General features: G+C 67.6%; 91 protein-coding genes (1 of these 91 cut by a window edge). 52 read left to right on the top strand and 39 right to left on the bottom strand.

From position 1 onward, the window contains the following. Positions 1 to 87: 87 nt before the first annotated feature. Positions 88 to 876, bottom strand: coding sequence for an IclR family transcriptional regulator (locus D7252_RS19695; RefSeq protein ID WP_374225798.1), 789 nt, complete (start codon positions 874 to 876; stop codon positions 88 to 90). Positions 877 to 928: 52 nt separating this feature from the next. Between D7252_RS19695 and hutH the strand changes: the two genes are divergently transcribed. The 3 genes from hutH to hutI are packed head-to-tail and all read left to right on the top strand — an operon-like array spanning position 929 to position 5329. Next, positions 929 to 2473, top strand: coding sequence for a histidine ammonia-lyase (gene hutH, locus D7252_RS19690; RefSeq protein ID WP_120777283.1), 1545 nt, complete (start codon positions 929 to 931; stop codon positions 2471 to 2473). Beyond that, positions 2466 to 4127 (top strand): urocanate hydratase, encoded by a 1662-nt coding sequence (gene hutU, locus D7252_RS19685; protein WP_120777282.1) that lies wholly within the window; start codon positions 2466 to 2468, stop codon positions 4125 to 4127. The genes hutH and hutU overlap by 8 nt, the downstream gene beginning before the upstream one ends. Next, positions 4127 to 5329, top strand: a complete 1203-nt coding sequence (gene hutI / locus D7252_RS19680; protein ID WP_183055421.1) for an imidazolonepropionase — start codon at positions 4127 to 4129, stop codon at positions 5327 to 5329. Before hutU ends, hutI begins: the two co-directional genes overlap by 1 nt. On the opposite strand, the gene D7252_RS19675 is transcribed toward hutI, so the two are convergent. Together D7252_RS19675 and D7252_RS19670 are read right to left on the bottom strand one after the other, a co-directional pair. Further along, positions 5304 to 6230 (bottom strand): arginase family protein, encoded by a 927-nt coding sequence (locus D7252_RS19675; protein WP_120777281.1) that lies wholly within the window; start codon positions 6228 to 6230, stop codon positions 5304 to 5306. The genes hutI and D7252_RS19675 overlap by 26 nt on opposite strands. A 1-nt stretch (position 6231) precedes the next feature. After that, the gene (locus tag D7252_RS19670) at positions 6232 to 7509 is read right to left on the bottom strand and encodes a DUF445 domain-containing protein (protein WP_120777280.1); all 1278 of its coding nucleotides are present in this window, start codon (positions 7507 to 7509) and stop codon (positions 6232 to 6234) included. Positions 7510 to 7545: 36 nt separating this feature from the next. Between D7252_RS19670 and D7252_RS19665 the strand changes: the two genes are divergently transcribed. Then, positions 7546 to 7818 (top strand): metal-sensitive transcriptional regulator, encoded by a 273-nt coding sequence (locus D7252_RS19665; RefSeq protein WP_120777279.1) that lies wholly within the window; start codon positions 7546 to 7548, stop codon positions 7816 to 7818. Between the two features lies 1 nt (position 7819). On the opposite strand, the gene D7252_RS19660 is transcribed toward D7252_RS19665, so the two are convergent. Both D7252_RS19660 and D7252_RS19655 read right to left on the bottom strand, forming a co-directional pair. Then, complete coding sequence (locus D7252_RS19660) at positions 7820 to 9196, bottom strand: aspartate aminotransferase family protein (RefSeq protein WP_120777278.1); 1377 nt, start codon at positions 9194 to 9196, stop codon at positions 7820 to 7822. A 14-nt stretch (positions 9197 to 9210) separates the two neighbouring features. Further along, positions 9211 to 10695 carry a CoA-acylating methylmalonate-semialdehyde dehydrogenase gene (locus tag D7252_RS19655; protein WP_120777277.1) on the bottom strand — a complete coding sequence of 495 codons (1485 nt, stop codon included), beginning with the start codon at positions 10693 to 10695 and terminating at the stop codon, positions 9211 to 9213. Positions 10696 to 10795: 100 nt separating this feature from the next. Between D7252_RS19655 and D7252_RS19650 the strand changes: the two genes are divergently transcribed. Then, entirely contained in the window at positions 10796 to 12364 is a 1569-nt protein-coding gene (locus D7252_RS19650; RefSeq protein WP_259461166.1) for a PucR family transcriptional regulator, read from the top strand. Here the strand turns inward: D7252_RS19650 and D7252_RS19645 are convergent. From D7252_RS19645 to D7252_RS19625, 5 genes are read right to left on the bottom strand one after another with little or no spacing between them, the layout of a single operon-like run. Further along, positions 12343 to 12810 carry an Lrp/AsnC family transcriptional regulator gene (locus D7252_RS19645; RefSeq protein WP_120777276.1) on the bottom strand — a complete coding sequence of 156 codons (468 nt, stop codon included), beginning with the start codon at positions 12808 to 12810 and terminating at the stop codon, positions 12343 to 12345. The genes D7252_RS19650 and D7252_RS19645 overlap by 22 nt on opposite strands. Before the next feature lie 50 nt (positions 12811 to 12860). After that, entirely contained in the window at positions 12861 to 14021 is a 1161-nt protein-coding gene (locus D7252_RS19640) for an acyl-CoA dehydrogenase family protein (protein ID WP_120777275.1), read from the bottom strand. Further along, positions 14018 to 14776, bottom strand: a complete 759-nt coding sequence (locus tag D7252_RS19635; protein WP_120777274.1) for an alpha/beta fold hydrolase — start codon at positions 14774 to 14776, stop codon at positions 14018 to 14020. Before D7252_RS19635 ends, D7252_RS19640 begins: the two co-directional genes overlap by 4 nt. 29 nt (positions 14777 to 14805) lie before the next feature. After that, positions 14806 to 15720: a sugar kinase gene (locus D7252_RS19630; protein WP_120777273.1), complete on the bottom strand. Its 915-nt coding sequence runs from the start codon at positions 15718 to 15720 to the stop codon at positions 14806 to 14808. Then, positions 15717 to 16925, bottom strand: a complete 1209-nt coding sequence (locus D7252_RS19625) for an MFS transporter (protein ID WP_183055420.1) — start codon at positions 16923 to 16925, stop codon at positions 15717 to 15719. The genes D7252_RS19630 and D7252_RS19625 overlap by 4 nt, the downstream gene beginning before the upstream one ends. A 366-nt stretch (positions 16926 to 17291) precedes the next feature. On the opposite strand from D7252_RS19625, the gene nrdH reads away from it, so the two are divergent. The 4 genes from nrdH to nrdF are packed head-to-tail and all read left to right on the top strand — an operon-like array spanning position 17292 to position 21154. Then, positions 17292 to 17525 (top strand): glutaredoxin-like protein NrdH, encoded by a 234-nt coding sequence (gene nrdH / locus D7252_RS19620; protein WP_120777271.1) that lies wholly within the window; start codon positions 17292 to 17294, stop codon positions 17523 to 17525. A gap of 6 nt (positions 17526 to 17531) precedes the next feature. Next, the gene (gene nrdI, locus D7252_RS19615; protein ID WP_120777270.1) at positions 17532 to 17984 is read left to right on the top strand and encodes a class Ib ribonucleoside-diphosphate reductase assembly flavoprotein NrdI; all 453 of its coding nucleotides are present in this window, start codon (positions 17532 to 17534) and stop codon (positions 17982 to 17984) included. Further along, positions 17981 to 20125 carry a class 1b ribonucleoside-diphosphate reductase subunit alpha gene (gene nrdE / locus D7252_RS19610; RefSeq protein ID WP_120777269.1) on the top strand — a complete coding sequence of 715 codons (2145 nt, stop codon included), beginning with the start codon at positions 17981 to 17983 and terminating at the stop codon, positions 20123 to 20125. The genes nrdI and nrdE overlap by 4 nt, the downstream gene beginning before the upstream one ends. A gap of 51 nt (positions 20126 to 20176) precedes the next feature. After that, positions 20177 to 21154, top strand: coding sequence for a class 1b ribonucleoside-diphosphate reductase subunit beta (nrdF, locus tag D7252_RS19605; RefSeq protein ID WP_120777268.1), 978 nt, complete (start codon positions 20177 to 20179; stop codon positions 21152 to 21154). A gap of 296 nt (positions 21155 to 21450) precedes the next feature. Here nrdF and D7252_RS19600 read toward each other — a convergent pair whose 3' ends face one another. Next, complete coding sequence (locus tag D7252_RS19600; RefSeq protein ID WP_120777267.1) at positions 21451 to 22326, bottom strand: LysR family transcriptional regulator; 876 nt, start codon at positions 22324 to 22326, stop codon at positions 21451 to 21453. Between the two features lie 92 nt (positions 22327 to 22418). On the opposite strand from D7252_RS19600, the gene D7252_RS19595 reads away from it, so the two are divergent. Further along, positions 22419 to 23414 (top strand): nitrilase family protein, encoded by a 996-nt coding sequence (locus D7252_RS19595; RefSeq protein ID WP_120777266.1) that lies wholly within the window; start codon positions 22419 to 22421, stop codon positions 23412 to 23414. 135 nt (positions 23415 to 23549) lie between these two features. Continuing rightward, positions 23550 to 24299, top strand: a complete 750-nt coding sequence (locus D7252_RS19590; RefSeq protein WP_259461165.1) for an IclR family transcriptional regulator — start codon at positions 23550 to 23552, stop codon at positions 24297 to 24299. A 6-nt stretch (positions 24300 to 24305) separates the two neighbouring features. Here the strand turns inward: D7252_RS19590 and D7252_RS19585 are convergent, their stop codons facing one another. Genes D7252_RS19585 through D7252_RS19575 form a run of 3 tightly spaced genes read right to left on the bottom strand, consistent with a single transcriptional unit; the run spans position 24306 to position 26895 of the window. Continuing rightward, complete coding sequence (locus D7252_RS19585) at positions 24306 to 24980, bottom strand: SDR family NAD(P)-dependent oxidoreductase (RefSeq protein WP_120777264.1); 675 nt, start codon at positions 24978 to 24980, stop codon at positions 24306 to 24308. After that, positions 24977 to 26035 (bottom strand): zinc-binding dehydrogenase, encoded by a 1059-nt coding sequence (locus D7252_RS19580; protein WP_120777263.1) that lies wholly within the window; start codon positions 26033 to 26035, stop codon positions 24977 to 24979. Before D7252_RS19580 ends, D7252_RS19585 begins: the two co-directional genes overlap by 4 nt. Continuing rightward, positions 26032 to 26895 carry a fumarylacetoacetate hydrolase family protein gene (locus D7252_RS19575; RefSeq protein WP_120777262.1) on the bottom strand — a complete coding sequence of 288 codons (864 nt, stop codon included), beginning with the start codon at positions 26893 to 26895 and terminating at the stop codon, positions 26032 to 26034. The genes D7252_RS19580 and D7252_RS19575 overlap by 4 nt, the downstream gene beginning before the upstream one ends. An 86-nt stretch (positions 26896 to 26981) precedes the next feature. Between D7252_RS19575 and D7252_RS19570 the strand changes: the two genes are divergently transcribed. After that, a complete protein-coding gene (locus D7252_RS19570) occupies positions 26982 to 28700 on the top strand; it encodes an IlvD/Edd family dehydratase (RefSeq protein WP_120777261.1) in 1719 nt (572 codons plus the stop codon). 65 nt (positions 28701 to 28765) lie between these two features. On the opposite strand, the gene D7252_RS19565 is transcribed toward D7252_RS19570, so the two are convergent. The 6 genes from D7252_RS19565 to D7252_RS19540 form a co-directional block, all read right to left on the bottom strand. Further along, a complete protein-coding gene (locus D7252_RS19565; protein ID WP_120777260.1) occupies positions 28766 to 31246 on the bottom strand; it encodes a hypothetical protein in 2481 nt (826 codons plus the stop codon). 54 nt (positions 31247 to 31300) lie between these two features. Next, the gene (locus D7252_RS19560) at positions 31301 to 32815 is read right to left on the bottom strand and encodes a beta-L-arabinofuranosidase domain-containing protein (protein WP_120777259.1); all 1515 of its coding nucleotides are present in this window, start codon (positions 32813 to 32815) and stop codon (positions 31301 to 31303) included. Then, positions 32808 to 35354, bottom strand: a complete 2547-nt coding sequence (locus D7252_RS19555; RefSeq protein WP_120777258.1) for a family 78 glycoside hydrolase catalytic domain — start codon at positions 35352 to 35354, stop codon at positions 32808 to 32810. Before D7252_RS19555 ends, D7252_RS19560 begins: the two co-directional genes overlap by 8 nt. 66 nt (positions 35355 to 35420) lie before the next feature. Then, on the bottom strand, positions 35421 to 36689 hold the full coding sequence (locus D7252_RS19550; protein ID WP_120777257.1) for an extracellular solute-binding protein: 1269 nt from the start codon (positions 36687 to 36689) through the stop codon (positions 35421 to 35423). A gap of 40 nt (positions 36690 to 36729) precedes the next feature. Beyond that, positions 36730 to 37554: a carbohydrate ABC transporter permease gene (locus tag D7252_RS19545; RefSeq protein WP_215111097.1), complete on the bottom strand. Its 825-nt coding sequence runs from the start codon at positions 37552 to 37554 to the stop codon at positions 36730 to 36732. After that, positions 37551 to 38486, bottom strand: a complete 936-nt coding sequence (locus tag D7252_RS19540) for a carbohydrate ABC transporter permease (protein WP_120777256.1) — start codon at positions 38484 to 38486, stop codon at positions 37551 to 37553. Before D7252_RS19540 ends, D7252_RS19545 begins: the two co-directional genes overlap by 4 nt. Before the next feature lie 157 nt (positions 38487 to 38643). On the opposite strand from D7252_RS19540, the gene D7252_RS19535 reads away from it, so the two are divergent. The 5 genes from D7252_RS19535 to D7252_RS19515 all read left to right on the top strand — a co-directional run bounded on the left by D7252_RS19535 (position 38644) and on the right by D7252_RS19515 (position 43352). Continuing rightward, positions 38644 to 39549, top strand: a complete 906-nt coding sequence (locus D7252_RS19535) for an AraC family transcriptional regulator (RefSeq protein WP_183055419.1) — start codon at positions 38644 to 38646, stop codon at positions 39547 to 39549. Positions 39550 to 39615: 66 nt separating this feature from the next. Continuing rightward, the gene (locus tag D7252_RS19530; protein ID WP_120777254.1) at positions 39616 to 41334 is read left to right on the top strand and encodes an MDR family MFS transporter; all 1719 of its coding nucleotides are present in this window, start codon (positions 39616 to 39618) and stop codon (positions 41332 to 41334) included. Between the two features lies 1 nt (position 41335). Continuing rightward, positions 41336 to 41788: a MarR family winged helix-turn-helix transcriptional regulator gene (locus D7252_RS19525; RefSeq protein WP_259461164.1), complete on the top strand. Its 453-nt coding sequence runs from the start codon at positions 41336 to 41338 to the stop codon at positions 41786 to 41788. Positions 41789 to 41843: 55 nt separating this feature from the next. Next, positions 41844 to 42356, top strand: a complete 513-nt coding sequence (locus tag D7252_RS19520; protein WP_120777253.1) for a MarR family winged helix-turn-helix transcriptional regulator — start codon at positions 41844 to 41846, stop codon at positions 42354 to 42356. A gap of 9 nt (positions 42357 to 42365) precedes the next feature. Beyond that, positions 42366 to 43352 (top strand): NAD-dependent epimerase/dehydratase family protein, encoded by a 987-nt coding sequence (locus D7252_RS19515; protein ID WP_120777252.1) that lies wholly within the window; start codon positions 42366 to 42368, stop codon positions 43350 to 43352. A 4-nt stretch (positions 43353 to 43356) separates the two neighbouring features. On the opposite strand, the gene D7252_RS19510 is transcribed toward D7252_RS19515, so the two are convergent. Further along, positions 43357 to 43968, bottom strand: a complete 612-nt coding sequence (locus D7252_RS19510) for a flavodoxin family protein (protein ID WP_120777307.1) — start codon at positions 43966 to 43968, stop codon at positions 43357 to 43359. Between the two features lie 118 nt (positions 43969 to 44086). Between D7252_RS19510 and D7252_RS19505 the strand changes: the two genes are divergently transcribed. Next, entirely contained in the window at positions 44087 to 44290 is a 204-nt protein-coding gene (locus D7252_RS19505; RefSeq protein WP_120777251.1) for a hypothetical protein, read from the top strand. Between the two features lie 14 nt (positions 44291 to 44304). On the opposite strand, the gene D7252_RS19500 is transcribed toward D7252_RS19505, so the two are convergent. Genes D7252_RS19500 through D7252_RS19490 form a run of 3 tightly spaced genes read right to left on the bottom strand, consistent with a single transcriptional unit; the run spans position 44305 to position 45688 of the window. Continuing rightward, on the bottom strand, positions 44305 to 44907 hold the full coding sequence (locus D7252_RS19500) for a GNAT family N-acetyltransferase (protein WP_120777250.1): 603 nt from the start codon (positions 44905 to 44907) through the stop codon (positions 44305 to 44307). Positions 44908 to 44915: 8 nt separating this feature from the next. Beyond that, on the bottom strand, positions 44916 to 45302 hold the full coding sequence (locus tag D7252_RS19495) for an ImmA/IrrE family metallo-endopeptidase (RefSeq protein WP_120777249.1): 387 nt from the start codon (positions 45300 to 45302) through the stop codon (positions 44916 to 44918). 8 nt (positions 45303 to 45310) lie between these two features. Continuing rightward, complete coding sequence (locus D7252_RS19490) at positions 45311 to 45688, bottom strand: XRE family transcriptional regulator (protein ID WP_251051671.1); 378 nt, start codon at positions 45686 to 45688, stop codon at positions 45311 to 45313. A gap of 94 nt (positions 45689 to 45782) precedes the next feature. Between D7252_RS19490 and D7252_RS19485 the strand changes: the two genes are divergently transcribed. Genes D7252_RS19485 through D7252_RS19475 form a run of 3 tightly spaced genes read left to right on the top strand, consistent with a single transcriptional unit; the run spans position 45783 to position 47379 of the window. Next, positions 45783 to 46028, top strand: a complete 246-nt coding sequence (locus D7252_RS19485) for an XRE family transcriptional regulator (RefSeq protein ID WP_120777247.1) — start codon at positions 45783 to 45785, stop codon at positions 46026 to 46028. A 19-nt stretch (positions 46029 to 46047) separates the two neighbouring features. Beyond that, entirely contained in the window at positions 46048 to 46977 is a 930-nt protein-coding gene (locus tag D7252_RS19480) for an aldo/keto reductase family oxidoreductase (RefSeq protein ID WP_120777306.1), read from the top strand. Between the two features lie 9 nt (positions 46978 to 46986). After that, entirely contained in the window at positions 46987 to 47379 is a 393-nt protein-coding gene (locus D7252_RS19475; RefSeq protein WP_120777246.1) for a PLDc N-terminal domain-containing protein, read from the top strand. Here D7252_RS19475 and D7252_RS19470 read toward each other — a convergent pair. From D7252_RS19470 to D7252_RS19460, 3 genes are read right to left on the bottom strand one after another with little or no spacing between them, the layout of a single operon-like run. After that, the gene (locus tag D7252_RS19470; RefSeq protein ID WP_120777245.1) at positions 47376 to 48344 is read right to left on the bottom strand and encodes an epimerase; all 969 of its coding nucleotides are present in this window, start codon (positions 48342 to 48344) and stop codon (positions 47376 to 47378) included. The genes D7252_RS19475 and D7252_RS19470 overlap by 4 nt on opposite strands. Next, a complete protein-coding gene (locus D7252_RS19465; RefSeq protein ID WP_120777244.1) occupies positions 48341 to 48976 on the bottom strand; it encodes a DUF4166 domain-containing protein in 636 nt (211 codons plus the stop codon). Before D7252_RS19465 ends, D7252_RS19470 begins: the two co-directional genes overlap by 4 nt. Before the next feature lie 10 nt (positions 48977 to 48986). Next, complete coding sequence (locus D7252_RS19460; protein ID WP_120777243.1) at positions 48987 to 49592, bottom strand: TetR/AcrR family transcriptional regulator; 606 nt, start codon at positions 49590 to 49592, stop codon at positions 48987 to 48989. Positions 49593 to 49651: 59 nt separating this feature from the next. Here D7252_RS19460 and D7252_RS19455 point away from each other — a divergent pair, with 59 nt between their 5' ends. After that, positions 49652 to 50458, top strand: a complete 807-nt coding sequence (locus D7252_RS19455; RefSeq protein ID WP_120777242.1) for a sugar phosphate isomerase/epimerase — start codon at positions 49652 to 49654, stop codon at positions 50456 to 50458. After that, entirely contained in the window at positions 50458 to 51597 is a 1140-nt protein-coding gene (locus D7252_RS19450; RefSeq protein ID WP_120777241.1) for a Gfo/Idh/MocA family protein, read from the top strand. Before D7252_RS19455 ends, D7252_RS19450 begins: the two co-directional genes overlap by 1 nt. Here the strand turns inward: D7252_RS19450 and D7252_RS19445 are convergent. Then, positions 51546 to 52784, bottom strand: coding sequence for an ROK family transcriptional regulator (locus D7252_RS19445; RefSeq protein WP_120777240.1), 1239 nt, complete (start codon positions 52782 to 52784; stop codon positions 51546 to 51548). The two genes, D7252_RS19450 and D7252_RS19445, sit on opposite strands and share 52 nt — an antisense overlap. Before the next feature lie 114 nt (positions 52785 to 52898). Between D7252_RS19445 and D7252_RS19440 the strand changes: the two genes are divergently transcribed. The 8 genes from D7252_RS19440 to D7252_RS19405 all read left to right on the top strand — a co-directional run bounded on the left by D7252_RS19440 (position 52899) and on the right by D7252_RS19405 (position 61089). Next, positions 52899 to 54008 carry a Gfo/Idh/MocA family protein gene (locus D7252_RS19440; protein ID WP_120777239.1) on the top strand — a complete coding sequence of 370 codons (1110 nt, stop codon included), beginning with the start codon at positions 52899 to 52901 and terminating at the stop codon, positions 54006 to 54008. Next, a complete protein-coding gene (locus D7252_RS19435) occupies positions 54005 to 55510 on the top strand; it encodes a sugar ABC transporter ATP-binding protein (protein WP_120777238.1) in 1506 nt (501 codons plus the stop codon). Before D7252_RS19440 ends, D7252_RS19435 begins: the two co-directional genes overlap by 4 nt. Continuing rightward, positions 55507 to 56589 carry an ABC transporter permease gene (locus D7252_RS19430; protein ID WP_120777237.1) on the top strand — a complete coding sequence of 361 codons (1083 nt, stop codon included), beginning with the start codon at positions 55507 to 55509 and terminating at the stop codon, positions 56587 to 56589. Before D7252_RS19435 ends, D7252_RS19430 begins: the two co-directional genes overlap by 4 nt. Continuing rightward, positions 56586 to 57626, top strand: coding sequence for an ABC transporter permease (locus tag D7252_RS19425; protein ID WP_120777236.1), 1041 nt, complete (start codon positions 56586 to 56588; stop codon positions 57624 to 57626). Before D7252_RS19430 ends, D7252_RS19425 begins: the two co-directional genes overlap by 4 nt. Next, positions 57626 to 58834, top strand: a complete 1209-nt coding sequence (locus D7252_RS19420) for a substrate-binding domain-containing protein (RefSeq protein WP_120777235.1) — start codon at positions 57626 to 57628, stop codon at positions 58832 to 58834. Before D7252_RS19425 ends, D7252_RS19420 begins: the two co-directional genes overlap by 1 nt. A gap of 74 nt (positions 58835 to 58908) precedes the next feature. Next, positions 58909 to 59760, top strand: coding sequence for a sugar phosphate isomerase/epimerase (locus D7252_RS19415; RefSeq protein ID WP_120777234.1), 852 nt, complete (start codon positions 58909 to 58911; stop codon positions 59758 to 59760). 34 nt (positions 59761 to 59794) lie between these two features. Then, positions 59795 to 60802, top strand: a complete 1008-nt coding sequence (locus D7252_RS19410) for a sugar phosphate isomerase/epimerase (RefSeq protein WP_120777233.1) — start codon at positions 59795 to 59797, stop codon at positions 60800 to 60802. Continuing rightward, entirely contained in the window at positions 60799 to 61089 is a 291-nt protein-coding gene (locus D7252_RS19405; protein WP_120777232.1) for a Dabb family protein, read from the top strand. Before D7252_RS19410 ends, D7252_RS19405 begins: the two co-directional genes overlap by 4 nt. A 10-nt stretch (positions 61090 to 61099) precedes the next feature. On the opposite strand, the gene D7252_RS19400 is transcribed toward D7252_RS19405, so the two are convergent. From D7252_RS19400 to D7252_RS19380, 5 genes are read right to left on the bottom strand one after another with little or no spacing between them, the layout of a single operon-like run. Continuing rightward, a complete protein-coding gene (locus D7252_RS19400; protein WP_120777231.1) occupies positions 61100 to 62077 on the bottom strand; it encodes an NYN domain-containing protein in 978 nt (325 codons plus the stop codon). Then, positions 62070 to 63065, bottom strand: coding sequence for a Gfo/Idh/MocA family protein (locus D7252_RS19395; RefSeq protein ID WP_120777230.1), 996 nt, complete (start codon positions 63063 to 63065; stop codon positions 62070 to 62072). Before D7252_RS19395 ends, D7252_RS19400 begins: the two co-directional genes overlap by 8 nt. A 29-nt stretch (positions 63066 to 63094) precedes the next feature. Then, positions 63095 to 64039, bottom strand: a complete 945-nt coding sequence (locus D7252_RS19390) for an NADP-dependent oxidoreductase (RefSeq protein ID WP_120777229.1) — start codon at positions 64037 to 64039, stop codon at positions 63095 to 63097. 26 nt (positions 64040 to 64065) lie between these two features. Further along, positions 64066 to 67995 (bottom strand): ATP-dependent RNA helicase HrpA, encoded by a 3930-nt coding sequence (hrpA, locus tag D7252_RS19385; RefSeq protein ID WP_120777228.1) that lies wholly within the window; start codon positions 67993 to 67995, stop codon positions 64066 to 64068. Positions 67996 to 68038: 43 nt separating this feature from the next. Next, positions 68039 to 68296 carry a hypothetical protein gene (locus tag D7252_RS19380; protein WP_147406779.1) on the bottom strand — a complete coding sequence of 86 codons (258 nt, stop codon included), beginning with the start codon at positions 68294 to 68296 and terminating at the stop codon, positions 68039 to 68041. A 157-nt stretch (positions 68297 to 68453) separates the two neighbouring features. Here D7252_RS19380 and D7252_RS19375 point away from each other — a divergent pair, with 157 nt between their 5' ends. Genes D7252_RS19375 through D7252_RS19365 form a run of 3 tightly spaced genes read left to right on the top strand, consistent with a single transcriptional unit; the run spans position 68454 to position 72503 of the window. Beyond that, positions 68454 to 69290, top strand: a complete 837-nt coding sequence (locus D7252_RS19375) for an aldo/keto reductase (RefSeq protein ID WP_120777226.1) — start codon at positions 68454 to 68456, stop codon at positions 69288 to 69290. Between the two features lie 34 nt (positions 69291 to 69324). Next, positions 69325 to 71142, top strand: coding sequence for a thioredoxin domain-containing protein (locus tag D7252_RS19370; RefSeq protein WP_120777225.1), 1818 nt, complete (start codon positions 69325 to 69327; stop codon positions 71140 to 71142). Further along, positions 71139 to 72503 carry an amino acid permease gene (locus D7252_RS19365; protein WP_120777224.1) on the top strand — a complete coding sequence of 455 codons (1365 nt, stop codon included), beginning with the start codon at positions 71139 to 71141 and terminating at the stop codon, positions 72501 to 72503. The genes D7252_RS19370 and D7252_RS19365 overlap by 4 nt, the downstream gene beginning before the upstream one ends. On the opposite strand, the gene D7252_RS19360 is transcribed toward D7252_RS19365, so the two are convergent. Then, positions 72486 to 74039, bottom strand: coding sequence for a dolichyl-phosphate-mannose--protein mannosyltransferase (locus D7252_RS19360; RefSeq protein ID WP_120777223.1), 1554 nt, complete (start codon positions 74037 to 74039; stop codon positions 72486 to 72488). The genes D7252_RS19365 and D7252_RS19360 overlap by 18 nt on opposite strands. Positions 74040 to 74074: 35 nt before the next feature. On the opposite strand from D7252_RS19360, the gene rsmI reads away from it, so the two are divergent. The 11 genes from rsmI (at position 74075) to D7252_RS19305 (ending at position 87322) form a co-directional block, all read left to right on the top strand. Beyond that, positions 74075 to 74896 carry a 16S rRNA (cytidine(1402)-2'-O)-methyltransferase gene (gene rsmI, locus D7252_RS19355; protein WP_120777222.1) on the top strand — a complete coding sequence of 274 codons (822 nt, stop codon included), beginning with the start codon at positions 74075 to 74077 and terminating at the stop codon, positions 74894 to 74896. Then, on the top strand, positions 74893 to 75522 hold the full coding sequence (locus D7252_RS19350; protein WP_120777221.1) for a class I SAM-dependent methyltransferase: 630 nt from the start codon (positions 74893 to 74895) through the stop codon (positions 75520 to 75522). The genes rsmI and D7252_RS19350 overlap by 4 nt, the downstream gene beginning before the upstream one ends. Before the next feature lie 25 nt (positions 75523 to 75547). Beyond that, positions 75548 to 76693 (top strand): LacI family DNA-binding transcriptional regulator, encoded by a 1146-nt coding sequence (locus D7252_RS19345; RefSeq protein WP_259461163.1) that lies wholly within the window; start codon positions 75548 to 75550, stop codon positions 76691 to 76693. Between the two features lie 148 nt (positions 76694 to 76841). Next, the gene (locus tag D7252_RS19340) at positions 76842 to 78506 is read left to right on the top strand and encodes an ABC transporter substrate-binding protein (protein WP_259461162.1); all 1665 of its coding nucleotides are present in this window, start codon (positions 76842 to 76844) and stop codon (positions 78504 to 78506) included. Beyond that, a complete protein-coding gene (locus D7252_RS19335; RefSeq protein WP_120777219.1) occupies positions 78503 to 79483 on the top strand; it encodes an ABC transporter permease in 981 nt (326 codons plus the stop codon). Before D7252_RS19340 ends, D7252_RS19335 begins: the two co-directional genes overlap by 4 nt. Beyond that, positions 79480 to 80394 carry an ABC transporter permease gene (locus D7252_RS19330; RefSeq protein ID WP_120777218.1) on the top strand — a complete coding sequence of 305 codons (915 nt, stop codon included), beginning with the start codon at positions 79480 to 79482 and terminating at the stop codon, positions 80392 to 80394. Before D7252_RS19335 ends, D7252_RS19330 begins: the two co-directional genes overlap by 4 nt. After that, positions 80391 to 82088, top strand: a complete 1698-nt coding sequence (locus tag D7252_RS19325) for an ABC transporter ATP-binding protein (RefSeq protein ID WP_120777217.1) — start codon at positions 80391 to 80393, stop codon at positions 82086 to 82088. The genes D7252_RS19330 and D7252_RS19325 overlap by 4 nt, the downstream gene beginning before the upstream one ends. Before the next feature lie 12 nt (positions 82089 to 82100). Beyond that, positions 82101 to 83276: a glycoside hydrolase family 1 protein gene (locus D7252_RS19320; RefSeq protein ID WP_120777216.1), complete on the top strand. Its 1176-nt coding sequence runs from the start codon at positions 82101 to 82103 to the stop codon at positions 83274 to 83276. A gap of 45 nt (positions 83277 to 83321) precedes the next feature. Next, positions 83322 to 84830 carry a molybdopterin-dependent oxidoreductase gene (locus D7252_RS19315; RefSeq protein ID WP_120777215.1) on the top strand — a complete coding sequence of 503 codons (1509 nt, stop codon included), beginning with the start codon at positions 83322 to 83324 and terminating at the stop codon, positions 84828 to 84830. 32 nt (positions 84831 to 84862) lie between these two features. Continuing rightward, positions 84863 to 86440, top strand: a complete 1578-nt coding sequence (gene metG / locus D7252_RS19310; RefSeq protein WP_120777214.1) for a methionine--tRNA ligase — start codon at positions 84863 to 84865, stop codon at positions 86438 to 86440. 3 nt (positions 86441 to 86443) lie between these two features. Beyond that, positions 86444 to 87322, top strand: coding sequence for a TatD family hydrolase (locus D7252_RS19305; protein WP_120777213.1), 879 nt, complete (start codon positions 86444 to 86446; stop codon positions 87320 to 87322). On the opposite strand, the gene D7252_RS19300 is transcribed toward D7252_RS19305, so the two are convergent. Beyond that, entirely contained in the window at positions 87301 to 88539 is a 1239-nt protein-coding gene (locus tag D7252_RS19300; RefSeq protein ID WP_120777212.1) for an MFS transporter, read from the bottom strand. The two genes, D7252_RS19305 and D7252_RS19300, sit on opposite strands and share 22 nt — an antisense overlap. A 36-nt stretch (positions 88540 to 88575) precedes the next feature. Here D7252_RS19300 and rsmA point away from each other — a divergent pair, with 36 nt between their 5' ends. The 7 genes from rsmA to D7252_RS19265 all read left to right on the top strand — a co-directional run bounded on the left by rsmA (position 88576) and on the right by D7252_RS19265 (position 96763). Then, entirely contained in the window at positions 88576 to 89457 is an 882-nt protein-coding gene (rsmA, locus tag D7252_RS19295) for a 16S rRNA (adenine(1518)-N(6)/adenine(1519)-N(6))-dimethyltransferase RsmA (protein ID WP_120777211.1), read from the top strand. Further along, positions 89454 to 90521, top strand: a complete 1068-nt coding sequence (gene mgrA, locus D7252_RS19290; protein ID WP_120777210.1) for an L-glyceraldehyde 3-phosphate reductase — start codon at positions 89454 to 89456, stop codon at positions 90519 to 90521. Before rsmA ends, mgrA begins: the two co-directional genes overlap by 4 nt. Positions 90522 to 90528: 7 nt before the next feature. Beyond that, a complete protein-coding gene (locus D7252_RS19285) occupies positions 90529 to 91461 on the top strand; it encodes a 4-(cytidine 5'-diphospho)-2-C-methyl-D-erythritol kinase (RefSeq protein ID WP_183055418.1) in 933 nt (310 codons plus the stop codon). A gap of 86 nt (positions 91462 to 91547) precedes the next feature. Next, entirely contained in the window at positions 91548 to 92561 is a 1014-nt protein-coding gene (locus D7252_RS19280) for a LacI family DNA-binding transcriptional regulator (RefSeq protein ID WP_120777208.1), read from the top strand. A gap of 129 nt (positions 92562 to 92690) precedes the next feature. Continuing rightward, on the top strand, positions 92691 to 94241 hold the full coding sequence (mmsA, locus tag D7252_RS19275) for a multiple monosaccharide ABC transporter ATP-binding protein (protein WP_183055424.1): 1551 nt from the start codon (positions 92691 to 92693) through the stop codon (positions 94239 to 94241). Continuing rightward, entirely contained in the window at positions 94238 to 95587 is a 1350-nt protein-coding gene (gene mmsB / locus D7252_RS19270; protein ID WP_120777207.1) for a multiple monosaccharide ABC transporter permease, read from the top strand. Before mmsA ends, mmsB begins: the two co-directional genes overlap by 4 nt. Before the next feature lie 57 nt (positions 95588 to 95644). Further along, on the top strand, positions 95645 to 96763 hold the full coding sequence (locus D7252_RS19265) for a sugar-binding protein (RefSeq protein WP_120777206.1): 1119 nt from the start codon (positions 95645 to 95647) through the stop codon (positions 96761 to 96763). 100 nt (positions 96764 to 96863) lie between these two features. Here D7252_RS19265 and D7252_RS19260 read toward each other — a convergent pair whose 3' ends face one another. From D7252_RS19260 to D7252_RS19245, 4 genes are all read right to left on the bottom strand, one after another. Next, positions 96864 to 97451 (bottom strand): HNH endonuclease signature motif containing protein, encoded by a 588-nt coding sequence (locus tag D7252_RS19260; protein ID WP_147406778.1) that lies wholly within the window; start codon positions 97449 to 97451, stop codon positions 96864 to 96866. Positions 97452 to 97768: 317 nt separating this feature from the next. Continuing rightward, positions 97769 to 98695 (bottom strand): spermidine synthase, encoded by a 927-nt coding sequence (locus D7252_RS19255; protein ID WP_147406777.1) that lies wholly within the window; start codon positions 98693 to 98695, stop codon positions 97769 to 97771. Between the two features lie 69 nt (positions 98696 to 98764). Continuing rightward, entirely contained in the window at positions 98765 to 100063 is a 1299-nt protein-coding gene (locus D7252_RS19250; protein WP_120777203.1) for a glycoside hydrolase family 125 protein, read from the bottom strand. Further along, on the bottom strand, positions 100051 to 101171 hold the end of the coding sequence (locus D7252_RS19245; RefSeq protein WP_120777202.1) for a glycoside hydrolase family 3 protein. It continues 1153 nt past the right edge of the window; 1121 of the gene's 2274 nt are visible here — the last part of the coding sequence; its start codon lies off the right edge, out of view — the gene reads right to left on this strand; it ends in the stop codon at positions 100051 to 100053. The genes D7252_RS19250 and D7252_RS19245 overlap by 13 nt, the downstream gene beginning before the upstream one ends.

Below are 101171 nucleotides of genomic sequence, written 5' to 3'. Positions count from 1 at the left end.
GCTGGGTGGCCATTTTGCGTTCGCCGATGAGGCCACCCGATCGGGTGGCCTTTTCGCGTTAACCACCCGTCGCCCGCGCCATAACGCTCAGTGCGTGAGTCGCGACTCCAAGACAGCGGCGGCGTCGCGCACTGCGTCGGCGAGGGTGCGCTCATCGAGGGCTTCGTCGGCCCAGGTCACGGCAATCGCCGCCACCGGCCACCCTGCGGAGTCCCGCACAGCCGCACCCACCGATTGGAGCCCCTCAGCGATCTCGTCGCGTTCGGTGGCATATCCCCGCGTGCGCACCTCGCGCAGCAGGTCGCGCAACTCCGACGGACTTCTCGGCCCCACGCCCGTCCGGTCCGGGAATGCGGAAACCCCGGGGTACAGGGCGCGCACCTGCTCTCGAGGCAGAGCTGCGAGCATGGCGCGTCCGCTCGCGGTGAGGTGTGCGGGAAGACGGACACCGACATCCGTCACCAGTGCCGGCCGCCGCGGAGCGCGCTGCTCGACGATGTAGAGCACATCCGCTCCGCTCATGACCGCGAGGTGTGCGCTCTCGCCCACGCTGTCGGAAAGCGCCGTGACAACGGGCCTCCCCAATCGGGCGAGGGGCTGCTGCCGCGTATACCCGCCCGCGAGTTCGAACGCTGAGGTTCCGAGGCCCCACCGGCGCTCCTCCCGAAAGTGCAGGACGAATCCGTGCGCGGCCGACGTGCTGAGGAGGTGGTACACGGTGGATCGCGGGAGCTCGAGTGCGCGAGCGATCGCGGAGGCTGCCACCGGCGCAGGCCGTCCGGCGAGATAGCTCAGGATGCGCAATGTCTGGGCCGCCGCCGGCACCTGCGTTTCGGCCGCCACCCGCGCGCCGTGATTGTCTGGGATCACAGACACAGGATGTCACGATCGGCTGTCGCCGTCGAGGCTGCGGGTGTGGAATCGGAACATGAATGATCTTGCCCCGATTCTCGTAGGAGCGGCACCGCTCGGCGCGTCCGATGTCGTCGCCGTCGTCCGAGGCGGTGCCCCTGTCGCCCTCGACAGCATCGCACTTCAGCGTGTCGCCGACACTCGTGCTGTCGTCGACGGTCTCGCGTCCGACCCGCACCCGCACTACGGCGTCTCGACGGGGTTCGGCGCGCTCGCGACCACCTTCATCGCGCCGGAACGGCGGCTGCAACTGCAGGCGAGCCTGATCCGTTCCCACGCGGCCGGCACGGGCGCCGAAGTCGAGCCCGAAGTCACCCGCGGGCTGCAGCTGCTGCGGCTGCAGACCCTGGCCTCGGGCCGCACCGGCGTCCGCCCGGTGGTCGTGGAGACCTACGCCGCTGTTCTGAATGCCGGGATCACTCCGATCGTCCGCGAGTACGGCTCGCTCGGGTGTTCCGGTGATCTCGCACCCCTCGCGCACATCGCACTCGCAGCAATGGGAGAGGGCGACGTCCGACTGCTTCGGGACGGCGCAGTGCTCCCGGCATCCGAGGCTCTCGCAGCGGCGGGCATCGAGCCCCTCACCCTCGTCGAGAAGGAAGGCCTCGCGCTGATCAACGGGACGGACGGGATGCTCGGGATGCTGATCCTCGCGCTCCACGATCTTGACGCGCTGCTCGTCACCGCAGATCTTGCTGCGGCGATGTCGATCGAATCCCAGCTCGGCACCGACGCGGTCTTCGCGGCCGACCTCATGGCACTCCGTCCGCAGACGGGGCAGGCCGAATCCGCCCAGAACCTCCGTGCTTTCCTCTCCGGCTCGCCCATCGTGGCGAGTCACCGGGGGCCCGAAGACGGACGGGTCCAGGATGCCTACTCGCTGCGGTGCTCTCCGCAGGTGCACGGGGCCGCCCGCGACACGATGTCGCACGCCGAGATGATCGCCGGACGCGAACTCGCCAGCGTCATCGACAATCCGATCATCACCCTTGACGGACGCATCGAGTCCAACGGCAACTTCCATGGTGCGCCGATCGCCGCCGTGCTCGACTTCCTGGCCATCTCCGTCGCCGACGTGGCGTCGATCTCCGAACGTCGCACGGACCGCGCACTCGACCCGGCCCGCAGCCACGGACTGCCGCCGTTCCTCGCGCATGAAGTGGGCGTGGACTCCGGACTCATGATCGCGCAGTACGCGGCCGCGGGGATCGTCTCCGAGCTCAAGCGGCTCGCCGTCCCGGCATCGGTCGATTCCATCCCGTCCTCGGCGATGCAGGAGGACCATGTGTCGATGGGCTGGGCAGCCGCGCGAAAGCTTCGCCGTGCCGTCGACGGACTCGGTCGCGTGCTCGCGATCGAGATCCTCACCGGCGCCCGCGCTCTCGACCTCCGGGCGCCGCTTCAGGCCGGACCGGCGACGGGTGCCGTGCGGGACCTGGTCCGCACAGTCGCCGCAGGGCCCGGCCCTGACCGGTTCCTCTCACCGGAGATCGAAGCCGTCACCGCACTCGTCCAGTCGGGCGAGGTCGCCCGCGTCGCAAAGGAGCACACGCATGTCTGAACCCGTCGCAGAGAGACGCTCCGTTCGTGCGGCGCGCGGCAATCAGCGCACCGCGAAGAGCTGGGGCGCGGAGGCAGCCAAGCGGATGCTCATGAACAACCTCGATCCCGAGGTCGCGGAACACCCTGAGGATCTGGTGGTGTACGGCGGCACGGGAAAGGCCGCCCGCAACTGGGAGGCGTACGACGCGATCGTCCGCACACTCGACGAGTTGGAACCCGACGAGACCCTGCTCGTGCAGTCCGGCAAGCCCGTCGGTGTCTTTCGCACCCACGAGTGGGCCCCACGGGTGCTGATCGCCAACTCGAACCTCGTCGGCGACTGGGCGAACTGGCCGGAGTTCCGCCGCCTCGAGCAGCTGGGTCTGACCATGTACGGCCAGATGACCGCCGGTTCCTGGATCTACATCGGCACGCAGGGCATCCTCCAGGGCACGTACGAGACCTTCGCGGCCGTCGCGCGATCCCTCGGGAGGGAGTCGCTGCGCGGTACGCTCACCCTCACCGCCGGAGCGGGCGGCATGGGCGGCGCTCAGCCGCTGGCCGTCACTCTCAACGAGGGCGTCGTGCTGATCGTCGATGTCGACGAATCGCGTCTGGCTCGGCGGGTGGAGCACGGCTACCTCGACGAATACACACTCGACCTCGACGCCGCCGTCGCGCGTGTCGTCGCGTCGAAGGACGCCGGCGAGCCGCTCTCGGTGGGCATCGTCGGCAACGCCGCGGACGTCTTCCCGGAGCTGCGGCGTCGAGGAGTGCCGATCGACATCGTCACCGACCAGACCAGCGCCCACGACCCGCTCGCGTACCTCCCGGCGGGGATGGCGCTCGGGGACGGCAAGTCGGAAGCCGAGCGTGACCCCGAGGGTTTCACCCAACGCTCGCGCGCGTCCATGGCAGCGCACGTCGCAGCGATGGTCGCGTTCCAGGATGCCGGCGCGGCGGTGTTCGACTACGGGAACTCGATCAGGCGCGAGGCTGAGCTGGGCGGCTTCGAGCGGGCGTTCGCGTTCCCCGGCTTCGTGCCGGCGTACATCCGACCCCAGTTCGAAGAGGGGAGGGGACCGTTCCGCTGGGCCGCTCTCTCGGGCGACCCCGAGGACATCTACAAGACGGACCGCGCCATCGCCGATCTGTTCCCCGAGGACGCCGCGTTGCACCGTTGGCTGGAGAAGGCCGGGGAGAAGGTCCACTTCGAGGGGCTTCCCGCTCGCATCTGCTGGCTCGGCTACCAGGAACGCCACCTCGCCGGGCTCCGCTTCAACGAGATGGTGGCGTCCGGAGAACTGGCCGCACCGATCGTGATCGGGCGCGACCATCTGGACTCCGGCTCCGTGGCATCTCCGTACCGCGAGACCGAGGCGATGAAGGATGGCTCCGACGCCATCGCCGACTGGCCGCTGTTGAACGCACTGCTGAACACGGCATCCGGCGCTTCCTGGGTGTCGCTGCACCACGGCGGGGGCGTCGGTATCGGCCGCTCCATCCACGCCGGACAGGTCATCGTCGCCGACGGCACCGAACTCGCGGCGCAGAAGCTCGAACGAGTGCTGATCAACGATCCGGGAACCGGGGTCATGCGTCACGTCGACGCAGGCTACGAGCACGCCAGAGAAGTCGCCCGCGAGCGCGGCCTCAAGATTCCGATGCACTGATGCGCACCCTCCTGACGAACATCGGGGAACTGACGACCAACGTCCCTGTCCCGGGCGATCCCTGCGGGACGCTCCGCGACGCGGCCGTGCTCATCGAGGACGACCGCATCACGTGGGTGGGAGCCGCAGCGGACGTCGCCGGCTCGAACTCGCCGGCCGACCACGTCGTCGATATCGGTGGGCGCGCCCTGATCCCCGGGTTCGTCGACAGCCATAGTCACCTCGTCTTCGCCGGCGACCGCGCCGAAGAGTTCGAGGCGCGCATGGCCGGACAGCCGTATGCCGCCGGCGGCATCCGCTCCACCGTCGCGGCGACGCGCGCCGCCGGCGACGACGAGCTTCGCGTACGCGTGCGCGGATTCCTCCGTGAGATGACCGATCAGGGAACGACGACCGTCGAGATCAAGAGCGGGTACGGCCTGAACGTGGTCGATGAGGAGCGGCTGGTCCGGCTGGCCGCTGAAGTCACACCGGAGGTGACCTTCCTCGGGGCGCATGTCGTGCCTGCCGAATACACCGACCGGCCCGATGACTACGTCGACCTCGTGGTGGGACCGATGCTCGATGCCTGCGCTCCGCACGCGAAGTGGATCGATGTCTTCTGCGAGACCGGAGCGTTCACGGTCGCGCAGTCGCGCCGGGTGCTCGAAGCCGGTATCCGGCGAGGTCTGTCACCCCGGGTGCACGCCAGTCAGCTGGGCCCGGGCGAGGGCGTGCGTCTGGCGGTCGAGCTCGGCGCGGCATCCGTCGACCACGGCACGTACCTGAGCGACGAGGACGTCGCTGCGCTCGCCGCGTCGACGACCGTACTCACGCTGCTGCCCGGTGTGGAGTTCTCCACCCGCCAGCCGTACCCGAACGCGCGTCGCCTCATCGACGCCGGGGTGACGGTCGCGCTCGCGTGCGATACGAACCCCGGGTCGAGCTTCACGTCGTCGATGCCGTTCTGCATCGCCATCGCCGTGCGGGACATGGGGATGACGCCCGCCGAGGCCGTATGGGCGGCGACGGCCGGCGGTGCCAGGGCGCTTCGACGCGACGACGTCGGCATCATCGCGTCGGGAGCGCGCGCCGACCTGGTGCAGCTGGCCTCACCGAGCCGGATCCACCTCGCCTATCGCCCCGGTGTTCCGCTCGTGCAGACCGTATGGAAGAACGGCGTGGTGGCGGCGGAGCCTAGGGGCGGTTCCCTCGCCGGCTGAGGCCGGTCAGCAGTTCCAGGACGCACAGGGCGGCCAGGCGGACGGTTCGTCCGTCTTCGGTGTCAGCCGTCGCGTCGACCTCGGCGAGGTCCGCGGTGACCACACGCGGGTCGGATGCGACGGCACGCGCGAGTGCGCGCAGCTCCCACGCCGCGAGGCCCCCGGGAACACTGGCCGGGCATCCGGGCACCACGGAACGGTCGCAGACGTCGACGTCGATGTCGAGATGCACGCGCGGAGACGGCCCGGCGCCGGCGATCTCGAGGGCCTCCGCCACGACGTCGTCGACACCCCGGCGGCGGAGCTCGTCGAGGGTGATGACCCGGATTCCCCAGTCCGCAGCCCGTTGCGCGTACGCTGCCGAGTTCGCGAAGTCGGCGATGCCGATCTGCACGATGCAGGTGGGGTCGATCCGCGCCGTGTCGAGCTCTGAGGCCGCGGGGACGTCCTCGACGAGTCGTCGCACCGGCGTTCCGTTGGAGATGCCGTCCCTGAGGTCGAAGTGGGCGTCGAACGTGATGAGTCCCGTCGCCTCGGCGCCGAGGGCCACCGGATAGGTGAGGGAGTTGTCGCCACCGAGCGCGATGACGAGGTCGGTCCTGTGCGTCAGGTCGCGGACGCGGGCGATCACCGCGGCTTCCCCGGCATCGCCGTCCGGCTCGTCGACATCGCCCGCGTCGGCGATCTGCAGCACTGAGGTCAGGTCGCTGACCGGCGGCCCCATCAGGGCGGTCCCGTAACGCGCCAGTGCCTCGCGCACGGCAGCCGGTGTCGCGTGGGCGCCGGTCGGCGACAGCGAGGTGCGCCAGGTCGGAACGCCGAGCACGACGGCATCCGCAGTGCTCTCGAACGCGGGCCAGCCGCCCGCGCGGGGCCAGAGGGGATCGTGAGAGAGTGCCATGTCAGACCCCCGGGATCAGCGCATGCGCGATGGTGAAGATCGCGAGGCCGGCGAGAGCACCCACGAATGTGCCGTTCAGACGGATGTACTGCAGATCCCGCCCGACCATGAGCTCGATCTTCTCGGTCGTCTCGGCCGGATCCCAGCGCTCGACGGTGTCGGTGATCACCGATGCGATGTCGTGACGGTACCGGTCGACGAGGAAGACGGCGGCATCCGACACCCAGGTGTCGACGCGGTGTTGCAGCGCAGCATCCGTCGTCAGTCTCTCGCCGACTTCCTGCAGGGCCTGCACAGCGCGGCGCCGCAACCCGCTCTCGGGGTCGGCGAGGGAGGCGAGCAATCCGTTCTTCGCCGTGTTCCAGGCCTCGGCGGCCAACGCGCCGACGCGCGGGCTGTCGAACAGTGACGCTTTCGCGTTCTCCAGCTTCTCCCGGGTCGCTGGATCGTTCTGCAGGTTGTCGGCGAGGCGGGCGAGGTAGCCGTCGACAGCGAGACGAGCCGGATGCCTGGGATCGGCCTTCACCGCGCCGATGAAGCGCACGGCCTCGTTGTAGATCGTCTCGTCGACCAGCCGATGGGCCACCTTCGGGAGCCACGAGGGGAGGCGCCGGGAGACGAGCCCGGAGAAGGACTCGGCGTTCGCGTCGAGCCACCTGCCGATGCTGTCGACGGCGAGGTCGACGGCTCCCTGATGCGCATCGGCCTCCACGATCTTCGCCAGCCACGTACCGGCAGGGGGACCCCACTCGGGCTCCACGAGATGCTCGCGTGCGAGATCGGAGATGAGATCGCGCACGTCGTCGTCGCTGAGGGCGTTCAGCACGGCGGTCGCGATCGTGGCGCCCTCCGCGCCCACGCGCTCGGCATGCGGCCGCTCGCGCAGCCATTCACCGGCACGCAGCGCGATCGCCGTACTCGCCAGCTTGGTGCGGACGACGTCGGCGGCAAGGAAGTTCGTCTCCACGAACTCGCCGAGCGTGCGGCCGATCTCGTCCTTGCGGTTGGGGATGATCGCGGTGTGCGGGATGGGGAGGCCGAGCGGACGCCGGAAGAGAGCGGTCACGGCGAACCAGTCCGCGAGGGCTCCGACCATGCCGCCCTCGGCCGCAGCGCGCACGTAGCCGAGCCATCCCATCCGCTCCTGGAAGGCGAACGCGATCACGAAAGCGACCGCCATGAACACCAGAGCGCCGAGGGCGACGGCCTTCATGCGTCGGAGCGCGCGCAGCCGATCCTGGTCGGCGGGCGAGAGCTGCGTCATCGATGTTCGCGGCATGACGCCATCCTTTCACGCGGAGAGTAGCCTCGAGACGTGATCGAAGACATCAAGAAGCGTGCACTGCATCGCACCAGCATCCTCGAGGGGCAGATGCGCGGTGTCGCGCGGATGATCGAGAACGAGGAGTACTGCATGGACATCCTCACGCAGTCCCGTGCGATTCAGCGCTCGCTGGAATCCCTGAACCGCCTGCTGCTCGAGAACCATCTGCAGACCCATGTCACGGACATGTTCGAGTCCGGTGGCCTGGAGCGCGAACGCGCCGTCGTCGAACTGCTGAAGGCGTTCGACTTCGACCGGAGGTAGATCAGCCCTCGATCCCGCCGAGCGCCTGGTCGATGCCGGCGAGGCCGCGCACGAGGTCTTCCTCGCTGATCACCAGAGGCGGGGCGACATGCACGCGGTGGAAGTGCGTGAACGGCCAGACACCGTTCTTCTTGGCCCGAGCTGCGAACGCGGCCATGGGGGCGGCATCCGCTCCTGACGCATTGAACGGGACCAGGGGCTCGCGCGTCTCCTTGTCTCGCACGAGTTCGACGGCCCAGAACAGGCCGCGGCCCCGCACCTCGCCGACGTGCGGATGCCGCTCTGCCCAGGCGCGGAGGGTCGGCTCGACGATGCGCTCGCCGAGATCGCGCACGCGCTCGAGGATGCCGTCGCGGCGGAACGCCTCGAAGGTGGCCACGCCCGCGGCGCACGCCAGCGGATGGCCCGAATAGGTCAGGCCGCCCGCGAACGGCATCGAGTCGAATGCCGCGGCGATGCGGTCGGAGATCACGACGCCGCCGAGGGGCACGTAGCCGGAGTTCACGCCTTTCGCGAAGGTGATCAGGTCGGGCTTCGCGCCGAACGCATCGATGCCGAACCATTCGCCCAGGCGTCCGAACCCGACCATGACCTCGTCGGCGATGTAGACGATGCCGTGGCGGTCGCAGAGTTCCCGCACGCCCTGCAGATATCCCGGCGGCGGGATCAGCACGCCGTTCGTGCCGACGACGGTCTCGATGATGACCGCCGCGATAGTCTGCGGACCCTCGAGCTCGATCGTCTGCTCGAGGTGTGCAAGCGCACGGGCCGACTCCTGCTCCGGCGTCTCCGCGTGGAAGGGGGAGCGGTACAGGTACGGACCGAAGAAGCGCACCGCGCCCGAATCGACGGTGTCGTTCGCCCAGCGCCGCGGGTCGCCGGTGAGCGCGATCGCCGCAGCGGTGGACCCGTGGTAGCTGCGGTACATCGACAGCACCTTGCGGCGCCCCGTCGACTGCCGCGCCATGCGCACCGCGTACTCGTTCGCCTCGGCACCGCCGTTGGTGAAGAAGACCTTCTCGAGGCCCTCCGGCGCGACCTCGGCGATGAGGCGGGCGAGCTCGCCGCGCACGTCGTTCGCGATGGAGGGCTGGATGGTGGACAGGCGTCCGGCCTGGCGCTGGATGGCCGAGACGAGATCCGGATGCTGATGCCCGAGGTTCAGGTTGACCAGCTGGCTCGAGAAGTCGAGGTAGGCGTTGCCGGAATAGTCCCAGAAGGTGGATCCGTCGCCGGCCGCCACGGGGAGCGGGTCGATCAGCCCCTGCGCGCTCCAGGAGTGGAAGACGTGGGCACGGTCGTCGGCGCGCACCTGAGCCTCGGCATCCGCGGCGGGCAGGGCGTGTGAGACGCCATGGCGGTCGGTGTAGCTCGTCATCGCAGTCGCTCCGTTCAGTGGTTGCTCGGGAAGCCCAGGTCGACCTGGGACGGCGTGTGGTCGGGCCAGCGGGTGGTGACCACCTTCGAGCGGGTGTAGAAGTGCACGGATTCGGGGCCGTAGATGTGGGAGTCGCCGAAGAGAGAGTCCTTCCAGCCGCCGAAGGAGTAGGCACCGACGGGAACCGGGATGGGGACGTTGACCCCGACCATCCCGGCCTCGACGTCGAACTCGTACTGGCGCGCGGTGCCGCCGTCCCGGGTGAAGATCGCCGTGCCGTTGCCGTACGCGTTCGCGTTCACCAGCTCCACGGCTTCGGCGTAGGTCTCCACGCGCACGACCGAGAGCACCGGGCCGAAGATCTCGTCGTCGTACACGGCCATCCCGGGGGAGACCCGATCGATGAGGCTGACGCCGAGGAAGAAGCCGGCCGAGTCGAACTGCTTCACGGTGCCGTCGACGACGACCGTGGCGCCCTCGGACGCGGCGCCGCTGACGTAGGCGGCGACACGGTCACGGTGCTCGCCGGTGATGAGGGGGCCCATCTCGCTCGCGGCATCCGTGCCGGGACCGATCGTCAGGTTCTCGATGCGTGCGGCGATCGACGCCACGAGGTCATCGGCGATGTCGCCGACAGCGACCAGAACCGACACGGCCATGCAGCGCTCGCCCGCCGACCCGTAGGCGGCGGAGACGGCGGCGTCCGCGGCGGCGTCGATGTCGGCATCCGGCATGACGACCATGTGGTTCTTCGCCCCGCCGAGCGCCTGCACGCGCTTGCCGTTCGCGGAGGCCCGCTGGTAGATCGACCGGGCGATCGGGGTGGAGCCGACGAAGCTGACGGCGTTCACGCGGGGGGAGTCGAGCAGCGCGTCGACCGCCTCCTTGTCGCCGTTGACCACGTTGAGGACGCCGTCCGGCAGGCCGGCCTCGCGGAAGAGCCGGGCGATCCACACGGCCGCCGACGGGTCCTTCTCGCTGGGCTTGAGGACCACGGTGTTGCCGCACGCGATGGCGGAGGCGATCATCCACAGCGGCACCATCACCGGGAAGTTGAAGGGAGTGATCGCGGCGACCACGCCCACCGGCTGCTTCACGGAGTGCACGTCGACCCCTCGCGAGACCTGCTCGCTGCGCTCGCCCTTGAGCAGGTGCACGAGACCGGCGGCGAACTCGACGTTCTCGATGCCGCGGGACACCTCGCCGGCAGCATCCGACAGCACCTTGCCGTGCTCGGACGTCACGATCGCCGCGAGCTCGGGCGTGCGGTCCTTCAGGAGTTGGCGCAGACGGAAGAACACGTCTGCGCGCTTGATCAGGCTCGTCTCACGCCACGCGGGCAGCGCGGCCGCGGCGGACGCGACGGCGGCGTCGACGTCGGCAGCCGATGCGAGCGCGACCTGCTTCGAGACCGCGCCGGTGGCGGGGTCGAACACGCGGCCGGTACGGGCGGACTCTGCGGTCTCGATGCCGTTGATGATGTGGGGGACGATGTGCACGGGTGCTCCTCTGGATGTTCGATCCGCATCTCCGAACACTCTGACCGGGTTCGATACGCTGGGCTGCGTCAATGCTCACAGAGAAGACCACGAGGTGAGAGTGTCAGAACGTCAGGAGTTCGTCGCCGGTCGGACAGACCGTCCGGCAGTGTCGGGAGACGAGCTGCTGACGGTGGCAGACGTGTTGCGGATGCCGCAGGTCAGGGCGGGGCGCCCGCTCGTCGTCGTCGGCGGCGCGGCGCTGAACGCCGGAGTGCGGTGGGCGCACGTGTCCGACAGCGCCGATGTCGCGCGACTGCTCGACGGCGGCGAACTGCTCCTGAGCACCGGCTCCGCGTGGCCGGCCGCTCCGGAAGACCAGCGAGTGTTCGCGCGTGGCCTGCATGCCGTCGGTGTCGCCGGGGTGATCCTCGAACTGGGCAGCGCACACCTGCGGATCCCGGAGGCCTTCATCGAGGCGTGCAACGACGTCGGAATCGCGCTCATCGCACTGCAGGACGAGGTCAAGTTCGTCGCCGTGACCGAGGCGGTGCATCGCGCTCTGATCGCCGCGCAGACCGACGCCCTGCGGGAACGTCAGCACCTCCATGAGCTGTTCACCGGATTGAGCCTGCGCGGCGCGCCCGCCGACATCGTGGTCGCTGAGACCGCGCGCATGCTCGACGCTCCGGTCGTCCTGGAGAACCTCGCGCGCGAGGTCATCGCCGCGGAGGGGATGCGGATGCGGGTGGCGGACACGCTCGCGCGCTGGACCGAATCGCCCGACAGCGGTGTGGAGCGCGTTCCCGTGCAGGCGAGGGGCGTGAGCTGGGGCACTCTGGTGGCATTCGAGGGTCCCGCGCACCCGGCGGGCCGGCGCACGGTGCTCGAGCAGGCCGCCGTCGCGCTGGCGCTCGGATGCCTCGCCGAGGGCGGGGATGCCGAGTGGCGTCTGCTTGCACACCGCACCATCATCGAGGACCTGCTGGGTGTGCGATTCGCGAGCACCCGCGATATCACCGCACGACTCGCTGCCGGCGGATTCCCGGTGGACGGTCGCCGCTGCCACGGGATGGTCGTGCGAGGGTCGGGCCCCGTCGCCGCGGCGAACGCGCGAGCGCAGGGGATCGACTGTGCCGTCGTCGCCGCGCAGATCGACGGCGTGGAGGTCGTGCTGCTTTCGCTTCCCGCGACCGCCGCCCTCACGGATCAGACCGTCGCGAACATCGTCGGGCCGGACGGGCTGATCTTCCTCGGACCGGAGGCCGACGGCATCCTGGAGCTCCTCGCCTCTCTGCGCGCTGCGCGCGACCTCGCCGCCTCCCAACCCGGAGACGCGGGTCCACGCGTGCGCCGGGTCGACGACCGCCCACTCGGACGTCTGATCACCGCGCTACGCGACGACCATCGCCTGCACGAGCACAGCGAGCGGATGCTGGCGCCCCTGATCCGCCATGATCGCGAACGCGGGGGTGATCTGCTCGATGTCCTGACCGCACTGGTCGCGCACCCGGGTAATCGGTCGGCGGCCGCCGTCGCCAGCCACCTCTCCCGCTCGGTGTTCTACCAACGGCTCGCCCTCATCGGCGACCTGCTCGATGTCGATCTCGATGACGGGGAAGTGCTCGCCGCGTTGCACCTCGCCCTCCGCGCGCGTGAGGGCAGTGCTCAGCGCGTTCCCCAGTTGTAGAGCTGCTTCTGCAGTTTGGCGTAGATGAACGTCTCCGTGGAGAGGACGCCCTCGATGGGACGGATGACATCGTTGATCAGCGCCAGCAGCTGCTCATCGTCTTCGCAGACGACCTCGGCGAGCACGTCGAACGCGCCCACCGTGATCACCACGTAGTCGATCGCCTCGATGGCGGCGATGGCTTCGGCCACGCCTCTCGCATCGCCGGTCACGCGGATGCCGATCATCGCCTGGCGATGAAAGCCCAGCTGCATCGGATCGGTCACCGCGACGATCTGCATGACGCCGGATTCGGTCAGCTTCTGCACGCGCTGGCGCACAGCGGCTTCGCTCAGGCCCACGATGCGACCGATGTCCGAGTACGAGCGACGGCCGTCCTCCTGCAACAGCTCGATGATCGTCTTGGAGACCGCGTCGAGAGTCGGATGCTTGGGAGCCGGAACCATGGTGCGATCTTCGCACTCAGGCTCTCGCTCGGCAACCGATTCCGCGGTCGTCAGGCCTCTACGGGGCCGAGAAGCGCGCTCGCCGCGGTCGCGTGCGCGGACTCCGGGTCCGATGGATGGAAGGCCCCTGCCAAGACATCCCGGTAGAGGCGCGAGAGTTCGTTGCCGGAGAAGTACGAGCCGCCTCCGGCGACGAGCATCGCCTCGTCGACGACCTGCTTCGCCATCGTGATCGCGCGGTGCTTGACACCGGAGAGCAGCCGGAACCAGCGGGCGCCGTGGTCGACACGATCGTCGACGTCGCGCGCGAGTGCGGCGATCTGCGGGGGCAGCGCATCGTAGGCGAGGGCCATGTCGGCGATCCGCCACCGGATGTCGGGATCCTGGCTGTAGGCGGCCCCGGTCTTCTTCGAACGCCGCTTATCGGCTGTCTCGACGGCGAGCTCGAGCGCACGGTGCGCGATGCCCGTGTAGACCGACGCCAGCAGGATCTCGAAGACAGAGAAGATGCCGAACACGATCGGGTCCGGTGTCGGGCCCGGGTCGATGCGGCGTACCACGTGGGCGGCATCCGCCACCGCACCGGTCAGACGGGTCGTCCTGCTCTGCGTCGCGCGCATGCCGAGAGTGTCCCAGTCGTCGCTTGTCGCCACGGCATCCGTCCGGTCGACGAAGGCGAAGACCAGCTTGGGTGCATCCTCGCTGGTGGTGTCGAGTCCGTGGAGTCCGAGGCGCGTCCACACCGGAGCGAGCGAGGTGAAGATCTTCGTACCGGTGAAGGCGTACCCGCCCTCGCCATCGGGCTCCGCCGCGGTGTCGCTGCCGAACAGCACCAGGTCGTTGCCGCCTTCGCTGATGCCGAAGGCGAAGACCTCGCCCGCGACGGCACCGTCCTGCACGAACTCGAGTCCGGAGACGCCCCGGTCGGAGAAGACCTTCGCGACTCCCGTCCAGACGAGGTGCATGTTGATCGCGAGGGCCGTGGCGGGCGCTGCCCCGGCAAGGCGCTGCTGCAGGGTCGCCGTCTCCGCGAGTGAAAGCCCGCCGCCGCCGCGCTCGGCCGGGACGAGGATCGACAGGTATCCGGCGGCGCGCAGCTCGTCGAGGTCCTGCTGCGGGAAGGTGTTCTCCCGATCGTGGATCGGGGCGCGCTCGCGGATGCGCTCGAGCAGATCGTCGGGCAGGAAGATCGTGGGGTCGAAGCCGCTCATGCCAGTGCCTCCAAGAGCTGTCGGATCGATTCCTCGGGGCGATCGCGATGCAGCGAGTGGCCGGCGCCCTCGACGACTGACATCGTGATCCGCGGGTTGGCGTCCAAGACCTCCACGGCCAGGTCGCCGGTGAAGATGCTGTAGACCGCGGGGTCTGCGGCGATCACGTGAGTGGGCGTGGTCAGGGTGGTGGCTTCGGCGCGGACGTCCCATGGCTGGTTCTGGACGCTGGTCTGCTCGACCGCCCAGGCGCTCGCGCGGAGCACGGCATCCACCTTCAACTCCTGGTCCTGCGGGTGCCACTCCGGATGCTGTTCCTGCACGACTTCGATGCGGGTGTCCGCGAACGCGCGCTCCTGACTGCGGCGGACGATCGCGGCATCCCTCCCGCTGACGTGGATCGCCGGGTCGATGAGGATGAGCTTCCGCGTCCAATCCGGGGCGGATGCTGCCGCGACCGTGCTGGCCGCTCCGCCCAACGAGTGGCCGACGACGGCATCCCACGACCCGCCGTGCTCGGGTTTCGTCGCGGCGAGGTCGGCACCGAACGCGCGGACCGAGTAGTCGAGCGCGCGGGGGGCGTCGCCGTGGCCGCGCAGGTCGACCGCGGTGGCGTGCCAGCCTGCCCCCGCGAGCGCGTCGCCGAGGCGCCACATCAGAGCGGCAGAGGAGCCGAGCCCGTGGACGAGCAGGGCGTGACGAGCGGCCGACGGGTCACCCCAGGCGATGCGGGGGAGGGTGAGCGGTGCAGGCATGCCCCCAGCCTAGGACGGAGCCCGGCCGGTCAGGCGATCGGAGGCATGTCTCCGTGCGTGGTGAGGACGCGTGCGGCGGCGGAGTGCCCGGCGGCGAGACGGTCGGCGAGCGCCTGTCCGTCGAGTGTCGCCGCGAGGAACCCGGATGCGAAGGCGTCGCCCGCGCCGACGGGTTCGACGACGTCCACTCGGGGCGCGGCGACGAACACGGGCTCGCTGTCGCCGGCATAGGCGGTGGCCCCGATGTCGCCGTCCTTGACCACGAGGAGTGCGCAGTTCGGCACGTGTGCGCGGATCTCGTCCGGCGTGGCCGTTCCCCAGATGCGCTCGGCCTCGTCACGGCCGACGAAGGCGATGTCCGCGGCATCCGCAAGGCGCTGCAGCGTCGAGGCCGCGTCTTCCAGCGACCACAGCGCGCGGCGGTCGTTGACGTCGAACGATACGAGAGCGCCGGCGGTTCGGGCATCGGCGTAGAGCTGATCGACCATCGCTCGACAGGAGGCCGAGAGCGCCGGAGTGATCCCGGTGGTGTGCACGATCCGCACGCCGTCGAGCGCCGTCGCCGGGACGAATCCTGCGGTCATCAGCGAGGCCGCCGATCCGCGACGGTAGTAGTAGACGTCGGAGGATTCGACGCCAGGGTCCTTGAACATGACCCCGGTGGGCGCATCCGGGTCGCGCTCGATCCACAACTCGACGTGCCGGCGTTCGAGCTCGGCGGCGATGCGCACGCCGAGCGGGTCGTCACCGAGACGCGACGCCCAGACGGCTCGATGGCCGGCGGACGCCAGCCCGACGGCGACGTTGGCTTCGGCGCCCGCGTGCCCGATGGTCGCGGAGTCGGCAGCATCGAGGCGGGAACCGGTCGGGGTGATCAGCGCCATGGATTCGCCGACGCAGACGACCGCGGGCGGGGGAGAGACGGAGGTGCGGGGGATGCTCATGAAGGGGTGACCGCCACGGGTTCGGTATCGGGATGGGGACTCGCGTCGCGGTGACGCAGGTCGGGGAAGGAGCGGACGAAGACGACGGCGACGATCAGACCGACCACGGCGAACAGGGTCGCAGCGAAGTAGGCGCCCCTCCAGTCACCGGCATCCACCAGGAAGCCCGCCACCGCCGAACCGGCTGCGGCACCGATGAGCTGCCCGGTGCCGGCCCAGCCGAACGCCTCGGCGGTCTCACTGAACTTGACGCTGGCGGAGGTGATCGCGAACAGGACGGCGAGAGCGGGTGCGACGCCGATTCCCGCGAGGATGAGGGTGCCGCCGAGCCAGAAGACGTTGAGCATGACCATCGTCAGGCCCAGGCCGATCGTGACGATGAGGAGGCGACGAGCCATCGCCCAGGGGCCGATCGGGATGTGTCCGGAGGCGAGGCCGCCGACGAGACTTCCCACGGCGAAGACCGCGAGCACCATGCCGGCGGTCAGGCTGCCGTGCTCGAACGTCGCGACGACACCGACCTCGACGGCCGCGCACGCACCGATCAGCAGGAATCCGATGACGGTCGCCAGCATCACCGGCGGCTTGAGGACGACCTTGCCCAGCGCGTTGCGGCTCCGGGGAATGCGGACGCGCCCCACCTCTGGGGAGAGGATGAACCAGGCGCCGCCGGCGATGAGGATGATCGCGACGAGCAGCAGTCCTTCGACCGTGCCGATCTGCGTCGACACCAGTGTGATCAGGACCGGGGCGAGGATCCAGATGATCTCCTGCAGGGAGGCATCGAGGGAGAACAGGGGAGTGAGCTGTGTCGAGTTGACCAGCTTCGGATAGATGGTGCGGACGGCTGCCTGGATCGGCGGGGTGGACAGGCCGGCCACCATGCCGAGAATCATGTACCCGGGGACGTTCAGGGGGAGCAGTGCGAGCCCGAGCACCGCCAGCACGCAGACGCCGAGCGTCAGCGTCAGCACCCGGCGCATTCCCCACACGCCCATCCAGCGGCTCGTGATCGGTCCTGCGACCGCCTGCCCGACACTGGTCGCCGCGAGCACGAGTCCGGCGGCGCCATACGAGCCGGTCTGCTGCTCGACGTGGAGCAGAATCGCGAGCGACGTCATGCCGTTGGGGAAGCGTGCGGTCAACTGTGCCGCGATCATGCGCGCCACTCCGGGCGTGCGAAGAAGATCCCGATATCCCGCCACCAGACAACGGTACCCGGCACGACGGCGAGCGGCCGAGGCGAGCCCGACTCGACACGCCGACGACACGCCGAAGTGCTGTTTCCACAGGCAAACGAATGTCGGATGCCCCGCGTAGCGTGCCCCCTGTGGATGGATCTCTCCGGAGTCGGTCCGAGCCGCGATTTCTCGGGGTTCGGGCGGGGTCCAACAGGGTGTCGACCTGTGGAAGAAACGGTGGACAACCTGTGTTGTATCAGTGGAGAGCAGTGGAAAACTACACGGATGTAACTACTACCCCTTGTGGTCGCCCCCAATGTCGGCACCCATATGTAGTATTGAACTCCCGGCGGCGGTACAGCCGGCGAAACCTAGATTTGAGGGGATGACATGTCGATCACGGTGTACACCAAGCCTTCCTGCGTTCAGTGCAACGCGACCTACCGTGCGCTGGATGCCAAGGGCATCGAATACGAGATCCACGACCTGTCGGAAGACGCGGCAGCGCTGGAGCAGGTCAAGGCGCTGGGCTACATGCAGGCGCCGGTCGTCGTCACCGACGAAGACCACTGGTCGGGCTTCCGTCCCGACAAGATCGCCGAGCTCGCCTCCCGTCTGGCCTGATCCCCGATGAGCGCCGCCGTGGCGACCGCAGCGCCGCTCCTCGTCTACTTCTCGAGCGTGTCCGGAAACACGGCACGCTTCGTGGAAAAGCTCGGGCTCCCCGCTCGACGTATCCCGCTCCACCCGCAGGAAGAGCCTCTCGTCATCGACGAGCCCTTCGTGCTGGTCACTCCCACCTATGGCGGGGGCGAGGGGCGCGGCGTCGAACGCGGGGCCGTGCCCAAGCAGGTGATCCGATTCCTCAACGACGAGCGAAATCGGCGTCACATCCGTGGAGTGATCTCCGCGGGGAACACGAACTTCGGCGACTCCTTCTGTCTCGCCGGTGACATCATCAGCCGCAAGTGCCACGTGCCTCACTTGTATCGGCTCGAAATCTTCGGCACACAAGACGATGTTGATCGCGTGAGCGACGGATTGGAACGACAGTGGGCAGCACAGTTGAAGAGCACGCAGTGACCGAGAAGGTGGCTTTCAAGGTCAACCCCGCGTACGAGGGGCTCGACTATCACGCCCTCAACGCGATGCTGAACCTGTACGACGCGAACGGCAAGATCCAGTTCGACGCCGACAAGCGCGCCGCGCGGGAGTACTTCCTGCAGCACGTCAACCAGAACACGGTGTTCTTCCACTCGCTCAAGGAGCGTCTGGACTACCTCGTGGAGAAGGAGTACTACGAGGGCGCCGTCATCGAGAAGTATTCGATGGACTTCATCCAGAAGCTCAACGACCTGGCGTACGGCAAGAAGTTCCGCTTCGAGACGTTCCTCGGCGCGTTCAAGTACTACACGAGCTACACGCTGAAGACGTTCGACGGAAAGCGTTACCTCGAGCGCTTCGAAGACCGCGTCGTGATGACGGCTCTGGGCCTGGCCGACGGTGACGAGAAGCTCGCCGTCAACCTCGTCGAGGAGATCATCTCCGGCCGCTTCCAGCCCGCCACCCCGACGTTCCTGAACGCCGGCAAGGCGCAGCGCGGCGAGCTCGTCAGCTGCTTCCTGCTGCGCATCGAAGACAACATGGAGTCGATCGCCCGCGGCATCAACTCCGCGCTGCAGCTCTCCAAGCGCGGCGGCGGCGTGGCCCTGCTGCTGTCGAACATCCGTGAGTCGGGTGCGCCGATCAAGCAGATCGAGAACCAGTCCTCGGGCATCATCCCCGTGATGAAGCTCCTGGAAGACAGCTTCAGCTACGCCAACCAGCTGGGTGCCCGTCAGGGTGCGGGCGCGGTGTACCTCAACGCACACCACCCCGACATCATGCGGTTCCTCGACACGAAGCGTGAGAACGCCGACGAGAAGATCCGCATCAAGACGCTGTCGCTCGGCGTCGTCGTTCCCGACATCACCTTCGAGCTCGCGAAGAACGACGAAGACATGTACCTGTTCTCGCCGTACGACGTCGAGAAGGTCTACGGCGTGCCGTTCGGCGACATCTCCGTCACCGAGAAGTACCGCGAGATGGTCGACAACCCGCGCATCAAGAAGACCAAGATCAACGCGCGCGAGTTCTTCCAGACGGTCGCAGAGATCCAGTTCGAGTCGGGCTACCCGTACGTCATGTTCGAAGACACGGTGAACAAGGCCAACCCGATCAAGGGCCGCATCAACATGTCCAACCTCTGCAGCGAGATCCTGCAGGTCAACACCCCGACGACGTACAACGACGACCTGTCGTACGACAACATCGGCAAGGACATCTCCTGCAACCTGGGTTCGATGAACATCGCACTGTCGATGGATGCCGACGACCTCGGCCAGACGGTCGAGACGGCCATCCGCGCTCTCACCGCCGTCAGCGACCAGAGCCACATCCGCTCCGTGCGCTCGATCGAAGACGGCAACGACCGCTCCCACGCGATCGGCCTCGGCCAGATGAACCTGCACGGTTACCTCGCTCGCGAGCACGTGTACTACGGGTCGGAAGAGGGCATCGACTTCACGAACATCTACTTCTACACGGTGCTGTTCCACGCGCTGCGCGCCTCGAACAACCTCGCCATCGAGCGGGGGACGACGTTCGACGGCTTCGAGGACTCGACCTACGCCAGCGGCACGTTCTTCGACAAGTACATCGAGCGCGCCTGGGTTCCCGAGACCGAGAAGGTCAAGGAGCTCTTCGCCGGCAAGCACATCCCGACGCAGGAGGACTGGGCGGCTCTGAAGGCCTCCATCCAGCAGCACGGCATCTACAACCAGAACCTGCAGGCGGTGCCCCCGACCGGCTCGATCTCCTACATCAACAACTCCACGTCGTCGATCCACCCGATCGCGTCGAAGATCGAGATCCGCAAGGAAGGCAAGCTCGGTCGCGTCTACTACCCGGCCGCGTTCATGACGAACGACAACCTGGAGTACTACCAGGACGCGTACGAGATCGGCTACGAGAAGGTCATCGACACGTACGCCGCGGCGACGCAGCACGTCGACCAGGGCCTGTCGCTGACGCTGTTCTTCAAGGACACCGCCACCACGCGCGACATCAACAAGGCGCAGATCTACGCATGGCGCAAGGGCATCAAGACGATCTACTACATCCGTCTGCGTCAGATGGCGCTCGAGGGCACCGACATGGCCGAGTGCGTCTCGTGCATGCTCTGACCCGTTTCGGCTCGCTCCGCTCGCTCAACGACCGATCCTTCTAGGAAAATCATGACTCCCTCATCGCTCAAGCTGGTCGATCACGTTCAGGCGATCAACTGGAACCGCATCCAGGACGATAAAGACGTCGAGGTGTGGAACCGCCTCGTCAACAACTTCTGGCTGCCCGAGAAGATCCCGCTGTCCAACGACATCCAGTCGTGGAACACGCTGACCGCCGACGAGCAGCTGCTCACGATGCGCGTCTTCACCGGGCTCACGCTGCTCGACACCGTGCAGGCCACTGTCGGCGCGGTGTCGCTGATCCCGGATGCGATCACCCCGCACGAAGAGGCCGTCTACACGAACATCGCGTTCATGGAGTCGGTGCACGCCAAGAGCTACTCCTCGATCTTCTCGACGCTCGCGTCGACCAAGGAGATCGACGAGGCGTTCCGCTGGTCGGTCGAGAACCCGAACCTGCAGAAGAAGGCGCAGATCGTCACGGACTACTACCGGGGCGATGACCCTCTCAAGCGCAAGATCGCGTCAACCCTGCTCGAGAGCTTCCTGTTCTACTCGGGGTTCTACCTGCCGATGCACTGGTCGAGCCGGGCGAAGCTCACCAACACCGCCGACCTCATCCGCCTCATCATCCGTGACGAGGCCGTGCACGGGTACTACATCGGCTACAAGTTCCAGAAGGGCCTCGAGACGGTCGACCAGGCCCGTCGGGATGAGCTGAAGGACTACACCTTCTCGCTGCTGTACGAGCTGTACGACAACGAGGTGCAGTACACGCAGGACCTCTACGACGGTGTCGGTCTGACCGAAGACGTCAAGAAGTTCCTGCACTACAACGCCAACAAGGCGCTGATGAACCTCGGCTACGAAGCGATGTTCCCGTCGTCGGTCACGAACGTGAACCCGGCCATCCTGTCGGCTCTGTCGCCGAACGCCGACGAGAACCACGACTTCTTCTCGGGGTCGGGCTCCTCCTACGTCATCGGCAAGGCCGAGGCCACGGAAGACGACGACTGGGACTTCTAGAAACCACTGGTCAGGCAGATATTCGCTGACAGAGACAAGGCCCCTGGTGGCTGCTCATGGCGAGCGGTTCTCCAGGGGCCTTCTTTCGTTCTACCCGTTCACGGCGCCGCCGGCGCTCTATGGAGCGCCCCCGCAGGTCAATGCAAGGGTGTTCCAGGTTCGATGGGTCGATGGTTTCCTCTGGGGCGATCGGGCAGCAACGACAGAAGACCCCCACCCAGCCTTCGCGCCGGGTGGGGGTCTTCTGTCGCTGCGCCCAGTACTCCGTCGAGAGCACAGGCTCTGCGTGCCAGACCTCAACCCTCCGGAATCCTGGCGAGCTCGTCGAGGAAGGCTCGGACGACGGGGGTCTCGTTGTCGGCCCGCCAGACGACGCCGACCGTCCACGATGCGCTCGCGCCGCCGAGTCGTCGCATCGAAACGCGGGCCGGCCCGATGTTGCGGGCGCTCTCCGGGACGATCGCCGCTCCGACGCCAGCGGCGACGAGTGCGAGAACCGTCTGAAGATCGTCAGCCTCTTGGACGACCTGCGGGGTCACGCCGGCGGTGGACAGATACCTACCGACCTGGGCAGCGAGACCCGGGCCGCGCCCGGTGGAGAGGCGGACGAGCGGATGCCGATGCAACCACTCGGCGAGCCCGCCCTCGGGCGGCGGGTCACCGTCGTCAGGATGAGCGATGACCAGGCGGTCTGAGAGCACCGCGATCGCACGCAGGTCCGGTGGCGCCGGCATCCGCGCGAAAGCGATGTCCAGTTCTCCGCTTCGGACGCCCTCGATCTGTGCCGCCGAGGACATGTCTTCCAAGCGAACCGTCACGCCGGGCGAAGTGGAGCGGAAAGCGGCGACCACGCGTGGTGCGACGGCGATGCTCGAAAGCCCGAACCCCACCGTGAGGTGCCCTTCGTCTCCTGCCGACAGCCGCCTGACTCTTGCTCCGAACCGGTCGGCGAGATCGACGATCGTGCGCGCATCGTTCAGGAGCGCCGCCCCCGCGGACGTCAGCCCGGCACCATGCCGGCCGCGACGGAACAGCGCAGTGCCCACCTGCGACTCGAGCTGCTGGATCTGCTTGGTGAATGCGGGCTGGGTGATCGACAGCGATGTCGCCGCTTCGCTGAAAGTCGGATGGTCGGCAGCACGCACCAGGGCGCGCAGCAAGCGGATATCCATTCTCAGACCTTATACATTCTTGCTCTTTATTCATTTGTGGTTATGTTGCACATCCTCTTGACTGGGACGAACCAGACGACAGGAATGACCAGATGATCGAATCCACCGGCGACTTGCGCGTATCCGTCGTGCAGTTCGAGGCAGTGCCGGGTGACAAGGCCGGCAACCTTGCGACCGTGCGGCGCCTCGCGGAGGAAGCCGTCGCGGGCGGGGCGCGGCTCGTCGTCTTCCCCGAGATGTGCCTGCTCGCCTACTGGCATCTCACGAAGACCACCGTCGAGCACCTCCGTGAACTCGCCGAGCCGGCCGATGGTTCGCTGGTGCGCGCGCTCACCGACCTCGCCGCGGAACTGGGCGCGGGAATCGGCGCCGGATTCCTCGAGTCCGACGGCGATGCTCTCTACAATTCGTATGCCGTGTGCTTCCCGGACGGCGCCGTGCACATCCATCGCAAGCTGCATGCCTTCGAGCATGAGGCGATCTCCAGTGGCGACCGCTTTACCGTCTTCGACACTCCCTTGGGTGTCCGGATGGCGATTCTCATCTGCTGGGACAACAACCTCGTCGAAAACGTCAGGGCTGTGACGCTGCTCGGGGCGAAGATGCTCATCGCTCCGCATCAGACGGGCGGCACGAGTTCGCGCAGCCCTCACGGCATGAAGGTCATCCCGTCGGAGCTCTGGCACAACAGGGCGAACGATCCCGAGGCGCTGCTCGATGCGGTCAACGGTCCATCCGGACGCGGCTGGCTCATGCGGTGGCTTCCGTCGCGCGCTCACGACAACGGAGTCTTCCTGCTGTTCAGCAACGGCATCGGTCCCGATGACGACGAGATCCGCACCGGAAACGCGATGATCATCGACCCGTACGGTCGCATCATCGCCGAGACCCCTGTCGCGGACGAGTCCGTGGTGACCGCCGACCTCGACATGGATCTGCTTCCGCTCTCGACCGGACGTCGCTGGCTGCTCGGCCGCCGTCCCGAGCTCTACGGCGTGCTGACGCAGCGCTCGGGCCTTGAGCGCGACGCGCGCACGGCGCGGCACTCGGACGCGCCGGTGCCGGACGACTTCCAGGTCGAGAAGTGACTCGGCCGAGGCCCCTCGCACCGACATCGAACAACTCGTGCCCCGGAGCTCAGCCGATACGATCGACAACGGAAACCTCTTCCATCAATCGGGATAGTGAGTATGGGCGACGACACTTCAGCGGACACAGATCGCGTGGTCGGCGCTGATCGCGTGCTTGCCGTCTTGGCAGAACTGGCTGAGCATCCGGAGGGCATCACGCTCGATCAGATGGCGCAGCAGCTGCGTGGCGCGAAGTCGACGGTGCATCGGGCGTTGGCCGCACTTCGGCGGGCCGGATTCGCTGAGTTGCAGTCTCGGGGTGTGTACGTTCTCGGCGACGAGTTCCTGCGTCTGGCTTTCCGGAACCAGGCGGGCCGACCCGAAAGCGCTCGGATCGAGCCGGTGTTGAAGGAACTCGTGGACAAATACGGAGAGACGGCACACTTCGCCGTGCTGGAAGGCGTCGAAGTCGTCTACCGGGCGAAGGTCGATCCTCCCGGGGGTGCCGTGCGGCTCACGTCCGAGGTCGGCGGTCGCAACCCGGCCTATCGCACCGGCGTCGGGAAGATGCTGCTCAGCGCGGAGGTCGAGAGCGAGAAGGAACTCGAGAAGCGACTCGGCACCGCGACTCTTCCCTCGCGCACGGAGCACACGATCACTTCCGTCGCGGCATTGTGGCGCGAGCTGGAGAGGACGAAGCGGCGCGGCTACGCCGTCGATGACCAGGAGAACGAGATGGGCGTCAATTGCATCGCGGTCCCGGTCCGGCGCAGTCCCGATCTGCGCCCTATTGGGGCGGTCAGCATCAGCGCTCTCGCTTTCCGGACGCCCCTCGAGCGTCTTGAGGCCGATGCGGCCGAGATCACAGCGATCGTCGACAAGCGGCTCGGCGCCATGACGTGATCGTGCTCAGTATGTTGCGCGCCCACCGCTGATGTCGTAGACGGCGCCCGTCGAGAAACTCACCTTGTCCGACGCGAGCCACGCCACCAGCTCGGCGACCTCCTCCGGTCGACCGATCCGTCGCATCGGGATGAGGCTGGTGATGTGAGCGAGGGCGTCCGGTGCGGTCTCGGCGTTCATCGGTGTGGAGATCACCGCTGGCGCGACTGCGTTGACGAGCACACCCGTGGTCGCGAGTTCTTTACCCGCCGACTTGGTGAGCGCGATGACCGCCGCCTTCGAGGCGGAGTAGATCGACAGGTTCGCGTTGCCGTCCTTGCCGGCCATGCTGGCGAAGTTGATGACCCGCCCCCAGCCTCGTTCGACCATGCCGGGAACGAATGCGCGCATCGTCGCCACGGTGCCGAGCACGTTCACGTTCAGCACCGAGTGCCAGTCCGCCGCGGTCGTCTCCACGAGGGGAACTCCCGGGCCGACGATGCCGGCCGAGTTGACGAGGATGTCGATCGGGCCGATGGTCGACGCCACAGCTGCGAGAGCGTGCTCGTCCGTGACGTCGAGGCGATGGTCCACGTCACCGGCGATGTCGACCGTGATGGTCCGCACCCCGTCGTGTCGCAGCCGCTCGGCTGTGGCGGCTCCGAGCCCGCGGGCTCCTCCGGTGATCAGGGCGGTCTTCATCGTCCTGCCTCCTCGAGGTCTGTGGGGTCGGCAGCGTTCGCGGCGGTCGCGATGGTGACGTGAATCTTCGGTGCCGGGCCGGCGTTCGCGGGGCGCTCGCCCGCGAGGACGGGTGCCAGCTCGTGAAGGCCGATGGTGGCGCCGATGAGCGGGCGAGGGTCGACGACCCCGTTCGCGTATGCGTCGATCGTCTCGGTGAGCCCGGGGGAGGCGCTCAGCACACCGACGGCGGTGACGTCCTTGAGTGCGAGGGTCCGCGTGTCGATGAGGCTGGGGCTGCCGGCCAGGCCGACATACACGACCCGCCCGGCGGGCTCGACGAGTTCCAGTGCTCTCGCCGGCAGGTGCCGAGCATTGGATGCATCGATGACGGCGTCCCATGGGAGGTCCGGCAGCTCGTCCTCGCGCCAGCTGGAGGGGAAGTCGAGCGTTCGGGCGAACTCCAACGAACGCGCCCCGCGCCCCATCAGGTGGACCTCGGCACCGGTTGCGCGGGCGAACATCGCTGCAAGGAGTCCGATGGTTCCTGGTCCGAGGATGAGCACGCGGTCACCCTGCCGAAGTTTGGCGGCTTGCACGGCCCGCAGCGCATTCCCTCCAGGCTCGACGAGCGCGCCGAGGGCGTCGTCGACGCTGTCGGGCAGTGCGCGCAGCGACGTCGCCGGCACCGCCACCTGTTCGGCGAGGGCGCCTGCTCTGCCGTCGCGGACGCCCAGTTCTCCACGGAATTCGCAGACGTGCTGGTGACCGTTTCGGCAGAGCCGGCAGACACCGCAGCCGAGCATGGTGTCGCCGGTCACCCGGCGGCCCACCCAGCTCGGGTCGACACCGTCGCCCACCGTATGGACAGTTCCCATCCATTCGTGGCCGATACGCACGGGGAAGGTCGTGACGCCTTCCTCGAGGTACTGCATCTCTCCCCTGAAGAGCTCCATGTCGGTGCCGCAGACGCCCGCGCGTTGCACCTCGACCACCACGTCGCCGGGCGCCGCAGTCGGCGCCTCCACGTCTTCTACGCCCGCTTGACCGGGGCCGGTGATCACGAAGGCCTTCATCGCGGGCCGATCACGTTCTGCTGCTGTCGGCCGAGCCCGCTGATGCCGAGGGTCATCACATCGCCGGGCTGCAGCCAGACTTCCGGACGGAATCCCATCCCGACTCCAGGGGGCGTGCCGGTGTTGATGAGATCTCCGGGCTCCAACACCATGAACTGACTCAGGTAGTGGACGATGAAGAACGGATCGAAGATCATGGTCGACGTGGATCCGGACTGGCGACGGATGCCGTTGACATCGAGCCACATGTCGAGAGACAGTACGTCTCCGAGTTCGTCGGGAGTGACCAGCCATGGGCCGGCAGGGTTGAACGTCTCCGCGGACTTGCCCTTGGACCATTGGCCGCCTCGCTCGAGCTGGAAAGCTCGCTCGCTCACGTCGTTCACCACGACGAATCCGGCGACGGCCTCACGCGCCTGCTCGACCGAATCGAGGTAGCTGGTGCGTTGGCCGACGACGATGCCGAGCTCGACTTCCCAGTCGGGCTTGGTCGCTCCGCGGGGGAGCCTGACGTCGTCGTACGGGCCGATCAAGGTGTTCGGTGACTTGGTGAAGAGGATCGGCTCGGCGGGCACCGCCTGACCGGTCTCCGCGGCATGATCGCTGTAGTTCAGGCCGATGCAGAGGATCTGATGCGGTCGCGCGATCGGCGCACCGATGCGTTGGTGTCCGATCGCGAGGCGGCGGGACGCGTCGGCCGCTCGTTCGGCCACGACGGAGGCGATGCGCTGCAGTCCCTTGTTGCCGAAGAATGACTCGTCGTAGTCCTCGACGACATCGGAGAGGTCGATGTAGGTGTCCTCGGCGACGAGTGCGCCGGGCTTCTCTGCCCCGACGGGGCCGATGCGAACGAGCTTCATGGTGTCCTCAGGGGGTGGGGAGTGGTTCCGGGGCTATGCTATCCATAGTTCGAACTGGTAAATTCTAATTCCGAAAGTTGGAAAACATGAGGTCCGAGCTACGAAGCTCCGCCTGGTACGACGGCGACGACCGAAATGCGTACATCCACCGGGCATGGATGCGTCGGGGAGTGCCCGGCAGCGCTTTCGACGGGCGTCCGCAGATCGCTATCGCCAACACGGCCTCCGACCTGACGCCGTGCAACTCTCACCTCGATGAAGTGGCGCAGTCCGTGAAGAACGGGGTCTACGAGGCAGGCGGCATCCCACTGAACCTGCCGGTCGTGTCCCTCGGCGAAACCCAGGTCCGTCCGACAGCGATGCTCTGGCGAAACATGGCGGCGATGGCCACGGAGGAGATGCTTCGAGCGAATCCCATCGACGGTGTCGTGATGCTCGGCGGATGTGACAAGACCATCCCGGCGCTTCTCATGGCTGCGGGCTCTGTGGACCTTCCTGCCGTGGTCGTGCCCGGCGGTCCTATGATCACCGGCCATTTCCGTAACGAGGCCCTGGGGTGCGGGACCGATGTCTGGCGGCTCAGCGAGGAGGTGCGGGCCGGCACGCTCTCAGACTCCCTGTTCCTCAAGTCGGAATCCGCGATGATCCGATCGCGAGGTCATTGCAACACCATGGGTACCGCGTCCACGATGGCACTCGTCGCCGAGGCCTTGGGCACGGTCATTCCGGGGTTGGCCGGTACGCCGGCCCCCGACAGTCGGCTACTCGAAGCCGCTCACGAGACCGGACGGCTGGCGGTGGAACTGGTGCGGGAAGATCGCCGCCCGAGCACTTTCCTCACGAAGGCCAACTTCCACAACGCCATCGTCGCCCTCGCGGCGATCGGTGGATCCACCAATGCGGTCGTTCATCTTCTGGCGATCGCTGGACGCCTCGGGATCGACCTGTCCATCGACGATTTCGACCGGATCGGTGCTGAGGTCCCATTGCTGGTGAACCTGCAGCCGGCCGGAAGGTACCTCATGGACGACCTTCAGCGAGCGGGCGGCTTCCTGGCTGTCCTTCGCGAGGTGAAGGATCTCCTTGACCCGACCGCGCTGACCGTGACCGGCCGGCCCCTTGTGGAATACCTGGACGATGCCAGGATCTGGGATGCCGACGTCATCACCCCTCGCCACGCTCCGCTCCAGCCGTCAGCCGGTATCTCGGTTCTGCGAGGATCGCTCGCGCCGGGCGGCGCGCTCATCAAACCGGCCGCCGCCTCAGCGCACCTTCTCAAGCATCGTGGTCGCGCGGTCGTGTTCGACAGCATCGAGGATTTCCACGCGCGGATCGATGATCCCGGATTGGATGTCGACGCGGACTCCGTTCTGGTGTTGCGCGGCTGCGGTCCGAAGGGTTACCCCGGCATGCCGGAGGTCTCGAACATGCCGCTCCCGAAGAAGCTGCTCGAGCAGGGCGTGCGCGACATGGTCCGTATCTGTGACGGCCGAATGAGCGGGACCGCCTACGGCACGGTCGTCCTTCACGTCACGCCCGAGTCGGCTGCAGACGGCCCGCTGTCGCTGGTGCAGACCGGCGACTGGATCTCTCTTGATGTGCGCGGCCGTCGACTCGATCTCGACGTCCCGGCGGACGAACTCGCGCGACGGACTCCGAATGAAGCAACCGTGGCAGGCTACGCACGGCCGAAACGCGGGTGGGAGCGGCTCTACGTCGAGCACGTGATGCAGGCGGACACCGGCGCCGATCTCGACTTCCTGCGAGGGGCCAGCGGATCGCAGGTCAGCCGGGAATCGCACTGAACTTCGCGCACCGGCACCAGAAAGCGGGCATCCTGCTCCGAGGAGAAGGATGCCCGCTCCGTGCACTATTCGTAGGTCACCGTCGCATCCCACGCGGTCGTGTCGTACGCGGCGGTACTCCGAGCCTGGGTGACGAAGGCCAAACGATCCCCCGCCGCGACCGTGACCGGCACTCGGAAGATGCTGGGGGAGGCGTTCGTCAGCGTCTTACCCGTCGTTCCGCTCGGCCAGATCTGGGTGTTGTTCTTGAGGATGCGCACGACGACCCCGTCGCCGCCCGCCTGCGGCTTGGAGATCACGCCGGAGAGCGTCACGCTCCCCGAGGCGGGGGCGACATACACGCGCGCGGCATCGGCGCCGACGTCCGGATGCTGCGTATCCGCTCCGACCATCGCCCACGTCGCCGTTCCCGCCCAGCGGGTATTCGTCGCATTCCAGGTCATGGGAGTGGTCACTCGCGAGCCGTTCGGGTAGGTCCATTGCTCGTACGACCACCCTCCCGAGCCCTGTGTGCCGGCGAAGTCGGACTTGGAGTGGTGCGCGGCATCCGGATGCTTCAGCTGACGCACGAAGTCCTTCGTCATGTTCCAATACATCGAGTTGTCCACGACGCCGTCGGAGTTGACCCATTTCTCGGCGGGCGCGACGAGACCCCGGGTGTCGGAGATCTGCACCGATGTCTCCTCGGCGAACTCGTTGAATGAGTTGATCACGACGCTCTCGGGTGGAGTCGCCCGGTCAAGAACGCGCCGCCATGTCTTCTCGATGTAGTAGAGACCGTTCTGGCGTGAGACCGGAGTATAGCCGGGAATGTTGTTGTTCCACCCGGGCATGGTCAGCATGACCTCATCGTTGGACGGGGAGCCGTTGGGACCCAGTTGCCAGCCGTATTCGCCCGGCAGCGCGCTCGACGCGAACCGCACGGTGAAGTGGTTCGACGCACTCTTGTCTCCGGTGTAGGCGTGCCACGCGTTCTGCATCGAGACCGGGGCGTAGACCACGAGGAGGGGCTTGCCGTCGACCTCGTGGTAGTGCTGTGGCCCACCGATCGCGGGATCGTTGGCGAACTCCGCCCACGTCTGCGCAGCCTCTTGCTCGATCGTCACAGGAGTGCCCGTCCATTGCACCCGGCCGATGGCGAAGGCGTAACGGATGTCGCGCTTGGCCGGCTGCGCATTGTGTACCGCGATGCGCGCGGCAACGTCTGCCGCGCGGTTGAGGATGGCGCCGCTGACGTTGTTCAGACCGTTCGTCTCGTCCAACAGAAGCCAGTCGATCTCCGCCCCGGAGATGGTGTTCAGGTGCTCGTCGATGACCGCCGGGTTGCCGCTGTCGTACGTCTGGTAGCTGCCGAGAGTGAGCGGAACGTATCGGATCGCCGGCTTGCCGGGGAACCCGGCCCAGGTGTTCGTGGAGACGCTGTCCGCCCAGCGATATCGCTGAGCGTTCCAGGTTCCGCCGCCGACTCCGGGGGTGAAGGCGACGGTCGCCTTCCAGCCGTAGCGGTCGCCCGAGATGTTGCCCTGCAGCAGCCGAGTGGCACCCACCCCGAAACCGGTGTGAAGCGGGATGTTGTCGGGCGAGATGGCTTTGAGCGCGCGGTCGTATTCGCGACCCATGAGATCGCCACCTACGCCGTCTCCCGTGACATCGGCGTTGAAGTAGACATAGGGCTCCGCATAGCCGTCACCGTTGCCATCCGTGACGAACTGATCGTTCGATCCGATGCCGTGCGTGTTCGTCCAGGCGGATGCTGCGCCGAAGGAGGAGCCGGTCGACGGGGTCGTGTACCAGGACCCATCCCACGCCGCGAAGTACACGGCATCGGCTTTGCCGTCTCCCGTGGCGTCCGCGAGGAACTGGCGGGTGGTGTTGCCTCCGAAACCGGTGCGCCAGGTCGTGAGTGCGCTGAAGCCGGTACCCGACGAACCGCCGACGTGCCATGTACCGCTGCTCACCGTGCCGGCTCCGGCGGTGAAGGTGGCGAGATCGGCGCGGCCGTCTCCGGTCACATCGGCGATGAACCGAGCGCTCGCACCCGCGCCCGCGTTCGCTCGCCAGAGCGTGTGCGGCGTGAACGATGTGCCCGACGAGAGGGCGACGTACCAGTCGCCCGGTTGCCCGTCACCGTTGCCGTCAGCGGAGAAATAGGCGACGGCATCCGAGCGGCCGTCGCCGTTGACGTCCGCCATGAACCGCTCGCTCGACCCGAGACCGTGACCCGATACCCATGCGCTGGGCGCCGCGAAACCGGTTCCTGTCGAGAGTCCCACCCTCCACACGCCTGTGGAATCGAAGGTGACGGCGTCGTCTTTTCCGTCACCGTTGACGTCGGCCAGAAATTGATCGGCACTGGATGCACCGTGACCGGTCGCGGAGGTGATGGGAAGCGCCGACACCTTCGAGTACCAGGTGGCATACCAGATGCCGACGTCAGGCGTATCGGCTTCCGGAGTGTCTGCGTCGGCGGTGACAGAGGGCGACACCGCCCCCGTGATCACGATCGCGAGGGCGGCGAACGCCCCGACGAGGCTGCGATATCTCATGTGTGCTCTCCTTTGAGCGTCCGGCATCGGCGCCGGTCTGGTTGTCGGTCGTTCTCAACGCCGCCTGTCGGCGTGGAGTGTGAGGATCAGGCGCGGGCTGTGCGCGCCGGGGAAGGTGCCCGCGATCTCCGAGAGAAGCCGCGCAGGCGCATCCTGATCGTGTGCATCCCGCACGAGCAGCACGGGCCCCACGCGCATGACCTCTGCCTCTCCCATCAGTTCGCGGCGCGGCGAGAACTCGAGCTGGACAGTCTCGGTCGCCCCGGCACGAGGAGCCAGCGACACGGTGCGGACCACCTCTTCGATCCTGATCTCGATCACGAACTCGGCGGTCGTCTCTGGCGCTTCGATGACGGTGAACTCGACCGTCGTCCCGGCGGGATAGCGCGTGGACTGTCGGATACGCCAGGCGCCGGACGCGGTGTGCACCGCGTGAGCACCGGGGTACAGGTCGGTCACCACCAGCGCGTGCCCGCTCATCACAGCGGCGGTCTCCCGGCACTCGAGCAGCCCGACGGCTCCGCGGATGGTGCAGCACCAATGCGCGTCCGGCTCGATTGCCGCGAGTATCGGGTCCTGCGACGTGGCGATGGTGTCGAGACCGAAGCTGCCGTCGAGCCGTTCGGCGAAGGCCAACCCGTTGTGGGCGATCCGGGCGGCGTCCGCACGGTACCGATCATCGCCGGTGAGCTCATGGAGGGAGACCGCGATGCCGATCGAGTCGACGATCGCGCACGGTTCCGTCCAACTGTCGGCGCGACCGAACCAGTTGAACGTGGCGTGGTTCAGTGTGCGGCCCTCGCGCTCGTAGGTCCTGTAGAGCGCGGTCGCGGCGTCCCCGGCCTGTCTGTCACCCGTCGCGAGCGACCAGTCGGCGAGATTGCGCGCGGCGGCGAGCACGGCGTGCAGCTGGGCTTCGTGCGCGACGAAATCCAGTGTGCTCACGGTCTGAGTCAGCTCGACGATGAGGGCGGCGAGATCGGAGCGTCCGCTTTCGAGCGCCGCCGGGACGAGAGCGTTCAACGACAGGAGCACGCACCACACGTCACTGGAGACAGCCCAGCCGTCGATCACCTCGGTGGCGGTTCCCGAAGGCGCGCCCCCATACACGGAGATGACGCGTTCCCACGGGTAGTCTCGACGGCGGAGGGCGGGCGCGATGAGCGCATCGATCACTCGGAACGCCGCACGCCGGGAGCGGTCGTCACCGGTGACGTGGAAGAACTGCAACAGTCCCGCGGCGACCCATCCGTGGCAGGCGACCTGCTGCTCATCGACGATCTCCCGGGCCTCGGGGCCGAGGTACCCGCGCGGGGTGAGGGCGTCGAGCATCGCCTCGTTCAATTGTGTCGCGCGCTCGAGCGTCGGCATCCCCGCGCGCGCATACCGAGCGAGGGAGAGCAGAAGGCGGCCGGCGAGGTCTCCCGGCCAGTCGCTCGCGAGCGTGCTCCGCATGACATCGGTCACGTCGTAGTCGTCGCGCAGCAGCCTCTCGACCGAAGCGCGAAGCGCGTGGTCCTCATCGAGCGCCGAGAGGAAACTCGGCGCGCCGCGACGGAGGTCAACCATGCGCACTCACCTCGGCTGCAGCCACGTCGGCGTCGGCATCGGCATCGGCGGTGAAGTAGACCTGCCCGCCGGGGCCGACGTCGTGTGCCGGGACACCCGGGATCAGAACCCTCGCCCGCCCGTCCACCGGAACCTCGATCTCGACGCGCACACCGTGCCCCTCTCGGCGCCAGGCCACCCGGTAGGTGCCGCGTGCGGAGTGGTAGACCGATGCGGCGCTCGGCACCCCGGTCAGAAAGGTAGGTGCGATCACTGCTGCCCCCCACGCGATCGAATTCGGGCTCTGGCGCAAACCCGCGACATCGCTCTGCAACCAGTGGTCGATCATCCCGAGCATGAAGTGGTTGTTGGAGCCCTCGCCGACGGCGAGCCTCTCTGCCGACCAGGTCTCTGCCAGGGCGGTCACTCCCCGCGACAGCTGCATGCCGTATCCGGGAACATCGGTGCGAGCGATCGTCCGGTAGACGAGCTCGGCCTGACCGCGACGGTGCAGTAGCTCGACGAGCAGGGCGAAGGTGACCTCGCCGACAGTGAACGCGTCGCCGTCTGCCGCGAGGCGTGCGAGCAGCAGCGCGAAGAAGGCGTCCGCGGCCGCGGAATCGCCTCGCCGCTCGGCGATGTCCGTCAGGATCACGAGCTCGGTCTGACTCGCATCGGGGCGGGGAGTCTCGTGTCGTCGAAGTGCACGAAGGACGACCTCGGCTTGCGCCCGCAGATCCGAGGCCCACGTGGGCTCGCCGACGATCCTCGCGACGACCTCGGCGGATTCGAGGACTCGGAGGTAGCCGTGCGAAGCGACGAGCTCACGAGGCGCCGATGCGTCGATCGCGATCCAGTCGCCGAGACCGAACGCGATCAGCCCGTCGACCTGACGGCTGCCGAGGTAGCCGACATACGCCTTCATGGCAGGAACGTTGTCCACGAGCACGCGTCGGTCGCCATACTCGCGATAGTGAGCGAGGGGGAGGTGCACGATGACGCCGCCCCAGTTGACGTCGAAGCGGAACGCGTCGTCGTCGCCGAGGTACGGGTGTCCGCTGAAGTCGATGAACTCGGGGACCGTGTTGGGGATCGCGCCAGACGGCAGCTGGGCGGTGTTCGCGTGGTGCAGCATGTCGCGCAGGTGCGCTTCGACGTCGTAGCCGCGAGCGATCGCGTCGAAGCAGAAGTGCAGCTGCTCGAGCCAGCCGAGCTTCTCGCGGTGCGGGCAGTCGGTGAAGACGCTGTGCATATTTCCCTGCACGGCCCGGTCGATGACGTCGTGGAGTCGCTGCAGGAAACCGTCTCCGCTGGTGAACTCTCCGGCGCGCGCGTTGGCGGCACGGATGACATGGGCCCTGACATCCACACCTTCGCTCTGACCGCGGAGTTCGACGTATCGGAAGCCGTGATAGCCGAATCGTGGTGACCACGACCCGCCGTGCCCGGCCGGTATGTGCACGCTGTCGAAGATGGGCGTTCCCGTGCTGTCCTGATCGACCCCCTGGGCGCTGATCAGCTCGGCGGGATGCATCTCCACGATGCGGTCCTCGCTGCTGGGCTGCCAACGGGCTTCGGGCACACCTGCGATGTTCACTCCGAAGTCGACGACGCGTCCGCGGTCGCCATCCCACGACGCCTTTTCGTTCCGCGTCTCCACGACGGCGAGGGGCGGATGCTCCGGCCACCAGATCTGCGCAGAGGTGTCAGTGACAGCGACGGCGGTATCGACATCGCCAGCGCCGTGCTGCCACGGCTCGGGGCGGGCCGCGTCGAAGTCCTCGCCGCCGTACCAGTGCGCGGCGATCGTGGCGCCGCGCCCGGTGCGCGTCCGTCCCGGCGAAGTGGTCGTCACGCGAGTACTCGCGCCGAACTGCTCGATCATTGCGAGGAGTCGAGGCGCCTGGTGCTGCGCGGTGAACTTGCTGTAGCGCTCGGTGCCCTCGGAGATCCAGTACGGGCCCGACGCCATTTCGATCGTCACCGAGTGCATTCCCGGTGCGAGCTGACCGAGGTCATGCGTCGCGGCCGAGGTCTCCGTCTTCAGGTCGCTGTAGCCGGGGCCGAGCAGACCGCCGCGGAGCAGATGGCCGTCGACGCGTACCTCGACCACCCCAGTAGCTGCGAGGTGAAGGAGTGCGCAGGTGTCCGAGGCGTGAGAGTCGACGGCGAAGCCGAACCAGACGGTGCGGTCGTCGCCTTCGGCGCGGCCAGCCGTCACCTCGGGGTGAGCGATCCACTGCGCACCAGAGGCCTGGAGATCCGGGGCAGTCGCGAAGCCGCGTACGCCCTCCCAGACCACCCGGCCCGCTCTCCTCACCCCCAGCCGCCACTGCACGAGCCGCGTCGCAGGCCGGGGCAGCACGATCGATCGCGCATCGCCGGCCAGCACGTGGAAGTTCGTGGTCGCGGCTGGGTCAGCACTCCCGAGCTCGACGACGATCTCGTCCTCGGGCCGCAGCGGTTCGTCAGCGACCCAGCTCAATCGCACCGACGGCGACGCGACCCCGAGAGGCGACTCGAGTCCGTTGACACGGAGGCGGGAAAAGGTGTTCGGCATCAGGTCGTTCTCCGTGAGGACGGGCAGCGCGGATGGCGGGCCATGACGGCCCGCCACCCCACGGTGCTAGTTGTCGGCGAGGTCTTTGGCGAAGGCCGCGTCGAGACGTTCGGCCGCCACCTCGGGCGAATCGGAGCCGAGGATGATCGTCTGACTCACCTCGTTCAGCTCGAGCTGCGTCGCCGTCCCCGGCCACCCCTGGTCGGGCCACGATGCCGTCTTGCCGGACACCACATAGTCGAGGACTGTCGCCTGGTTGGGGCTGTCCGGCGCGAAGGAGTCATTCGGGAGCGACGGAGCGCCCTTCGAGGCGGTCGCGTAGGCGTTCTGCGCGTCCGCGGTCGCGAGGAAATCGATGAAGACCTTCGCTGCATCCTGGTTGTCGGATTTGGCGTTGATCCCGAATCCCGAGGAATCGGCCGCGGCGAGGTAGTTGTCACGCGAATCGTCGACGGGGAACGGCGCGATCGAGAAGGTCGTGCCTTCCGGGGCGACCTCCTCGAGCGACGTGGTGTCGGAGAAGGCGAACGTGGCGAGCGCCTGGCCGGTGGCGACCTGCTCGAAGGAGACGTTCCATTCCGTACCGGTCGGTCCCTCGTTGAAGCAGCCGGCGGCGAGCATCTCCTGTTGCATGGCGAACGCCTCGACCCACTCCGAGTCGGCGAACGACTGGTCGCCTTCCATCTGCTCGACGGTGAAGTCGGGGTTCGGTCCGTAGAGGAGCGGCGCCAGCATCGCGTAGCTCGGGATGGAGCTGCCGCCCTTGAGGAACATGGTGTACGCGACCTTGCCGTTGTCCTTCGCGGCCGCGCATAGCTCGAGCACCTCGGAGTAGGTCTCGGGAATCTCGAGACCGAGCTCCTCCATCGTCTGGTCGTTGTAGACGGGACCCAGACCCAGCGCGCCGATCGGCACCGCGAGCAGGCTGCCGTCATGACTGAAGAGGTTGTTCTGCGTCGGAGAGAGCTCATCGGCCCACGCGGACCCGCTGAGGTCCACGAGCTGGTTCGCTTCATCCAGCGGAGTCACGCTCACGACGTTGCCGGCTCCGGGGAATGCGCGGATGACGTCGGCGGCGGTACCGGCGGCGAGGGCCGTGCGGATGAAGGTGGGGTAGTCGCTGCCGCCGTCCTGGACCTCGACGGTGATGTCCGGGTGGGCCGCCTCGAACTCGTCCACGACCGCTTGCAGCGGAGCGACGTTGTCGGTAGCGATGGTGAGCGTCTTCTGACCGCCGGTCGACCCCGTGTCGGTGGGTTCGTCAGACGTCGAACACGCGGTCAGAGCCAGGACGGCAACGATGCCGACAGCCGCGGGTGCACTGCGTTGTAACATGCGGATTTTCCTCTCGTGTGGCAGGGGATGGCTGAAGGGATCAGCCCTTCAGACCGCCGGCGAAGCCCTGGATGATGTACTTCTGCAGAAGGAAGTACGCGATCAGGATCGGGGCGGCTGAGATAAGGAGGGCGGCGAAGACCGCCGGCCAGTCGGCGTGATAGGTGCGCACGAATCCGCTGATACGCACCGGCAGTGTCTCGTTGCCGGTTCCGGAGAGGAACAGAAGCGGAATGAAGAAGCTGTTCCAGATCGAGATCACATTGAGGATGGCGACGGTGCCGATCGCCGGCCGCAGCAGCGGGACCACGATGTGCCAGAAGGTGCGGATCGGCCCGCATCCGTCGAGGGAGGCAGCCTCTTCGTAGTCCCGCGGACTCTCGCGGAGAAACATGGTGATGATGAACACGGCGAAGGGGATCGAGCTGCCGGCCCCTGCGAGGATCACCGAGAGCAGGCTTCCGTTGAGCCCGAGGTCGCGCATGCTGAGGAACAGCGGAAGCACTCCCAGTTGAGCGGGCACGACGAGCCCGATCATGAAGAGGTAGAACATGCCTTTCGACCAGCGCGAGCCGAGCCGCGCCAACGGATACGCGGCGAGCGAAGCTGCCACGAGTACCAAAACGATGCTGGCGACCGCGACGACCGCGCTGTTCAGGAGAGCAGCGCCCAGGTGTCCGTCTTCCCACGCGCGGCCGAAATTCTCGACGCTGTACTGCCCCGAGATGACAAACGCTCCGGTCGGGTTATGAGGGGCCTTGAGCGAGAGATTGACGAGCGCGAACAGGGGAAGCAGGAAGATCGCAGCGAGCGTCCAGAGTCCGATCTCCAGTGTGAGAGTGCGTCCTGTGTACCGGTTGATCATCCGTTGACCTGCTTCGATGTGAGGCGGTACTGCACCGTGGCGAGCACCGCGACGACGATCGCCATCACCGTGGCGAGCGCGGTGGCGTACGGCACATCGCCTCCTTGGAATCCGACCTTGAACACGACTGTGGAGATGGTCTCCGTGGCCCGGGCGGGCCCACCACCCGTCATCGCGTACACCTGATCGAACTGGGCCAGGCCGTTGATGAGCGTCAAGAGCAGGTTGATGACCACCGCTCCGTTGATGAGCGGGAGGACGACGGAGAGGAATCGGCGCACCGGCCCGGCGCCATCGATCACCGCGGCCTCGATCACCTCGGAGGGCAGCGCCTTCAGGCCGGCGAGATAGATCACCATCGAGAAGCCTGTGAACTGCCAGAGGTACGCGACGCAGACGGCGCCGAGAGCGAACTGCGGATCGCCGAGCCAGTTCTGCTGCAGCGAGTCGAGCCCGATGGCGCCGAGCACGGCATTCAGGCCTCCCGTCGGTGCGAGAAGGTAGCTCCAGATGTATCCGCAGACGAGCGGGGTCAGAACGACCGGGGCGAAGAAGATCGTGCGAAGCAGACCGCCGCTCTTGACGACGGTGTTGAGCGCCAGCGCGAGCAGCAGCCCGATTCCGTTCTGCAGGATCATGGTGATCGCCGCGAACACGAACGTGTTCACCAGGGCTGCGGTCGCGAGGGGATCGGTGAACACCTCGATGAAGTTGCCGAAGCCGATCAGATCGAAGTCCGCGCTGATCCCATCCCAGTCCGAGAACGCGAAGACAGCGCCTCGCGCTGAAGGCACGAGCGTGACGAACGCGTAGAGCGCGAGCGCCGGAACGATGAACCAGAGCGGAACGTGCGCACCGCGCCACCGCCGTCGACGAGGCGGCGTGAAGACGCTCCTCGCCGGTGGTGCGGACTTCTGTTCGGCATTGAACATGCGTGGGCTGCTCCTGAGTTCTCGCGTCATCGCCGAGCAGGCGATATCGACAATCCTGTCTCGCGCTCCGTGCTCCTGCCAGCACGATGCTGTTCATGACTAGCACGATCCTGTCGCGTGTCTTCCGAGACGCCGCTTGCTATGTCATTGTGAGCGGGTGGTTGTCCGCTACCCGTCCATTCAGCGCTATGAGGTTTTTCGCGCGGGGGCCCTTCCGGTCGCGTCGAACGACGTGCCCGCGTTGGGCGGCATCCCCGAGCACACCCACGACTACCTGGAGATCGCCGTCGTCTCTCGGGGCACAGGAACCCATGTGACGCGCGAGGGCCGTCTCCCCATTCGTCGCGGCTCGGTGATCATCATCCGCCCAGGTTCCTGGCATGCCTATCGTGACACCGATGAGCTGTGGACCTTCAATCTCTATCTGGCTCCGGAGCTTCTGCTTCGGGAGCTCTCGTGGATCGTCGAGTATCCCGACCTGGCGCGCGCCCTGCTCGGCGGCGAACCCAACCTCGGCGAGCTCGACCAGGACTCCTGCGCCCGGGTGCTGGCCTGGCTCGAGCAGATCATGCAGCACTCCGGTACTGCGCACGCGCCGACGCTGATCGGGCTGGCGACGTGCGTGCTCGACTCGTTCAGCGCTCTCGCGCTGTCACCTCAGCAGGCAATGGATAGCACGATCGCGCGCTCCGTCATCACGATGATGAATCTCATGCAGGACGACCTCAGCGCCCGTTGGACGATCGCCGACCTCAGCAGGGCCGCGAACTTCTCGCCCGCGGTGGTGCATCGAGTGTTCAAGACGCATGTGGGAATCTCCCCGATGGCGTGGCTCACCCGCGCGCGGGGTGAAGCCGCCGCGACGCAACTCGCGCTGACCGACAAGAACGTGTCCGAGGTCGGCCAGGCCGTCGGATGGGATGACGCGAACTATGCAAGCCGGCGGTTCCGTTCGCTTTACGGGCTCACTCCCAGTGAGTATCGCAGCCGCTTCCAGCGCGACGACACGGTATCCCCGCGACTGGGTGCTCGCGCGGGGACCGATGGTGCTCTGTCCGATTAGTTGCGCTTTCGCAACCATTGGCGTATAGTTGACGCTTGTCAACCTTCTACGCAGGAGCCTTACCCCGTGACAAACCCTTCATCTTCCTCCACAACCGAGGCGACGCGGTCACCTCGCGAGATCTACATCGCGATCTCCGGCCTCGTCGTCGGCATGTTCGTCGCTGTGCTCTCGGGCACGGTCGTGTCGACCTCGCTGCCGGTCATCATCGCCGACCTGGGCGGCACACAGTCCCAGTACACCTGGGTGATCACCGCGAGCCTTCTCGCGACGGCAGTCTCCACCCCGATCTGGGGCAAGCTCGCAGACCTCGTCGACCGCAAGGTCCTCGTCCAGGTCTCGCTCATCCTCTTCACCGTCGGCACCGTCATCGCGGGCTTCTCGACGGACACGAACATGCTCATCGCCGTTCGCGTCATCCAGGGCATCGGCGTCGGCGGCCTGATGTCGCTGGTGATGATCGCGGTCGCGCTCATCATCTCCCCGCGCGAGCGCGGCAAGTACATGGGTGTCGTCGGCGGAATCATGGCCCTCGGCACCATCGGCGGCCCCCTGCTCGGCGGACTCATCACCGATGTGTGGGGCTGGCGCGCGAACTTCTTCGTCGGCGTGCCCTTCGCGATCGTCGCGCTCGTGCTGCTGCAGTTCACGCTGCACCTGCCGAAGCCGCAGCGCGACAGCAAGGTGTCGATCGACTACTTCGGCATCGTCCTCCTCGCCGTCGGCGTGTCGACCATGCTCATCTGGGTCTCCATGGGCGGCAGCGAGTTCGAGTGGGACTCGTCGACGAGCATCATGCTCGCCGTCATCGCGGGTGTCACCATCGCCGGATTCATCGCGGTCGAGTTCTTCGTCAAGGAACCGATCGTGCCGATGTCGCTGTTCCGCAACCGCACCTTCACGCTGTCCGTCATCGCATCCATCGCCATCGGCGTCTCGATGTTCGCGACGTCCGTGTTCCTCGCGCAGTACTTCCAGCTCGCCCGTGGCGCCACGCCCACCGAATCGGGCCTCATGACGATCCCGATGATCATCGGACAGATGGGGGCGTCGATCATCATCGGCCAGCTGGTGAGCCGGTTCGGAAAGTGGAAGGGCTGGATGCTGACGGGCTCGGTCCTGACCACGATCGGCGTCAGCCTGATGGCCACGTTGCGCTTCGATACGCCGTTCCCGCTCGTGGCGACCTACATGTTCGTCCTCGGCGCCGGCTTGGGCATGGTCATGCAGAACCTCACCCTCATCGTGCAGAACGACACGGCACCGCAGCAGCTCGGTGCGGCCTCGTCGAACGTCAACTTCTTCCGCACCATCGCCGGAACCATCGGCGTCACCGTCATGGGTTCGCTTCTGTCGACGAGCGTCGCGTCGTACATCACTGACGCGCTCGACGGCTTCGTGCCCACGACCCCCGAAGAAGTCAGCGCGCTGGAGCACCTTGCAACGGGTGACGTCCCGAAGGTCAACCAGCTGCCGGAGACGATCCGCACGATCGTCGAGGGCGCCTACGGCCACGGCATCGCCGACGCCTTCATCGTCGCGATCCCGCTCGCAGTGATCGCCGTCATCGCGATCGCGTTCATCAGGAACAAGCCGCTCTCGACCAAGAACGCCGCGGAACAGCTGCGCGAGCAGGCTGAGGAATCGGCGATCGAGATCTCGGAGGCGGAGGTCGGAGCCTCGCTCTCGACCGGTGCGATCCGCCTCGGTCGTGGCGAGTCGGCATCGCCGGCCACCGGGTCGGTGACCGTGATCGAGCGCGAAGAGCGGGAGTCGGGGCGCTGACGTGACCACGACCGAGATCACGTCTCCGGATGCCGACGGCGCACTCGCCGACCTCCAGATGCATCTGAACCTCATCTTCGCGCGGACGCGGACGCTCTGGAAGGAGTCGGCGGCGCGCATCGACCCGGAGTTGCAGGTGGGCGGCTACAAGCTGCTGACCTTCATCGATCGTGACGGAACGGCGAGCGCCCACGAGCTCGCTGAACGCTTCGAGATGGACAAGTCGGCCATCAGTCGGCAGGTGCGGATGCTCGAAGAGCTGGGGCTGCTGGAGTCGCGCCCGGACGAGCGTGACGGACGACTCAGGGTGCTGACGGTGACACCTGCGGCTCGTGAGGCGCTCACCGTGCTGCGGCAGGATTACAGCGTCCGCCTGCGCACCGTCGTGGACGAGCTGACACCGGATGAGATCCGCACAGCATCCAAGGTCTTCCGGCTCCTCTCCGAGATCTGATCGAAGCCCCGCCACCGGAACTCCGGCGGCGGGGCTTCGCCGTAAGCTGGCGATCATGAGCGCCTCGTCCGACGAACCCGCCCCCACGGGCGCGCCCGCCGCTGCGACCGAGACCATCGATCTCGATGCGGCGGTATCCCGCGTCGAACACGAGCTCGGGCGACTCTTCGCCCGCATCCGGGTCAGCTGGCGGGAAGCCGCGACGACGGTGCATCCCGATCTTCAGCCGCTCGGCTACCAGGTGCTCACGTCGATCGCCACCGGCAAGGCGACCTCCGCCGGAGCGATCATCGATCGCCTGCAGACGGACAAAACGGCTGTCAGCCGCCACGTGCGCCAGCTCGAGCAGCTGGGACTCGTCGAAAGCGTCCCTGACCCGAGCGACCGCAGGGCGCGCGTCCTGGTGGCGACCGAGCTCGCGCAGGAGCGCGTGGCACTCGCCCGCTCGCGCTATGAGGCGCGCCTGGGGGAGCGGCTGCGCCGCTGGACCGCTGAAGACCTCGACCACTTCGCCGAGCTGCTCGCCGCGTTCGGCGATGAACGCCCTGAGGCGGACTCGCCTCGATAGAGTGCTCCCATGACAGCGACGAAGGTTCTGTTCATCGGTGGCACCGGCATCATCTCCTCGGCCGCGAGTGCGCTCGCCGCGGAGCGCGGGATGGAGGTCACGCTGCTGAACCGGGGCCGGTCTGCGCGACCGCCCGCTGACGGTGTCGAGGTTCTGACCGCCGACATCGCGGATGCTGCCGCCGTCGACGCCGTCCTGGCCGGCCGCGAGTTCGATGTCGTCGCGGACATGATCGCGTTCACGTCCGACCAGGTGCGCCGCGACCTCGACCGCTTCGACGGGCGGACGGGCCAGTACGTCTTCATCAGTTCCGCCTCGGCGTACCAGAAGCCGGTGGCGCGCCTGCCGATCACCGAGTCGACGCCGCTGCGCAACCCGTACTGGCAGTACTCGCGCGACAAGATCGCCTGCGAGGAACTGCTCGCCACCGCATACCGTGACCGAAACTTCCCGGTGACGGTGCTGCGCCCCTCTCACACGTATGACAAGTGGACGATCCCGGCATTCGGAGGTTGGACGGCGATCGATCGTATCCGTCGAGGTGAGGAGATCGTCGTGCACGGCGACGGGACATCGCTGTGGACCCTCACGCATGCGAGCGATTTCGCGGTGGGATTCGTCGGTCTCCTCGGGAACCCCCTCGCCTATGGCGACACGTTCCAGATCACGAGCGATTTCGTCTACACCTGGAACGAGATCTACTCGATCCTCGGACTCGCGGCCGGAGCGGAGCCGAAGCTGCGATACGCCACCAGCGCCGCGTTCGAGAGGGCGGCACCCGATCGCGCGGGACAGCTCACCGGCGACATGGCGCATTCAGTCGTGTTCGACAACACGAAGATCCGGCGATTGGTTCCCGACTACAACCCCACCGCCGCGCTGCACCTCGCGGCACAGGAGATCATCGAGTGGCACGACGCCCACCCGGAACTGCAGCGCGTCGACCTTGAGATGAATACGCTCTTCGACGAGCTCATCCGGTCCGACAGCGCCTAGCCGCTCAGCCAACCGGATATCTCTGGTTGCGCAGCACCCGGGCGAGATGCGCGGCGTTCCGGGTGGCCGTCGCGGTCGCTGCCGCCACCGTCTCCGGCACCTCATCCAGGTCCTTGTAGTCGACCCCCTGCATGGCCTCGCCGTTCCAGTACACCGACGACTGTGCAGGAATCGTGAAGCCGACGTCGTTGAGCGCCTGGAACAGGATCGCCGCGATGTGATGGGCACCGTCTTCGTTGCCGACGATGCCGGCGATGGCCACCTTGTCGAACAGCGTGAGCTTGCCGCTGGCATCCGTCTCGCCCAGCTCGGCGTCGAGACGCTCGAGCACCCGCTGGGCGACGCTCGAGTGCTGACCCATCCACGTCGGGGTGACGAACACGAGGATGTCGGCATCCAGGATCCGACGACGGATGCTCGGCCACTCGTCGTCACCGCCCATGTCCTTCTGGACGCCGGGGCTGATGGTGTGATCCACGGCCCGCACGACGTCACCGGTGACGCCGTGGCCGGCCAGAGCGGTGAGGATCTGCGAGGCGAGAAGGTCCGAACTCGACTCCGCGGGGGTGGGTTTGAGGGTGCAGGAGATCGCGAGAGCAGTAAGCGGAGCGTTCATGATCCGACGCAACCACACCGCTCGGCGCTTCGCCCAGGGGGTTTCGCGCGGCCCGACCGTGCGCTAGCGGCGTGCGTGGGCGGTACGCTGGAACACGGCCGTTACGACAGGAGATCCCGTGATCCTCAGCTTCCTCTTCTTCCTGGTTCTCTTCCTCGGTGGGATCTGGGTCATGGCACTCGCCCAGTCGCTGGAAGACTTCCAGGCGATCGTCTTCGTGGCGGGCCTTCTCGTCACGATGCTCTCGCTGGCCTGGGTCATGCGGGCGAGCGGCTCGGCCACGCGACGCAAGGACAACTGGTCGGGCAGCGCCACCGAGTAGTCGCCGCCGAGTAGTCAGCGCCGTCGCGCCAGCCGCGCTTCGAGGTTCGCCTTCACCGCCGGCCACTCCGGTTCGATGATGGAGAATTCGACGCTGTCTCGCAGCGCACCGTTGCGGTAGCGACTGATCGCACGCATCACGCCGTCTTGTTTGGCGCCGAGGCGTTCGATCGCCGCACGCGACTGGAAGTTCACCCACTGCGTCGTCAGGCCGACTCGGAAGACGCCGAGCGTCTCGAATGCGTGGGCGAGCAGCAGAAGTTTCGACTCGGCATTGGTTCCCGTGCCGTGTGCCGACGGACGGTTCCAGGTGTACCCGATGTGCAGTCGGGGCACGTCGGCGGCGAAGTCGTAGTACGACGTCAGCCCGAGGACTCGTCCCGACGGGTCGAACGCCGTGAACGGCACCATCTCGCCCTTGTCGATGAGGCCGATCCGACGATCGACCTCGGCAGCGACGCCGTCGGGCGACGGAACCGACGTGTACCACGCGGTCTTCCACAGATCGCCCTCCTGCACGGCATCCACCAGGCCGTCGATGTGCGACCGATCGAGCGGGCGGAGCTCGACCAATCGTCCGGTGAGGGTGACGGGGGCGGGGGAGACGAGAAAGGCCATCGAACCATTCAACCAGCGAGCAGCTCGGTCTGAAGCCGCCGCTGATACGCGACGACGAGTTCGATCGTGACGTCGAGTTCGAAGGCGAGGCTCGCCAGATGCGGCCCCCGCAGGTCTTCAGCCTGGGCATAGGCGCGCGGGCTGATCAGCAGTCGGGCCGCCCACTCGTCGGCCTGCCTCTCCTGCTGTTCGCGAACGGCCGGCGACGTCGCCGGAGCGTGTCCGAGAACGGCGTGCGCCAACTCATGGGCCAAGACGCTGCGCGTGGTGCGGGCGCTCATGCCGGGCTGAACCCTGATCGTGCCGGTCGTCGGATCGAACCCACCGCGCGTCGCGCCCGTCCGCTCGACGACGCGCACACTGTGCTCCTCGGCGAGGCGGAGGAGCAGGTGCATGGATTCTCTCAGTCGTACAGGTCGTCGGTGTCGGCGTCGTGGTGGAGGCGCGATTCGAAAGCGACCTCTTTGACATCTTCGCGTGGACCGGAGACATCGGGCGTACGCCGAAGCGGGGTGACTCTGGCGGAACGCTCGCCACCGTCAGCGTGGAGCCGTTCCTCGGCCCGTGCGATGAGAACGTGCGGTTCGAGATCGAGAGCCGTGCACACCGCGTAGACGATGGGCACGGGGATGGCCCGCTTGCCGGTGACGTAGTTGTCGAGTGCACTGCGGGCGATCCCGATGGTCCTCGCCATCGCCGCGATGCTGCTTCGCGCCGCAGCGATCTCCGCGCGCAGCTGACTGCCCACGACGGCGTTGAAATGCTCGGCAGATGTCTTCATCCGGCTCACCATAGCATCGCTGTGAAGCCAAGATGCTGTCATATCGGTTCGCTCGAAGTTGGAATGGCGCCAGGTGAGCGTGTACTGTCGACGGATGGGGACGAATGAGCGTCATCTGGTGTCGCAGGCGGTGCGTGCGGAACTCGGACGGGCGGGAAAGTCGGTGGGATGGCTCGCGGATCGGATCGGAGAGGACTCGCCGCGGCTCGAAGCGCTGCTGCGAGCAGAAGCCGACTTCACGGTCGTCGACCTGGCGAAGATCGCCGTGGCCCTCTGCATCCCGGTCGCCGCTCTGGTGCCCGCTCCCCCCGCGCCCGAATCGACACCACCGCGTCAATGAGGGCGATAGCGTGTACGGCATGAAGACAGTGCCGTTCGGATCCGCCACCGCCCCCGCCGTCGTCGCCGGAATGATGCGCATCAATGACAAGGACGACGCGCACATCCGCGATCTCTACGCTGCTGCGCGGACGGCGGGCATCGACTTCTTCGATCATGCCGACATCTACGGCGGCAGCATGCACCACTGCGAGTCCCGGTTCGCGGAGGCGTTGAAGCTCAGCGCTGCAGAACGGGATGAGATCGTGCTGCAGACGAAGTGCGGCATCGTGCCGTCGCAAGGGATGTTCGACTTCTCGTACGAACACATCATCGCGCAGGTCGACGGCTCGCTCGCCGCCCTCGGCACCGACCGCATCGACGTTCTTCTGCTGCACCGGCCCGACGCCCTGGTCGAACCGGAGGAGGTCGCTCGCGCGTTCGATGAACTCGAGGCCGCCGGAAAGGTCCGAGCGTTCGGCGTCTCGAATCACACGCCCCGGCAGATCGACCTCCTCCGCACAGCGGTGCGCCAACCACTCGTCGCCAACCAGGTGCAGCTGTCGATCACGCACGCCCCGATCATCGCGCAGCCGATCGCCGCGAACATGGCGGGCAGTGAGCAGAGCGTCGTGCGGGACGGCGGGGGCATCGTGGAGTACTGCCGCATCAACAAGATCACCCTTCAGGCGTGGTCACCGTTCCAGGGCGGCTTCTTCACCGGCGTCTTCCTCGACAACCCGGAATACGCCGAGCTCAACACGGTCATCGACCGGCTGGCCGCAGCGTACGACGTCGCCCCGATCGCCATCGCGACCGCGTGGATCACGCGGCACCCCGCGCAGATGCAGGTGGTTCTCGGCACGACCACCCCCGAGCGCGTGCGCGATGCGGCGGTCGGCGCCGACATCGAGCTGACGCGCGCCGAATGGTACGAGCTCTTCCGGGCGGCCGGGCACCGGCTCCCGTAACATCAGCTCATGCCGTTCCTGTTCTCGCTTCTCGTCGTCGCATTGATGATCGGCGCGTTGATCGACATCATCACGCGCGACGATTCCCAGGTGAAGCATCTGCCGAAGATGGTCTGGATCATCATCGTGATCCTGCTGCCGCTGATCGGCGGCATCCTCTGGTTCGCGCTGGGTCGCGAGTACGGAGGGGCGGGTATTCGGATTCCGCGGATGCGACGGGCGGAGCGATCCGCGGTGGCGCCCATCGATGTGCGTCCGGCGCCTCCCGCGGATCTGCGCACGACCGAACAGCAGATCGCCGATCTGGATCGGGAGATCGAGGAGTGGCGTCTTCGGGAAGAGCTCGAGAAGCGCCGACGTGACGGCGACGACTCCGCGACGGGATCGATGTCCGCCGGCTAGGCGACGCGCTCCCGCTCGAACGACGCGCGGACGGCCGCCTCCAGCGTCGGGTACCGGAACTCGAAGCCCGCGGCGGTCAGCTTCTCCGGCAGCACCCATCGGCTCTTCAGGATCAGTTCGGTCTCGGTGCGGATGCCGATGGCGCCGAGCTCCAGCATCCAGCGCGGCATCGGCATCCCGATGCGTGCTCCGAGCGCGCGGCGGACGGTCGCCATGAACTCGGCGTTGTCGACAGGGTTCGGTGCCGCGGCGTTGACCGGCCCCTCCAGATCGGGGTTCTGTTCGACGAAGTCGATGATGCGAGCCACGTCGTCGATGTGCACCCAGCTGAAGCGCTGACGACCGTGGCGTGCGCCGGGGAAGTGCGCCGTACCGGCAATGCGTCGCGCGCGGCTGACGGGCCAGTGACCGTCGTACTGGGCGCCGCCGAGCCCGAGCCGGGCGAGATTCCGCAGGGGCTCCAGTACGCCGCCGTCCCCGAGCACGATGGTGCTGCGCAGGGCGACCCGGCGAGTCGCGGGAAGGTCGGCGGCGAACAGTGCCCGCTCCCACGCTTTGGCGACCTCGACCGAGAATCCCGCGCCGAGCTCACCGGTCGACTCGGTCATCGGCCGGTCCTCGGCATGCCGGTAGATCGTCGCCGTCGAAGAGTTGACCCACAGCGCCGGAGGGGCCGCGGACTTCTCGATCGCGTCGCTCAGCGCCGACGTGGTGTCGAGTCGCGAACGGAAGATCTCCGCGCGGTTCTCGGGTGTGTAGCGGCAGTTGACACTCTTGCCCGCCAGGCCGATCACGAGGGACGACCCGTCGACGGCCTCGTCGATCGCGTCCTGATCGCCCCAGCGGATGTCGGCGCCGGAGCGTGAGATCGTGACGACCGCGCGGCCGTCGGCTCGCAGGCGGGGCGCGAGATACCGGCCCATGAATCCTGTGGACCCACCGATGACGACCCGACCTGCACTCATCGTCCTGCTCCCTGCTCGGTGGCATGCTCGATGCGGTAGCGGAAGCTGCCGCTGTACTCGTAGACACGGCCGATGATCGGCGCGTCGATGGTCAGCGCGACATGCTGGCGCTCGTCGGCATCGTCGAACCTTTCGGTGAGGCGGACGACGGGGGAGACCAGCCGCGGCACGCGGAGTCGCAAGCGCCAGAGCCGGATGCCGATGGCGCGGCTCGTCAGGCGCAGGGCTCCTTCGTCGATGTCGACATCGAAGCACGCGGCGACGACCCCGGGCTCCCCGAGTTCGTCGACGATGCGACCGTGGCGGGTGAGGGCGACCGCGTCGCGCATCACCCACGGCCCACGCGTCAGGTGGAAGGTGCGTTCAGCGATCGCGCGTGAGGCGATCGTCCTGTTCTCCACCCGGAACGGAACATCCTGCTCCCATCCGGCGGCGACCACTCCTCGGCGCTCCAGCATCCGAAGCACCGGCCAGAGCCAGCGCCGCGGCGTGCCGACACGATCGAAGACTCCCTCGCCGACGCCGACCGAGTCGTCGGGGATCGTCCGGAAGTACGCCTGCAGCCGTGGATGCAGGTCGTCCACGCGCGCTCCGAGCGCCCTCGCGTACGGGGATTGCGGCACGGGCGTCACGTGTCCGAGCCTATCCGGGCGGACGCAGCAGGCGGTCGAGGAGCGCCAGGGCTTCGTGCTGGGGCGCCGCGTCGTCGAGGAGCCACTGGGTCTGCAGGCCGTCGGATGCGGCCACGACGAGTGCCGCGACAGCATCCGGCTCCGCGTCGGCTCGAATCCGGCCGCGGTCCTGCTGTTCCTTGACCGATGCGGCGATGTCGGCGCGAAGGCGGGCGAACCGGGTCGTCGCGAACTCGCGCGCGACGGGGTGTCCCTCTTCGAGAGCCGAGGCGACCAGCATGGAGTACAGCTGCACGAGACCGGGCACCTCGCGGTTGGTCCGGGCGGATTCGATCATCTGCTCCACCGGAGTCGCGTCACGGAGCTGCGTCTCGGCGCGGTGGGCCGGGGCGTTGCTCTCGGCGTACACGGCGACGAGAAGCTCTTCCAGAGAACCGAAATAGTGGGTGAGCGCTGCGTGGGTGACGCCCACTTCGCGGGCGATCGCGCGCAGGCTGGTGCGGTCGGAGCCGCGCTCGGCGAACACTTCGATGGCCCGGTCGAGAATCTCCTGACGTCGGGCGATGCCCTTGGCGTAGGCACCGCGCTGGCGGGGGAGATCGTCGTCGTCGGGCATGGCAGGAGTCTACCGAATGAAAACTTCCGCGTGGAGGTATCTGATGTTATCGTGCTCACATGACGATTCAGACCTCCCTGCAGCTGTTCACGATCAAGGACGAGTTGGAAGCCGACCTCGACGGAGCGCTCGCCGCGGTCGCGGGTCGTGGCTTCACCGCCGTCGAGCCGTACGACTTCGTCCGCCGGGCGGAGCCCATGGCCGCCGCGCTGTCCGCAGTCGGACTCACCGCGCCCTCGGGACACGCCTTCCTGGCATCGACCTCGTTCGTCAACCCCGACGGCAGCGGTACGACTCTGCCGGTGCCCTCGCCCGCCGAGGTGTTCGCCGCCGCGAAGGTGCTCGGCATGACCACGGTGATCGACCCTTACACCGAGCCTGCGCGCTGGGAGTCGGTCGCACAGATCGAGGAGACCGCCCGGCTGCTCAACGCCGCCGCCGAGGTCGGCGCCGAAATGGGGGTGCGCGTCGGCTACCACAATCACGCGCACGAGCTGGAGGCCCGATTCGACGGTGTCACCGGGCTCGAGGTCCTGGCGGGCCTCCTCGACGAGCACGTCGTGCTCGAGGTCGACCTGTACTGGGTCGCCCGCGGCGGTGTCGACCCGGTGGCGCTCCTCGAGCGTCTCGGGAGCCGGGTCATCGCCGTGCACGCGAAGGACGGAACTCTCGACCCGGCGCTCGCCGGCGCCTATCCGCCCGCCGACCAGGTCGCTGCGGGCGAAGGCTCCGTGCCCCTGGTCGATGCCATCGCCGCGGCATCCGCCCTCGAACTCGCCATCGTCGAATTCGACCACTACGACGGCGACCTGTTCGACGCCATCGAGCGCAGCCGTGTCTACCTCGACGAGAAGGTGGCACGCTGATGGCGATCGGAACGGGCCCCGTCGGCGTCGGCATCATCGGCGCGGGGAACATCAGCGACCAGTACCTGTCGAACCTCACCACGTTCCCCGACGTGCGTGTCGTCGCGATCGGTGACCTGATCGAGGAGCGTGCGAAGGCACAGGCCGAGAAGTACGGCGTGCCGCGTGCCGGCGGAGTCGCCACCGTGCTCGACGACCCCTCGATCGACATCGTCGTGAACCTCACCATCCCCGCCGTGCACGTGGAGGTCTCCGAGGCGATCATCGCCGCGGGCAAGCACGTCTGGACGGAGAAGCCGATCGGTGTCAGTCGGGAGGAGTCGCGCCGGCTGCTGCAGACGGCGGATGCGGCGGGCCTTCGTGTCGGCGTGGCACCCGACACCGTGCTCGGGCCCGGCGTGCAGACGGCCAAGCGGGCGATCGCGCGCGGCGACATCGGCCGCCCGCTGTTCGCGCAGACGACCTTCCAGTGGCAGGGTCCGGAGATCTTCCACCCGAACCCGTCCTTCCTCTACGCCAAGGGTGCGGGCCCGCTCCTCGACATGGGCCCGTACTACGTGTCGGCGCTCGTGCACGTGTTCGGTCCTGTCGCCTCCGTGGCGGCGCTCGGGCTGCAGGGGACACCGACCAGACGGGTGCAGGTCGGCGAGCTGGCCGGCCAGGAGTTCCCCGTCGAGATCCCGTCGACGCTCAGCGTGCTGATGGACTTCGAAGGCGGCGGCCAGGCGCAGAGCCTCTACAGCACGGATTCGCCGATGCTCCGCCAGGGGATCGTGGAGATCACCGGAACCGAGGGCACGATCGTCATCCCCGACCCGAACACGTTCGGGGGAGCGATCTCGATCACCCGTCCGCTGCGACGGCTCTTCGTCCCGCCGGAGCCGATCGAGCAGGAGATCGTCGATGTGGCCCAGGAGGGCGTGCTCTCCGGGCGCGGTGTCGGGCTGCTCGACATGGCACGCTCGATCGCGGCCGATCGTCCGCATGTCGCGACCGGCGAGTTCGGGTACCACGTGCTCGACACGCTGCTGTCGATCGAGGAGGCGGCGGAAGCCCGCAGCTTCGTCGCCGTGGAGAGCACGCTCGATCAGGTCGGCGCCATCGACGCGGACTTCGACCCTTTCGAGGCCACGCTCTGAGAATCGGCGAGATGGCGATCGACGTTCGCCGGTGAGAGCACCTCGCGGGCGACCATGATGGCCGCACCCAGCACGGCGGCGCGGTCGCCCGCCTGTGACTGCACGATGGCGAGGTGCTGTGTCGCCAGCGGGATGGAGCGGCGATAGACGACCTCGCGCACGCCGGCGAGCAGATGCTCGCCGGCGCGCGCGATGCTCCCTCCGAGCACGATGATCGAGGGGTTCAGCAGGTTGACGACGGTGGCCAGCACCTCGCCCACGTCACGGCCCGCCTGACGTGTGGCCTCGATGGCGGCGGCGTTGCCCGAACGCACCAGATCGACGACGTCCGAGGCGCTGTGCGCCTCGTGGCCGTCGTTCTGCAGGGCGACCGCGAGGGCGGATCCGCTGGCGAGAGCCTCGAGGTCGCGTTCGTCGCCGGGCTCGCGTGCGGAATCGGCCGCGGTGGGCACCTGGACGTGACCCATGTCGCCGGCGGAGCCCTGGGCGCCGCGTTGCAGCTGTCCGCCGGCGATGATGCCGGCGCCGATGCCGGTCGACACCTTGACGAAGATCAGGTCGTCGACCTGAGGCCAGCTCGTCGCCTGCTCTCCGAGGGCCAGGATGTTGACGTCGTTGTCGACGAGCACGGGGACGTCGAGGGTCTGCTGCACGTGGCCGGGGATGTCGAACCGGTCCCAGCCGGGCATGATCGGCGGGTTGGTCGGTCGGCCCGTGGAGTGCTCGACCGGGCCAGGCACGCCGATGCCGATCCCGAGGAGCGGCAACTCGGCGGCGGCCGGTGCGCCGAGCAGTGCCGTGCCCTCCGCGAGCATCGTGTCGAGGAGGATCTCCGGACCGTCGCTGATGTCGATCGTGCGGGTGCGCGCGTCGAGGATGACTCCCGCCAGGTCGGCGACGGCGACCGTGGCATGGGTTGCGCCGAGGTCGACGGCGAGGACCAGTCCGGCGCGAGGGTTGAACGCCACACGGGCCGGAGGGCGACCGCCGGTCGACGCGGCTTCGCCTGCGGGGCGGAGGAGGTCGGCCGCGAGCAGTGCGTCGACGCGTGACGACACGGTCGAGCGGGCGAGGCCGGTGAGAGCGGCCAGCTCGGCTTTGGTGCGTGCGTGGCCGTCGCGGAGGATCTGGAAGATCTCACCGGCTCCGGGACTCGTCGCCGCGACAGCGCGCAGAACGTCAACCATTGCGTCAGTAAACCACAGCACTTCGGAGTCCTGCCGATTGACTTCGAATTCGTTACAAACAACTTTTGACGAAGAGCTAGCAAAAGTGTCGGCCGGTGTGTCAGACTCGCCGACATGACAACGGATGTCACAGACACCCGTCTCGGAACGATCCGAGCGGGTATCCTCGGCGGAGGATTCATGGCGCGGGTACACCGCACAGCGGCGCGTGACGCCGGCGGCGAACTGCGCGCCGTCGCGACCCGCTCCGCCGCCGGAGGCCGCGATGCCGCGCGTGCTCTCGGCGCAGACCGGGCCGAGCGCGACGCGGCCGCACTGCTCGATGCGGCAGACATCGATGTCGTGCACATCTGCACGCCCAATGCGACGCACGCCGACCTCGCCCTCCGCGCCCTCCACGCCGGCAAGCACGTGGTCTGCGAGAAGCCGCTGGCGACGAGCGCCCGCGACGCGCAGAAGCTCGCCGACGCCGCCCGGGAACACGACCTCGTCGGCGCCGTCCCCTTCGTCTACCGCTACCACCCGATGGTGCGCGAAGCCAAGGCGCGAGTGGCGCGCGGCGACATCGGCCAACTCCTCACCCTCGACTGCTCCTACCTTCAGGACTGGATGCTCCTTCCCACGGATGACGACTGGCGCGTGCGCTCCGCATCCGGGGGGGCCTCTCGGGCGTTCGCCGACATCGGCTCGCATCTGTGCGACCTCATCGAGTTCGTGATCGGCGAGCGCATCCGGTCTCTCAGCGCTCGAACCCGCCGGGTCTTCTCCGAGCGGGCCGGACACGAGGTCGACACGGAGGACATCGTCGCGGTGCTGGTGGAGACGACGTCGGGCGCGCTGGGCACGCTGCTCATCTCCCAGATGGCGGCGGGGCGCAAGAACGCGCTGACGCTGGAGTTGCACGGCTCCCAGCAGACCGTGCGCTTCGAACAGGAGCGGCCGGAAGAACTCTGGATCGGCATGCGCGCCGAGTCTCGATTGCTGCTGCGGGACCCGTCGTCATCCGACCCGGCGTCGGCCCGCCTGCAGCGGGTGCCGGCAGGACATGCCATGGGCTACCAGGACGCCTTCAACGGATTCGTGGCCGACGTCTACGCGGCCACACGCGGGGAGCATCCCGAAGGTCTGCCGACCTTCGAAGACGGATACCGCTCGGCCGTCCTGACGGAGGCGGTCCTCGATTCGGCAGCACACGACGGACGATGGGTGAAGGTGATGGCATGACGGCGACCACGACGCAGGCGGTGCTCGCCGTGAGCGGCATCCGCAAGTCGTTCTTCGGGGTCGAGGTGCTCAAGGGCATCGATTTCGATGTGCGACCCGGCGAGGTGCACGGTCTCGTGGGCGAGAACGGGGCGGGCAAGTCCACGCTGATGAAGATCATCGCCGGTGTGCAGCCGACCGACGAGGGCGCCGTGACCTATCAGGGGGAAGAGGTGCATCACGCGCATCCGCGACAGGCGATGGACGCCGGCATCGTGACCGTCTTCCAGGAGTTCACGCTGCTCCCCGAACGCACGGTGGCGCAGAACGTCTATCTCGGCCGCGAGCCGCGTCGTGCCGGCTTCGTCGACCAGCGGGCGATGAACACCAGGACCGCCGAGCTGCTCACCGACCTGGGCGTCTCCTTCATCGATCCACAGTCGCGCGTGGGCTCCCTGACAGTGGCGGAGCAGCAGATCGTCGAGATCGTGAAGGCGCTGTCCTTCGACGCGCAGGTGATCTCGATGGACGAGCCGACCGCCGCTCTCAGCGACCGCGAGGTCGAACTGCTCTACGCGATCATCCGCCGACTCACCTCCCGGGGCGTCGCCGTGATCTACGTGTCGCACCGCCTGAAAGAGATCTTCGACCTCTGCGACCGGATCACGATCCTCAAGGATGGTGCACTGGTCTCCACCGACGAGACTGCTGAGCTGACCACGGACGAACTGGTGCGGCGGATGGTGGGCCGGTCGATCCAGTCGTATTTCCCGGATGCGGTGGAAGGCACGACCGTCGGCGAGCCCCGACTGCAGCTCGAGGGGTGCGGCAATGCCTACGTCGACGGGGTGTCCCTGACACTGCGTGCGGGCGAGATCGTCGGGATCGCGGGGCTCCAGGGCTCCGGCCGCACGGAACTCGTCGAGGGTGCCTTCGGCATCCAGGCCTTCACCCGCGGCGCGATGCGCATCGACGGGTCTCCCGTGCGCATCACCAGCGCTCGCTCCGCTGTCCGCGCGGGCCTCGCCCTGGTGTCGGAGGACCGCAAAGCACAGGGGCTCGCGCTCGGACAGTCCGTGCTCGACAACGCACTCCTGGTCGTTCGAAGCGTCTTCACCGGACGCACCTCCGCCGCCCGCAGAGAAGTGCCGGGGGTGCTCAGCTCGCTCGAGATCAGCGCGGGCGGGCTGGACCAGGAGGCACGTTTCCTTTCGGGTGGGAACCAGCAGAAGGTCGTCCTCGCCAAGTGGCTGCTGACACAGCCCCAGATCGTGCTCTTCGACGAGCCGACCCGAGGCATCGACGTCGGCGCGAAATACGCCGTGTATCAGCTCATGCGCGAACTCGCGGCACAGGGAAAGGCCGTCCTCATGGTGTCCAGTGAGCTTCCGGAGGTGATCGGGATGAGCGATCGGATCCTCGTCATGCACGACGGCGAGCTCGTCGCCGAGCTCCCGGCAGGTTCCGCCGAGCACGAGATCCTCGGTGCCGCCACGGGCTCGACCGACGGAGGTGCCCGATGAAGCGTCTGCGGATCGACTCGACGGTCATCGTGCTCGGCATCCTCATCCTCGTGCTCATCGTCGGCGCCATCCTCGTCGCGACCGAAGGCCGCAACTTCCTGAGCCCCGGCAACATCCGCGACATCCTCACCGGCATGAGCGTTCTCGGGCTCGTCGCGATCGGGCAGACGCTCGTCGTCCTGGGGGCCTCGCTCGATCTCTCGGTCACCTACGTGATCAGCCTGTCGAGCCTTCTCGGCGCGACGATCATGAACGGCAATCCGGCGAACATCCCGGCCGCCGTCGCGATCACACTCCTGGTGTGTGCCGCGATCGGCCTCGCCAACGGGCTCATCGTGACGGTCCTGAAGGTGAACGGCTTCATCGCGACGCTCGGCGTCGGACTGATCCTCCAGGGCATCCTCAACACCAACTTCGAGGGGTCCGCGGGGAACGTGCCGTGGGAGTTCCAGTTGATCGGCGCGACCGGCGTGGGGCCTGTGCCGGTGTCGACCATCATCATGATCGTCCTCGCCGTGGTCGTCTGGTTCCTCCTGAACCGCACTCGCACGGGCGTGCATCTGTTCGCCGTCGGCGGCGATCCCGAGATCGCCCGGCTGTCCGGCGTCCGGACGCGCCCGCCGCTCATCACCGCGCACGTGCTGTGTTCCGTGTTCGCCGGTCTCGCAGGTCTCCTCCTGGCCAGCCGTCTCGGCGTCGGGAGTCCGACAGTCGGACAACAGGGCGGATACGCGCTGCTGTCCATCGCCGCCGTCGTGCTCGGCGGCACCCTGCTCCTCGGCGGTCGGGGCTCGATCTGGGGCACCATCGGCGGTGTCGCCATCCTCGCCGTCGTCGACAACGTCATGAGTGTGATGCAGGTGAACCCGTTCCTCAAGGACGTCGTCCGCGGTGTCGTCATCGTCGCCGCCGTCGCGATCTACAGTCGGCGTGCCATCGTCCGGCGCCGTCCGCGCTTCGGAGCCGGCGGGACGCGCACGGGTGGGGACGACGCCGCCAAGGCCGCCGAGCCCGAGATGGCGGCCGCCGCCTCACAGCTCGCCGATACCGGTCCCGCAGCGGAAGGAGGACGGGCATGAAAGCCCTGCGCACACTCGTGAGTCCTCGCGGAGCGGTCTTCCTCCTCCTGGTCATCCTGCTCATCGCGATCACCGTCCTGAACCCGAGCTTCGCCGAACCGGGTCAGTTCATGCGCTTCATCCAGCGGGTGGCGCCCATCGCGATCGTCGCCATCGGACAGTACTTCGTCATCATCGCGGGCGAGTTCGACCTCTCGCAGGGGTCGCTCATCACCGCTCAGGTGATCATCGCCGGAAACCTCGTCGGCGAAGACGACGCGCGCACGGTGCCCGTGCTGCTGCTCATGATCGTCATCGGGGTGGCGGTCGGACTCGTCAACGGAGTGATCACCACGCTGCTCAAGGTCCCGTCGTTCATCGTCACGCTCGGCATGATGCTCGCCCTTCTCGGCGGCGTGATGTGGTGGACCGGCGGAGCGGCCACCGGCAACCCGGCGGACAGCTTCCGTGAGATCGGTCGTGGCGGCATCCGAGATGTCCCGTTCCTGGAGTTCATCCCGTGGGCGGTCCTCATCCTCATCGCATGGCTGGCCCTCGGCCTCTGGATCACCAAGCGCCCGCTCGGCAAACTGCTCATCGCCGTCGGCGACAACGCCAAGGCCGTCGACTACGCCGGTGCGCGCAGCGCCTGGGTGACCACCCGCGCCTTCGTGATCTCCTCCCTCTCGGCATCACTCTCCGCCGTCCTGCTCGTCGGCTACGCCGGCGTGCACCCCTCGGTCGGGCGCGGCTACGAGTTCGTCGCGATCACCGCGGTCGTCCTCGGCGGCGTCGTGCTGGGCGGCGGCCGCGGCTGGTTCGTGGGGGCGGCCGCCGGAGCCTTCGCGCTCGAAGCGCTGTTCATGCTGCTCAACATCGCCGGGGTCCCGTCGACCCTCCGCGATGCCGTCCAGGGCGTCATCATCATCGCCGCCGTCGCCTACTCCGCCGTCGCCTTCCGGGCACGGCGCGCCCACGGCCCACAACCTTCAGACTTCACTTCCGCAGAACTCACAACCACCAGCACCAATCACACAGAAATCAGAGGAGATCAGTAATGCGTCGATCAATGAAGATCGCCACCGCAGGGGTGGCTCTCTTCGGCCTCATCGCGCTCGCCGGGTGTACGACCGACCCGTCTGTGGCGCCGGCGGAGTCGGAGAATCCCGAGGGGTCGGCCGAGACGACCGAATGGTTCGATCAGGAACTCTTCGACAAGCAGTTCGAAGAGCGGGGGGTCGAACCCGAAGGACCGGCGGACGAGCCGTACCTCCAGCACATCAACGCCGAGATGGTCGACACGGCCGAGTTCGCGTCCGAAGGTGCGAAGAAGGCCTGCTTCGCCAATGCGTCGATCTCCAACCCGTGGCGTCAGACGGGCTGGATCACGATGAACGAGCAGTTGAAAGCGCTGCAGGAGGCCGGCGCGATCAGCGACATGGAGACCCGCGACGCGCAGGACTCCGATGACACGCAGATCGCCGACATCGACTACTTCATCTCCGAGGGCGACTGCGACGTCTTCCTCATCTCGCCCAACAGCACGGCGGCCATGACCCCGGCCGTCGAGCGGGCCTGCGAGACCGGCAAGCCCGTCATCGTGTTCGACCGCGGTGTGAACACGGACTGCCCGGTCACGTTCATCCACCCCATCGGCGGTTTCGCGTGGGGCATCGACACCGCAGAGTTCCTCATCGACAACCTCGAAGAGGGCGACAAGGTCGTGGCGCTGCGCATCCTCCCGGGTGTGGACGTGCTCGAGCACCGCTGGGCCGGTGCGAAGAAGCTCTTCGATGAGGCGGGCATCGACGCTGTGGACCACTTCACCGGCGCCGACCCTGCAGAGATCAAGAGCATCATCAGCGACGAGCTCGCCAAGGGCGACGTGCACGGCATCTGGATGGATGCCGGTGACGGAGCGGTGGCAGCCATCGAGGCGTTCGAGGACGCCGGAGCGGACTACCCGGTCATGACCGGTGAGGACGAGATGAGCTTCCTCCGCAAGTGGAAGGACACCGGTCTCACCGGACTCGCGCCGGTGTACTCCAACTTCCAGTGGCGCACGCCTCTGCTCGCAGCGCAGATGATCTTCGCCGGCGAAGAGGTGCGGAAGGAGTGGGTGCTTCCGCAGAAGCCGATCACCGAGGGCGAGCTCGACCAGTACCTCGAGGCCAACGACGGGATGCCCGACGGCCACTACGCCAAGTTCGGCGGGGAGAACCTTCCCGGGTACCCGACCGTCTGGCAGGATCGACAGATTCCGTAACCAGCGCGGTTCCCGCCCTCCGCTCCGCCTCGGTGGAGGGGAGGGCGGGCACGCACAGCGACGGAAGGAAGAGGATGCCCCGCACGATCGCCGTCAACACGTGGGTCTGGACGTCGCCCCTCACAGATGCGACGCTCGAACCGCTCGCGCGCAAAGCCGCCGATCTGGGCTACACGGCGCTGGAGCTGCCGCTGGAGAACATCGGCGACTGGGACCCGCCGCGTGTGCGGGCCGTCCTCGACGGTCTGGGCCTCGGAGCGATCGTGGTCGGCGCCATGGGGCCCGAGCGGTCGCTTCTCGCCCGCGCCGGAGACGTCGTGGCGACCCGGGAGTATCTGCGAGCCTGCATATCTGCGGCGCGAGTGCTCGGTTCGCCCGTGGTCGCCGGTCCGTTCTATGCCCCGACGGGCATCACGTGGCGGATGGGTGGTGAAGAGCGCGCAGCGGTCGTCGATGAGCTGCGGGAGAATCTCGCGCCGTTGGCGGCGGAGGCGCAGGATGCGGGCATCACCCTGGCGATCGAGCCCCTCAATCGCTACGAGACCAGTGTGCTCAACACGGTGGAGCAGAGCCTCGAGGCGCTGGCACCTCTGTTCGGACGAGGCGTCGGACTCGCGCTCGACACCTACCACCTCAACATCGAGGAGAAGAAGCCGGCCGACGCCATCCGGGCCGCCGGATCCGCCATCGCGCACGTGCAGGTGTGCGGCAGCGACCGCGGAGCAGTCGGCGACGATCACACCGACTGGATGGGGATCATCCAGGCCCTCGACGACGCGGGGTACGCCGGCGCGCTCGGGGTGGAGAGCTTCACCGGGGAGAACGCCACGATCGCGGTCGCGGCATCGATCTGGCGTCCGCTCGCCCCCAGCCAGGACGAGCTCGCCGCCCGCAGCATCGCCGCGCTGCGCGCCCTCGGCACCTGACCAGACACGTACGCGATCACACGAAGGAGTGTCCATGAGTACCCGACCTGTCACGCTGTTCACCGGTCAGTGGGCCGATCTGCCCTTCGAAGAGGTCGCGCGCCTCGCCGCAGGCTGGGGGTACGACGGCCTCGAGGTCGCGGCATCCGGCGATCACCTGGACCTGCAGCGGGCCGATGAGGACGACGCGTACGTCGCATCCCGCCTCGAGATCCTCGATCGGCATGGCCTGCAGCTCTTCGCGATCTCGAATCACCTCGCGGGCCAGGCGGTCTGCGACGCCCCGATCGACTTCCGCCATCAGGCGATCCTTCGCGACTACGTCTGGGGCGACGGCGACGCCGAAGGTGTCAGGACGCGTGCCGCAGGCGACATGAAGCGTGCCGCCCGGGTGGCCCGCAAACTCGGCGTCGACACGGTCGTCGGGTTCACCGGCTCGTCGATCTGGCCGTATGTGGCGATGTTCCCGCCCGTTCCCGCCTCGGTCATCGAGGGCGGGTTCGAGGACTTCGCCGGCCGCTGGAATCCGATCCTCGACGTGTTCGATGCCGAGGGCGTCCGGTTCGCGCATGAGGTGCACCCCGGCGAGATCGCCTATGACTACTGGTCGAGCGTGCGAGCCCTGGAGGCGATCGAGCACAGGGAGGCCTTCGGATTCAACTGGGATCCATCGCACATGATGTGGCAGAACATCGATCCGGTGGGGTTCATCGTCGATTTCGCCGACCGGATCTACCACGTGGACTGCAAGGACACGAGGATGCGGCCGCAGAACGGTCGCGCCGGAGTGCTCGGCTCGCACCTGCCCTGGGGTGATCCACGCCGCGGGTGGGACTTCGTCTCCACCGGGCACGGCGACGTGCCGTGGGAGGACTCGTTCCGCGCTCTCGATGCGATCGGTTACGCCGGCCCCATCTCGATCGAATGGGAGGACGCCGGCATGGACCGGCTCCACGGCGCCCCCGAGGCGCTGAGCTACGTGCGATCGATGCTGTGGCCGAAACCGGATGCTTCGTTCGACGCGGCCTTCAGCAGCCAATGATCCAGCACACCGTGGTGTTCCGTCTCATCCACCCGGCGGGGTCTGCCGACGAGCACGAGTTCCTCGCCACCGGCCATGCGGCGCTGACCTCGATCCCGGGCGTCCGGAACTTCACGATCCGGCGCCAGGTGAGCGCGAAGAGCGACCTCACGCATCAGTTCTCGATGGTCTTCGAGGATCAGGACGCGTACGACGCCTACAACGTGCATCCGGTGCACCGCGCGTTGGTGTCCGAGCGCTGGGTGCCGGAGGTCGCGGCCTTCCAGGAGTACGACTTCGTCGAATGAGCGGGGCGGATCAGAGGTCGCGGAGACGGACGAGTCGCTCGTGGCCGGTCTCTTCGAGCTCGGTGATCTCCTCGCGTGACTTCAGGAAGTCCGAGAACGAACGGTAGCCGAGGGCCTTCTCGCTGAACGACGGGTCCATGCGGCGCATGTGCGTCTTCACCGCGGAGCTGTGCAGCCACTCGTCGGCATCGGCCTTGTCGTGGCCGAGGCGCAGCGCACGCTCCAACAGCTTGGTCGCCTCCTCCTGGTCGTCGACCTTCGTGGCCGGCTGCTCCTCCACCTTCGCCGCCGGGGTCTTCGCCCGGCGCCGCGAGGTCTTCGCCTTCGTGGTCGTCTCCGGGGCGGACTCCTCGCCCGCTTCCGGGGAGTCGTCCACGGCAGGCGCCGCCGGTGCCGCGGTGGCCGGGGCGGGCTTGGAAGGGCGCACGACCCCGGGCAGGGAGTCGTATGCCTCGAACTCGTCGCACGCCGCGGCAAGCGACTTGGCGGTCGAGCCGGCCACGCCCACGCCGATGACGTATCGGCCGAGCCGCTTGCAGCGCTGCGCCAGGGGAACGTAGTCGCTGTCGCCGGCGACGATCACGACATGCGTGAGGTCGGGGAGGCGGAACATGTCTTCCACGGCGTCGACCGCGAGACGGATGTCGGCGCCGTTCTTGGCATAGGCCGCGGCGGGGAAGAGCTGGACGAGATCGACCGCGCGCGCGACGAGCTGCGAGCGGTAGACGGCGTTGACGGGCGAGGACCAGTCCGCGTAGGCGCGGGTGAGGACCAGAGTGCCGAAGGAGGCGGCGTAGTCGATGATGGCGCCGACCTCGATCATCGCCCTGCCCAGACGCTCGACCACGTCCGGGTCGTTGGGGTTCTCGGTGATCCGCTGGCGGTCCTTGCCGTAGGAGTTTCGTCCGTGGACGCGGTCGTACCAGGAGATGACGATGTTGTCGAAGTCGAGATAGACCGCGACGCGGGCGTCCGTCGTCTCAGCCACGGTTCGCGTCCTCACCGGGGTAGCGCACGCCGATCTGCGACCGGATCTCGTCGAGCGTTCCCATGATCGCGACGCTCTCGGCGATGGGGAGGATGTCGCCCTCGAGGATGCCGTCGCGCACCAGCCGCTCGGCGTTCAGCGCCTGATACTGCATGCCCCGGCCGTCGACTTCGGACGTGTATTCCTCGATGACGGTGCCGTCGGGCTGCACGACACGGAAGGTGGTCGGTGTGTACCAGACCCGGTCGATGTCGATGCGGGCTTCGGTGCCGACGATGCTCGCGGCGTTCGGCCCGGCAGCGCGGGAGGACGAGAGGGTGGTGGAGACGGCACCTCCGTCGTGCGTCATGACGGTGGCGACCTCGGCGTCGGCACCCGTCTCGATGAGACGGGCGACGGCGCGGACGTCGGTCGGCGCGCCCAGGATGTCCCAGACGAACGAGATCGGGTAGATGCCGAGGTCGAGCAGAGCGCCGCCGCCGAGTTCGAGGGCGTTCAGGCGGTGGGTCGGGTCTGAGGGCAGCAGCTGGGTGTGGTCGGCGGTGACGGCACGGATCTCGCCGAGCGTGCCCTCGGCGATGATCTCGCGGATGCGGACCATGTGCGGCAGATATCGCGTCCACATCGCCTCCGTCACCAGCAGGCCCTTCTCGGCGGCGAGCCGCTGGAGGTCCTCCGCTTCGGCACGGTTGAGGGTGAACGCCTTCTCTGCGATCACGTGCTTGCCGTGCTCGAGGGCCAGGCGGGTGTTCTCGTGGTGCATCGGGTGGGGCGTGCTGACGTAGATGATGTCGACGTCGGGATCCGACACGAGCGCCTCGTACGATGGGTGGGCGTGCGCGATGTCGAAGCGCGCGGCGAACGCGTCGGCCGATTCCTGCGAGCGCGAGCCGACGGCGACGAGATCGAGCCCTGCGGTGCGCAGATCGGATGCGAAGGCGGCGGCGATGCCGCCGGTTGCGAGGATTCCCCAACGAAGACCAGTCATGGTTTCAGCGTAGAGGGTGACGGCGCTCCCTACGGCACGAGGATGATCTTGCCCACGGTCTCTCCGGACTCGATGAGTTCGTGGGCCTGGGCGGCGTCGGCGAGCGGCAGCTGCGGGCCGAGCTCGATCGTGAAGTCGCCGGAGGCGAGCAGTTCGATCGTCTTCGGTAGAGCCTCGGCCCGGAGCGCGAGCTCTTCGTCGCTCAGCGGCACAGGTGACCCGCCGGAGAAGGCGCGGATGCCGAAGGAGGCGGCATCCGGGCCGCGCACGATCGTCGCGATCCGCTCGCGATCTTCGACCAGGGTCAGTGAGGTCTCGATGGCTTCATCGGTGCCGGCGCAGTCGAGCACGACGGTGACGGGAGAAGGCGCGGCATCGCGCACGCGGTCGAGGAGTCCGTCGCCGTAGGCGACCGGCGTGGCGCCGAGCTCGAGCAGCTGGTCATGGCGGGCAGGGCTCGCCGTGGCGACGACCGACGCGCCCCAGACCACGGCGAACTGCACGGCCGCCTGACCGACGGCGCCGGAGCCCCCGTGCACCAGGAGCACATCTCCGGCCGTCACTCCGAGCGAGCGCAGCGCCTGATAGGCGGTGCCGGCGGGGATGCCGAGCGCCGCCCCCTCGGCGATGGTGACCGAGTCCGGAAGTTTCGCCAGCTTCTCGGTCGGCACCGCCAGCGCCGACGCGTAGGTGCCGAGTGCGTCCCGGATCGCGACCCGGTCGCCCACGGCGTAGTCCTCGACGCCCTCACCGACCGTCTCGACCACTCCGGCTCCGTCGAACCCGACCGGTCGCGGCTCCGTGATCTCCGGAGACGGACGCTTGCGGCTGCGCAGCTTCGCATCGATGGGGTTCACGCCTGCCGCTCCGAGGCGGACGACGACCTCACCGCGGGCGGCGACGGGGTCGGGGATCTCCAGTTGGTGCAGGACTGCGGGGGATCCGAACTCGGTGTAGACGATCGCACGTGCCATGGCTCAAGGCTACCCGCGACCGCGGCTCAACGCCCGGCCAACGCCTTCGTGATGCGCTGCGGCGACACGGGCTGCGCGGTGCCGAGCCGCTGCGCGAACACGCTGACGCGGTACTCCTCCAGCAGCCAGCGCACTTCGGTCAACGCGGCGGTGGCGTCCGCGGGGAGCGGGATGGTCCCGCCGGCGTCCTCGAAGGCTTTGGCCATCCGCTCGTACTCGGTCATGCGCGCGCGGTCACGGCCCGGCTCGTTCGTCAGCGTCTTCAGCCGGTCGAGCATCCCTTCGAGGTAGCGGGGGAAGTGGGCCAGGCGCTCCACGCCCGCCGCCGAGACGAAGCCGGGGTGCAGCAGGCCGGACAGCTGCGTGCGGATGTCGTTCAACGGGCCAAGCAGAGCGAGAGAATTCTGCGACTTGATGCCGCGTTCGACCTCGCGCGACTTCGTCAGGATGCGTGCGACGAGAGAGACGCAGGCGAACAGCTCGTCGACGAGAGAGGCTGACACGGCGTCGCGCACCCGTGCGAAATCGGCCTCGTCGCGCACGATCCCGCTTCCGCCGGTCGAGGCGTCGATCACACGCCGTGCCACGGCGGCACGGCAGTCCTCGATGAGAGCGGCAGCCGACTGATACGGGGACGCGGCGAGGGCGAGCTTCTCCTGGCTGGTGAGGTGCTGCTGCACATACGACGACGGAGAAGGCACGCCCAGCAGCACGAGTCGCAGCACGCCGCCGCGGGTGGCGGTCGTTGCGGCATCCGGCGTCGACTCGACCCGCACGGACACGCTCTTGCCCTGATCGACGATCGCCGGGTAGCCGCGGACGACGCCGCCGGCGACGCGGGTGTCGAGCACCTCCGGAAGGGCGCCGAACGTCCACGCGGTGAGTCCGGTCTGTTCGAGTGAGGCTGCGGCGATCCGCTCGGCCCCTGACCGTTCCCCCGGCGCCCCCTTGCGCGGCGGAGCAGCGATCGACCGGGCCACGCTGCTGCGCGCCCGGTCGGAGAGCTGCGTCTGCAGGGCGCGCAGGTCGCGGCCGGAGCCGACGACGCGGCCACGCTCGTCGACCGCGCGGAAGTTCATGCGCAGATGCGGCGGCACCCGCTCGTCTTCGAAGTCGCGCGCCGACACCAGCTGGTTCGCCAGCGGCTGGATCAGTCGCGCGAGCGCCTCTTTCAGTGTGCGCGGAGGAAGCCCGCCATGATGCTCAGGACCCTGGTCGGCGAGCTCGGCACCGAACTTCTCGGCCCAGTCCGCTGCGGGCACGACATGACGGCGGACGGCCTTGGGGAGTGCCCGCAGCAGCCCCGTGACGAGTTCTGCGCGAAGCCCCGGCACCTGCCAGTCGAACCCGCGGTCCTCGATCTGAGCGAGCAGGGGCAACGGCACCACCACGCTGACACCGTCGTCCGCCGCTCCCGGCTCGAACCGGTACGCGAGCCCGAGCACCTGATCACCCTGATTCCATCGGGTGGGGAACTCGGTCTGATCCGACCTCCCGTCGTCGTCGAGCAGATCGGCCTCGCGCATGACCAGCAGCTTCGGCGTCTTCTGCAGCGCCTCCCGCCACCAGGTCTCGAAGGAGCGCACGTCGAAGACCTCGGCGGGGATGCGTTCGTCGTAGAAGCGGAACACGGCTTCGTCGCCGGCGAGGATGTCACGCCGACGCTCCCGTTCCTCGAGTTTCTCCAGGCGTTTGCGCAGCTCGGCGTTGCTGCGCCAGAAAGCACTCACGCGCTTGTCGATCCGGGCGGGATCCCATTCGCCTTCCACGAGGGCATGACGCACGAACAGCTCACGAGAGGCCGCGCGATCGATGCGGGCGAACTGCACGCGTCGACGGGGGATGATCTCGACCCCGAACAGCGTCACCTTCTCGAACGCGACGGCGGCACCGGCATCCTTGGACCAGTGCGGCTCGGTGACCTGTCGTTTGGCGAGGTCGCCGGCCAACGGTTCGGCCCAGGCGGGGTCGATGGCGGCGACGCTGCGGGCGAAGGTGCGCGAGGTCTCGACGATCTCGGCTGCCATGACGGCCTGCGGGCTCTTCTTGCGAAGCCCCGAACCGGGGAAGATCGAGAAGCGGATGCCGCGTGCCCCGCGGTACTCGGCGATGCGGCGTCCCTTCGGCTCCTTCGCAGGGGAGTGCGTCTTTCCCGCGGGCGCGGTGCGTTCGTCGAGGATGCCGATCTGCGACAGCAGGCCCGACAGCAGGGCGCGGTGGATCGCGTCGGCATCGCCCGAGCCGCCGGGGTCTCCCGGACGGTCAGGGGTCTTCACGAGCGTGCGCAGCTGTCGGTGCACGTCGAACCACTCGCGAACGCGCACGTAATTCAGGTGCTCCGAACGGCACAATCGCCGAAACGCACTCGAGCCGAGCTCGCGCTGCTTCTCGCGCAGGTGGTTCCAGAGGTTCAGCAGAGTGAGGAAGTCGCTGGTGGGGTCGACGAAGCGCGCATGGAAGCGGTCGGCTTCTTCGCGGCGCTCCTCCGGTCGCTCCCGGACGTCCTGGATCGTCATGCCCGACACGATCGGGAGCACATCGTGCGTGACGCCGTGTCGGCCTGCCTCGATGAGCATCCGCGCGAAGCGCGGGTCGATCGGCATCCGCGAGATCTCTCTGCCCACGCGGGTGAGGTGCGGGGAGTCGTCGCGGCGTGAGGGCTCGACCGCGCCGAGCTCGGTGAGCAGGTCGAACGCCGCCTTCACTCCGCGCGAGTCGGGCGGGGTGAGGAACGGGAAGGCGGTGATGTCGCCGAACCCGAGCGACAGCATCTGCAGGATGACGGATGCCAGCGACGTGCGCAGGATCTCCGGCTCGGTGAACTCCGCTCTGCGGGTGAAATCCTCTTCCGAGTACAGGCGGATGGCGATGCCGTCGCTGGTGCGTCCGGCTCGACCGGCCCGTTGGTTCGCGGACGCCTGCGAGATCGCCTCGATCGGCAGTCGCTGCACCTTGGAGCGGTTGCTGTAGCGGGAGATGCGAGCCGTGCCGGTGTCGATGACGTAGCGGATGCCGGGGACGGTGAGGCTCGTCTCCGCGACGTTCGTCGCGAGGATGACCCGCCGGCGGACTCCGGCGACACGGCTGGATTCGAACACGCGATGCTGCTCGGCGGCCGACAGGCGGCCGAACAGGGGCAGCACTTCGGTGGGAGAGCGGTCCTTCGCGTACGCGGCGCGCACGGCATCCGCCGCGTCCCGGATCTCCGCTTCGCCCGGAAGGAAGACGAGCACGTCGCCGGGTGTCTCGCGGTCGAGTTCTCGCAGCGCCGCGACGATCGCCGATACTTCGTCCTCTGGCTCATCGGTCGTGGAATCCGAGTCCTCCGGATCCTCTGCCGGTCCGCGGTATCGGATCTCCACCGGGTACGTGCGGCCGGACACCTCGATCACCGGCGCCGGCACGGGTTCGCCGCCCGGAGTCTTCGGCGGGCTCGCGAAGTGCCGCGCGAAGCTCTCCGGATCGATCGTCGCGGAGGTGATGATGACCTTGAGGTCGGGCCGTTCCGGCAGGATCCGCACGAGGTAGCCGAGGAGGAAATCGACGTTGAGTGAACGCTCGTGCGCCTCGTCGATGATGATGGTGTCGTAGCGGGTGAGCAGCCGGTCCCGGTGGATCTCGTTGAGCAGGATCCCGTCGGTCATCAGCGCGACGCGGGTCTCCTCGGACACCTTGTCGGTGAAGCGCACCTTGTAGCCCACGAGGGTGCCCAACTCGACCTGCAGCTCCTCCGCCACCCGTTCCGCGATGGTGCGAGCGGCCAGGCGGCGGGGCTGCGTGTGGGCGATGCGCGTTCGGCCCAGTTCCAACGCGATCTTGGGAAGCTGCGTGGTCTTGCCCGAACCGGTCGCGCCGGCGACGATCACGACCTGATTGTCACGGATGGCGTCGGCGATCTCCCCCCTGGCGGCGCTGACGGGCAGCTCCGGGGGATAGGAGATCACAGGGGAGGACATAGCCCTCCATCGTATGCCGATCAGCGGTCGAGGCTGACGTCGGTCAGGAGTCGTCCGTGACCTTCTTGAGTCGAAGCCGCTGCAGCGAGATGGTCGCGTATCCGATGCCCCAGGCGATCCCGACCACCGCGATGCCGGCTCCGGCGGCGAAAGTAAGGGCTGCGGATTCCACGCTCACCCCGAATATCAGCAGGCCGAGGAGTACGGCGACGGCAAGCACCGCGCCGGCGACCAGCCGGTGCAGTCGCTGCTGCAGCCGCTCCCGCAACCACCTGACGCGCTTTCTTATCCCTTTACCCATGTCGACCTCCCTCACGGGATTGTTTCCGATCACGTGTGCGTGACCGAGCGACACGGCTGGCTTTGAGTGCACGCGGGCCCGTCTTGAGTGGTGACGCGAACGAACGGAGTGGTGCTGTCCGACGCCTCGGTCGTCGACGCGGTCATAGGCTGGACTCATGACCACTCCTGCACTCGAACTGAACGACGGCCACTCCATCCCGCAGCTCGGCTACGGCGTCTTCAAGGTGCCGGCCGCCGAGACGGAGCGCGCGGTGAGCGACGCGCTGGAGATCGGCTACCGCCACATCGACACCGCCGCGATCTACGGCAACGAAGAGGGCGTGGGCGCGGCCATCGCGGCGTCCGGCATCGCCCGTGACGAGCTGTTCATCACGACGAAGCTCTGGAACGACCGTCATCACGACGACGAGCCGCGAGCCGCCATCGCCGAGAGCCTGGAGAAGCTCGGGCTCGACAGCGTCGACCTGTACCTCGTGCACTGGCCGACCCCGGCGAAGGACGACTACGTGCACGCCTTCGCCAAGCTCATCGAGCTGCGCGACGCAGGACTGACCCGCAGCATCGGCGTCTCCAACTTCCTGGTGCCGCACCTCGAGCGCGTCGTGAACGAGACCGGCGTCGTCCCTGCCGTCAACCAGATCGAGTTGCACCCGGCCTACCAGCAACGCGACGTCGTCGCGTGGGCGACCGAGCACGACATCCGGATCGAATCGTGGGGCCCCCTCGGGCAGGGCAAGTACGACCTGTTCGGCACGCCGGCTGTGGCAGACGCCGCGGCCGCGCACGGCGTCACTCCTGCGCAGGCGGTGCTCCGCTGGCATCTGCAGAAGGGCTACATCGTCTTCCCCAAGTCGGTGCGTGCCGAGCGTCTCCGCGAGAACCTCGATGTGTTCGGCTTCACCTTGACCGACGCCGAGATCGACGCGATCGACGGACTCGATCCCCTCGACGGCTCCGGTCGCGTCGGCTCGCACCCGGACGACGTGAACTGAGGCGGATCGTCGCCCTTCGGCGTAGCGTGAGCGCATGACAAACCGGCTCGCCGACACCCTCAGCCCGTACCTGCGGGCGCACGCCGACAACCCCGTGGACTGGTTCCCGTGGAGCGAGGCCGCGTTCGATGAGGCGCGTCGGCGGGACGTCCCGCTGCTGATCTCGATCGGGTACTCGACCTGCCATTGGTGTCACGTGATGGCGCGGGAGTCCTTCGCCGACCCCGAGGTCGCGGAGTTGATGAACGAGGGCTTCGTGTCGGTCAAGATCGACCGGGAGGAGCATCCCGACGTCGACGGCGCGTACATGGCGGCGGCATCCGCGTTCACGCAGAATCTGGGTTGGCCGCTCACGGTGTTCGCCACACCCGAGGGAAAGGCGTTCTACGCCGGCACCTATTGGCCTCCCGAGCCCCGACAGTCGATGCCCTCGTTCCGCGACGTGCTCGCCGCTGTGCGCGAGGCATGGACGCTGCGGCGTGCACAGGCCGAGGAGTCGGCGGATGCGGTCACCGACGCGCTCGCGCGCGCGGCCGAATCCGCGCCCACCGACCTGCCGGACGTTCGAGCGATCGCGGCCGCCGCTGAAGCCGTCGCGGCGCGGGAGGACCGTGTCTACGGGGGATACGGCGCAGCTCCCAAGTTCCCGGTGGGGACGACATTGCGGTTCCTGCAGGATCCGCTGGTGCGCGAGCACGCGCCGGAGGCTGCGGCATCCGCTGTCCGCGCGCTCGCCGCGATGGTGTCGTCGGAGCTCCACGACGAGGATGGCGGGTTCTTCCGCTATGCGACCCGACGCGACTGGACGGTCCCGCACTACGAGCGGATGCTGACGGACAACGCCCAGCTGCTCGAGGTCGCGCTCGACGCGGGCGATGAGGCGGCGGCGCGCGGGGTCGCCGATTTCCTGCGCACCACGCTCACCCGCGACGGCGGAGGCTTCGGCGCGGCGCAGGACTCGGAGTCGTGGATCGACGGGGTCCGGAGCGAGGGCGGCTACTACCTTCGCCCGGTGTCCGAGCGTGCTGCGCTGGAGCCGCCGGCGGTCGACGGCAAGGTCATCACGGGATGGAACGGCCTCGCGATCGCGGCTCTCTCCCGCGCGGGTACGGCTCTCGGTGAGGCGTCTCTGATCGACGCGGCCGCGGCGGCCGCCACCCATGTGCTGCGCGTGAACCGCGACGCCCGCGGTGCGCTGGTGCGGGCATCGCTCGACGGCGAGGCCTCGGCCGCGGTCGCGACAGGCGCGGATCTCGGCCTCTTCGCCGAGGGGCTGTTCGCGCTCGCCACGGCCACCGGAGAGTTCTCCTGGGCGGTGACGGCGCGGGAGATGCTCGACGAGGCGCTCGACGGTGTGGTCGGCGACCCGCTGCTTGCAACCAGGGGGATCGCGGCCTCACCGGATCACACCGACGGGGACCTGCCCTCGGATGCGGCGGCGATCGCCTCGGCAGCACTGTCGGCGTGGCGGCTCGGGGCGGGGGAGCGGTACCGGGAAGCGGCGGCCTCCACGGTGCGGACGCTCGCCGCCCGGTCGCTGGAGCAGCCTTTCGCTCACGGCAGCCTTCTGCGGGTGGCAGCCGGCCTGGCGCTGCCTCCCCGCCAGGTCGTGATCGTCACGGATGACCGCGACGGGGAGCTGGCACGAGTCGGACGGCGGGCGGACGCCGATGTCGTCGCCGTGGTTTCCCCCGCGCAGGCGCAGGCCTTCAGCGACGCCGACTTCGACCTTTTCCACGGCAAAGCCGATGCGCCGGAGCGCGCCTTCGACTGCCGCGCCTTCGTCTGCCGGCTGCCGGTGAGCGACCCGGCGGACCTGCCCCTCGAACGAACCACGGAGTCGCCCGCATGACCGAAGTCGCCACCCCGTCTCAGGGGTTGCACCCCGGGCTCACCCGTCGTCAGATCTCCATGATGGGGTTGGGCAGCGCCATCGGTGCCGGCCTGTTCGTGGGCTCGGGGCAGGCGATCGGCCTCGCCGGTCCCGCGGTGCTGATCTCCTACCTCGTCGCCGGCGGCATCGTGATCCTCGTGATGGCGATGCTCGCCGAGATGGTGGCCGCGCGGCCGAGTTCCGGCGCGTTCAGCTCGTACGCCCAAGACGCGCTGGGGCGCAGTGCCGGAAGCGCGGTCGGGTGGTTGTACTGGATCCAGCTGGTGGTCGTGATCGCCGCGGAGGCGACCGGAGCGGCGGGGATCGTGTCGAACCGTGTTCCCGGGGTCCCCGCGTGGGTGTGGGTGCTCGTGTTCATGGTGACTCTCACCGCGGTCAACCTCTTCGGGGTGCGCAACTACGGCCGGTTCGAGTTCTGGTTCGCGGCGATCAAGGTCGCGGCCATCATCGCGTTCCTGGTGGTGGGTGCGGGCGCGATCCTCGGGCTGATCCCGGGGGTGCCAGCCACCGGCGTCGCGAACCTCACGGTCAACGGCGGCTTCGCCCCGAGCGGCATCACCGGGATCGCTGCCGCACTGCTCATCGTGGTGTTCGCGTTCGGAGGCACCGAGGTCGTCGCGATCGCGGCCGCCGAGTCGGACGATCCCGCCCGCAATATCCGGCGGATCGTCCGCGAGGTGCTCGTGCGCATCCTCGTCTTCTACATCGGATCCATCTTCGTCATCGTCGCCGTCCTCCCGTGGAACGACCCCGCGGTGAGCGAGGGGCCCTTCTCAGCCGTGCTCGCCACGCTGAACGTGCCGGGCGCGGGGCTGGTCATGGACCTCATCGTGGTGATCGCGCTGCTGTCCGCGATGAACGCCACCATCTACGGGGCCTCCCGCATGGCCTATTCGCTGGGGGAGCGAGGTCTTGCGCCGCAGGTCGCGACCCGCACGAACCGTGACGGGGTGCCTACCGTCGCGGTCCTCGCATCCGTCGCGTTCGGGTTCGTGACCGTGGGTCTCAACTGGGCCTTTCCGGACGTCGTCCTGCCGGCTCTGCTCAACGTCGTCGGGTCGACGCTGCTGGTCATCTGGACTGCGACCGCCGTCTCGCAGATCATCCTGCGACGGCGCGCGGATCGCGCAGGGCTCCCGATGCCGATGCGCATGTGGGGGTTCCCGTGGCTGTCGTGGCTCTGCCTCGCGCTGCTGGCCGGGGTGATCGCCCTCGCGATGCTCGACCCTGCCGCTCGGCTCCAGCTGGTGCTCACCGTCGCGCTGACGGGCGCGCTTCTGATCGTCGCCAGGGCGACTGCGTCACACCCAGCCCGGTAGCCAGTTGTGCAGGAGCCAGAAGTCGTACGGCACGCTCATGCCCGTCCACAGCGGGTAGAAGAAGGCTGAGACCAGCACGACGAACACCAGGAAGACGACCACCGTCCGCTCCCCGGCTTGTCGCCGGGAGAGGGGATCCTCCCGGCGGCCGGCGATGATGCGCAGCGTCATCGTCAGCGCGAGGACGAGGAACGGCATCATCACCACCGTGTAGAACTGGAAGATCGTGCGCTCGGGAAACATCAGCCAAGGCAGGTAGGTGACGGCGAGTCCGACCAGCGCGACGCTGAGTGCGGGCGCGACCGGCTGACGGGTGATCCACCCGCGCACGAGCCGATAGATCAGGTACACCGATGCCGCGACACCCCCGTACCAGATGAGCGGGTTGGGCACGGCGGAGATGACGGCGATGCAGTGATCGGTGCCGCAGCCGGTGGAGTCCTCGCCCACCCACACCGCCGTCGGGCGAAGGAGGAGCGGCCACTGCCATGCGGGGCTCGCATAGGAGTGTCCGCTGCTGAGCCCGACGTGGAAGCCGAGTATCGACCGGTGGTATTCCCACAGCGCGACCAGGGGGTTGGCGTCGCTCTGCCGGTCATACCCACCGGCGGTGACGAGCCAGCCGGTCCAGCTGATCAGGTAGACGGCGAGCGCGGGGAAGACGACCAGGACGAAGGAAACCGGTCCCTGACGGAACGCGGCCGAGGTGGGCCAGAGCACGACCCCGCCGCGGCGTCGTGCGAGCGCGTCGGTGACCACGACGTACAGTCCGAGGCCGGCGAGCGCGTAGAGCCCTGACCACTTCACGGCGGATGCCGCGCCCAGCGCCGCTCCCGCTGCGATCAGCCACGGACGGCGCCACAGCACCGGTCCCCAGAACGGGTCGGGCGCCTCCGGGTCGCGCTTCTCCAGCAGTGGGATGGTGCGCTGCCGGTCGATGAGGACGAACATCAGCCCGAGGAGGATGAAGAAGGTCAGGATGCCGTCGAGCAGGGCGATACGGCTCATCACGATGCTCAGCCCGTCGATGGCGAGCAGCGTGCCGGCCACGGTCGCGACGACGACGGAGCCGGTGAGACGGCGGGCGATCAGGTAGACCAGCAGAACCGAGCCCGCACCAAGCAGGGCGGTCGCCAGCCGCCAGCCGGCGCTGTTGTCGGGTCCGCCGATCGCCATCCCCAGCGCGATCAGCCACTTGCCCAGCGGCGGGTGCACCACGAACGCGCCCGTGTCGGACAGCGGCAGCTCCTGCAGGGTGAGGAAGGCCTCGTTGGCACCTTCGCCCCAGGTTCCCTCGTAGCCGAGAGTCCACAGCGACCAGGCGTCTTTGACGTAGTAGGTCTCATCGAAGGCGAGCTGATGCGGGTGGCCGAGGTTCACCAGCCGCAGGAGCGCGGCGACGGTCGTGACGAGCAGGGGCGCGAGCCAGCCGATCGCGCGGCCCCAGTCCGGGCTCTGCAGCAGCCGGTCGCGCAGCTGCCCGTAGCGTGTCAGCCGCTCCTCGGGGTCTGGCAGCAGAGGCACGGGCGCGGTCACCGGTCCAGCCTAGACAACGCGCCTATGCTGAGCGGGTGATCATCCTCGCTGCCACTCCGATCGGTAATCTCGGCGATGTCTCGCGCCGCCTCGTCGAGGTGCTCGAGAACGCGGAGACGATCGTCGCGGAGGACACACGGACCACCCAGCGGCTGCTGAAGGCGCTGCAGATCGACAACCGGCCGCGACTGATCGCGCTGCACGACCACAACGAGAAGCAGAAGGCGGCGGAGCTCGCCGCTCTCGCGGCCGGTTCCGACGTGGTGGTGATGAGCGATGCCGGCATGCCGACGGTCAGCGATCCGGGCTACGCCCTGGTGGCCGAAGCCGTGACGCAGGGGGTCACAGTGACGGCGATCCCCGGCCCGAGCGCGGTGCTCATGGCGCTCGCCATCTCCGGGCTCCCCACCGACCGTTTCACGTTCGAGGGATTCCTTCCGCGCAAGCCCGGCGAACGGCGGTCGACGCTCAGGGCGCTGGCCGCGGAGCCTCGCACCATGGTCTTCTTCGAGTCGCCCGCCCGCCTGGCGAGTGCGCTCGCAGACATGGGTGCTGCGTTCGGCGACGAACGGCGGATCGCGGTCTGCCGGGAGCTCACGAAGTTCTATGAGGAAGTACGGCGGGGTACGGCATCCGAACTCGTGGCCTGGGCCGAGGGTGGCGTCAAGGGCGAGATCGTTGTCGTGGTCGAGGGGGCGAGCCGCCGGGATGCTTCGCCCGACGACGCACTGGCTCAGGTGCAGCAGCTCGTCGCCGACGGCATCCGCCTGAAGGATGCCGCGTCCGAGGTCGCCGCGCTCACCGGGCTCTCGTCGCGGGATCTGTATCAGGCCGCGCTCGCGGCCCGCACGCGATGAGTCCGGCGCCCGGGGAATCCGACGCCGCCATCGCGGGCGCGTACGACGCCAGGGCAGCCGAGTACGTCCAGCTCTTGGGAAGCGTCGACCAGATGGACGAACGGGACCGCGAGACGATCCGGCGCTGGCGGGATGAGACACCGGGGCTGCTGCTGGATGCCGGGTGCGGCCCAGGGCATTGGACAGGGTTTCTGAGCGGCGATCACCGCGAGGTCGTCGGCGTCGACATCTCGGGAGAGTTCGTCCGCTCGGCACGCCGGACCCATCCCGAACTGCGCTTCGAGCAGGTCTCCTTCCGAGAACTTCCGTTCGAGGATGCGTCAGTCGGCGGCATCCTCGCCTGGTATTCGCTGATCCACACGCGTCCCGCCGACGTCCCCGCCGTGCTCACCGAGTTCGCGCGCGTCCTCACGCCCGAAGGCGCTCTGCTGCTCGGCTTCTTCGAGGGTCGGCCTCGCGAGCCGTTCGACCATCAGGTCACGACCGCCTATTACTGGTCTGCGGATGCTCTCGCCGAACTGCTGGCGGATGCCGGCTTCGAGGTCACGTCCCGCGAAGAGCGGAGACGGCGTGCGGGGGAGCCCAGCGCACGGCCACACGGCGCTCTCGTCGCGCGCCGGAACTGACGGCGCCGCCGGGTACCCTGGCACGGTGGCAGGGAAGGAAGACGCGATCATGGGCAAGGCAGCGACGGTGTACGACGTCGCCGACCGCGCCGGCGTCTCGATCGCCACGGTCTCCCGCGTCCTGCGCTCGCCGGAGGCCGTGCGTCCGGTGACCCGCGAGCGGGTGCTGGACGCCGTCTCGGCACTGGGATACGTGCCCAGTGGCAGCGCGCGAGGACTGGCGGAGCGGCGCACCGGCGTGCTCGGGCTCTACTTTCCCGGATTCGATGCGGCCGACGAGGCGCCGAATCTGGACGTGCTCGCGGATGTCGGCGCTGCCGTCCCTCCGTACACAGTGATCCGTGACGGCGCGGAACCTGACGCCGCCACGCCCGACGGTGCGCACCCGACGATGCTCTTCCTCGACGAGGTGCTCCGTGGTGCCGAACTGGAAGCGTGGAAGCAGGGCTTCGTGCTCATGGTCGGCGTCGGCCGGGACGACCCCGACCGCTCGACCGTGCGCGACATGGCGGGTCGCGTCGACGGGCTCATGGTTCTCGCCAGCAGCGTGCCCGACGACGTGCTGGCTCGACTGGCGCGTCGCATCCCGGTCGTCGTCCTCTCGGGGCCACCCCGAGGAGACCACTACGACCATGTCACGGTCAGCAACGCGGAGGCCATGGCCGAGCTGACCCGTCACGTCCTGTCGCAGGTGCAGGGGGAGCGGCTCGCCTTCCTCGCCGGCCCACCCGATTCGCCCGACGGCATCCAGCGCCGGGACGGGTTCGCCACCGCTGTCCAGGAGGCGGGGATTCCGATGGATGAGGTGACCGTCGTCCATGGCGACTTCACCCGCGCGTCGGGGCGGCGTGCGGCCGAGGAACTGATGGCGTCGGGGCTCCCGGACGGGCTGATCGCCGCGAATGACCAGATGGCTCTGGGTGCGCTCGATGTGTTCCGCACCAGTGGTGTCCGCGTGCCCGAAGACGTGCTCGTGACGGGATTCGACGGCATCGAGGCGGCAGCGCTCTCGCGGCCGCCCCTGACGACGATCCGACAGCCGATGATCGACCTGGGTCGTGCGGCCGTCCAGGTCCTCGCGCGCCGCTTGGAGCAACCCGGCGCTGAGCCCACCATCGTGCGACTGCCGCTGCAGATCCTGCTTCGCGAGAGTTCGATCCGCCAGAGCTGAGCGGGAAGGAACTCTCCGGAGGGGTTGCCGTATCGAAATGTATGCGCTTACAATTAGCCGCACGGCGTAGGCCGTGCGGGCGCTCCACACAGGAGCGCTCTTCATGACAGAGCTGACATGAGGTGGCAGGGTGTCCAAGACGGACAGAGTGTCGAAGAAGCACATGCTCCGACGCTGGCGGCGTTTCGCCGGCGTGGCGCTGGCGAGTGCGGCGGTGGTGCTGAGCGGATGCAGCATCCAGATCACCTCGCAACCCGACCCGGCGATCGGCGAAGACACGATGCTGATCAACGCCGACAAGGGGAACCCGTTCTTCACCCAGAACTTCAACCCGTATCTGACCAACACGCGCACCGCCTCGCGGTGGATCTACGAGCCGCTGATCATGGTCAACCCGCTCGATGGAACGCTGAACCCGTGGCTGGCATCGGAGTGGTCCCAGCCCGACCCGCGCACAGCGATCATGACCATCCGCGACGACGTGCAGTGGTCAGACGGCGAAGACCTGACGGCGGAGGACGTGGCGTTCACGTTCCAGCTCCTGAAAGACAACCCCCCGCTCGACATCAAGGGCGCATGGCAGCACATCGACACCCTCGAGGTCGAGGGGAACGACATCGTCTTCCACCTGCAGAGCGACGACGCGCCTTCCCTGCCGATCCTCGGCCAGACCATGATCGTGCCCGAGCACATCTGGGCCGACGTCGAGGATGCGGGAACCTGGCGGAACGAGAACCCGGTCGGGACGGGACCGTTCGTGCTGGGCAACTACAACGACCAGCAGTACTCGATGGACAAGAATCCCGACTACTGGCAAGCCGACTCGATAGAGATCGAGCACATCATCCTTCCCGCCACCAACTCCCAGCTCGACACGGTCAGCCGCGGCTACGACTGGGCATACTCCTTCATCTCCGATGTCGAAGGCACCTGGGGCGCAGCGAGCGAACACAACAAGTGGTGGTTCCCGCCCGCAGGAGTGATCGCGCTGATGCCGAACCTCGAGGTCGCGCCCTTCGACGACGTTGATGTGCGCCGTGGCATCGCCCTGGCCCTGGATCGCGAGGAGATCGCGGAAACGGCATCCGAGGGATACATGGAGCCCGCCGGTCAGACCGGTCTCGTCCTCCCGAACCAGGAAGAGTACCTCGATCCCGACATCCCCGACCGGGGAATGATCACGCAGGACACGGATGCCGCGCTCGCGGCCTTCGCCGAGGCCGGATACACCCTGCAAGGCGACCGGCTCGTCGGGGAGGACGGAGAGCAGCTCGAGTTCGCCCTCACCACCGCCAACGGCTTCATGGACTGGACACGGGCCGCCCAGACGGTGCAGAGCCAGCTCGCGGCCGTCGGCGTCAAGGTCACGCTGCGCCTCCCGCAGCCGGCCGGATATCAGAGCGCGATCAGCAACGGCGACTTCGAGATGGCCATCGGCGGCATGGGCAACGGCGACGTCTATCAGGCGTACAACAACCTGCTCTCCAGCGAGTTCTACGTGCCCAGCGGAGAGGCGACGGCGAACAACTTCCAGCGTTTCCGCTCGGATGAGGCGGATGCTCTGCTGGCGGAGTACCGCGGCACCGTCGACACCGAGCGGCAGGCCCAGATCGTCCGCGAGCTGCAGGGCATCGTGTACGACGATCTGCCGGTCATCGGGCTGTACTACGGCGGAATCTGGGGCCTTTTCAGTGACGCGAAGTTCACCGGCTGGCCCTCGGCGGAAGACCCCTACATGATCCCGCAGAACTACGACTCGGCGCCGTTGATGATCTTCACGCGGCTCGAGCGAGTGAAGGGCGACGACCAGTGAAGTACGTATTCCAGAAACTCGGGCTCTTCGTGCTCACCCTGTGGGCCGCGATCACCCTGAACTTCTTCCTGCCGCGCCTCATGCCCGGGTCTCCGGCGGATGCCGCCATCGCGAAGCTCTCGCAGAACGGCCCTGTCTCGGACGCCACTCGCGCGGCCATCGAGGCCCAGTTGGGCGTGCCGACCGGATCGATGTGGGATCAGTACGTGGCCTACCTCGGTCAGGTCGCCCGCCTCGACTTCGGCGTCTCGTACACGTTCTACCCGCAGTCGGTGTCGAGCATGGTCTCCACGGCACTGCCGTACACGATCGGACTGGTGGGGATCGTCACCATCCTCGCCTTCGTCATCGGAACGCTGATCGGGGTCGCCGCGGCCTGGCGCCGCAGAACGTGGCTGGACAGCCTGCCGACTCTCACCGGTTCGTTCCTCAGCACGTTCCCCTACTTCTGGACGGCGCTGCTGCTGCTGTTCTTCTTCGGCTACGTGCTGCACTGGTTCCCCACGACCGGCGCATATTCCGCGACGACGACTCCCGGGTTCACCTGGGACTTCATCGCCGATCTCCTCCGGCACGCGGTGCTGCCGGCGGTGACGATCCTCCTCACCTCCCTCGGCGGCTGGATCATCGGGATGCGCAACGCGATGATCAACACGCTGGGCGAGGACTACGTCACGTTCGCGGAGGCGAACGGTCTGCACGGACGCACGATCGCCCTCCGCTACGCGGCCCGCAACGCGATCCTGCCCAACCTCACCGGCTTCGGGCTCACGCTCGGCGGAGTGGTGGGCGGGTCGATCCTCGTCGAGCAGGTCTTCGGCTATCCCGGCATCGGATATCTGCTCTTCAACGCCGTCATCGGGCAGGACTATCCGCTCATGCAGGCGCTCTTCCTGATGATCACCGTCAGCGTGCTCATCGCCAACTTCCTCGTCGACATCCTGTACGGCGCGCTGGACCCAAGGACCCGCCGATGACCTCCACGATGAACGTCAAGATTCCCGACGGCCGCATCGCCGCTCCCCGTCCGTGGCGATCCTTCGGGCGCATGATCGGCACGCTCTGGTCGAACGGCAAGGCGCGGCTCGGGCTGTGCATCCTCGCCCTGTTCGTCCTGGTCGCGGTGTTCGCCCCGCTCCTGGCGCCGTACGGGCCGAAGGAGAACGACTTCGAACGCAACGCCGACGCCTCGGCCGCGCACTGGCTCGGCACCACCGCAGCCGGAGAAGACGTGCTCAGTCAACTCATCTACGGCGCACAGGTCAGCCTGCTCGTCGGGTTCGCCGCCGGCATCCTCTCCACGATCGTCGCCATCCTCGTCGGATTGACGTGGGGGTACATGCGCGGATTCGGCGGCGAGGTGGTCGGCTTCATCGTCAACCTCTTCCTCGTCATCCCGGGGCTGCCTCTGATGATCGTGATCGCCGCCTATCTGCAGAACGGCGGCATCCTGATGATCATCGCCGTCATCGTGGTCACGGGATGGGCGTGGGGTGCGCGCGTGCTGCGCAGCCAGACGCAGTCCCTCCGCGGGAACGATTTCGTCACCTCGGCACAGTTCTCCGGTGACAGCAGGGCGCGCATCATCTTCCGCGAGATCCTGCCGAACATGACCTCGATCATCGCGGGCACGCTGTTCGGTGCGGCGACCGCAGCGATCCTCGCGGAGGCAGGACTGGAGTTCCTGGGCCTCGGCGACTCCAGCATCGTCAGCTGGGGCACCATGCTCTACTGGGCGCAGAATTCCAACTCGCTCCTCACCGGCCAGTGGCTGCTCCTGTTCGCGCCCGGTCTGTGCATCGCACTGCTGGCGCTGAGTCTCACACTCATCAACTTCGGCGTGGACGGCATATCGAATCCGCGCCTCCGAGAAGGGAAGGGACGATGAACGCCGAAGTCCTTCTGGACGTGCAGGGTCTGTCGGTCGAGTACGCCTCTCCCGGCGCGGTCCCGATCACCGCGGTGCACGATGTGTCCTTCTCGCTGAGGCGGGGGGAGTTCGTCGGGCTGGTCGGCGAGTCAGGGTCGGGCAAGTCGACACTCGGATTCGCGCTCACACGCCTGCAGAAGCCGCCGGCGCGGATCAGCGGCGGACGCATCCTGTTCGGCGGAGAGGACATCCGCGAACTCGACGCCGAGCAGCTCCGCCGCCAGCGTCAGGGCGGGTTCGCCATGGTGCTGCAGTCGGGGATGAACGCGCTGAACCCGGTGCGCACGGTCGGTGCGCACTTCCAGGACATCTTCGCCGCCCACGGTCATGTGCCCCGCGACGCCCGGGATCAGCGCGCACGAGAGCTGATCGGGAAGGTCGGCCTCGATGCAGCGGTGCTCAAGCGCTATCCCGGAGAGCTCTCCGGCGGCATGCGACAGCGCGCGTCGATCGCGCTCGCCCTGTCGTTGGAGCCGCAGCTCATGGTTTTCGACGAGCCGACCACCGCGCTCGACGTGCTGGTGCAGCACGCCGTGATGGACACGATCAAGGACCTTCAGCGCGCCGAGCAGTTCACGGCCATCCTGATCAGCCACGATCTCGGGATCGTCCTCGAAGCCACCGACCGCGTGATGGTGATGCACGAGGGGCGGATCGTCGAGGACGCGCCGAGCCGGAAGATCCTCGAGGATCCGAGCGACGACTACACGCGGATGCTGTTGAGCCACTACGCCGACCCCCGCGCGAAATCCATCTCGATCCCGGGGTTCGTCGATCTCGGCACGCGTCGTCGCGAAGGACGAGCTCGCACAGACGTCACCGAGACACTGCCGACGGTTTCCGAGCGGGACGCGCGTCGCGCGGATGCCGCCATCGTCGTCGAGGGCGTGTCGAAGCATTACCCGGCGCCGCGACGCGGACAGGCAGCGGTCACCGCCGTCGACGACGTCTCGTTCCGGTTGGAGCCGGGGGAGGCTCTGGCTCTCGTCGGAGCATCCGGATCGGGCAAGTCCACGATCGCGAAGCTGATCACGGGTGTCGAGAAGCCGAGTTCGGGCTCGGTGCGCTTCGGCGACACGGACGTCGCATCGCTGCGCCGGCGAGGGCTGCGTGATCTCCGCAAGGACGTGCAGATGGTGTTCCAGGATCCGTATGCCGCGCTGAACCCCCTGCACACGGTGGAGTACGCGCTCTCGCGACCGGTCAAGAACTACACGCCCCTGCGCGGCCAGGAGGCCAGAGCGCGCGTCCTCGAACTGCTCGAGACCGTCGGGCTCACGCCAGTCGAGCAGTACGCGGCGAAGCTGCCGCATCAGCTGTCCGGTGGTCAGCGCCAGCGCGTCGTGATCGCCAGGGCGCTGGCCAGCGATCCCCAGGTGCTCATCGCGGATGAACCGGTGTCGATGCTGGACGTCTCGCTGCGAGCCGGTGTGCTGGCACTCCTGGAGGACCTGCGCGAGCGCTGGGGCATCAGCATGCTGTACATCACGCACGACCTGCTGAGCGCCCGGCTCGTGACCGAGAACATCCTGGTGTTGAACAGCGGGCGTGTGGTCGAGCGCGGAGAGACCTCCGAGGTGTTGCAGCATCCGTCCGATCCGTACACGGTGCAACTGCTGGATGCCGTACCCAATCCTTCACGATCTCGATAGAAAGGAGCACTCGTGCTCACATTCCCTGACGGCTTTCTCTGGGGAGCTGCGACCGCAGCCCATCAGGTGGAGGGGAACAACACGACCAGCAACTGGTGGGCCATGGAGCATGCGCCCGGCTCGTCGATGGTCGAGCCTTCGGGTGATGCCGCCGACCACTTCCACCGGTACCCGGAGGACATGCGGCTGCTCGCTGAGGCGGGGCTGAACTCCTACCGCTTCTCGGTGGAGTGGGCGCGCATCGAACCGGAGCGTGGCTTCGTGTCCCGCGCGATGCTCGACCACTACCGCCGCATGATCGACACGGCGCGCGACCTGGGGCTGGACCCGACCGTGACCCTCATGCACTTCACGGTGCCGCAGTGGTTCCAGAACGACGGCTTCTGGCGTGCGGATGACGCGGTCGACCGGTTCGCCCGGTATGTGGAGACGGTGCTGCCGATCCTCGACGACGTCACCTACGTGTGCACCATCAACGAGCCGAACATCGCCGCGATGCTGGCCGGGGGAGAGGATGCCGCCAACCTCGTCGCCTACGGCCTGCCGAACCCCGACCTGGGTGTCGCCGACACTCTGCTCGCCGCCCATCGCCGAGCATCCGACATCCTGCATTCGGTGCCGGGCATCCAGGCAGGATGGACCATCGCGACCCAGGCCTTCCACTCGACGGGAGAGCCGGGCGCCGATGAGATGCTCGCCGAGTACGGTGACCCGCGGGACCACTGGTATCTGGATCAGTCCGCCGGCGACGACTTCGTCGGGGTGCAGGCGTACACGCGCACGTTCATCGGCCCGGAGGGCCCGCGGCCGGTCAGCGCCGACGTCGAGACCACGCTCACGGGCTGGGAGTTCTTCCCCGAGGCGCTCGAGATGGGGGTGCGCAGCGCGTGGGAGCGCAGCGGCGGGGTCCCGGTTCTCGTCACGGAGAACGGCATCGCCACCGCAGACGACACACGTCGGGTCGCCTACACGCAGGGAGCTCTGGAGGGGCTGCATCGGGCGATCTCGGACGGCATCGATGTGCGGGCCTATCAGCACTGGAGCGCGCTGGACAACTACGAGTGGGCGAGCGGGTTCGCGCCCACGTTCGGTCTCATCGCCTTCGATCACGAGACGTTCGAGCGCACTCCGAAGCCGAGCCTCGCCTGGCTCGGTGAGGTCGCCAGGCGGAACGCACTGAGCTTGTAACAATTGCGGCGGATCGCGGCACCGGCGCCGGGTTACGCTCGGGTCATGACGAGGCATGGTGCGTTCGCAGGGCTGAGTGCGGCGCTGTTCGCCGTCGGCCTGGGCGAGCTCGTCGCCGCGGTGGTCGAGCCGAGCGCGAGCCCGTTCGCCGTGATCGGGAGCGGGCTCATCGACCTCGCCCCCAGCTGGGCCAAGGACACGGCGATCGCGCTGTTCGGCACGGGCGACAAAGTGGCGCTGCTGGTGGGCATCGCGGTCGTGCTTGCGGTGGTCGCCGCCCTCGCCGGGATACTGGAGCTTCGCCGCTCCGGGGCGGGGGCGGTGATCCTGGGCGGCCTCGGCGCGCTTGCCGTGGTGGCTGCGATGGTCCGCCCCGGAGCGGGACCCTTCGCGTGGTTGCCCGGTCTCGTCGCCGGACTCGCCGCGGTGATCGCCGTGCGGGTGCTCATCCGCCGGTTGCGCCCGGTCGCCGGGTTCCAGCCCGACGGAGACGATCGGCGGCGATTCCTCCTGTGGACCGCGGGGGCCGCCACGGTCGGCCTTGCGGCGCTCGTCGTCGGGAACGTCGCGCGGGGTGCGACCCGGTCGATCGAGGCGGTGCGCACGGCACTGCGGCTTCCGACGGCGGCGCGGCCCGCCGCTCCGGTCCCCGCCGCGGCCGAACTCGACATCCCCGGGCTCGCGCCCGTCGTCACGCCGAACCTCGATTTCTACCGCATCGACACCGCTCTGATCGTTCCGCGCGTCGACCCGGCTGACTGGTCGCTGCGCATCCACGGGATGGTCGATCGCGAAGTCGTGGTCACCTGGGACGAGTTGCTCGCCCTGCCGTTGCAGGAGTCCGACGTCACGCTCGCGTGCGTCTCGAACGAGGTCGGCGGCTCGCTGATCGGGAACGCGCGCTGGCTGGGACATCCGATTCGCGACCTCCTCGCCCGTGCGGGGGTCGCCGCCGACGCCGACATGGTGCTGTCGACCTCCGCGGACGGCTTCACGGCGTCGACACCGATCGAGGCGCTCACCGACGACCGCGACGCACTGCTCGCGATCGGCATGAACGGCGAAGCGCTGCCGATCGAACACGGCTTCCCCGCGCGGATGGTCGTGCCCGGCCTCTACGGGTTCGTCTCCGCGACGAAGTGGGTCACGCACCTGGAGGTCACGCGCTTCGACCGCAAGACCGCCTACTGGACCACGCGCGGGTGGTCCGATCGAGGGCCGATCAAGCTTCAGTCGCGCATCGACGTGCCGCGTGGCGGGACTGTCGCGCCGGGGGAGACGGTGATCGCCGGGATGGCGTGGCAGCAGCAGATCGGCATCGAGGCCGTCGAGGTGCGCATCGATGACGGCCCCTGGCAGCGCGCCGAGCTGGCGGATGCCATCTCGGCCGACACGTGGGTTCAGTGGAGCCTGCCGTGGAGTGCTGCGAGCGGTCGGCACACGATCGAATGCCGGGCGATCAGCGTCGATGGGAAGACCCAGACTTCGGAGCCCGCAGCCGTGGCGCCGGACGGTGCGCAGGGCTGGCATCGGACGACAGTGACGGTGACGTAACGAGGCACCGCATCGCACCTAGAATTGACCCCATGCCCGCAGGCGAATCGTTCTATATCACCACGCCCATCTACTACCCCTCCGACGTGCCCCACATCGGTCACGGGTACACGACGGTCGCCGTCGACACGTTGGCGCGGTGGCACCGCCAGGCCGGGGATGACACCTGGATGCTGACGGGCACGGACGAGCACGGTCAGAAGATGCTGCGGGCGGCTGCCGCGAACAACGTCACTCCGCAGGAGTGGGTGGACAAGCTCGTCAGCGAAGCATGGTTCCCGCTCCTGGAGACGCTCGACGTCGCCAACGACGACTTCATCCGCACGACGCAGGAGCGTCACGAGACGAACGTGCAGACGTTCTTCCAGCGCCTGTATGACCGCGGCTACATCTACGCGGGCGAGTACGAGGCGCTCTACTGCGTGGGCTGCGAGGAGTTCAAGCCGGAGTCCGAGATCGTCGACGGCACCGGTCCGTTCGAGGGACTCAAGGTCTGCGCGATCCACTCGAAGCCACTCGAGCTGCTGCAGGAGAAGAACTACTTCTTCAAGCTGAGCGAGTTCCAGGATCGGCTGCTCGACCTCTACCGCACTCAGCCGGACTTCGTGCGGCCCGATTCCGCACGCAACGAGGTCGTGTCTTTCGTAAGTCAGGGGCTGAAAGACCTGTCGATCTCGCGCTCGACGTTCGACTGGGGCATCCCGCTGCCATGGGACGAATCGCATGTCATCTATGTGTGGGTCGACGCGCTGCTCAACTACGCCACGGCTGTCGGGTACGGCTCCGACGACGAGAACTTCGCACGTCGCTGGCCGGCCTATCATGTGGTCGGCAAAGACATCCTCCGCTTCCACGCGGTCATCTGGCCGGCGTTGCTGATGGCCGCGGGCCTCGAGGTTCCCAAGGGCGTCTTCGCGCACGGATGGCTGCTGGTCGGCGGCGAGAAGATGTCGAAGTCGAAGCTCACCGGCATCGCACCCACGGAGATCACCGACGTCTTCGGTTCCGACGCGTACCGCTTCTACTTCCTCTCGGCGATCGCGTTCGGACAGGACGGATCGTTCTCCTGGGAAGACCTCTCGGCGCGTTACCAGGCCGAGCTCGCGAACGGGTTCGGCAACCTCGCGTCGCGCACGATCGCGATGATCGAGAAGTACTTCGAGGGGGTCGTCCCTCCTGCGGCCGAGTACACCGAGCAGGATCTCGAGATCCAGCGGATCGTGGCGGAGGCAGCGTCGAAGGCGGATGCCGCCGTCGATCTGTTCCGCATCGACGAGGCGATCTCGGCGATCTGGACCATCGTGGATGCCCTCAACGGCTACATCACCGAGAACGAGCCGTGGGCGCTGGCGCGCGACGAGGGTCAGCGTGCCCGGCTGGGCACCGTGCTCTACACCTGCGCCGAGGGTCTGCGTGCGCTTGCGGTGCTGCTCTCGCCGGTCATGCCGCAGTCGACCGGAAAGCTGTGGTCGGCGCTCGGCGCGGACGGCGCGCTCGGCGCCCTTCAGGATCAGCCCATCCGCGACGCCGGTACGTGGGGCGCGCTGCCGTCCGGCACCCGCGTCACCGCTCTCACGCCCCTGTTCCCGCGGGTGGAGTCCACGGCCTGACACATGGCTGAGACCTATGTACGCGAGCGCTCGGGCGACGGCCGCAAGGACCTGAAGTACCCGGCTGCTCCGGAGCCGCTCGCGGTGCCGGTCTACGACAACCACGCGCACCTGGAGATCCTCGACGGCGACGAGCCGCTGTCGCTCACCGAGCAGCTCGACCGCGCTCAGGCCGTGGGCATCGCCGGGGTCGTCCAGGCGTCAGGGGATGTCGAGTCGTCGCGCTGGGCGGTCGAGGCCGCGGCATCCGATCCCCGAGTTCTGGCGGCTGTGGCGATCCATCCGAACGATGCTCCGACCTACGCGGAGGAGGGGCGCCTCGATGAGGCGTTGACCGTGATCGATGAACTCGCGGCGCATCCGCGCACGCGAGCGATCGGCGAGACCGGTCTGGACTTCTTCCGCACCGAACCCGACCGCCAGGGTCCGCAGTTCGAGTCGTTCGAAGCGCACATCGGGTTGGCCAAGAAGCACGGCATCGCCATGCAGATCCACGATCGTGAGGCACACGGTGCCGTCTTGGAGACCCTCGTCCGCGTGGGCGCCCCCGAGAAGACGGTGTTCCATTGCTTCTCCGGCGACGACGCGATGGCGAGGACGTGCGCGGATGCCGGGTACTACCTGTCGTTTGCAGGCAACGTCACGTTCAAGAACGCTCAGAATCTGCGCGATGCGCTGGCGGTGACGCCCCTCGACCGCATCCTCGTCGAGACCGACGCCCCGTTCCTCACGCCGGTGCCGTTGCGCGGGCGCCCGAACGCGCCCTATCTCGTGCCGATCACCGTGCGGTTCATGGCCGCCGAGCTCGGGCTCGAGGTCGACGAGCTCTGCGCCCGGATCGCAGCCAACACGCTGCGCGTCTACGGAGCCTTCGCCGACTGAGACACGATCTGCGAGATCGGCTTCCACACCAGCAGCAGGGTGATCGCCGCACCGCCGAACGCGAACCACCAGGGTGCGGTGAGGCCCCAGATCTCGGCGATCACACCGCCCAGGGCCTGACCGATCACCATGCCGCCGAAGACGCCCACCATGTTCACGGAAGCCACTCGGCCCTGCAGCTCGGCGGGGACGAGTCGTTGGCGCACGGTCGTCGAGATCGTGCCCCAGATGAACGCGTAGGCGCCGAAGAAGAACATGATCACGAGCGCGACCCAGCCGGTGGTGGTGAGGGCGAAGGAGAGGTGCATGAGCACTTCGAGAGAAAGCACCACGCGCATGAGGGTGGCGAATGAGACGTGCCGTTCGAGCCAGCCGAAGCTGAGGGTGGCGAGGATGCCGCCGGCGGCGGAGGCCGTCGTGAGCGCCCCGTATCCGACGGCTCCCATGTCCAGGTAGTCCGTCGCGTAGAGGACGAGGACGCCCCAGGGGGCCGCCCAGGTGATGTTGAACACCAGGATGATGATGACGAGCATCCGCACCGGCGGGTTTCGCCACAACCATCGCAGCCCTTCCGCGATGTCGGTGTGCACGGGTGGGTGCACGTCGGTCTCGCGCGGCGGCACCGGCGTCTTCGCCATTCGCGAGATGAGCACCACGGCGAGTCCGACGCACAGCACTTCGAGGAGGAACGGCCAGGCCGTGCCGGCCGCGAACAGGAAGGCACCCAGCGGCGGACCGGCGAACTGGTTCGCCACCAGGTAGCCGGCCTGCAGGCGCGCGTTGCCGATGCCGAGGTCATCCGGCTTCACCAGCATCGGCAGCAGCGTGCTGCCCGCTGTATCGACGAAGACCTCCGCGGTGCCGTAGAGGAAGGCGACGGCGAGGACGATCCAGATGTTGGCGGTGCCCGTGACGAGGAACACGCACAGGGCGGCGAGCACCACCGCCCGCGCGCCGTTGGCGAACATCACCAGGCGGCGGCGGTCGAAGCGGTCGGCGATCGCCCCCGCGTGCAGGCCGAACAACAGCCATGGCAGGAACTGCAGGATGGCCCCGGACGCCACGAGCATCGGTGACGACGTCATCGACGCGATCAGCAGCGGCGCGGCGGCCAAGGCGACGCCATCGCCCACGTTGCTCGTCCAGGAGGACGCGAGCAGCCACCGGAAATCTCTGCCCATGCGGCGAGGCGCGACGAGTTCACCGAGGGAGGGCATCCCAGAAGGATACTGAGGGTAGGAGACAATGGAGGAATGACCGTCACCCTGCTCGGCGCCACCGAGATCCGCCGCCTTGCCGCCGAGCTCGACGTCACCCCCACCAAGAAGCTGGGGCAGAACTTCGTCGTCGACGCGAACACCGTCCGCAAGATCGTCCAGGCGGCCCACGTCCGCCCGGGAGAGCGCGTGGTCGAGGTCGGTCCAGGACTCGGATCGCTGACCCTCGCGATCCTCGAGGCCGGAGCATCCGTGACCGCTGTCGAGATCGACCACCGACTCGCCGCCCGCCTAGCCCAGACCGCGGCGGAGCACGGTGTCGACCCCGACATGCTCACGGTCGTGGATGCGGATGCTCTGCGCATCACGGAGCTTCCCGGGCAACCCTCGGTGCTCGTGGCGAACCTGCCGTACAACATCTCGGTGCCGGTGCTGCTGCACTTCCTGGAGAACTTCAGCTACCTGCAGCGCGGCGTCGTGATGGTGCAGGCAGAAGTCGCCGAGCGGCTCGCTGCGAAGCCGGGATCCAAGATCTACGGTTCACCGAGCGTCAAGGCGGCGTGGTACGGCGAGTGGAAACTCTCCGGAAACGTGTCCCGTCAGGTGTTCTGGCCGGTACCGAACGTCGACAGCCTGCTCGTCGGTTTCGACCGCTCCGAGGGGGAGCGCGGCAGCGAGGAGGAGCGCCGACGCACCTTCCAGATCGTCGATGCCGCCTTCAACCAGCGCCGCAAGATGCTCCGGCAGGCGTTGTCCGGAATCTTCGGCAGCTCTGCGGCGGCATCCGAGGTGCTCACCGCCGCCGGAGTCGCTCCGACCGGCCGCGGCGAGGATCTCACCGTGGAGGACTTCCAGCGCATCGCGCAGGCGGCTCCGTCGATCGCCGAAGAGGCCACAGGCGCTAATCTGGCACGGTGACCGAGTCTCCGCGCTTCCGCCCCGATGTCCCCGAGCTGCACCGTCCCTACGCCGCAGACGAGAGCCGCTACCAGCAGTTCGAGTATCGGCAGGTCGGGACGTCCGGTCTGTTCCTGCCGCCGATCTCCCTCGGCTTGTGGTGGAACTTCGGCGACAACATCCCGCTCGACAACCAGCGGGCCCTTCTGCGGCATGCCTTCGACCGGGGCATCACGCACTTCGACCTGGCCAACAACTACGGCCCGCCGTACGGCTCGGCCGAGAAGAACTTCGGGCGCATCTTCGCCGAGGACTTCCGCCCTTACCGCGACGAGCTGATCATCTCGTCCAAGGCCGGCTGGGACATGTGGCCGGGCCCGTACGGCGACTTCGCGAGCCGCAAGTACATCCTGCGCAGCGCCGAGCAGTCGCTCACCCGCATGGGGCTGGACCACGTCGACATCTTCTACTCCCACCGCGCCGATCCGGTGACGCCGATCGCCGAGACCGTCGGTGCGCTCGACACGCTCGTGCGTCAGGGCAAGGCGCTGTACGTGGGAATCTCGTCCTACAGTGCCGAGCGCACCGCCGAGGCCGTGGCGGTCGCGAGAGAACTGGGTACGCCGCTGGTGATCCACCAGCCGGCCTACTCGATCCTCAACCGCTGGGTCGAGGACGGTCTGACCGAGACTCTCGAGCAGTCCGGGCTCGGTGCCATCGCGTTCACCCCCCTCGCGCAGGGGCTGCTCACCGACAAATACCTCGGTGACGGCACAGCCGAGCGGGCGCAGAAGCGTGGCTCACTGCCCGACGCGCCGCTTTCGGAGGCTTCCCTCGAGACACTTCGTGCGCTGAACCAGGTGGCGAAGGACCGCGGTCAGTCGCTCGCCCAGCTGGCACTGCAATGGTCCCTCCGCAACCCGGTGGTCGCTTCCGCGCTGATCGGGGCCTCGCGCCCGGAGCAGCTCGATGAGAACATCGCCGCCGTGAACGGTCCGACCCTCACCACCGAGGAGCTCGCCCGGATCGACGAGCTCGCCGGAGCCATCGACGTCAACCTGTGGGCGACCTCGTCGGAACTGTGACCCGATCATGAGCGTCGCCGCCTCCGCCGAGTCCGTGCACGTGCGTGCGCCGGGGAAGATCAACGTCTACCTCGGGGTCGGCGCGCGGCACGACGACGGCTATCACGCGCTGGCGACGGTGTTCCAAGCGGTCTCTCTGTATGAAGACGTCGTCGCGCGGCACTCGGACGACTTCTCGCTGTCGGTGTCGGGTCTCGACGACGTGAGCGCCGTCCCGCTCGATGACCGGAACCTCGCCATGCGCGCGGCCAAGCTCCTCGCGACGGCCACGGAGCACACCGGGGGCGTCGATCTCGAGATCCGCAAGAGCGTGCCGGTCGCCGGCGGCATGGGCGGCGGATCGGCGGATGCCGCGGCCGCTCTCGTCGCCTGCGACGCGCTCTGGGGGACCGGTCTGTCGCCGGCGCGTCTGCACGACCTCGCCGCACGCCTGGGAGCCGATGTCCCGTTCGCGCTGCACGGCGGAACGGCGGTCGGAACGGGACGGGGCGATCAGTTGAATCCGGCGCTCGCACGCGGGCGATTCGACTGGGTCCTCGTGACGAGCGATCAGGGGTTGTCGACCCCGGTCGTCTACCAGCAGCTGGACGCGCTGCGCGACGAGGGCGGCGCGCTCGCCGACGAGCCGCCACTGTCGCTCGATGTCCCCATCCCCGTGCTGCAGGCCCTGCGCTCGGGTGATGCACTGCAACTCGCCGAGGCGCTGCACAACGATCTGCAGGCCGCGGCGGTGTTCGAACGCCCTGATCTCGAGGAGACGATCCAGCAGGGCATCGGTGCCGGCGCGCTGCAGGGGATCGTCTCGGGATCCGGCCCCACCGTCGCTCTTCTCTGCCCGGATCCGGAGACAGCACAGGACGTGCAGTCGTCGCTGCGCGCGGCAGGTCTCGATCCGCTGCATGTGCACGGCGCCGTGCCCGGCGCCCGCATTCTCGGCTGAGCCGGGACCCCTCAACGTGCACGTCGGCCGTTCGGCGTACATAATGATTGAATCAATGTGACCGTGCACATGCGAGGAGGCCTGCGATGTCCACCGCCTCCGAGCGTGCCCGTATGCCGAGCATCCGCGATGTCGCGCGCTTGGCCGGTGTCTCCCATCAGACCGTCTCCCGGGTGCTGAACGATCACCCGAGCATCCGTCCTGAGACGAAGGCCAAGGTGCTCGACGCGATCTCCGTGCTCGACTATCGGCCGAACCTCGCCGCACGCGCGCTGGTCACGAGCAAGTCGAACGTCCTCGGCATCCTCTCGGCGACGATCGGGGAGTTCGGCCCGACGTCGTCGATCGCCGGCATCGAGGATGCCGCCCGCGAGGAGGGGTACTCGGTCTCGACCCTGAATCTCGCGGACACGACGCCGGAGGCGATCGGCAACGCGGTGCGCCAGCTGGCTCGCGAGCAGGTGGACGGCATCGTCGTACTCGCCCCGCAGGTGCGCGTGTTCCATGTCCTTCGCGGCATGTCTCCCGACATCCCGTTCGTCAACCTGCAGACGGCTTCCGGGTCTGACGGAGTGAGTCTCTCCGCCGACCAGGTCGCCGGGGCCAGGGCGGCGACGGAGCACCTGATCTCCCTGGGGCACAGCGACATCCTGCATCTGGCCGGGCCGCAGGACTGGATCGAAGCCGAGTCGCGGATGCGTGGCTACCTTGACGGACTTCGCGAGGCGGATCTCCCCACCTTCCCGCCGATCCGCGGGGACTGGACGGCCGACTTCGGCTACTTCGCCGGTCAGGAGCTCTCGCGCCGCCGAGACTTCACTGCGGTCTTCGCCGCGAACGACCTCATGGCCATCGGGCTGATGCACGGCTTCCGCGATGCCGGCGTCCGGGTGTCGCACGATGTGAGCGTGATCGGCTTCGACGACATCCCGGTGGCCGCACACGTCGCGCCCACGCTGAGCACCGTGCATCAGGACTTTCCTGAGCTCGGTCGCCGTGCCGTGCGCATCCTTCTCGCGCAGATCCGGGGCGAGGGTGTGCCCGACTTCGGTCCGCTGCAGACCATTCTTCGGGCGCGCGAGTCCGCTGCATCACGGTAGCGACACGAAATTCGCGGCCGGGCTTGACATCGCTTCGTCCTGAGGAGGACGATGTAAACTCAATGTGAACGGTCACATCGAAGGTGACCGCACGTCCGCAAGGAAAGATTCGTGAGCACTACAGCAACGATGCCGACCGTGTCTGGCCCCATCCTGGAGATGCAGAACATCACCAAGGAGTTCCCGGGAGTCAAGGCGCTCGCCGACGTCTCGATCACCGTCCGGCCCGGCGAGATCCACGCGATCTGCGGCGAGAACGGTGCCGGCAAATCCACCCTGATGAAGGTTCTCTCCGGGGTGTACCCGTACGGGACCTACGAGGGGGAGATCCGCCTCTACGGTGAAGAGCAGCGCTTCCGGGACATCGCAGCCAGCGAGCAGGCCGGCATCGTGATCATCCACCAGGAGCTCGCACTCATCCCCGAGCTGTCGGTGACGGAGAACATCTTCCTCGGCAACGAGATCGCACGGTTCGGCAGCATCGACTGGCAGGCGCAGAAGCAGCGCACGATTGAACTGCTCGCACGCGTCGGGCTGAACGAAGACCCTGACGCCCAGATCAAGACCCTGGGTGTGGGCAAGCAGCAGCTCATCGAGATCGCCAAGGCGCTGAACAAAGACGTCAAGCTGCTGATTCTGGACGAGCCGACGGCCGCTCTCAACGAGAACGACTCGCAGCACCTTCTCGACCTGATTCTCGGGCTCAAGGCCAAGGGGATCGCGTCGATCATCATCAGCCACAAGCTCAACGAGATCGAGCAGATCGCCGATGAGATCACGATCATCCGTGACGGCCGCACGGTCGAGACGCTCGACATCTCGCGTGGCGAGATCAACGAAGACCGCATCATCCGCGGGATGGTGGGCCGCTCGCTCGAGAGCCGTTACCCGGATCGCACGCCCGAGATCGGCGAGGTGTTCTTCGAGGTGAAGGACTGGTGGGTTCAGCATCCCACCGTCTCCGAGCGCATGGTCGTCAAGGGCTCGAGCATCAATGTGCGCCGCGGCGAGGTCGTCGGCATCGCCGGGCTCATGGGCGCCGGACGCACCGAATTCGCGATGAGCATGTTCGGCCGGTCGTACGGCAACTTCCTCTCCGGAACGATGGTGAAGGACGGCCAGGAGGTCGCCCTGACCGACGTCGCGTCAGCCATCAAGCACGGTCTGGCCTACGTGAGCGAAGACCGCAAGGTGCTGGGACTGAACCTCCTCGACACCATCAAGCGCTCGGTCGTCGCGGCGAAGCTCTCGAAGATCGCCCGCCACGGTGTCGTCGACGATCGCGCGGAGTTCAAGGTCGCCGAGCAGTACCGCAAGGCCCTGCGCATCAAGACCCCCTCGGTGGAGGAAGGCGTCGGCAAGCTCTCCGGCGGCAACCAGCAGAAGGTCGTGCTGGCGAAGTGGATGTTCACCGATCCCGACCTTCTGATCCTGGACGAGCCCACGCGTGGCATCGACGTCGGGGCGAAGTACGAGATCTACGCGATCATCAACGAGCTCGCCGCCCAGGGCAAGGGCGTCGTCGTCATCTCCAGCGAACTTCCCGAACTCCTCGGAATCTCCGACCGCATCTACACCGTCTTCGAAGGTCGGGTCACCGACTGCATCCCGGCCGATCAGGCGACACCCGAGGCCCTCATGCGCAGCATGACGTCCGCGACCCAGAAAGCATCCGCATGACCACCGAATCCACCCCCGCGAAGAGCGGATTCCACTTCCGCGACATCACCAAGATGTTCGGCGGCGGGCAGTCGACGCTCCGCCAGTTCGGCATCCTCGGCAGCCTCGTCGTCATCCTGGTCGTCTTCCAGCTGCTGACCTGGATCTTCAAGGGACAGGGCCTGACGCTGTCGTCGGGCAACCTGATCAACGTCGTCAACCAGTACTCCTACATCCTGATCCTGGCGATCGGCATGGTGATGGTCATCATCATGGGCCACATCGACCTGTCGGTCGGATCGGTCGCCGCGTTCACCGGCATCGTGGTCGCCAAGGCCATGGCTGACTGGAACCTCCCTTGGCCGCTGGGCGTTCTCCTCGGACTCGGCGTCGGTGTCCTCGTCGGAGCATGGCAAGGATTCTGGGTCGCCTATGTCGGAGTGCCGGCGTTCATCGTGACGCTCGCGGGCATGCTGTTCTTCCGCGGCGCGAACCAGTGGGTCGGCGACTCGCAGTCGATTCCGATCCCTGAAGGATTCCGGGTCATCGGTGCGGGCTACCTGCCGGAGATCGCCCTGCCGCTGCCGTTCAACATCCCGACCATGCTGCTGGCTCTCGCCGGTGTCGCGTGGATCGTCTTCTGGGAGATCCGCACGCGCCGCATCCAGCACAAGATGCACTCCGATGTCGCGCCGCTGTGGGTGAGCGTCACCAAGGTCGTCCTCATCTCGGTCGTCATCCTCGTCGCCGGATGGCTCTTCGCGACCGGTCGCCCGGGCACCAGCTTCCCGATCTCGGGTGTCATCCTGCTGGCCCTCGTCATCCTCTACACGTTCATCACCAACAACACGGTCTTCGGCCGCCACATCTACGCTGTCGGCGGCAACCGCCAGGCTGCACGTCTGTCCGGCGTGAAGGATCGCTGGGTCGACTTCTTCGTGATGATGAACATGTCCGTCCTCGCGTCGCTTGCCGGCATGATCTACGTCGCCAGGGCGACGGCATCCGGACCTCAGGACGGCAACGGCTGGGAGCTCGACGCGATCGCCTCGGTGTTCATCGGTGGTGCCGCCGTCTCCGGTGGAATCGGAACGGTGATCGGGTCGATCATCGGTGGCCTCGTCATGGCGTTCCTCAACAACGGCCTCGCCCTGCTGGGTGCCGGTGCCGATGTGGTGTCGATGATCAAGGGCCTCGTGCTGCTCTTCGCCGTCGGCGTCGACGTGTGGAACAAGCAGCAGGGTCGTCCCTCGCTCATCGGCTTCATGACGCGCCGCTTCGGCCGCAAGGAGGACCCTGCGCTGCAGACCTTCGAACCCAACAAGACCTACCAAGCCCCACCCGTCGACAAGACGAGCGGAAAGTAGGGGTCGACTCGCGTTCGCACGCGCGACAGACCTTCACACACCAGAGAAAGAGATCACATGAAGAAGATTCTTCTGTCGACGACAGCGCTTGTCGTCGCGGGCGCCTTCGCCCTCACCGGCTGCTCTTCGGAGCGCGGCGGTGACACCGGTTCGGACTCGGGCGAAGAGGCCGCAGCCGGCTTCGAAGCCGGCTCCACGATCGGTGTCGCGCTTCCGGACAAGACCAGCGAGAACTGGGTTCTCGCCGGTCAGCTGTTCACTGACGGTCTCGAAGAGGCCGGATTCAAGGCAGACGTGCAGTACGCGCCGGCCAGCAACACGGTCGCCGAGCAGCAGAACCAGATCCAGGCAATGGTCACCGGTGGTGCGAAGGTCATCATCATCGGCGCGAAGGACGGCAAGCAGCTCGCGACTCAGGTCGAGGCTGCCATGGACGCCGGCGTCACCGTCATCGCGTACGACCGTCTGATCGAGAACACCGAAGCCGTCGACTACTACGTCGCCTTCGACAACTTCAAGGTCGGCCAGCTTCAGGGTCAGGCTCTGCTCGACGGTCTCGTCGAGCGCGCAGGCCACGAGGCGCCGTACAACGTCGAGCTGTTCTCGGGTTCGCCTGATGACGCGAACTCCGCCGTGTTCTTCGGTGGAGCGATGGATGTGCTGCAGCCGGCGATCGACGACGGCACGCTGAACGTCGTCTCGGGTCAGACCGAGATCGCCCAGACGGCGACCGAGGGCTGGAAGCCGGAGAACGCGCAGCGCCGTATGGACTCGCTGCTCACCTCGACCTACAGCTCTGAGACGCTGGACGGCGTGCTGTCCCCGAACGACACGCTCGCGCGCGCCATCATCACCTCGGTGCAGGGCGCCGGCAAGGACGTCCCGGTCGTCACCGGTCAGGACTCCGAGGTCGAGTCGGTGAAGTCGATCATGGAGGGCATCCAGTACTCCACGATCAACAAGGACACCACGCTCCTGGTCGAGCAGACCATCAAGATGGTCGGCCAGCTCCAGAAGGGCGAGGAAGTCGACGTCAACGACGAAGAGCAGTACGACAACGGCGTGAAGGTCGTTCCGGCGTACCTGCTCGAGCCGCTGATCGTCACGCAGGAGAACGCGGCCGAGGCGTACGAGAACGTCCCGAGCCTCCTCGAGATCGTGAAGTCGTACGAGTAAGAATCTCGTTTCACACGCGAACCGTCCGGCCTCTCTCCCTTCGGGAGTGGGGTCGGGCGGTTCGTTCGTTCGGCGGTACGCGTCATCGCACACGACCCGCTCAGAACGGGGCGCGCGCTCTGCCTGCCTCAGTGAAGCACACCGTGTTCTGGGCCGGCGGTCGGTCGTCGTAGACCCGGCCGGTCGGACTGGTCCATTCGAGGATGCCGCCGGATTGCTGTGCGACATGCCACGGGGTCCGGTGCTTGAGGACGTGGTGCCGTCGGCAGAAGTCGGCCAGATTGGAGTGTTTCGTCGCGCCACCGGTTGAGGCGGCGTCATTGTGGTCGAGGTCGCATTTCCGCGCCGCGATCCCGCAGCCAGGGAATCGGCAGCGTTGGTCTCTCGCTCTGAGGCGACGTCTGAGGTGTTTGCTCGGCCGGTAGCGGTCGACGGCGAGGAGACCTCCGGTGATCGGATGCGTGAGGACGCGATCCCATCCCGATGCGGAGCCGGCGAGGAACCGGGCGGTCTCCGTGTCGATCGGGACCCTCCCGTCGAGCTCGGGGGGAGGCGGCGGACAGCCATCTCGGGTGCCGAATCCGCCACAGGTGCCGCATCCGCCTGGCGTACCGTATTCACCCCGTGTGCCGAAGCTGAACGTCGCGCCACCCGCCGAATCGGCATCGTCGCTCATGAGCGTGGTCACCGGAACAGTGATCTCAACGCGACCGCGGATCTCGAGACCCGCCGTTGCGTGCGAGCGTCTTTGTGGCGCTCGTCGATCGTGCGCGGTTGGCGCTTCTCCGCGAGGCGCCGGGCGATCGGACGCAGCCGATTGGGCGACTCGGTCGCCGCGGCGACCAGTGCCTCTTCCGCGTATGCCTCTCAGTGTCGACTCGGCGGACTCCAAGGAGGCGATCAGATCGGCGAGCATCGCCATCCGAGAGTCCGTCGCATCGACCATCGCTTCCATGACTTCAGTCCATCACGGAGCACCGACATTCGAACGAAGCTTCGACGGGGCTAGCCCCAGAGCGGGTCGTCGGGGTCGGGGGAGTCTGTGCCGTCGGCGTCGGTCATGATGCGCGCTTCCGCGATCCACGATGTCAGCGCACCGTCGTGGAGCGTGTGGGGTCGCGGTGTGCCGAGCAGATCGGGGTTCGTCACGACGTCCAGCGGCTCATCGCTCGCGAAGATGACGACGTTGCCGAGTGGCCCTTCGTCATCGTTCGGTTCCGCGTCGAGAACGACGGCAACGTGAGCGAACACGGTGCTCAGCGTGGCTGCCTGTCGCCGTGAATACTCGAACGGATGCCCATCGAGCAGGTTCACTGCCACGACTCCCTCCGCTGCGGAGCGCGCGGCGACCCGGCGGTAGAACTCCTGGCTGGCCACACGATGTCGGATGACGGCGGCATCCCAGAGATCGACGACGGTGAAGCGCGCATCCACCCAATCGGTGTCGACCGCGGTGCGAGCAGTCGCTGCGGCGTCGAGCGCGGGGGAAGGGTGCAACGGCACGGACGATCGCTTCTCATCCGGAAGCTCTGCGTCTGCGACTGCTCGCGCATCGCCGAAGATGACTCGCAGATCAGCGCCGGGCGGCAGGGGCAGCGCGGCGACCACTGCTGCATAGAGAGCGGGCTCAAACTCGACCACGACCTGAGGTGATCCGGCACGCGTGGCCTCGACGTAGCGGGCCAGCGTGAGTGCTCCGGCTCCCAGATGCACGGTGAACAGCGGTGCACCGGGCTCATCCGCGGCGTCCATTGCTCTGGCGATGTGCTGGGTGTACGCGTACTCGAGCACGGTGGGATCAGTCATCGAGACGACGGACTGCGGAATTCCATCGACGCTGAGTTGGTAGCGACCGGGCCGCCTTCTCGACTGCACCAGCTTTGCCTTGCGATTGTCGAGCAGGAGCGAGAACACCCGGCGATTTCTTGGCACTCGTCGAGTTTAGGTCGGGCCAGGTCGGTCGGAGACCGCCTGCCGATCAAACCACGAAGAACGGTGGAATCAGCAGCGTTGGTCTTCGACCAGCGCGAGCGCCAGTTCACAGAACATCGACTCCGCCCACGAGAACCAAGCGCGCGAGTAGCTGGTCGGATCGTCGACGTCGATGCTCTCGTGGACGTGCCCTGTGCCGGCATCGGTGTCCGCGATCATTCCCAGCAACCGGGTCCGGTCTGCGGGTGACCCCACGAGACCCTCGACGGCCAGCGCGATGGGCCAGACGCGGCGATCTCGAGTGTGCGGGCTGCCGACGCCGCGCAGCGCAGCACCGGAGAACCAGTACGGGTTCACGGGGCTCAGGATGACCTCGCGGGTGGCCTCCCAGATGCCGCGATCGAGCACGTCGGGTGCGACGAGGGGGAGCGACAGCAGCGACGGGGTGTTGGCGTCGTCCATGATGAGCACGCCCCCGAGGCCATCGACCTCGTAGGCGTAGATCGGCGACCCGTCGGGACCGTCGACCACACCATGCTCGCGCACGCCGGTGACCAGTTCCTGCGAGAGCCGGCCGGCGTCGTCAGCCAACGTGACATCGCGCAGGACCTCGGACGCGATCTCCGCGATCGAGAGCAGCGCCTGGGCCGCGAAGAGGTTCGCAGGGATGTTGTAGCCGTAGGTGCAGGCGTCGTCGGAGGGACGGAAGCCGCTCCACGTCATTCCCGTGTCGGCGAGTGCCGATCCTCTTCCCTCTCGGGGCAGGGTCTCCGTGGGAATCGCTGTGGCACGTTCGAATCGGTACGGCGACGTGTCGTGATGCTGTTCGGCGCGGAGTTGATCGACGATCGCACGGAGAACCCGGGGTGTACCGTCCTCGATGAGGAATGCGCTGCGGCCGGCGCGGCTCCAGAGAGCGTGAGCGAGACTGATGGGATAGCAGAGGCTGTCGATCTCGTACTTCTGCTCCCAGACGGCGGGATCGTCGCAGACGTCGTCTGGGTCGTAGTGCGCCCCGGTGGGGCCGTCGTTGAACGCGTTGGCGTAGGAGTCGTGCGCGATGAATGCCATCTGACGACGGACGACGCGTTCCACGAGATCGGCCAGCTGTTCGCTGCGGTCGATGAACCGCAGGTAGGGGGTGAACTGTGTCGTCGAATCCCTCAGCCACATCGCCGGGATGTCACCGGTGATCACGAACACCGCCCCGTCATCGTCGACGCTGACGGTGTCGTTCAGCGTGCGCAGCAAGGCGGCTTCCACCAAGCCGCCGATCCGCGTGCCACACGTCGCACGGACGTCGTCGGCAGCGGTGCGGAGAAGGTCACGGGTGCGAGTGTCAGGTTCGAACGAGGTCAGCGCTCCCATCCGCTGCGTCCTTTCTCGTCCGTGACGCGAATCGTCACCCCGCCCGCCGGCGGATCGTGGACGGATGCCGTCCACGCGAGCACTTCCACGCGAGTCGCCTCCGGGCGGCCACGCGCCCACGAACCGAGCTCATCGAGGCCGAGCTCGAAGGGAACCGCTGCGGTCATCCCCGCCCCGACCTGCACGCGACGGACCGTCAGCAGTGTGCGCCGACGTGGACGGATGCCGAGCTCGTGCCGCCTGCCGTACAGCGGCACGGCGAGCGAGATGTCCGAAGACGTCGCGTTGACGACGTCGGCATGGAGTGTGACGGTTTCGCCGTCGCCGAGCGCGTGGACAGCGATCACCGGTTCGGAGGGACGCAGCGTCACCGTGACCCCCGCGGGTGTGCCCGCGCCCAACAGTCGACCGACTGGAACGCGCGCGTCGACGTAGCCGCGCGCGGTCTCCAGACGCTCGTCGTGCGCTACAGGGAAGACGCCGTCGCCGGCCGGGTGGGTCGTCGGCAGGAGTCCTCCACCGATACCGGACGCGATCACGTCGACGATCGCTGCCCCACCGGCCGGTCCCGGAAAGGGCGACACGATCAGAGAATCGCAGAGCGCCGTCAGTTCTTCGAGGGGGCGCGGGCGGCCGTCGATCACCACCGCGATCACACGAGGAACGGCCGCGCGAGCCGCGCGCAGCAGATCGAGTTGCGCCTGGGGAAAGCTCAGCGCGGAGAGATCGACGCCCTCACCGTTCGTGGTGTCGGGAGCCGGCCCGTCGACCGCGCCGTTGTCGGCGAAATCATCGTCGTAGCTGCGCCGGCTCGTGCCGCCGAGGACGACGACCGCGGCACCAGCACCCGTCAGGGCCTCGCTCACTTCAGCTGTCGCATCAGGAGCGAGGGCGGCGCGATGCCCGGAGCCCTGCGCGTACCGCACATTCCCGACACCGTGGCGGACCTCGAGCGCGAAGCGGACAGTGGAGGCAGCCGGCTCATCATCTGGGCGCGGTGGTGTGTAGTCGCCGAGCTGCGCGTCGAGATCGTCGGCGTTCGGTCCGATCACTGCGACGACTGCGGACGAGGGGAGGGGGAGTGCGCCCTCGTCGTGCACCAGCACAC

It is taken from the genome of Microbacterium sp. CGR2 (assembly GCF_003626735.1).
GTDB lineage: Bacteria > Actinomycetota > Actinomycetes > Actinomycetales > Microbacteriaceae > Microbacterium.
This window is presented reverse-complemented; position numbering and strand designations above follow the sequence as displayed.

Bases quoted from the DNA above. Each gene is read 5' to 3' on its own strand.
- hutH (WP_120777283.1), top strand. From the start codon at position 929: ATGAATGATCTTGCCCCGATTCTCGTAGGAGCGGCACCGCTCGGCGCG.
- hutU (WP_120777282.1), top strand. From the start codon at position 2,466: ATGTCTGAACCCGTCGCAGAGAGACGCTCCGTTCGTGCGGCGCGCGGC.
- hutI (WP_183055421.1), top strand. From the start codon at position 4,127: ATGCGCACCCTCCTGACGAACATCGGGGAACTGACGACCAACGTCCCT.
- D7252_RS19675 (WP_120777281.1), bottom strand. From the start codon at position 6,230: ATGGCACTCTCTCACGATCCCCTCTGGCCCCGCGCGGGCGGCTGGCCC.
- D7252_RS19670 (WP_120777280.1), bottom strand. From the start codon at position 7,509: ATGCCGCGAACATCGATGACGCAGCTCTCGCCCGCCGACCAGGATCGG.
- D7252_RS19660 (WP_120777278.1), bottom strand. From the start codon at position 9,196: ATGACGAGCTACACCGACCGCCATGGCGTCTCACACGCCCTGCCCGCC.
- D7252_RS19645 (WP_120777276.1), bottom strand. From the start codon at position 12,810: ATGGTTCCGGCTCCCAAGCATCCGACTCTCGACGCGGTCTCCAAGACG.
- D7252_RS19640 (WP_120777275.1), bottom strand. From the start codon at position 14,021: ATGAGCGGCTTCGACCCCACGATCTTCCTGCCCGACGATCTGCTCGAG.
- D7252_RS19635 (WP_120777274.1), bottom strand. From the start codon at position 14,776: ATGCCTGCACCGCTCACCCTCCCCCGCATCGCCTGGGGTGACCCGTCG.
- D7252_RS19630 (WP_120777273.1), bottom strand. From the start codon at position 15,720: ATGAGCATCCCCCGCACCTCCGTCTCTCCCCCGCCCGCGGTCGTCTGC.
- nrdH (WP_120777271.1), top strand. From the start codon at position 17,292: ATGTCGATCACGGTGTACACCAAGCCTTCCTGCGTTCAGTGCAACGCG.
- nrdI (WP_120777270.1), top strand. From the start codon at position 17,532: ATGAGCGCCGCCGTGGCGACCGCAGCGCCGCTCCTCGTCTACTTCTCG.
- nrdF (WP_120777268.1), top strand. From the start codon at position 20,177: ATGACTCCCTCATCGCTCAAGCTGGTCGATCACGTTCAGGCGATCAAC.
- D7252_RS19600 (WP_120777267.1), bottom strand. From the start codon at position 22,326: ATGGATATCCGCTTGCTGCGCGCCCTGGTGCGTGCTGCCGACCATCCG.
- D7252_RS19595 (WP_120777266.1), top strand. From the start codon at position 22,419: ATGATCGAATCCACCGGCGACTTGCGCGTATCCGTCGTGCAGTTCGAG.
- D7252_RS19585 (WP_120777264.1), bottom strand. From the start codon at position 24,980: ATGAAGACCGCCCTGATCACCGGAGGAGCCCGCGGGCTCGGAGCCGCC.
- D7252_RS19580 (WP_120777263.1), bottom strand. From the start codon at position 26,035: ATGAAGGCCTTCGTGATCACCGGCCCCGGTCAAGCGGGCGTAGAAGAC.
- D7252_RS19575 (WP_120777262.1), bottom strand. From the start codon at position 26,895: ATGAAGCTCGTTCGCATCGGCCCCGTCGGGGCAGAGAAGCCCGGCGCA.
- D7252_RS19570 (WP_120777261.1), top strand. From the start codon at position 26,982: ATGAGGTCCGAGCTACGAAGCTCCGCCTGGTACGACGGCGACGACCGA.
- D7252_RS19565 (WP_120777260.1), bottom strand. From the start codon at position 31,246: ATGAGATATCGCAGCCTCGTCGGGGCGTTCGCCGCCCTCGCGATCGTG.
- D7252_RS19560 (WP_120777259.1), bottom strand. From the start codon at position 32,815: ATGGTTGACCTCCGTCGCGGCGCGCCGAGTTTCCTCTCGGCGCTCGAT.
- D7252_RS19555 (WP_120777258.1), bottom strand. From the start codon at position 35,354: ATGCCGAACACCTTTTCCCGCCTCCGTGTCAACGGACTCGAGTCGCCT.
- D7252_RS19550 (WP_120777257.1), bottom strand. From the start codon at position 36,689: ATGTTACAACGCAGTGCACCCGCGGCTGTCGGCATCGTTGCCGTCCTG.
- D7252_RS19545 (WP_215111097.1), bottom strand. From the start codon at position 37,554: ATGATCAACCGGTACACAGGACGCACTCTCACACTGGAGATCGGACTC.
- D7252_RS19540 (WP_120777256.1), bottom strand. From the start codon at position 38,486: ATGTTCAATGCCGAACAGAAGTCCGCACCACCGGCGAGGAGCGTCTTC.
- D7252_RS19520 (WP_120777253.1), top strand. From the start codon at position 41,844: ATGAGCGCCTCGTCCGACGAACCCGCCCCCACGGGCGCGCCCGCCGCT.
- D7252_RS19515 (WP_120777252.1), top strand. From the start codon at position 42,366: ATGACAGCGACGAAGGTTCTGTTCATCGGTGGCACCGGCATCATCTCC.
- D7252_RS19510 (WP_120777307.1), bottom strand. From the start codon at position 43,968: ATGAACGCTCCGCTTACTGCTCTCGCGATCTCCTGCACCCTCAAACCC.
- D7252_RS19500 (WP_120777250.1), bottom strand. From the start codon at position 44,907: ATGGCCTTTCTCGTCTCCCCCGCCCCCGTCACCCTCACCGGACGATTG.
- D7252_RS19495 (WP_120777249.1), bottom strand. From the start codon at position 45,302: ATGCACCTGCTCCTCCGCCTCGCCGAGGAGCACAGTGTGCGCGTCGTC.
- D7252_RS19490 (WP_251051671.1), bottom strand. From the start codon at position 45,688: ATGAAGACATCTGCCGAGCATTTCAACGCCGTCGTGGGCAGTCAGCTG.
- D7252_RS19485 (WP_120777247.1), top strand. From the start codon at position 45,783: ATGGGGACGAATGAGCGTCATCTGGTGTCGCAGGCGGTGCGTGCGGAA.
- D7252_RS19480 (WP_120777306.1), top strand. From the start codon at position 46,048: ATGAAGACAGTGCCGTTCGGATCCGCCACCGCCCCCGCCGTCGTCGCC.
- D7252_RS19475 (WP_120777246.1), top strand. From the start codon at position 46,987: ATGCCGTTCCTGTTCTCGCTTCTCGTCGTCGCATTGATGATCGGCGCG.
- D7252_RS19470 (WP_120777245.1), bottom strand. From the start codon at position 48,344: ATGAGTGCAGGTCGGGTCGTCATCGGTGGGTCCACAGGATTCATGGGC.
- D7252_RS19460 (WP_120777243.1), bottom strand. From the start codon at position 49,592: ATGCCCGACGACGACGATCTCCCCCGCCAGCGCGGTGCCTACGCCAAG.
- D7252_RS19455 (WP_120777242.1), top strand. From the start codon at position 49,652: ATGACGATTCAGACCTCCCTGCAGCTGTTCACGATCAAGGACGAGTTG.
- D7252_RS19450 (WP_120777241.1), top strand. From the start codon at position 50,458: ATGGCGATCGGAACGGGCCCCGTCGGCGTCGGCATCATCGGCGCGGGG.
- D7252_RS19445 (WP_120777240.1), bottom strand. From the start codon at position 52,784: ATGGTTGACGTTCTGCGCGCTGTCGCGGCGACGAGTCCCGGAGCCGGT.
- D7252_RS19440 (WP_120777239.1), top strand. From the start codon at position 52,899: ATGACAACGGATGTCACAGACACCCGTCTCGGAACGATCCGAGCGGGT.
- D7252_RS19435 (WP_120777238.1), top strand. From the start codon at position 54,005: ATGACGGCGACCACGACGCAGGCGGTGCTCGCCGTGAGCGGCATCCGC.
- D7252_RS19430 (WP_120777237.1), top strand. From the start codon at position 55,507: ATGAAGCGTCTGCGGATCGACTCGACGGTCATCGTGCTCGGCATCCTC.
- D7252_RS19425 (WP_120777236.1), top strand. From the start codon at position 56,586: ATGAAAGCCCTGCGCACACTCGTGAGTCCTCGCGGAGCGGTCTTCCTC.
- D7252_RS19420 (WP_120777235.1), top strand. From the start codon at position 57,626: ATGCGTCGATCAATGAAGATCGCCACCGCAGGGGTGGCTCTCTTCGGC.
- D7252_RS19415 (WP_120777234.1), top strand. From the start codon at position 58,909: ATGCCCCGCACGATCGCCGTCAACACGTGGGTCTGGACGTCGCCCCTC.
- D7252_RS19410 (WP_120777233.1), top strand. From the start codon at position 59,795: ATGAGTACCCGACCTGTCACGCTGTTCACCGGTCAGTGGGCCGATCTG.
- D7252_RS19405 (WP_120777232.1), top strand. From the start codon at position 60,799: ATGATCCAGCACACCGTGGTGTTCCGTCTCATCCACCCGGCGGGGTCT.
- D7252_RS19395 (WP_120777230.1), bottom strand. From the start codon at position 63,065: ATGACTGGTCTTCGTTGGGGAATCCTCGCAACCGGCGGCATCGCCGCC.
- D7252_RS19390 (WP_120777229.1), bottom strand. From the start codon at position 64,039: ATGGCACGTGCGATCGTCTACACCGAGTTCGGATCCCCCGCAGTCCTG.
- hrpA (WP_120777228.1), bottom strand. From the start codon at position 67,995: ATGTCCTCCCCTGTGATCTCCTATCCCCCGGAGCTGCCCGTCAGCGCC.
- D7252_RS19380 (WP_147406779.1), bottom strand. From the start codon at position 68,296: ATGGGTAAAGGGATAAGAAAGCGCGTCAGGTGGTTGCGGGAGCGGCTG.
- D7252_RS19375 (WP_120777226.1), top strand. From the start codon at position 68,454: ATGACCACTCCTGCACTCGAACTGAACGACGGCCACTCCATCCCGCAG.
- D7252_RS19370 (WP_120777225.1), top strand. From the start codon at position 69,325: ATGACAAACCGGCTCGCCGACACCCTCAGCCCGTACCTGCGGGCGCAC.
- D7252_RS19365 (WP_120777224.1), top strand. From the start codon at position 71,139: ATGACCGAAGTCGCCACCCCGTCTCAGGGGTTGCACCCCGGGCTCACC.
- D7252_RS19350 (WP_120777221.1), top strand. From the start codon at position 74,893: ATGAGTCCGGCGCCCGGGGAATCCGACGCCGCCATCGCGGGCGCGTAC.
- D7252_RS19330 (WP_120777218.1), top strand. From the start codon at position 79,480: ATGACCTCCACGATGAACGTCAAGATTCCCGACGGCCGCATCGCCGCT.
- D7252_RS19325 (WP_120777217.1), top strand. From the start codon at position 80,391: ATGAACGCCGAAGTCCTTCTGGACGTGCAGGGTCTGTCGGTCGAGTAC.
- D7252_RS19315 (WP_120777215.1), top strand. From the start codon at position 83,322: ATGACGAGGCATGGTGCGTTCGCAGGGCTGAGTGCGGCGCTGTTCGCC.
- metG (WP_120777214.1), top strand. From the start codon at position 84,863: ATGCCCGCAGGCGAATCGTTCTATATCACCACGCCCATCTACTACCCC.
- D7252_RS19305 (WP_120777213.1), top strand. From the start codon at position 86,444: ATGGCTGAGACCTATGTACGCGAGCGCTCGGGCGACGGCCGCAAGGAC.
- D7252_RS19300 (WP_120777212.1), bottom strand. From the start codon at position 88,539: ATGCCCTCCCTCGGTGAACTCGTCGCGCCTCGCCGCATGGGCAGAGAT.
- rsmA (WP_120777211.1), top strand. From the start codon at position 88,576: ATGACCGTCACCCTGCTCGGCGCCACCGAGATCCGCCGCCTTGCCGCC.
- D7252_RS19285 (WP_183055418.1), top strand. From the start codon at position 90,529: ATGAGCGTCGCCGCCTCCGCCGAGTCCGTGCACGTGCGTGCGCCGGGG.
- D7252_RS19280 (WP_120777208.1), top strand. From the start codon at position 91,548: ATGTCCACCGCCTCCGAGCGTGCCCGTATGCCGAGCATCCGCGATGTC.
- mmsA (WP_183055424.1), top strand. From the start codon at position 92,691: ATGCCGACCGTGTCTGGCCCCATCCTGGAGATGCAGAACATCACCAAG.
- mmsB (WP_120777207.1), top strand. From the start codon at position 94,238: ATGACCACCGAATCCACCCCCGCGAAGAGCGGATTCCACTTCCGCGAC.
- D7252_RS19265 (WP_120777206.1), top strand. From the start codon at position 95,645: ATGAAGAAGATTCTTCTGTCGACGACAGCGCTTGTCGTCGCGGGCGCC.
- D7252_RS19250 (WP_120777203.1), bottom strand. From the start codon at position 100,063: ATGGGAGCGCTGACCTCGTTCGAACCTGACACTCGCACCCGTGACCTT.